The organism is Nonomuraea sp. NPDC050556 (genome assembly GCF_044457355.1).
GTDB lineage: Bacteria > Actinomycetota > Actinomycetes > Streptosporangiales > Streptosporangiaceae > Nonomuraea.
In genome coordinates, this window is the sequence record NZ_JBITGU010000007.1 from 288,595 (window position 1) to 402,557 (window position 113,963).

Here is a 113,963-nt window from a genome sequence, read left to right on the forward strand (position 1 = left end):
TGAGTGAGTGCTCACCCAGCATAGGGACGTCCGAAGCCATGACATCCTTCCCTTAGAGCACTTAACAGAATGACCCCTCTCCCGCAGGTGAGGCGGATGCGGCATGTGTCGGGTGTTCTTGGAGACAATCGTGCGGAAGGTTGCCGGATGGACAAGCCAGTCATCGTGACGGTCGATGACGACCCGGGAGTTTCCCGGGCGGTCGCTCGTGACCTCAGGCGCAGGTACGGCCAGCAGTACAGGATCGTCCGCGCCGAGGCCGCTGACCAGGGCATCGAGGCCGTACGCGAGATGCGGCTGCGTGGAGACGAGGTGGCGGCGATCCTCGCCGACTACCGCATGCCGCAGATGAACGGCGTGCAGTTCCTCGAAGCCGCGATGGACATGTACCCCTACGCCAGGCGGGTCCTGCTGACCGCCTACGCCGACACCGACGCGGCCATCCAGGCCATCAACGTCGTCGACCTCGACCACTACCTGCTCAAGCCGTGGGACCCGCCGGAGGAGAAGTTCTACCCGGTCATCGACGGCCAGCTCGACGCGTGGCAGCGGACCGACCGGATCGAGCAGGCCGAGCTGAAGGTCGTCGGCGACCGCTGGTCGGCGCCCTCCTACAAGGTGCGCGACTTCCTGTCGCGCAACCACGTCCCCTACCACTGGATGCTCGCCGACGACCCGGACGGCGCCTCGCTGGTGGCCGCCGTGGGCGACGACTGCCACCTGCCGCTGGTGGTCACCTCGGAAGGCGTCTCGCTGCAGGCCCCTGACCAGTCCACGCTGGCCGCTGCGGTCGGGCTGTCGACGACCCCGGCCACCGACTTCTACGACCTCATCGTCATCGGCGGCGGCCCTGCCGGGCTCGGCGCTGCCGTCTACGGCGCTTCAGAGGGGCTCAACACCGTGCTGGTCGAGGCGCACGCCTCGGGCGGCCAGGCGGGGCAGAGCTCCAGGATCGAGAACTACCTGGGCTTCCCCGACGGCGTCTCCGGCCAGCAGCTCGCCGACCGGGCGCGCAGGCAGGCGCTGAAGTTCGGCGCCGAGCTGCTGACCGCGCGCAAGGTCACCGAGGTGGAGCCGCGCGGGCAGGCGCGCGTGGTGAAGTTCGCCGACGGCGGCGAGATCGCGGCGCACGCGGTGATCCTGGCGACCGGCGTCACCTACCGGCGGCTCGACGTGCCCGGCCTCGACGAGTTCACCGGGCGCGGCGTCTACTACGGCGCTGCGCTGACCGAGGCGCCCTCGTGCAGGGACAGCGAGGTGTACATCGCGGGCGCGGCCAACTCGGCCGGGCAGGCGGCCGTCTACCTGGCGGGATTTGCGAAGACCGTTCATTTGTTGGTCAGGGGTGACGGGTTGGAGAGGTCCATGTCGCACTACCTGATCGAGCAGATCCAGGCGATTCCCAACATTCAGGTGCACCTGGAGACCAACGTGGCCGCCGCGTCCGGCGACGGCCATCTGGAAGAGCTGACGATCAAGGGTCCTGAGGGCGAGCGTTCCGTCGAGGCGTCGTGGCTGTTCGTGTTCATCGGCGCTGAGCCGTTCACGTCCTGGCTGGGCGACACGGTCGAGCGCGACGCCAGGGGGTTCGTGGTGACGGGGCCCGACCTCGTCGCCGCCGACCGCAGGCCGCGCAACTGGCCGTTGCGGCGCCAGCCGTACTTCCTGGAGACCAACGTCCCCGGAGTGTTCGCTGCCGGTGACGTGCGCTCCGATTCGATCAAGAGGGTCGCATCCGCCGTCGGCGAAGGCGCGATGGCGGTGGCGCTGGTGCACAGATACCTGGAGAAGGCGTAATGGAACGCGATGAGCTGCGCAAGCTGTTCCTCTTCGAGAAGCTGACCGACGATCAGCTCGACATGCTGCTCTCGCGCGGGGCGGTGGAGTCCTATGAGCAGGGTGACTACATCGTGCGCCAGGGCGAGGAGGCGACCTGCTTCGTCGTCCTCATCGAGGGCGAGGTGCAGATGCAGACCGACACCGGCACGGGGATCGTCTCGCTGCCGCGCACCAGCCAGCCGGGCGTGTACGGCGGGGCCACGATGGCCTACATGGGCGAGCGGGCGCCGCAGACCTACATCCACTCGCTGGTCGCCATGGCGCCCTCGCGCGTGTTCGAGCTGCCGGCCTCCAAGTTCGCCCACATCATCACCGAGTGGTTCCCGATGGCGATGCACCTGCTCGAAGGCATGACCTTCGGCGGCAGGGCGCAGCGGGAGATCATCGACAGGCGGCAGCGGCTCACCGCGCTCGGCACGATCACCGCCGGGCTGACCCACGAGCTGAACAACCCGGCGGCGGCGGCCGTACGCGCGGTCAGCGAGCTGCGCACGCTGATCAGGGCCTCGCGCGACCAGCTCGCCGCCCTGGCGGAGGCGGGGATAGCGCCGCACAAGCTGACCACGCTGGTCCAGATGCAGGAGAAGTGCGCCGCGGCCGTGGGCACCCTGCCCAAGCGCTCGCCCATGGAGGTCTCCGACGCCGAGGACGCGCTCGGCGAGGCGCTGGAGGAGATCGGCGTCGACGACGCGTGGGACCTGGCCCCCGCGCTGGTCAATGCCGGGTTCGACATGCAGGGGCTGGAGAAGGTCCGCACGAAGGTCGGCGAGGAGTACACCGGGGCCGCGCTGCGCTGGCTGGCGGACGCGGTCGAGATCTCGCAGATGCTGAGCGAGGTGACCGAGGCGACGGAGCGCATCACCACGCTGCTGGCCTCGGCCAAGCAGTACTCGCAGATGGACCGCGCGCCGTTCCAGTTCGTGGACGTGCGGGACCTGCTGGACAGCACCTGCATGATGTTCAAGGGCAAGCTGCCGCCCGACATCACCGTGGTGACCGACTACGACCCGACGCTGCCGCAGATCCCGGCCTACGGCGGGGAGCTCAACCAGGTGTGGACGAACCTCATCCACAACGCGATCGACGCCATGGGCGACCAGGGGACGCTGACCATCCGCACCTCGCACGACGAGGACGAGGCGATCATCGAGATCGGCGACACCGGCCCCGGGGTGCCCGACGCGATCAAGGACCGCATCTTCGAGCCGTTCTTCACCACCAAGTCGGTGGGCAAGGGCACGGGGCTCGGACTGGACATCTCCTACCGGATCATCGCAGGTCGGCACGGGGGTGAGCTGAAGGTGCGGTCGGTGCCCGGCGACACGTGGTTCGAGGTACGGCTGCCGCTGCGGGAGATCCCGGCTTGACGAGTAAGTGCTCACTCACCATCATGGGGTGAGTGAGCACTTACCAACACCTGACCGTGTTCGGCGCGACGCGCGGCACCGGGGTGCACGTCGTGCGCCAGGCGCTGTCCCAGGACCTCGACGTGAACGCGGTGGCGCGGCGGCCGTCGGACGTCCTCCTCAGCGACCCGCGCCTGGTGGTGCACGAGGGCGACCTCCTGCGCCCGTCCTCCCTGGGCAAGCCGATCGCCGAGGCAGACGCGGTCGTCTTCCTTGCAGGGCCGTCGCGCGGCGGGCCTGCGACGCTCTACTCGGAGGGCGGCGGCAACGTCATCGCGGCCATGCGCGACGCCGGGGTCCGCCGGGTCGTCGCCGTCACCGCGGCCCTGGTCGACCAGCCCAACGACACGTTCTTCCAGCGGCAGACGCGCCGGGTGGTCCGGTCGTTCTTCAAGCAGGTGCAGGCGGACCGGCTGGTGTTCGAGGGCCTCCTGCGCTCGTCCGGCCTGGACTGGACGGTCGTCCGGCCGCCGCAGCTCACCGACAAGCCCGCACGCGGGTCGTACCGCACGGCGCTGGACACCGGCGTGCGCGGCGGGGTGAAGCTCTCGCGGGCCGACCTCGCCCACGCGATCCTCACGGTCCTGGACGACCACCGCACGTTCGGCAGGACGGTCGACGTCGCCTACTGACCCCGCAGGCCGTCAGCCTGCGGTCATGGACATCAGGCGGGGCATGATCCGGTCGGGGGCGGCGCGCAGGCCGTCGTGTTCGAACTCGTTGGTGATCCACACGCGGACGTTTCCGACCCTTGAGGCCGTCTCCAGGGACAGGTTCGCGTCCACGTACATGTCGTCGTGATAGATCAGGGCGGCCACGGGGACGGTGTTGGCGGCCAGCCGTACCGGGTCGTAGAGAGGCGGCCAGCCGTCGGTCTCGGCCAGCTCCGTGGCGGCTTCCGCGTAGGGGCGCAGGGCGCGGATGTCGGTGAACATCCACGGGTAGATCATCTCGCCGGTCAGCGGGAGGTCGGCGGGGAGCAGGCGGTCGGCGGACCAGCGGGTCGCCGGGCCCTGGCTGTAGATGGACTCGTGCAGCACGGCGTACAGCGGGTTCGCCACGAAGCCGGTCGAGGTCATCACGTCGTACAGGAAGGCGTCCGAGAGCTGGGCGCCGGTCCAGGCCTCGTCCAGGAGCCAGTGCAGGGTCTCCATGCCGTCGCCCATGCCCAGGCGCATGCCCAGCGTGCGGAAACGCCGCGAGGTGAGCCGGTCGCCGTCGGGGAGCAGGACCTTCGAGGAGTCCAGGTGCGCCGCGATGCGGGCGATCCTCTCGGCGTCCGCCGGGTAGCGCCTGAAGTAGGCCTCGAGCTTGGCGCGGACCCGCGGGTAGGTGCGGGCGTAGACGTCGTCGGCGGTGGCGTCCAGGCCGGGCAGGCCGCCGGTGATGTGGCAGGCGCGCAGCGCCTCCGGGGCCCGGGACAGGTAGGTCAGCGTGATGAAGCCGCCGTAGCTCTGCCCCCAGGTCTCCCACTGCTCGATGCCCAGCGAGCGCCGGATGTGCTCGCAGTCGGCGACGATCGCGTCGGCGCGGAAGTGACGGAGAGCGCCGAGGGGCGCGGGGGTGCTGCGGCCGGTCCCCCGCTGGTCCAGGAGGAGCACCCGGTGGGTCTTCAGCACGGGAGCCCACGACCCGGGGCCGGTCGGGCGGGGGGACTTGCCGCCGGGACCACCCTGGAGGAACAGCGCCCACGGCAGGTCGTCGCCCAGCGCGGGGTCCGAGACCTCCCTGGCGAAGACCGTCAGGGAGGGTCCCGCCGGGTCGGCGTGGTCGAGCGGGACGGTGAACTCGTGATCAACGGCCCGCAGGCCCGGCATGGTGACTCTCACTCTGTTCACTCTAGGATCAGGGCATGGACGAGGTTCCCCCCGGGATCAACCCGCACATCCCCAGTGTCGCCCGTATGTACGACTACTACCTGGGTGGGAAGGACAACTTCGCCTCGGACCGCGAAGCGGCGGAGCAGGTGCTGGCGCTCGTCCCGGAAACCCGCCAGGCGGCGCGGGAGAACCGCGCGTTCATGCAGCGGGCCGTACGGTTCCTGGCAGGTCAGGGGATCACCCAGTTCGTCGACCTCGGCACCGGCCTGCCCACGCAGGGCAACGTCCACGAGGTCGCGGGAAAAGGCGCGCACGTGGTCTACGCCGACAACGACCCCATCGTGCTCGCCCATGCCAGGGCCATCCTGGAGGACGCCGACCGGGTGAGCGTCGTCGAGGGCGACCTGCGGCGGCCGGACGCCATCCTCGACCACCCGGAGACCCTCAAGCTGGTCGACTTCGACCGGCCGGTCGCGATCATGCTGGTGGCGATCCTGCACTTCATCCACGACGCCGACGACCCCCAGGCGATCATCGGCAGGCTGACCGCGCGCATGGCGCCGGGCAGCTACCTGGTGATCTCGCACGCCTGCCCGACCAGCGCCCTGTCCAAGGACATCACCGACGTCTACCGGAGCTCGATGCCCGGCATCAGGCTGCGGACGCGGGCCGAGGTGCTGCCCTTCTTCGACGGCCTGGAGCTGGTCGAGCCCGGTGTGATCAACGTCGCCGAGTGGCGTCCCGAGGTGGCCGGCGAGCTGGTGGCGCTCAAGGGGCTGGGCGACTACCTGGTCGGCGGGGTGGCTAGGAAGAGGTGAAGTCCGCCGCCGTGAGCCTGCGGCGGTCGACGGTCAGGCGCAGGACGTCCGGCCGGTTGTAGTGTCCCGCCGGGTCGAAGTTCTGCCGCTCCCCCCGCACCACGGCCGGGTCGATCTCGGCCACGACCAGGCGCTCCTCCCCCGACACCGGCGCCACGATCCACTCGCCGTCCGGCCCGGCGACGGCCGACCCGCCGTCGTAGTCAGAGGTCTCCTCCAGCTTGAACGGGAATCCGGCCGGGATGTCGTCGTAGGAGATCAGCGCCCCGGCGGCCAGCGAGTAGACCCGCCCCTCCCTCGCGATGAACCGGGTGATGTCGCGGGTCAGCCCGCTCGACCCGGGCCAGACGGAGACGTGCAGGTCGGGGCCCTGGGCGTACAGGGACTGCCGGGCCAGCGGCATCCAGTTCTCCCAGCAGTTCAGCCCGCCCACCCGGATGCCGCCGTAGGCGTGCACGCGCAGCCCGTGGCCGTCGCCGGTGCCCCACACCAGCCGCTCCTCGAAGGTCGGCATGAGCTTGCGGTGCGCCGAGACGATGCCCGCGTCCGGGGAGATGGCCAGCAGCGTGCAGTAGACCGTGCCGTGCACCCGTTCCGACACGCCCAGATAGGTGAAGACGCCCAGGTCGCGGACGCATTCGACGATCGTCCTGACGTACGGCCCGTCGAGCTCGACCGCGGCGTCGAGGTAGTAGGCGTAGGCCTGCTTCTGCAGCGGATCGTCGAACGCGGCTCCCCCGGTCGACGACAGCCAGAACGGATAACCCGACAGGAACGTCTCGGGAAAGGCGATGAGGTCGAGATCGCGCCCCTCGTGGAGGAGATCGATCACCTTCCTGGTGCCCGCTGCGGGGTCGAGCCAGGGACAGCGGGCCTGAGCGGCGGCGATGCGCATGGGGCGATTCTAGGGTACGCTTCCCAAGCGAGCGCTTGGTTCACCAGCGAGGGGCTGACGTATGAGGTTCTCGACCTTCCACCTGTTCCACCGCTTCGACGGCCAGAGCTTCGAGGACGTGTACAACTACCACCTCGAACTCATCGGCCTGGCCGAGGAGCTGGGCTTCGACGGGGTACGGCTGGCCGAGCACCATTTCCGCGACTACGGCGTCGTGCCGAACCTGTTCACCATGCTCGCCCACGCGGCCGCGCGCACCGAGCGGATCAGGCTCGGCACCGGCATCGTCGTGCTGCCCCTGCACAACCCGATCCACGTGGCAGAGGAGGCCGCGCTGGTCGACGTGCTCTCCGGCGGACGGCTGGAGCTGGGCATCGGGCGCGGCTACCAGAGCTTCGAGTTCGAGGGGTTCGGCATCGACCTCGCCGAGGCGCGCGACCGGTTCAACGAGGCCCTTGAAGTGATCCTCGGGTTGTGGAGCCAGGAGAGCTTCCAGCACGAGGGCAAGTTCTACAAGACGGGCACCGAGGTCAGCCTGACCCCGCGCCCGCTGCAGACGCCGCACCCGCCGATCCACGTGGCCGCCGTCTCCCCCGAGACCGTCACCATGTACGCCGAGCGCGGCCTGCCCATCCTCGCCGACCCGGCCGCCACCTTCCGCAAGGTGGTCAAGGCCGCGGAGACCTGGCGCGAGACGGCGGCCCAGTCAGGGCACGACGCCGACCGCGAGCTCGTCGTGGCGCGCAGCGTCTACGTGGCGCCCACGGTCGAGCAGGCGCGCGCCGACCAGGCCAGGTTCGAGGCGTCGTTCGACCGCTCGCGCATCTTCAACGAGAAGAGCTCGCCGATCGACCCCAAGACCGGCAAGGCGGCGCAGGGCTTCGAGTACTACCAGGACCGCTACCTCAAGGGCGGCAGCGTCTCCAACGACTTCCGCTGGGAGCAGCTCGAGGTGATCGGCAACCCGGAGCGGGTGATCGAGCAGATCTCGCTGCTGCGCGACGCGGGCTTCTCCAACCTGCTGTGCGACTTCGGCAGCACCCGGCCGATGCCGCTGGAGGAGATGAAGCAGGTCATGCGGTTCTTCGCGGCCGAAGTCATGCCCGCCTTTCGCTGAAATTTCGTGATGTCCCCTGGAGGCGCGATGATGCACGACCTGACCCTCTCCGATGTGCTCGCCGAGCACGCGCGCAGCCGACCGCAGGTCACCGCCGTGGTCGACGGGGAGCTCCGGCTGACCTACCCGGAGCTGGACGACCGGGTCACCCGGCTGGCGCACGGCCTGGCCGCGCGCGGGGTCGGCCCAGGCGAGCGGGTGTTGTGGCTCGGCCAGAACTCCCACGCGGTGCTGGAGCTGCTGCTCGCCTGCTCGCGGCTCGGCGCGGTCTTCTGCCCGGCGAACTGGCGGCAGTCCGCCGACGAGCTGCGGTTCGTCGTCGAGGACCTCGCGCCGAAGGTCGTGGTGTGGGAGCAGTCCGAGGCGGCGGCAGCCGTACGCCAGGAAGGGTGGGTCCTGGCGGGTGAGGAGTACGAGGGGCTGCTCGTCGACGGCGGGCAGGACTTCCCTGAGGTCGCCGACACCGAGCCGGTGCTCGCGCTCTACACGGCCGCCTTCGACGGGCGGCCGAACGCGGCGCTGCTGTCGAGCGCGGCGCTCGTCGCGCACAGCGCGTCGCTGCTGGTGGTGCGGCAGATGGAGCCCGGGTTCACCTTCCTGGACAACGGGCCGCTGTTCCACGTGGGCACGATGATGTTCTGCCTGGCCACGCTGCAGATCGGCGGCACGAACGTGATCATGCCCGCGTTCGACGCCGAGGAGGTCTGCCGCCTGGTCGACGCGGAGAAGGTCACGCAGGCGTTCCTGTTCGGGCCGATGATCGACGCGGTCGTGGCGGCCAACGCGGGCGGGAAGTACGACCTGTCGTCGCTGCGCTTCGTCTCCCACTCGGCCGAGTGGGACGAGATGATCACGGTGGACGACTCGCCGTGGTGCAGGTCCAAGATGGGCGGGTACGGCCAGACCGAGGTGGGCGGCATGCTCACCTTCCTGGGCCTCGCGCCGGGCGCCGCCGGGTTCGCCGGGCGGCCGTCTCCCCTGGTCCAGGTGCGCATCCTGGCTCCGGACGGATCGGAGTGCGCGCCGGGGGAGGTCGGGGAGATCTGCGCCCGCGGCAAGTCCCTCTTCTCCGGATATTTCGCCCGACCGGAGTTGAATGCCGCCAAGTCGGCCTTCGGCTGGCACCACACCGGCGACCTCGGACGGCGCGAGCCGGACGGGTCCATCACCTTCATCGGCCCCAAGCTGCGCATGATCAAGTCGGGCAACGAGAACATCTACCCCGCCGAGGTCGAGCGCGCCCTGAAGACGCACCCCGCGGTCGCGGACGCCGCCGTGATCGGCGTGCCGGACGAGCGGTGGCACCAGGCGGTCAAGGCGGTCGTGGCGCTGAAGGGCGAGGCGTCGGCCGAGGAGCTCGTCGAGCACGTCAAGGGGCACCTGGCCTCCTACAAGAAGCCGAGGTTCGTCGACTTCGTGGAGTCGATCCCCAAGAAGGGCTTCACGCCTGACTACGACGCGCTCGACCAGGCGCACGGCGGCGGCAACTACCCGGGCGCGTGACGGGTCGAGGCGCTCCTGAAGTGGGTGGGGGCCACGCCGTACCGGTCGACGAAGCTCTGGCGGAAGGTCTCGGCCGACCGGAAGCCGCACCGGCGGGCCACGGCCGCGACCGGTAGGCCCGTGCTCGACAGCAGGTGCGCCGCCGCCTCCAGGCGGGCCGCGCGTACGTACCTGGCCGGGCTCTGACCGGCGTGCTCGGCGAACAGCCTGGCCAGGTGGCGCTCGCCCACGCCCGCGCGGTTCGCGAGCGCGGCCGCCGACAGGTCGGCGTCGAGGTGGGACGTCACGTAGGCGGTCAGCTTCCTGACCAGGTCGTGCTCGGGCGGCGGGGCGGCGACGAACATGCTCATCTGCCGCTGGTCCCCCGGCCGCTGCAGGTACGTCACCAGGCCGCGGGCCACCCATCGGGCCAGGTCGGCGCCGTGGTCGTCCTCGATCAGCTTGAGCGTCAGGTCGAGCGCGCTGGTCACCCCGGCAGCCGTGGCGATCGGGCCGTCCTGGATGAAGATGGGGCCGCTGTCGAAGGCGACCTCCGGGTGGCGTCCCGCGATGCCCTCGGCGTACGCCCAGTGCGTGGTCGCGCGGCGGCCGTCGAGCAGCCCGGTCGCGGCCAGGACCTCGGCGCCCGTGCAGACGGAGGCGACGCGGCGGGACTCGCGGGCCAGCCGCCGGACATGTCCCACGATCCTGGGATCCTTCGCCGCCCGCTCGCTGCCGGGGCCGCCGACGACCAGGAGCGTGTCCAGCGGGCCCTGGAGCCGCTCCAGGCTCTCCTGCCCGGCCAGCGTCAGCCCGGACCCGCAGGTGACCGGCGCGCCGCCCGGTGTGGCCAGCCTGATCCGGTACGGCGGGGCCGCACGGAGCTGGTTGGCCGCGTCGAGGGTGTCGGAGACGCAGGCGATGTCGAGGAGCTCGGCCTGGTGGTAGGCCACGATCACGAACAGCCGCATACACCCGACCCTAGGCCAGGGATCCCAGGATTCCAGACATGTCCGTCTTTGGGGCTCGGTGTTTTCTGGTGGGGTCGCGCATGGTGAAGACATGAAACGGACGATCGCTTTCGTGCTCTACCCGGGGCTCACGCCGCTCGACCTCGTCGGGCCGCTGCAGGTGCTTTCCGTGCTCGCCCAGTTCGACCCCACGTACGAGGTGGTGGTGGTCGGGGCCACGACCTCGCCCGTGGGGTCGGACACGCCGCTCTCGCTCTCGGCCAGCCACACGTTCGACGAGATCGCCTCGCCGTACGCGATCGTGCTTCCCGGGGGGACCGAGGGGACGTTCGCGGCCATGGGCGACGAGCGGCTCCTGGAGTGGGTCCGGTCGGTGGCGCCTACCGCGTCGGTGGTCGGGTCGGTGTGCACGGGGTCGTTGATCCTCGGGGTGGCCGGGCTGCTGGAGGGGCGGCGGGCTACCACGCACTGGAGCTGCCTGCACGTGCTGGAGAAGCTGGGGGCCACGCCGGTGACGGAGCGCATCGTGGAGGACGGGCCGGTGATCACTGCGGCGGGGGTTTCCGCGGGGATCGACTGGGCGTTGCACCTGGTGCAGCGGCTGGCTGGGGAGGAGATGGCGCGGAACGTGCAGAACATGATCGAGTACGACCCGCAGCCGCCGTTGGGGCCCATCGACTGGACGAAGGTCGACCGGGCGGCCTTCGCCCCTTACATCGACCACCTCATCGCCCAAACCCTCACCGACCACCCGGCCTTCCAGTAGCCCATTGCGGGGTTGCATGCAGGGCCCCAGAGGATGACCACACACCCCCCAGGGAGTCGCACCCCCCGCAGGACCCGCCCCTGACGGTGCTCCCTCGGGGAGGCTTCGCGCCCCTCAGGAGCTCTCTCCCGAAGAGGAGCCGCCCTCGACGGCGTCACACCCTTGGGGGCCGCCCTTGGGGGCCGCCCTTGGGGGCCGCCCTTGGGGGGACGGCCTTGGGGGGACGGCCCTCTTGGCCCTGCGAGGCTCCCTGGAGTGTCGCCAGGGCGACCTCGGGGTCCTTGATGGAGCCCGGCCCTTGAGGAGGCTCCATAGCCCTTGGGGCAGCCTCGGGACCTTGGGGTGGAGGTGTGAGCTCCTGGGGGGTGGTGCGTGCCGTACAGGGGGGTGTCAGGAGGGGGTGGTGGCGGACAGGTGGTGGACCCTGGCAGGGGGAACGTTCCAGGTCACGAGCTCGCGGCTCACCTGGTGACGCACGATGATGTCACGCAGAACGTCCTGCGTCCTCGCCATGCTCGACGACCGCGTCAGGTGACGCACGACCGTCGCTCCGGTGTAACCGAAGAAGGACAGCTTTCCCCCGGGCTTCAGAGCACCGAGCAAGCGCGTGAAGATGACCTCAACAAGTTCCGGGTCGAAGTTCGCAAAAGGCAGCCCCGCCACGATCGCGTCGTAAGGCTCCAGCTCCAGCTCCTCCACCGGGCTCACCCACAACCGCGTGCGGTCCGCCAGCGACGGGTCACCGCCGAGCAGCTCCTCCAGGTGCTGAGCCAGCCGCGGATTGGCCTCCACCAGGTCGAGCCGGTCCAGCGGCCCCATGCACGGCGTGATGTATCGGGTGACGGCTCCTGTGCCCGGTCCCACCTCGAGAAACGCGCGCCCGCCTGCCGCATGGGGCTCGGGGGGCTGGCGCACGTGCCTGGTCAGCGCCGTGGCCAGGCGCGCGCCGCTGGGCAGGATGGCTCCCGTGCTGCGGTTGGCTCTGATGAACTCGGCGCCGAACGTGGCGGCGCCGCGGAGCCGGTGCATCACGGGGACGGGGGAAGAAATCATGTCACCTCTCAGTCGGCCCACTCGCCTGCGAGCGTAGCGGGACATCACGGTCCCACGCGACGGCCATGATCGGGAAGACCCCGCCCTCCCGACCAGGCAGTCCACCCCCAGCACCACCGACCATTCCACCCAAAAACCCGAAAGGCCTGTGGCGGGTCAGCCGAGGGCGTTGGCCATGGCGACGACGATGGGTCCGAGCAGCGGGAGCACGACGTTGGAGAGGGCGTACACGATCGTGTACGACATCAGCGGCGTCGTGTTCCCCGCCTGTTGTTGCACCGCCGTGATGGCGGGCGTGGAACACTGCTGACCTGCCACGGACCCGAGGGCCAGCGGCGCGGGCAGCTTCATTATCTTGAACGCCACGAACAGCGAGATCGATGCCGGGATCAACGTAATGAGGATCCCGGCGATCGGCAGCGAGAAGCCGTACTTCTCGATCAGCGACACCGCGGCGGGCCCAGACGACAGCCCGACCGCGCAGATGAACGTCGCCAGACCGAGGTCCTTGATGACCGACGCCGCAGCCGGGTCGTACTGCCCGATCTTCGGGTTCTTCGCCCTGATGTACCCGAACAGCAGGCCGGACAGCAGGCACCCGCCGCCGGTCCCGAGCGACAGCGGCACGTCCCCCAGCGGCACCACGATCTTGCCGATGAGCATGCCCAGGATGATCCCGACCGCGATGAAGATGAAGTCGGCCTTCACCCCCGTGTTGAGCCGCACGCCGAACCGGTCGGCGAACGAGCTGACGTCCTTCTTCGCCCCGGTGATCCGTACGACGTCACCGGCGTTCACGGTGGTGCCCGGCTGGACGGGCAGGCCCTGCTCCATCCGGGTGATCCCGGTGACGTAGACGCCGCGCTTCTGGTCGGCCGGGATCTTGTCCCGCAGCTCCCCCAGCGTGCCCGACTTGAACCCGGTGCCGGTCAGCAGCACCTCGGCCACGTCGAGCTCCAGGTTGAGCCCGTCGGTCTCGGCGACCTCCGGCCCGACGAGGGCGTCGGCGCGGGTGAGGTCCTCGCGCAGCCCGATGAGGACGAGCACGTCCCCTTCCGCGAGTACGGTGGCCGGGCCGTACTCGACGAGCTGCCCGTCCCGGCGCATCCGTTCGACGGTCGCCCGGCCGCCGAGGTCGCTCTCCACCTGGGCGATGGTCTGCCCGGCCGCCGTGGCGACCTGCTGGACGCGGCCGACGACGCCGGGCAGCGCGGTGGCCGCGTCCTCGTCGACCTGGCCCTTGCTGATCTGCTTCCAGAGCTTGTCCGCCTCGTCCTTGAGGTTGAACTTCATGATCGCGGGCGCGAACTGGCTGGTCAGCAGGACGATGGTGATGAGGCCGCAGATGTAGGAGATCGAGTACGCCGTGCCGACGTTGGCCTGCAGCGCCGAGATCTGGTCGGCTGGAAGTGGCAGCTTGGCGATGGCGTCCGTCGCGGTTCCGACGACGGCGGACTCGGTCGCGCCGCCCGCCATGAGCCCGGCGGCGGTGCCGATGTCGAGCTTGAGCACGACGATGGCGATCGCGGTGATGGTGAGGACGGCCACGACCTCGATGAGCGTGAACCAGCCGTAGCGCAGGCTCTTCTTGTTGAGGCTGGCGAAGAACGACGGGCCGCTCATGTAGCCGAGGGTGAAGATGAACATGGCGAAGGCGATGTTCTTCACCTGGTCGTTGAGCGTGATCCCGCCGATCATGCCGACGAAGATCGCCACGATCAGGGTGCCCGCGATGCCGCCCAGCGACAGCCCGGCCACCTTGATCTTGCCGATGGCGTAACCGAGCGCCAGGCAGATGAAGAGCGCGATCTCCGGCGTCGACTGCAGGAGGTCCTTGATCATGAGTCCTCCTTCGTCGGACTCATGAAAATCATGCTGTGTTTATTGATGACTCCGCTACGCTCCGTCATTGTCGAACTCCGCCTTGTACTCCTGGACGATCTCCTTGAGCCAGGTGCCGATCTGCTCGTAGGCGTCCATCTTGAGGTTGGCCAGGCTGACCCGGACGCTCCACTCGGGCCCGTCGAAGCCGCCGCCGTTGAGCAGCACGACCGACCCCTTCTCGGCCAGGCGGAAGACCGGGTCGACCGGCTCGAAGTTCTGCTGCAGCCAGTCGGCGAACTCCTGGCTGTAGGTGCGCTGGACGAAGGACAGGATGTCCAGCTCGATGTAGTAGTGCGCGGCGTGCGGGTCCTTGGGCACCGGCACGCCCATGCCCTTGGTCAGCGCGTGCATCCGCCTGGCGATGAGCGCCTGGCAGGTGCGCTTGTACACGTTCTCCTCGTCCAGGAGAGCGAACAGCGCGAACAGCCCCATCTGCAGCTGCTGCGGCAGCGACAGGCCCGCTGTGTGGTTGAGCGCCACCTGGCGGGAGTCGGCGACGAGCCGGTCGATGAACCTGATCGAGGTCGGCTCCAGGCTGATCGTGCCGTAACGGGCGTTCAGCCGGTCCACGTCCTCCGGGGGCAGTGCGGCGAGCTTGCCCTCGAAGATGTTGTCCCGGTTGACGGCGATGACGCCGAGCCGCCAGCCGGTGCAGCCGAAGTACTTGCTGAAGGAGTAGACGCCGATCGTGTTGCGCGGCGCGGTCGACATCAGCGAGCGGAACCCGTTGACGAACGTGCCGTAGACGTCGTCGGTGATGATCGTCAGCTCGGGGTTCTTGGTGGCGATGATCGAGGCGATGTGGTCGAGCGAGTCCTGGGCCAGCATGACCGACGGCGGGTTGGACGGGTTCACCAGGAACAGCGCCTTCACCGACGGGTCGGCCAGCTTGTCCAGCTCCGACTGGTCGTACTGCCAGGTGTGCACGCCGTCCTGGTTGACCTTGGTGGCCCCGATCTCGAGCGTCTTGAACTGGTAGCGCTCCAGGTGCGGGATCTCCAGGTACGGGGTGAAGATCGGCGTCATGATCGCGATGGTGTCCTCCTGGCGGAGGATCCCGTTGATGATGCAGGTGTCGAAGATGTAGCACATGGCCGCCGTGCCGCCCTCGGTGGCGAACAGGTCGTACGGCTGCGCCGGCGCCTCCCCCGCGCACATCTCCTGGACGAGGTAGTCGTGCACCACCGACTCGATGTGCGTGAGCATGCGGTCGGGCTCCGGGTAGTGGTCGCCGATCGAGGCGTCGGTGAGCTCCCAGATCCACGCGTCTCTGTCGGCGAAGTCCCCGTAGCCGAGCGCCCCCTTGAGCAGGGCGGCGCCGGGCTTTTCGCGGTTGGCCTCCAGGAAGGCGGCGAACCTGTCGGCGATGCCCTCCTTCTGCGGCATGCCGGCCAGGCCGTCCCACTCGTCGAAGTCGCGCCTGGCCTCGGCCATGGCGAACGACCCCAGGAGGAAGAACGCCTCGCGTGGCTCGGTGGCGATCCAGTTGGGGTTGCCCCTGCCCGCGTTGAGCATGGTGGCGGCCGACTTGTTGTCCTTCGCCAGGTCGATCAGCTCGTTCTTCAGCTCGAACGGGCTGAGCGACTCCCACTTCTTCTGCGTGTCGCGGTCAGTCATGGAATCCCCTAAGAGAGAAGGGCGACGATGATCGTGCCCCAGATCGTGAGCAGGGTGTTCCCGACGGCGTAGGGCACGGTGTAGCCCAGCACGGGGACCTGGCTCTTGGCTGAGTCGGTGATGGCGCCGATGGACGCGGTGGTGGTGAACGTCCCGGCGGTGACGCCGAGCGTGATCGGCACGGGCCACTTGTAGAGCAGCTTGCCGAGGTACATGACGACGAGCATCGGCAGGAGCGTGACGACGAGCCCGCTGAGCAGCAGCCCGAGCCCTTCCTGCTTGATGCCCGCGATGAAGTTGGGCCCCGAGGTGATGCCGACGATGCCGACGAACATGCACAGCCCGCCGGTGTTCATGATCCACTCGGCGGCGGGCGGGAAGCGGCCGAACGACGGGCGCTTGGCCCTGAGCCAGCCGAAGACGAGGCCCATGATGAGCGCGCCGCCGCTGGTGGTCAGCCCGATGTCGGCGCCGGCGATGGCGATGGTCGGGATGCCGATGAGGCCGCCGAGGAAGATGCCGAGCCCGACGTAGGAGAAGTCGGTCTCGTCGCTGGTCCTGTTGGGCGTGCCGACGTGCGGCACGGCCCGCTCCACCAGCTCGCGCGGCCCCTGGACGGTGATCTCGTCGCCCCGGTGGAGCTTGGTGTTGGTTCCGAGCGGCATCTCGATGCCCGCCCGCACCAGCTTGGTGATGAACAGGGCCCGCGCCTCAGGGTGCTCGGCCAGCTCCGCCGGCGTCTTGCCGTCGAGCTCCTTGCTGGTGATCACCACGGGCAGCGTCTCGATGTCGTACCCGAGCAGCGAGGGGTCGTCGATCTCCTGGCCCACCGCCGTCATCTCGCCGTGGATGAAGTCGGCGTGGTTGGCGGTCACGGTGACGACGTCGCCCGCGCGCAGGACGGTGTCCTGGGCGGTGAACGCCATGGTTTCGCCGCGCCGGTAGCGGAACAGGAAGATGCGCCGCCCGCGCGACTCGGCGAGCTGCTCGAACGCCGCCACGGTCGAGCCGTCCAGCTCGGAACCGGCGGTCACCTGGTAGGTGCGCCGCTCGAAGCGCCGGTAGGCGGGCGCGTCGTCCGGGTCCAGCGCGGTGCCGAGCTCCTTCTCCATGGTGCGGCAGTCGTCGACGAGGCTCTTGGAGCCGAGCATGCGCCAGGCGACCTGCGACAGGAAGTAGGCGGCAGCGGCGGTGCCGAACAGGTAGCAGACGGCGTAACCGACCGGGATCTGGTTGACGTAGGTGGCCTTCATGTTGGCCGGGATCGTGGCCGAGGCGTTGATCGCGTCGGTCGCGACGCCGATGACCGACGACTGGGTGAGCCCGCCGGCGAGCAGGCCAGCGCCCCAGCCTGGGCCGTACCCCATGAAGACGGCCATGCCCCAGGCCACGAGCAGGCCGACCACGCAGCCGACCACCGAGATGATCACCTGCGGGATGCCGTTCTTGGTCATCGCGGCGAAGAACTGCGGCCCGACCTTGAAGCCGAGCGCGAACAGGAACCCGATGAACGCGACGGTCTTGACCAGGTCGGGGATCTGGATGTCGAGCTGGCCGACGATCACCCCGGCGAGCAGGGTGCCGGTCACGGAGCCGAGCACGATGCCCTTGACCCCGATGCGGCCGATGAAGAACCCGAGCGCCATGGTCAGGAAGATCGCGATCTCCGGATGCTGGCGCATCGCGTCAACGAACCATGACCACATACGTCCCCCTTAGCGTTCAGGGGGAACGATCTGGACATTCCCTACGCGATCCGCCGTCAAACGATCGCCAGCGGGTTGATCGGGCTGCCCGTCCCCCCTTCGATGCGCAGGGGGGCCGCCACGAACACGAAGTCGCGCACCCCGGCCAGCTCCTCCAGCCACAACATCTCGATCAGGTGGATGCCGTGCCGGTGCAGCAGGATCAGGTGCAGGTCGTCGGCCAGGTCCTCGTCGGCGAGCTGGCGCGCGTTGAGCCCGCCGATCGCCGCGTTGTCGCTGGCCACTGCCGCCACGTCGCGCGCCGCCAGCCACCTGCCCGCGTCGGCGGACAGTCCCGGCTGCCCCGACCAGTACTCGTCAGGTGACCGTTCCCAGGTCAAAGGCCATCCCGTACGGATCACCGCCACGTCGCCCGGCAGCACGTCGGCATGGATCTCCTCCAGCAGCGAGGCGGAGATCCGGTAGGAGGCGGGCAGGTGGTCGAGCCCCAGGTGCGCGGGCACGTCGAACAGCACCCCCCTGGCCACCACCCCGCCAGCCTGCTCGATCCCGCACCTGGTGGCCCCGTAGGAGCGCACCCGGGCAGCGGGATGCCCGTTGTAGAGCTCGTCGCCCTCCCACATGTGGCAGAGCGCGTCCATGTGGGTGGTCGTGCCGTGATGGCTGACGACCAGCGCGTCGTCGGCCACCCGCAGCCCGGCGCCGATCGGCCGCATGCCCGCCGCGTAGTCGCCGCCGTCCAGCGCCATGAAGTGCTGCGGCAGCGGCCTGCCGCGCAGGTGCGGGACGCCTCTGTCCCTGATCGGCATGGACAGGCTGACCACCCGGCCGGTGCGCGCGCTCCCCAGAGCCCGCAGGACGACCTCCGGGGTGAGCAGGTTCAGCGTTCCTCGCTGGTCGTCTGGGCCGAATCGTCCCCAGTTGTTAGGCTCGGTAACCAAGTAAGCGCTTCCTTTCGTTCTGGAGGTCCCATGCTGTGCGATCCCCGCTTCTCGCGCGTGCAGGAGGTGTTCTCCCGCCACTTCGCCGAGGGCGAGGAGCTGGGCGCCGCGTTCGCGGTCTACCTGGACGGCGAGCTCGTGGTCGACCTCTGGGACGGGATCGCCGACCGCCACACCGGGCGGCCATGGGAGCGCGACACCCCCGTCTACGCCTACTCGTGCACCAAGGCGGTCACCGCGACCGTGCTGCTGCAGCTCGCCGCGCGCGGCCTCGTGGACGTCACCGCGCCCGTGGCCGAGGTGTGGCCCGAGTTCGCGGCAGAGGGCAAGGGGTCGGTCACCGTGGAGCACCTGCTGACCCACCAGGCGGGGCTGCCGGTGGTCGAGGAGGAGGTGCCGGTGGAGGAGTTCGAGGACCTCCCGGCCATCGCCGACCGGCTGGCCCGCCAGCGCCCGCTGTGGGAGCCGGGCACCGCGCACGGCTACCACGCGCTGACCTACGGCTTCCTGGTCGGCGAGGTGGTGCGGAGGGTGTCCGGCAAGTCGGTGGGCGAGCTGGTCGCCGCCGAGATCTCCGGCCCGCTCGGGCTCGACCTGTGGGTGGGCGTCCCCGACGACGTCATCCCCCGCACGGCCAGGCTCCAGGCGGGCGAGCGCCTGCCGGAGCCCACGGAAACGGTGGTCCCCACCGGGGACGACGCCTTCTCCAGGATGGCGGCCGCCTCGCGCGACCCGCAGAGCCTGATGAACCGGGCGCTCGGCAACCCGGGGATGCACCGGCTCAAGGGCGGCGCCAACCACCCGTCGATCCTGCGCGCCGGCTGGCCCGCTGCCGGGATGGTGACCACGGCGCGCAGCCTGGCCGGGTTCTACAAGGCGCTGATCGGCGGCGAGATCCTGCCGAAGGACACGCTGGCCGACGCCAGGCGGACCCGGGTGAACGGCCCCGACCAGGTGCTGTACATCGACAGCGCGTTCGGCCTGGGCTACATGACCGGCGCGCTGACCTTCTTCAACCCCTCGCCGACCGCCTTCGGCCACACCGGGATGGGCGGCTTCATCGGGCTGGGCGACGTCGAGCGCGGCGTGGCCCTGGCGTACACGATGAACAGGATGGCCAACGCCGTCTCCGGCAGCATGCGCGGCTACCGGCTGACCGAGGCGGTCTACCAGAGCCTCTGACCCGTTCATGCCATGGTCACGCCGCCGCTCACCGACAGGGTCTGGCCGGTGATGTAGGCGGCGCGCTCGGTGCACAGGTAGGCGACCAGCCCGGCCACGTCGCGCGGTTCGCCGAGCCTGCGCAGCGGGATGCCGCGGGCGATCTTCTCCACCAGGCCGGGCTTGTCCGCCGCCACCTTGCGCAACATCGGGGTGTCGGTGGGGCCGGGGCAGACGACGTTGGAGGTGACGTTCGCCCTGGCCGCCTCCCTGGCGAGCGTCTTGGCCAGGCCGAAGAGACCCGCCTTGGTCGCCGCGTAGGCGCCCTCGCCGCCGGAGCCCGCCCTGGCGCCGTCGGAGGAGACGAAGACGAGGCGGCCCCACTCCCGCTCGACCATGCCGGGCAGCAGCAGCTTGGTGAGCAGCATCGGACCGCGCAGGTTGACCTGCCACATGAGGTCCCAGTGCGCCGGGTCGCTGGTGGTGAACGGCTCGACGATCGACACGCCCGCGCAGTGCACCAGGATGTCGACGGGCCCCACCCGGTCGCAGAAGGCGGAGATGGACTCGGGCGAGGTCAGGTCGAACTCCGGCAGGTCGGCCACGACCACCCGGGCGCCCAGGGACAGCAGGTCGGTGCCGATGGCCGAGCCGATGGCGCCCGCTCCCCCGGTGACCACGGCGGTCCTGCCGTCGAGGCTCATTCCGTCCATGACGCCACCAGGTCCGCCGCCTTGGTCCTCCTGGCGAGCAGGCTGACGGTGTGGCGGAGTACGGCTTTCGCGTACTCGTCGGGGATCCCGGCGACGGCGTCGGTGACCACGGTGACCCGGTAGCCGAGGTTCACCGCCTCCAGGGCGAGGCCGGGGATGCCGAGGTTGAGCGAGAGCCCGACGGCCACCACGTGGGTGACGCCGAGCGACCTGAGCGTCATGTCGAGTGAGGTGCCGGTGAAGGGCGAGAACCCGTGGTAGCGGCGGCTCTCCAGGTCGGAGGGGTCACGCAGGCCCTCCAGGACCTCGACGGCCGGGGTGCCTTCGAGCATGTGCGCGGGATCCTTGAGCAGTCCGGCGATGAACGGGCAGTTGTCGGTGTGGGATCCGGCCCGGTCGGCGCGGAAGGCGGCGGTGCAGTGGATCACCGGTATGCCCGCCGCACGGGCCGCGGCGAGCACCTGGCCCACGTGCTCGACGACCCCGACGCGGGCGCAAGCAGCCACCAGGTCCGGAAATTTCGTGTGATCGCCGACGACTCCTCGCTGCATCTCCATGACCAGCACCGCCGTACCACCCACGAAGGCCTCCACTCAGCCGAGCGCTTGCTTGGTTGAGTCGGAGCCTACTACGGCTTGGGCAGCCGGGACGAGGCGAAGTCGTCCCCGTCCCCCACCACGCGCTTGATCGCGACCGGCAGGCCGTACGGATGCCCGCGCGCCGGGAGCGGCCCCGCGCCCGGGTCCTCGCGCAGCTCCTTCACCAGCGCCGCGCACAGCAGGAGCATGACGAGCACGAACGGCAGGGCCACCAGGATCGTGGCCTGCTGCAGCGCCTGCAGCCCACCGGCCAGCAGCAACACCAGCGCGACCGTGCCGATCAGCACGCCCCACATGATCACCAGCGCCCGCGGCGGGTGCAGCGAGCCGCGCGAGGACAGCGAGCCCAGGACGAGCGAGGCGGAATCTGCCCCGGTGACGAAGTAGAGGGCGATCAGCACGACCGCGATCACCGTCGTCACGGAGGCGAACGGCAGGTTGTCGAGCAGCGTGAACATCGCCGCCTCCGCGCCCTCCCCGATGGACTTGGCGAAGTCGACCGCCCCCGAGCGCTGCAGGGTGAGCGCGCTGCCGCCGGAGACGCAGAACCAGATCACGCTGGCCGCGCTCGGCACCAGCATGACGCCGACGATGAACTCCCTGATCGTCCGCCCGCGCGAGATGCGCGCGATGAACGCGCCCACGAACGGCGCCCACGACAGCCACCACGCCCAGTAGAAGATCGTCCAGGAGCCGAGCCAGGCCTTGTCCATGAAAGCCCCGGTCCTGGTCGCCATCGGGATCAGGTCGTTGACGTAACCGCCGACCGAGGCGGGGATGAGGTCGAGGATGGCCACCGTCGGGCCGAACACGAAGATCGCCAGGGCCAGGACGCCGGCCAGGTAGACGTTGGTGGTGCTCAGCCACTGCACGCCGCCGTGCACCCCGGTCGCGGCCGAGATGACGAAGGCGGCGGTCAGCACGACGATGATGACCACCTCCAGCCTGCGCCCGCTGAAGTGGAACAGCTCGTTGATCCCGTACTCCACCTGGAGCGCGCCGAGCCCGAGGCTGGTGGCGGTGCCGAAGACGGTGGCGAGCACGGCCAGCAGGTCGAGGGCGCGCCCGACGCCGACCCGCTTGCCGAACAGCGGCTCGAAGGCGGCGCTGAACTGGTTGCCGCGGCCCTTGCGGAAGGTCGAGTACGCCAGGGCGAGCCCGGTGATCGCGTAGATCGCCCACGGGTGCAGCGTCCAGTGGAAGAGCGTGTACTCCATCGCGGTGCGCGCCGCCTCCGGCGTGCCCGCCTCGATGCCGAGGCCCGGCGGCGGCTTGAGGAAGTGCGTCATGGGCTCGGCGACGCCGTAGAACATCAGGCCGATGCCCATCCCGGCGCTGAACATCATCGCCGCCCACGCCAGGTTGGAGAACTCCGGGGTGTCGTCGTCCTTGCCCAGGCGCACCTTGCCGTACCGGCTGAAGGCCAGCAGGACGGCGAGCACCAGGAAGAAGTCGGCCGCCACGACGAAGACCCAGCCCAGGTTGTCCAGCACCCAGGCGAGCGCGCCCGAGCCCGCGGCGTTGAGCGACTCGGTCGAGACGGCGCCCCAGACGACCACGCACAGCAGCACACCCACGCCGATGGCCAGCAACGGGACATCGGGCTTATGTGTTCGCATCTCTCCCCCAAATAGCTACAGAGCGTCATACCCCATTAACGAAGGGCGAAATATCTTCACTCGTGACAACCGGAACCCCGGGTGAGACCGTCAGATCCAAGACGACGTCTCCGGTTGGGGGTTCGTATTGGTCCCGGGGTATCGCGAAGTACGTCAGCTCGGCGCCGGCCGTACTGGACGGGTGTTCCTCTGCACCTACGAGGAGACCGGCGCCTATGTGGCGATCAAGTACCTCAACGCGACCCTGCGCAGAGACGCCGAGTTCATGGAGGGCTACCGGGCGGGCGCCAGGAAGCTCGTCGACGTCGACCAGCACAACGTCGTCAAGCTCTACGAGTACGTGGAGACGCCCACCAGGGCCGCCGTGGTCATGGAGCTGGTCGACGGCGTCTCGCTGCGCACGCTCCTGGCCGAGCACGGCAGGACCAGCCCGGAGGCGGCGCTGGCGCTGCTCAAGGACGTGCTGCTGGCGCTCGCCGCGCTGCACGGCGCCGGCGTGGTGCACCGGGACGTCAAGCCGGAGAACCTGCTGGTCCAGGCGGACGGCGCGGTCAAGCTCGTGGACGCGGGCGTGGTGGTGCACGCGGAGGAGCCCGGCGTGCCCGCCGGGAGCCCGCCGTACATGTCACCCGAGTTATGGACGGAAGGGACCGCCACCGCCTCCTCCGACCTCTACTCGGCCGCCTGCCTGCTGTTCGAGGGGGTGAAGGGCCGCCCGCCGTACAAGGCGGACGACGTGCCCGCGCTGCGCGACAAGCACCTGGTGGAGCCGGTGCCGCTGGAGGTCGTGCCGGACACGCTGCGCGACCTGCTGCGCCGCGGCCTGGCCAAGGACCCGGCCGTCAGGTACGGCTCGGCGACCGCGTTCGCCACCGAGCTGGAGGAGGACGCGGTCGCCGGGTACGGCCCGGACTGGGAGAAGCGCGGGCGGCGGCACCTGGCCGAGCTGGCCACGCTGCTGGCGCTGAAGTTCCCCCTGGCGCAGGCGGTGCCGTCGCCTGAGGAGCCGGTGGCCCCCAGGAGCGTGATGGCGCGGGTGCCGCAGTTGCCGCCGCACCTGTGGATCGCGGGGGGCGCGGTGGTGACCGTGCTGGTGGCGCTGCTGTTCACCCGCGGGATCTCCTCCGGCGCCGGAACCTTGCTGCTGCCGCAGAACAAGCCCTCGACGTCCGTCCAGCCGAGCTCCGTGCCCGTGGACGCCAAGACCACCCAGCCCGCCGCCACCCCCAAACCCACGCGCAAGCCATCGACCTCCGTCAAACCGACTCCTACCGCTACTGTCCGCACCTTCCCCCCGCCGACCCCGCCCGCCGAGACCTTCTCCTCGGCCCCGGCCGCGCGCGTGCCCACGGTCCAGGCGGCCAGCATCGTCGGGTGGAGCGGCTCGGCGGGCGCGATCAGGATCGCCGCCGACGGTCCAGGCCCGGTACGGCTGAGCGTCAAGTACACGCGCAGGGACGGCGACGGCGCGGCCCGCGTCGTGCACTCCGAGGTCCAGGAGCTCAAGGGGAGGACCTCCTACACCCAGGGCGTGCTGCGCGACCCCGGCGACGTGGCCTGCGGGCACCGCGCCTACTTCGGCATCGTCGCCGCCACGGAACCGGCCGCGGCGAACGGCCCGCAGATCAGCGAGGTCGCCATCGACGGCCCGCCCTGCCCGACCCCCTCCGCCTCCCCCTCTCCCACCCCTTCCGCCTCGGAGACCTCGGCCCTGGGCACGCCCTCCCCCTCGCAGTTCTCCATGCCGGAGACGCCCGATCCCGAGCCCACCGAGTAGAGGGTTGTTCGGGAACCAAGCGTGCGCTAGCTTGGCAACCGATGGACCCCTTCTGGGCCGCCTGCGGGCGCGGCGAACTGGTGATTCAGCGGTGTACGGCCTGCGACAGGCGGGTGCACCTGCCCGCTGCCTCGTGCCCGTGGTGCGGAGGTGGCGAGCTTCTCTTCGAGCCGGTCTCCGGGCTGGGCACCGTCCACACCTTCACCGTCGTGCACCGGGGTGGGCCCTTCACCGCCGCCTGGGTGGACCTGCCCGAGGGCGCCCGCGTCTTCGGCCACGTCGTCGGGTGCCCGCCCGGCGAGGTGCGGATCGGGATGCCCGTGCGGGTGACGTTCGTGGACGACCTACCGCATTGGAGGCCCGTATGAGGCTGGGCAACGTGCTGATCCCCGTGGCCGACCTGGACGAGGCGATCGCGTTCTACGGGCTGCCGGTGAAGTTCCGCGACGGCTCGCGGTTCGCCGCGCTCGACGGGGGCGGCGTCACTGTCGCGCTGGCCGGGCCGTCCGAGCACGTCACCGATGGTGTGGCCGCGTCGTACAAGGTCGACGACGTGTCGCTGGCTGTCGAGGAGCTGACGGAGCGGGGTGCCGTCGTGGTCAGGGAGCCCGAGGCGGGGCCGCACGAGATGCGGGCCGTACTGCGTGATCCCTCAGGAAACGTCTTCGTGCTCTATTCGTCTCTCTAGGAGGCTCCCCGTGGCGCGATCACCCTACGGAAACTACGGCTACGCGATCCTGACCGCAGGGGCGCTGCGCACACCGGACAAGGTGGCGCTCACCTACTGCGGCGAGCAGACCTTCACCTACGACGAGCTGAACCGGATCGTCAACCGGCGGGCCAACGCCCTGGCCGCGCTCGGCGTCGGCGCGGGGCAGAAGGTCGCCGCGCTGCTCAACGAGACGCTGCAGGTGGCCGAGGTCTACCTGGCGCAGGCCAAGCTCGGCGCGGTCACCGCGGCCATGAACCCCTACTGGCCGGTCGAGACGCTGCAGGCGGTCGTGGCCGCGTCCGGGTGCACGGCGTTCGTCTACGACTCGACGGTCGCCGAGGTCGTGGAGCGCATCCGGCCCTCGCTGCCTGGCATCGCCACCTGGATCGACGCGGCCACGCTCGACCACCCGTCCGACGAGGAGCCGGAGCTGGGCGGGTTCGGCGACGACCCCCTGGCGCTCTACTACACCTCGGGCACGACCGGGCTGCCCAAGCCCGTCGTGCACACGCACGCGTCGTCGCTGGCCACCGCGCAGATCTGGCTCGACGTGCCGCGCTCCCCCTCAAGCGTCTTCGGGACCGGGGCGATCATCTGGGGCATCGGGTTCCCGGCGATCGTCGGGCCGGCGCTCTACGCGGGGATGCGGCTGGTGCTGGAGCAGGACTGGGGTCCGGCCAACTTCCTGCGGGTGGTGCCGCGCGAGAAGGTCACCCACGTGTCGCAGATCCCGTCGTTCTACGCGGCGCTGCTCGGGTCCTCCGACCACGAGGCCGTCGATCTGTCGTCGCTGCAGGTGATCATGCTGGGCGGGGAGCCGCTGACCGGGACGATGCTCTCCCGGATCAAGGACCGGCTGCCTTCCGCCGGGGTCTACTCCTACTACGGGCAGACCGAGGCGCCCTACACCTGCTTCGGGCGGGTGGACGACGGCTCGACGCCGCTGGGGGCTTCGGGGCGCGCACGCACCGGCTGTGCCGTACGGATCACCGACCCGTCGGGCGCCGGGGTGGTCGGGGAGGTCGGCGAGATCAACCTGGCAGGGCCGCACCGGATGGCCGGGTACGACGGGCTGCCCGACAAGACGGCCGAGGTGATGCGCGGCGAGTGGTACGTCGGCGGCGACCTCGGGACGCTGTCGGCCGACGGGGTGCTGCAGGTGCTCGGGCGGCGCGAGGACGCGATCCTCAAGGGCGGCGTGTGGACGCAGCCCGTGGTGGTGGAGGAGGCGGCCGCGGGGCTCGACTCCGTGGCCGAGGCCGGGGTGGTCGGGGTGCCCGCGCACGTCGAGGGCGCCGCGCCGGTGGCGCAGAAGATCCTGCTCGCGGTGGTGGCGCGGGCGGGGCACTCGCTGGACGCCGCCAAGGTGGCGCTGGCGCTGTCGGAGTCGCTGCCCGCGCACCAGCAGCCTGACCACATCGAGGTGGCGGAGTCGCTGCCGCACTTCGAGGACGCCTCAGGCGGGCCGGGCAAGCTGCTGCGGCGGGAGATCCGCGAGAAGTACGGCCACCTTGTCGACTGACCGCCTGCTGCGGGAGGCGGGCATCCCCACCCCCCGCAGCATCGTCCTCCCGTCGCCCGCCCTCGCGGACCTCGCGGAACCCTTGGTCCTCAAGGCGTTCGGGCCTGAGCTGGTCCACAAGTCCGATGTGGGCGCGGTCGTCCTGGGGCTCACCCGTGCCGAGATCCCCGCCGCTGTTTCCGCGATGGCCGCGAGCCTGCCCGTGACCCCCGAGGGTTTCCTGGTGCAGGAGCAGGCGCCGTCCGGGGTGGAGCTGATCGTCGGTGTGGTCAGCGACCCCGGGTTCGGCCCGGTGCTCCTGACCGGCCTCGGCGGCATCTGGACCGAGGCGTTGCGCGACACCGCGCTGCGCCTCTGCCCGGTGTCCGAGCCGGACGCGCGCCAGATGCTGGCCTCCCTGCGGGGTTCACCCCTCCTGTACGGCTACCGCGGCGGCCCTGCCGTCGACGTGGACGCCGTGGTGAAGGTGCTGCTCGCGGTGGGCGGGGACGGCGGGCTGTGGGAGCGCCTGGAGCTGGGCGAGTTCGAGATCAACCCGCTGATCGCCACCCCCTCCGGCGTCGTCGCGGTGGACGCCCGCCACCTCCCCTTCCCCGCGGAGAAGTCATCGGACGAGAGCCCTTCCACGGACTTCACCCGGCTGTTCGAGCCACGACGGGTGGCCGTCGTCGGCGCCTCCACGACCAGGCCGAACTTCGGCAACATGTTCCTCGACTTCTACCGGGCCGCGGGTACGCCCGTGGTGGCCGTCCATCCCACGGCCACGGAGATCGGCGGCGTCCCCGCTGTGACGTCCCTGGCCGAGGCGGGCGCCGACTACGCGCTGGTCGCCGTCCCTGCCGACCGGTGCGCGGACGTCGTGCGCCAGGCCGGCGACACCGCGTTCGTGCAGGTGATGAGCGGCGGGTTCGCCGAGACGGGCAACCAGGACCTGGAGGCGGCGCTGGTCGACGCGGCCCGCTCGGCGGGCGTACGGCTGCTCGGGCCCAACTGCATGGGCGTCTACAGCCCGCGCGGGCGGCAGACGTTCGTCGGCGGCGGGCTCGGCGAGCCCGGCTCGATCGCGCTGATCTCGCAGAGCGGCGGGCTGGCCGGAGAGGTCATCAAGGTCGGTGAACGGCGTGGCCTGCGGTTCAGCCGCGTCGCCACCGTGGGCAACGCGGCCGACGTCACCCCGGCCGAGCTGCTCCGCTGGCTGTCCGCCGACGCGGAGACCTCGGCCGTCGGCATGTACCTGGAGGACCCCCGCGAGGGCCGCGCCCTCTTCGAGGCGCTCTCCTCGGCGGACCTGCCCGTGGTGCTGCTCGTCGGCGGGCGCAGCGTGCAGGGCCAGCGGGCCGCCGCCTCGCACACGGGCGGCATGGTGAGCGACGCCCGCATCTGGCAGGCCCTCGCCGACCAGACCGGCGCGACGCTGGTGAGCAGCCAGGAGGACCTGATCGGCGCGCTGGCCTATTTCCAGGCCCACGCGAACCGGCTGCTGCCCGGCTCCGGGGCGCTCGTCATCGGGCCCAGTGGTGGGGCGAGCGTGCTGGCCGCCGACGCGTTCGACCGCCAGGGGCTCGCGCTCGGCCCGCTCCCCCGGGAGGCGCTCGACGACCTGCGGGCGCTCGGGCTGGGGGTGGGGAGCTCGCTGGCCAACCCGCTGGAGATCCCCGTCGGCCCGCGCGGCAGGGCGGCGCTGGCCGGGGAGGCGATCGCCGCGATCGTCCGGCGGGAGCCGTACGCCGACGTGGTCGCGCACGTGAACGTGCAGAGCTTCTTCACCTACGGCGACGCGGCCGGGCCGCTCTACGACTACGCCGAGCACCTGGCGCGGGCGCAGCGCGACCTCACCAACACCAGGATCACGCTCGTCACCAGGAACGCGGAGTTCGCGCCCGACGGTGTCGAGGACGAGGTCAGGGCGATCGCCGCCGGGATCCCCGTCTACCGCTCCATGGAGGCGGCGGCGGTCGCCGTACGGGCGGGTCAACGTTTCTGTGGAGGCAACGATGGGACTGCTTGACGGCAAGGTCGCGCTGATCACCGGCGGGGCGCGCGGGATGGGCGAGGCGCACGTGCGGCTCTTCCTCGAAGAGGGAGCGCAGGTGGTGTTCGGCGACGTGCTCGACGAGGAGGGCAAGGCGCTGGCCGAGGAGACCGGGGCTGTTTACGTGCATCACGACGTGACGAGCGTGGAGGACTGGTCGCGGGCGGTGTCGACGACCGTGGGGACGTACGGCAGGCTGAACATCCTGGTGAACAACGCCGGGATCCTGAAATTTCGCCGCATCGCCGATATGTCGCCTGAGGACTTCGACCGGATCATCTCGGTCAACCTCAAGGGCACGTGGCTGGGGGTGAAGTCGGCGATCGAGCCCATGAAGGCGGCGGGTCGCGGCTCGATCGTGAACATCTCGTCCATCGAGGGCTTCATCGGCGCGGAGGGCATGTCGGCGTACGCGGCCTCGAAGTTCGGCATCCGCGGCGTGACGAAGGCGGCGGCCAGGGAGCTGGCCCGCTTCAAGATCAGGGTCAACTCCGTGCACCCCGGGGCCATCAACACCTCGATGGCCCTGGACCCCGAGATCATGGCCGAGGTGGACGCCGACGCGTTCCTGAAGTCCATGGTCATGAAACGCTTCGCCAAGCCGATCGAAGTGTCACACGTGGTTGCTTTCCTCGCCTCCGACCGCGCCAGTTACTGCACAGGCAGCGAGTTCACCGTCGACGGCGGCCTCCTCACGGGCGCCGGTTACTAGTCCTGCGTCGGGTGCGGGTGACCTCCATGGGGTCCACGCGTGACCATGTCGCGGCGAGTTCCACCGAGTGCGCGCGCCCTCCCGCAACGTGCGTGAGGGCGTGGGCCGCCGCCGCGTCGGGGTCGTGGTCGGCGATCGCCTCGTAGAGGGCGTGGTGTTCCGCGCACTGCTCGCCCGGGTCGCGGTCGACGGTCAGGCGGAAGAGCCACCGCAGCCGCGCCTCCAACGGCCGCATCAGGTCGCGCAGCAGCGCGTTCCCCGACACGTCCACCACCGCCGCGTGGAACGCCGCGTTCGCCAGCGCCATCCCCCGGGCGTCACTCTCCCCCGTGGCGCGATCCGCCTCGGCGAGCACCTCGCGCAGCCGTACGAGATCAGCGGAAGAAGCCCGCTCCGCGGCCAGCCGCGCCGCCAGCACCTCCAGGCTCTCCCGCACGTCGAAGAAGTCCGCGACGTCGTCCGGCGTGAACGGGCTGACCAGCACCCCCCTGCGCGGCACCACCACCACGAGCCGCTCCGCCTCCAGCCGCCCCAGCGCCTCGCGCACCGGGATGCGCGACACCGCCAGCTCCGCCGCCAGGTCCCGCTCGATCAGCCGCTGCCCGGGCGTGAGCTCGCCCTCGACGATGCGCTCCTTCAGCGCCTCGTAGACGGCCTCGCGCACGGTGGACATGCGCCCCAGACTACCCACGCACCCCGCCGTGGATGTTGACTGCTGCCATGAGCAACCTGGGCGACCACCAGCTGGGCATCTACCTGTCGGGCATGTTCGACGGCAAGACGCCCGACATCACCACGGACCTGGCGGCGCTGGAGGACCGGGCGCGCGAGGTGCTGAGTCCTCAGGCGATGGGATACATCGTGCCCAGCGCCGGTCACGGCGAGACGGCGCGCGCCAACCGGGCCGCTTTCGACCGCTGGCGGATCGTGCCGCGCATGCTCCGCGGCGTCGCCGCCCAGCGCGACCACTCGACCACCGTGCTCGGCACCACGATGCCCGCTCCGGTGCTGATCGCCCCCGTCGGGGTCCAGACGCTCGCGCACCCGGACGGCGAGCTGGCCACGGCGCGCGCCGCAGCCGCGGTCGGCGTGCCGTACATCCACTCGACGGCGGCCGCGCACACCTTCGAGCAGGTCGCGGAGGCGAACGGGGACGGGCAGCGCTGGTACCAGCTCTACTGGCCGACCGACCAGGACGTGTGCCTCAGCTTCCTGCGCCGCGCCAGGGCCGCCGGGTTCACCACGCTGGTCCTCACGCTGGACACGACGCTGCTCGGCTGGCGTCCCGCCGACCTGGACCGCGGGTTCCTGCCGTTCCTGCACGACGTCGGCCTGGCCAACTACCTGAGCGACCCCGCGTTCCAGGAGAAGGCGGGCGGCTCGCCGACCATGCACTGGGCGCAGATGTTCCCCCACCCGGGGCTGAGCTGGGACGACCTGCCGTTCCTCCGCGACCACTGGGACGGGCCGATCGTGCTCAAGGGCATCGTCTCCGTCGAGGACGCCCGGCTGGCCGTACGGCACGGCATGGACGGCATCGTGGTCTCCAACCACGGCGGGCGCCAGGTGGACGGGGCCGTCGCGGCGCTCGACGCGCTCGGGCCGATCGCCGAGGCGGTCGGCTCCGACCTGACGGTCCTGTTCGACTCCGGGGTGCGGACGGGCGCGGACGTGGTCAAGGCGCTGGCGCTCGGGGCGCGTGCCGTACTCCTGGGCCGGCCGTTCCTCTACGGGCTCGCGCTGGGCGGGCAGCAGGGCGTCGAGCACGTGTTGCGCTGCCTGCTGGGCGAGCTCGACATCACGGTCGCGCTCTCTGGCCACAGCAGTTGCGGCGAGCTGAGCCGGGCCTCGCTTCAGGCCCAGTGAGTGGGCGTGATGAACAGGCCGGTCGCCTCGACGAGGACGGTGCCGTCCGGCAGCGCGATGCGGCCCTCGGCCCAGGTCTTGCGACCCTCCGACGTGGTGTGCTCCGCCGTCGCCACCAGCGGCCTGCCGTACGGCACGGGCCGCCTGTAGCGCAGCGTGAGCGTACCGGTCATGCCCGCCAAGCCTGCGTTGGCCACGGCCTGGCCGAGGAGGTGGTCGAGGATCATCGCGCTGATGCCCCCGTGCACTCCGGCGGGCGGGCCCTCGTGGAGGGGGCGGAAGACGACGTCGGCGCTGACGCCGTTGTCGTGCCTGTCGACGACGAGGGGCAGGGCGTAGGGGTTGGCGCCGCCGGTGACGGCGTTGCCGAGGTGGCGCAGCGTGCCGTCGGGGGCGATCTCGAAGGGCTGCGGCGACGTGCGGCTCTTCGCCTGGAGGCGGGTGGTCAGGTCGGCCAGCCGGGTGGTGATGTCCAGCAGCTCGTCCTCGCCCACGTCGGTGAGGGCGACGGCGTCCATGAGGTCGCGCGTCTGCTGGGAGAGGCCGCACAGCGCGGCCAGGCGGGAGTCTGCGACCTCAAGCGTCATGCGGACATACTAGAACACGTTCTACCGAATCGCATTCGATTCCACGGAGGCCCGCGAAGGAGGGGGCGGATCGGGGCCGCAGAGGCGGGTTGGTAGATCTTTTTATGCTTTGTCTTCTTTGTCGGGAAATCTCTGGCAAGCTCTTGACCTGCAGTTTCCCAACAGGCCGCGCCTTGACACTTTCTTGAAGTTGGCTTGACCTGCTCTTTTGTCACGGTAGCCTCCCTCTTCACGGAAGATGACGACTGACGCGGAAGGTCCCCCACGCTTCCATGACCCCGGAGATGCAGAAGTTCATCGACCTCCTCGAGAGCCAGCTCGGCTACTCCGAGAAGGGCGATGCCTACACCAAGTTCGGCGACTGGTACGGCAAGAACGTCGAGTTCGACGCCGACTACTCCTCGGCTCCCTGGTGCGACATGTACCTCTCCTGGGCCGCGCACAAGCTCGGCTACGAAGACTGGATCGGCCAGTTCGCCTGGACCGTCGCGCACGCGGAGTGGTTCAAGGAGAACGACGCCTGGGGCACCAAGCCGAAGCCCGGCGCGTTCGTCTTCTACGACTGGGGCGGTTCCAACGACGTCGACGAGATCGACCACGTCGGCATCGTCACCAAGGTCGAGGGCGACAAGATCTTCACGATCGAGGGCAACATCGACGGCGGCGTCGCCAAGCGCAAGGAACGGGACACCAGCAAGGTCGTCGGGTACGGATATCCGGAGCAGATCAAGGCCAGGCTCGACGAGGTCGCGCTCAAGGAGGCGGCCAAGCAGGCCGAGGAGGCCGCTCCCGACGTCCAGGTGGGCGAGGTCGAGCAGGCGGAGCCCGAGCAGCCCGAGGTCAGCGACTTCATCCCGGAGAGCGGGTCGGGCGAGCAGCACCAGGGCCCGGTGATCGTCAAGACCACGAAGCCGGTCAAGCCCAAGCAGGCCACCGCGTCACCGGCGCCGACCCCGCGCAAGGGCAAGCACGCCAAGCCCGCCACGGCCGACACCAACGCCGTGACCCAGACCGGCCCCCTGCCCGTCATCACCACCGCCTCGGCGCCGATCGGCGCGCCCTCGCTCAGCTCCCCCGCCCTTGTCGGCACCGCGCTGGTGGCCGCCCTGGCCGTCCTGGCCGTGGCCAAGACCCGGCAGCTCCGCGTACGGCTCGCCCCCGCTGCGCGCACCGCCGCGCCCGCGCCCACGGGCGGCCGCCGACGCAAGCGCCGCCCCACCCTCACCCCGGTGGAGCCCATGGCCGCCGGGCTCAAGACCATCGAGGCCCCGCTGCTCGCCGCCCCCGTGGCCGACGCGCCCCTGGACCTCGCGCGGACGACCCCGCTGGAGGTCACCGCGGCCACCCTGCGCCAGGAGGCCCACGAGGCGGCCGCCGCCCTGGAGCGCGGGGCCAGCTTCGACGCCTTCACCCCCGCGGGGAGACGCGCCACGAACGAGGCCTTCGACGAAATGGTCGCGGGCGTGCGGGAGTCGTTCGACGCGCTGGAGCAGGGCATGCTCGACGAGCGCGCTTACCGGGGCAGGAGGCGCCTGCGCGAGCACCCGGCGGAGGCGACCTTCTCCCACGACACGAGGGGCCAGCGCCACCGCACGCACGAGCCCGCGTTCACCCAGGACGCCCCTTTGCGCGGCCGCCGCCACCGCCCCCAGCCCGAACTCGCCGGGGTGAGCGCCGGGGCCCAGCAGGAGCCGCCACGCAGGCGCACCACCAACCGCGGCCGCCACCGCGCCTAGAGGCCGTAGTCGGCGGCGAAGCGTTCGAGGGCGGGGACGGCGTCGCGGGAGCGGGTCCACGGCCGGACGATGAGCCGGTCGGCACCGAGGCGCTCCCAGGCCGGGATCTCGCCGGGCGACGACAGCTCGTAGGCGTGGACGGTGACGGAGAAGGGCCGCGAATCCCGCAACAAGGCCAGGCGGTCCAGTTGGGGAACGATCGAGTCCAAGGTGTGGGGCATGGAGATCCAGCCGTCGCACAGGGTCGCCGCTCGGCGCAGAGCCGCTGCGGATTCGCCGCCCGCCAGGATGGGCAGCCGCGCCTGCACGGGTTTCGGCTCGAAGGCGACCTCGGGGAAGTCGTAGAACCGGCCCTTGTGGGCGACCACGGGCGCGGACCACAACTCCCGGGTGATCGCGATCGCCTCGTCCAGGCGCGCCCCGCGGGTCGCGAAGTCCACCCCGGCCGCGTCCCATTCGCCCCGGTACCAACCGGCGCCCACCCCGCAGACGGCCCGGCCCCCCGACACCACGTCCAGCGTGGCGAACGCGCGGGCCGACACGAACGGGTGGCGCAGCGCGTAGAGGTGCACCGCCGTACCCAGCCTGACGCGCGTCGTCAGCCCGGCCAGCCAGCACAGGTAGGCGGGCGCGTCGAACAGCGGCGTCGCGGGCTTGATCCCGGGGTCGGACGTGCCCGGGTAGACCGCCGTCGACAGGTCGGTGGCGAAGACCAGGTGCTCGGGCACCCATACCGACTCGAACCCCAGCGCGTCGGCCGCGACCGCGACGTCCTTCCACGCCGCCGGGTGCAGGAGCCCGAGCGGCACGCCGTACCGCATCAGGGCCACCGTCCCGGCGGCAGCGTGCCCAGGATGGCGGCGCGCAGCCGCGCCCGGTGGACGGCGACGCCGCCGAAGGCGGCGGTCAGCGACCACACGCGGGCCAGCCAGAACCGCAGGTCGAGCTCGTGCGTGTAGCCGATCGCCCCGTGCACCTGCAGCGCGACCCTGGCCGCCCGCTCGGCCGCCTCGCCCGCCGACACGAAAGCGGCCGAGCTGTCGCGCGCCCCCGTCGGCAGGTCGACCGACAGCGCGGCGCGGTGGACGAGCGGCGCGGCGAAGTCGACAGCGACGGCCACGTCGGCGAGCTGGTGCTTGACCGCCTGGAAGGCGCCGATGGGGCTGCCGAACTGGGTGCGGGTCCTGGCATAGCCGACCGTGGTGTCCAGCAGGTGGCGCGCGACCCCGATGAGCTGCGCCGCCGTCGCCACGACCGCCCGTTTCGAGGCCTGTACGGCGGGCCGCCGCAGGGGCGTCGCCTCGCCGAACGACACCCCGAACAGGTGCCTGCACGGATCGGCGCTCGGATACGGCGTGAGCCGTACCAGGTCGCGGGAGACCAGGCTGCGCCCCACCACGAGCAGGTCGGCGAGGTCGGCGTCGAGCGCGTAGGTCTGGTCGGCGAGCAGCACGCTCACCCGCAGCTCGCCCGAGGCGAGCTTGGCCAGCGAGTCGTCCTCCAGGAGGTACGGCGCGGCCACGGCGGTCTCCACGAGCGGGCCGGGCAGGCAGGCGCGCCCGGTCTCCTCCAGCGCGGCGACCATGTCCACCAGCTCCAGCCCGAGCCCGCCGAACTCCTGTGGCACGAGCAGCCCGAAGAACCCCAGGGAGGCCAGTTCCGCCCATGCGGGCAACCGTTCCGCGCGCAGGGCGGCGGGCGGGCAGTGGGCGCGTAACACGTCGCGCACGGTCCCGGCGAGCGCCAGCTGGTCGTCGGTGAAGGTGAAGTTCATCGCGGCAACCCCAGGACCCTCTCGGCGATGATGTTGCGCTGGATCTCGTTGGTGCCCGCGTAGATGGGCCCGGCCAGCGAGAACAGGAACCCGTCCAGCCAGGGCGTCTGCGCGGCCCGCTCGCCGAGCAGTTCCATGGCCAGGGTGTGCATGCGCACGTCGAGCTCGGACCAGAACACCTTGCCCATGCTGGAGGCGGAGCCGATCTCCCTGCCGTCGGCGAGCCTGCGCGCGGTGGCGAAGGTGTGCAGGCGGTAGGCCTCGGCGTCGATCCAGGCCCTGGCCGCGCGGTCGGCCAGCACGGGGTCCTGGCTCTCCGCCGCGAGAGCGAGCAGCCGGTCGGCCGTGGCCAGGAACCGCCCCGGGCTGCGCAGGGCCAGCCCGCGCTCTGAGGAGGTGGTGGCCATCGCGATGCGCCAGCCCTCGCCGACGCCGCCGAGCACGTCCGCGTCGGGGACGAAGACGCCGTCGAAGTGCAGCTCGGCGAAGCCGTTCTCGCCGTCGAGCTGGGCGATGGGCCGCACGTCGACCTCGTCGAGGGGGAACAGGAAGTAGGTGAGCCCCCGGTGCCTGCCCTCGTCCGAGGTGCGGAACAGGCCGAAGCCGTGGGAGGCGTAGGCCGCCCGCGAGCTCCACGTCTTGTGCCCGTGCAGCAGCCACCCCCCGTCGGTCCGTACGGCACGCGAGGCGAGCGCGGCGAGATCGCTGCCCGCCTCGGGCTCCGACCAGGCCTGCGCCCAGACGTCGTCGGCCCTGGCCATCCTGGACAGGTAACGTTCGCGCTGGGCGGGAGTGCCGAAGGCGAACAGGGTGGGGGCGAGCAGGAAGATGCCGTTCTGGCTGACCCGCCCTGGAGCTCCGGCCGCCCAGTACTCTTCCTCGAAGATCAGCCATTCGATCAGCGAGGCTCCGCGCCCGCCGTACTCGGAAGGCCACGAGACCACGGACAGCCGCGCTCCGGCGAGCTGCGCCTCCCACGCGCGGTGCGCCTGGAAACCCTCAGGGGTGTCCATGGACGGCACCTCCCGGGGGACGTGCTGCGCCAGCCAGTCGCGCGCCTCCGCGCGGAAGTCCTGCTCGGCCCGGGAGAAGTCGAGATCCACTCCACCAACCTAGCGCACGCTTGGTTACTCTGCCAGGATCGTGTCCATGCTGCTGGCAGGCAAGGTCGCCGTGATCACCGGAGCGGGCCCTGGACTGGGCAGGACGCTCGCCACCCTGATGGCCCACGAGGGAGCCACGGTGGTGCCGGTCGCCCGCACCCCGCACGGGATCCCCGGCGAGGTGTGCGCCGACGTCACCGACCCGGCCCAGATGCGCGACCTGGCTGAGCGGGTGCGGGCCGACGTGCTGGTCAACGCGGCCTTCCCGGGCACCCATCGCCGCAACATTCTGGATATGTCGGTTATAGATATGTTGGACTGGCAAAGAGCCGTAAATATCGGTGCTTATGGCACCTTGGTGGCCTGCCGGTTCTTCGCGCCGCACATGGTCGCGCGGGGCGAGGGGGCGATCGTCAACGTCACCTCCATGTCCTCGCGCAAGGGCTACGCGGGACGCAGCGACTTCGCCGCGGGCAAGGCGGCCGCTCACCTCCTGTCCCACTGCCTGGCCGACGAGCTCGGGCCGTCCGGGGTGCGGGTCAACTGCGTGGCGCCCGGCTGGATCGCCAGCGAGGTGCTCGACGACTGGATGCGCGCCAGGGCCGACGCCGAGGGCGTGCCGTACGAGGAGATCAGGGACAGGGACGTGCGGGCGATGGCCCTGCGCCGGATCGCGACCGAGGAGGACGTCGCGCGTGCGATCATCTTCCTCGCCTCCGACCAGGCCAGGGCCATCACCGGCGCCACGATCGACGTGAATGCCGGTCAGTTGTTCACGTGACGCTGAGCTTGTCGACATTGGGGCCGCCGGTCGAGCCGGTGCCTGTCGCCCTGATGGTGTTCGCGCCTGCGGCGAGGGTCACGGTGAGCGTCTTGACGGCCCAGGTGTCCCAGTTGGTGGTAGGGGTGAAGCTGACGCTTCCGACCACGGTGCCGTTGACGGAGATGTCCACCGGTCTTGCCGTCGTCGTGCCGTTGGCGTACCTGATGGACAGGGTCGCCGCGCCGCCGCCGGTCACGGACCACTCGATGTAGCCACCCGCCGCGTTGACGTAGTCGACGAAGCCGGTGCCGGTGAAGCCCGTGTGGTTGGTGAAGACGCCCGCCTGGGAGAGCACGGCGTCCTCGGCCTGGTAGTCGGCTCCGGCGGAGGTGATCGTGATCTTGTCGACGTTGGGGCCGCCGGTCGAGCCGGTGCCGGTCGCCCTGATCGTGTTGGTGCCGGAGGCGAGCGTGACGGGGAGCGTCTTGGTCTCCCAGGTGTCCCAATTCGCCGTCGGAGTAAAGACGATATTTCCTACGACCGTGCCGTTGACGGAAATATCCACCGGCCTGGAGGTCGTCGTGCCGTTGGCGTAACGGACGGCCAGCGTCTTCGGGCCGCCGCCGGTCACGGACCACTCGATGTAGCCTCCAGCCGCGTTCACGTAGTCGACGAAGCCGGTGCCCGTGTATCCCGTGTGGTTGGTGAAGACGCCCGCCTGGGAGAGGACCGCGTCCTCGGCCTGGTAGTCAGGACCCCCGCCGGTTCCCCCGGTCACCGTCAGCGTGTAGGTCGCCGTGGCGCCGCCGCCGCTGATCGTCACCGGATACGTGCCCGGCGCGGTGGACGCGGTCGTGGTGAAGGTGACCGTCGAGCTCTGCCCCGTCTGCACGGTCGGCGGGTTGAACGTGGCGGTCGCGCCGGTCGCCGAGAAGGTGATCGACTGCGCCGCGCCCGCGGTGGTGACCGTGGCCGTCGTGCTGCCGCCGGGCGCGACCGAGCCTGAGGCGGGGCTCACGCCGAGGGTGACGCCGCTGGCCGGGGTGAACGTCCACTGGGCCGAGGAGCCCGAGCAGCTGCCCGCCACGACGCTGGTGCCCGACTGGCGGAAGCAGTACTGCCCGCTCTGGATGTCGGTGATCGTGCCGTCCGGATTGATCGACCACTGCTGGGCCGGGCCGCCGGTACAGGTCTGCATCACGATGTTGCTGCCCGACTTGGCGGCGCACTTGCTGTTGTTCTCCAGGAACGCCCCATGGAAGGTGAACCGCTGGGCGGCACTGCCGTTGCACGCCGCCGTCTTCACCGCGGTGCTCTGGACCTCCATGCACTGACCGGATGAGCCGTTCTTGTACTGGCCGATCGTGACGTTCGGCTGCGCCCCGCCGTAGCACGCGCCGGTCGAGGTGTTGAAGATCGGCGTCGGGTCGACGACCTCGGACGAGCCCGGGTTGACGATGACCGGTTCGAGGGTCGGCGTCCCGTTGCTGTTGTAGTGGGTGAGCGCGTCCTCGCAGTCGATGGCGTCCATCGGGTCGCCGCCCTCGCCGCCGAGCCACAGGTCGAAGTGCCAGAGGCCGGGCCCGCCGTTGGGGCCCTCGCCGCTCCAGTCCTCACCGCACTCCTGGCAGGAGTCCTCCATGATGAAGTACTTCTTCACCCGCGGCACGTAGATCTTCGTCCCTGGCGCCGCCTCGGCCGAGGAGGTGGCGAAGGTGATCGGGTCGGCGTAGGTGCCCTTGCCGCCCGCCTCGTCGTGAATGCGGGGATAGGAGATGTCACCTCCCGGCGGGGTGTTGTCCCACCAGCCGTAGAAGGTGAGGAAGGTCTGCTGCGTGGTCGCCGCGTAGGCGGGAGCGGCGATCAGCGTCGCCGCGAGCAATGCGAATAAGGCAAGCAGCCGCTTGGTCATGACCGCAGAATCGATCCGATGATTCGCCGAGTCAAGAGAGTTCGATAGGAAACTTACCTAACAATCTGGCCGAGTAGCGGGATTCTCCACCGACCTGTCCCTATGGTGGAGGAAGCCCACCTCACCTGGTCAGGGATCGGGTTGTTACCGTGCTCCCCATGTCTTTCCGAGAAGCCCTGGACGCCGCGCTGCCGCCCGGACGCGTCGCCGACGACCCCGACGTCGTCGCCGCCTACTCGCGCGACCAGGCCGCCTGGGCGCCCGTCGGCCGCGCGGCCGTCCTGGTACGGGCCGCGGACACCGACGAGGTGCGCAGGGTGGTCGAGGTCTGCGCGGCGCACGGCGTGCCGATCGTCCCCAGGGGCGCGGGCACCGGCCTGTCCGGCGGCGCCAACGCCGTCGACGGCTGCGTCGTGCTCGCCCTCGACGGCATGAACCGCATCCTCGAGATCGACGAGCGCGAGCAGCTCGCCGTCGTCCAGCCGGGTGTCGTGAACGACGACCTGCGCGCGGCCGTCGCGGAACACGGCCTCTGGTACCCGCCTGACCCGGCCAGCTCGCCCTGGTCCACGATCGGCGGCAACACCGCGACCAACGCCGGCGGCGTGTGCTGCGTGAAGTACGGCGTCACCCGCGACTACGTGCTCGGCCTGGAGGCCGTGACCGGCAGGGGCGAGGTCGTACGGCTGGGCCGCAGGACGCGCAAGGGCGTGGCGGGCTACGACCTGGCCGGGCTCTTCGTCGGGTCAGAGGGCACGCTCGGGGTGATCACCGAGATCACCGTGCGGCTGCTCCCCCTGGGCGACCGGGTGCAGCGCACGATCGTCGGCGGGTTCGACTCGCTGGTCGACGCGGGGCGGGCCGTGGCTGCCGTGGCGGCCTCCGGGCTGACGCCGTCCGCGCTGGAACTGGTCGACCGCTACTGCCTCAAGGCGGTGGACGACTGGAAGAACATGGGGCTGGCCGACGTCGGCGACGTCCTGCTGCTGGGCCGTACGGACGGCAAGGACGAGGCGGAGGCCGCCGAGCTGCAGGCCGTGTTCGACGCGGCGGGGGCGACCTGGAGCACCCGCTCCACGGACGCAGAGGAGGCCGAGGCGCTGTTCGCCGCCAGGCGGCTCGCCTACCCGGCGCTGGAGCGGCTCGGCCCGGTGCTCACCGAGGACGTCTGCGTGCCGCGCGGCCTCGTACCCGAGATGCTCGGCCGGATCGAGGCCCACGCCAAAGCGCACGACGTGCACATCGCGAACATCGCCCACGCGGGCGACGGCAACCTGCATCCGCTGATCATCGTTCCCGCCGACGACGACGCGGCCCGCGCCCGCGCGCAGCGCGCCTTCGAGGCGATCCTGGACGACGCCATCGCGCTCGGCGGCACCGTGACCGGCGAGCACGGGGTGGGGCTGCTGAAGATGCGCGGCATGCGCGACGAGCTGGGCGAGGGCGTCCTGGCCATGCACCGCGCGGTCAAGGACGCGCTCGACCCGGCCGGGATCTTCAACCCGGGGAAGGTCATCGCGTGACCACCCGCCTCGACCTGGACGAGCTGGCCGTGCTCAACGCGCTCGGCAGCCGGCTCACCTCGCTGCGCTCGCCCGGCGAGGTGCTGCACCAGGTCGCGGCGGAGGCCAGGCGGCTGCTCTGCGTGGACGTCGCCTACATCATGCTGGCCCGCGACGACGGGATGCTCAGGATCGAGGCGGCCGACGGCACGCTCGGCGCGGCGCTGCGGGGCGTCGAGATCCCGGTGGGCGGCGGGCTCGGCGGGCGGGTGATGCGGACCAGGGAACCGATGTGGAGCGCCGACTACCTGTCCGATCAGTCGATCAGGCACCTGCGCGCGGCGGACGCGGCACTGACGAGCGAGCGGCTGGGCGGGATCGTCGGGGTTCCGCTGATGGTCGGCGGGGAGCCGATCGGGGTGCTGTTCGCCGCGGACCGGACGCCCAGGCCGTTCGCCGACCGCGAGGTGGTGCTGCTCGCCGCGCTGGCGGCGCACGCGGCCGTGGCGCTGCACAACGCGCGGCTGTTCGAGGGGTACGAGCGGGCCACGGCGGAGCTGACCCGGTCGGTGGAGCTGCACGACCGGCTGGCCCGCATCGCCGTACGCGGGGGTGGGCCCGGGGAGCTGGTGGCCGCGCTGGCCGACGTGCTGGAGGCGGACGTGGCCTTCCTCGCCCCGGACGGCCGCGTGCTGGCCGGGCGGGACGGGCGTCCCCGCGTCACCGCGCCGGTGCTCGTGGGGGACGACCTGGCCGGGCTGCTGGCCGTCTCGGGGGCAGAGCCGCCCGCCGTACACCTGCTGGAGACGGGGTGCACGGTGCTCGCCCTGGTCGTCGCGACCGAGCGGGCGGTGGCCGAGGCGGAGCGGCGGGCGGCTGGCGAGCTGGTCACGGCGCTGTTCAGCGGTCGCCTCGACGAGCGGACGGTACGCAGAAGGGCGAGGCTGGCCGGGGTCGACCTCGACACCGTCCGCTGCGTCGCCGTGCTGGAGCCCGACGAGGGCACGGAGGCGGCGACGGCCGCCGCGGCGGGACGGCTCGGCGGGTGGGCCGCCGAGCACGACGGGCGCTGGGTGATCCTCTCCCCGGAGGCCGATCCCGGGCTGGTGCGCTCCCGGCTGCGCACGATCGCCCCCTGCACGGCCGGGGTGGCCAGGTCACCCGGCGGCCCCGCCGGAGTCCGCGCCGCCTACGAGGAGGCAGCCGGATGCGTATCCCTGTTGCGCGCCCTGGGCCGATCGGGCGCCTGCGCCCTCCCCGACGAGCTCGGCGCCTACCGGGCGCTGCTCCGCCAGGCCGGGCGCGACGAGCTGCGCCGCTTCATCGAAGCGACAGCCGGACCTCTGCTGTCGCATGCGGACCTGGCCTGCACCGCGGAGGCGTACCTGGCCAGGTTCCGCGCCCACGCGGCCACCAGCCAGGCCCTGCACATCCACCCCAACACCCTGTACAAACGCCTGCGCCGCATCACCGACCTGCTCGGCGACGCCTGGGACGGCCCCGACCGCGCCCTCGAACTCCACCTCGCCCTCAGACTCCACCGCCTGGCCGCTCAGCCCAGATAGGCCGCCCGGACGACCGGATCCGCCGCGACCTGCTTCGGCGGTCCTGACGCGATGAGCCTGCCCAGGTCCAGGACGACGAGCCGGTCACAGGTCCGCATGACGAAGCCCATGTCGTGCTCCACCAGCAGCACCGTGGTGTCCAGCCCGCCGATCACCTCGCGCAGCCGTACGGTCTGGTCGGCGTCCAGGCCGGACGTGGGCTCGTCCAGCAGCAAGAGGCTCGGCCGGTCGGCCAGGGCTCTGGCCAGCTCCACCAGCCGCCGCTGCCCCTCCGGCAGCGCGGCCGCGTAGGCGTCGCGCAGCGCGGTCAGGCCGCAGAGGTCCAGCACCTCGGCCACCCGCTCGCGCCGCTCACGTTCGCGGCGGCGGCGGGACGGCAGCGCCAGCAGGTCGGCCGCCAGACCGCCGCCGCCACCGCGCCAGTCGAGCGCCGCGAGCACGTTGTCCGCGACGGTGAGCCTGCCGAACACCTGGGTCCGCTGGAAGGTACGCCGGAGCCCCGTGCGCGCCCTGCGCACGGCGGTCACCCGGGTGACGTCCTGCCCGCGCACGACGACCCGCCCGGCGCTCGGCCAGCGCAGCCCGGACACGACGTCGAACAACGTCGTCTTGCCCGCGCCGTTGGGTCCGATCACCCCGCAGACCTGCCCCTCGGGCACCTCGAACGTGACCTCGTGCAGCGCCTTGACGCCGCCGAAGTCCACGCTCACCGCGTCGATGGCCAGCGTCATGTGACCCCCAGGTAGGCGGCGGTCAGCCGGTCGGGGTCCACCTCGGCGCGCGGCCCGGTCCAGGTGACCTGGCCGAGGCGCATGAACGCGACCCGGTCGGCGATGGCCAGGGCCTCGGTGGCCTTCTCCTCGACCAGCAGCAGCGCGGTGCCGCGGGCGCGCAGCTCCTGGAAGATCTCGAAGACCTGGGCGACGACGAGCGGGGCCAGGCCCAGGGAGGGTTCGTCGGCGATGAGCACCCTGGGCGGGCTGATCAGGGCGGGGGCGAGGGTGAGGAGTTGCTGCTCGCCGCCGGACAGGTCACCGGCGAGGACCGTACGCCGCTCGGCGAGGCGGGGCAGGCGCTGGTAGACGGGGTCGGGGTCGTCCAGCCAGGTGCGCAGGTTCTCCTCGACGGTGAGGCCGGGGAACACGCCTCTGCCTTCCGGGGCGAGCATGACGCCCTTACGCGCCCTTTCGTGGGCTTTCCAGTGGGTGATGTCCTGGCCGTCCAGCAGCACCCTGCCGGCGGTGAGTGGCAGGTCTCCGGCGGCCACGGCGCAGGTGGTGGACTTGCCGGACCCGTTGGCGCCCAGCAGCGCCAGCACCTCACCCGGGTGTACGGCCAGCTCCACGCCGTGCAGCACCGTGCAGTCCCCGTAGCCCGCCACGACGGCTTCCAGGCGGAGCAGCGCCGTACCTCCACTGCTTTCCACGACCGCACCTGCGACGGGCGCGCGGCCGGCGGCTTTGCCGCGGTGGCGGCGTTCGGCCATCTGGGCGAGGACGCCGTCCGGGTGCTGGGCCAGGATGATGCCGCCCGCGCCGAAGAGGATCGCCCCCACGTGCGACGAAACCCCCCAGGCCGACAGCACCTCCGGCACCACCACCGCGACCAGCCCGCCCAGCACCGCGCCGCCGATCCGCCGCACCCCCTGCAGCACCACCACGGCCAGCCACACGAACCCGGCGAAGGCCGGGAGGTCGGTGGCCGTGATCGATCCCTTGGAGATCGCGAACAGCACCCCGCCCAGCCCGGCGATCGCCGAGGCCAGCGCGAACAGCATGATCTTGCTGCGCGCCCCCGACAAACCGGACGTGGAGGCCGCTGCGGGCGCCGACCTGACCGCGAGGATCGCCCGCCCGGAAGCCGACCGTTCGAGGTTCCTGACCAGCAGCCCGACCAGCCCGATGAGCAGCAGCAGGACCACCACCCGCACCAGCGGCGAGGAGGTGTCGGCGAAGCCGAGGCCCAGCGCGGGCAGCGGCCACCCGATGGTGCCGTTGCTGAACGCGTCCACCTGGAAGAGCACCTGGTCGGCCAACAGGCCCAGCGCGAGCGTGGCGAGCGTGAGGATCCGCCCGCCCAGCCGGAGCGCGGGCAGCGCCACCAGCACCCCGACGGCCGCGGCCGCCAGCACGCCCAGCACGATCGCGACCGCGAACGGCAGGCCGGACGAGAACGCCCACCCGCAGGTCAGCGCCGCCATCGCGGCGAACGACGCCTGCGCCAGGTTGACCATCCCGCCGATCCCGGTCACCACCACGAACGAGCAGAAGATCAGCGCCAGCACCAGCCCCTGCGCGACCACGCCGACGTAATAGGACGGCGCCACCAGGCAGAAGCCCAGCAACACCACCAGCCCGGCCATCCAGGGCGCGCGCCGGCGCCAGATCGGCACCCCGGCCAGGTAGTCGGGCGGCGGCGCGTCCTCTGAGGCGCTGCCCGCCACCCGGTCGCGGGAGCGGTTGAGCAGGACGAGCCCGGCGAACAGCAGGATGACGGGCACCGCCGTACGCAGGCCGGTGACCTCCTCGAACACGTCGGCATAACCGGCCACGAGGTTCTGCACGACCCCGAGCGCGAGCCCGGCGGCGAACGTCCACGGGATCGACCGCAGCCGCCCGAACACCGCGGCCGTGGCCGAGGCGAAGAGCAGCACGGTGTACGCCGAGGCGTCGAGTCCGAGGATCGACACGGCGAGCACCCCGGCGAGCCCGGCGAGCGCCGAGGACAGCATCCAGGCCAGCGCCGAGGTGGCGTCGGCGTCGATGCCGCGCAGCGTGGCCAGCCTGCGGCGGTCGACGCACGCCCGCATGCGCAGGCCGTACGGCGTGTGCCGCATGAACGCCCACAACCCCACGGCGACCAGGACGGCGAAGCCGAAGATGATCAGCTGGTCGCTGGACAGCTGCACCCCGGCCAGCGTGAACCCGTCGGCCGGATAGGGCCCGATCCCCCGGGGCTGCGCCGTGACGTCGGCGGGCGGCAGCCCCAGCGGTTCGAGGAGCTCCACCACGAAGAGTCCCAGGGCGGGCAGCGCGATCGTGAGCCCGATGGTCCCGACGATCTGCGCCGTCTCCCCCGCCTGCGCCAGCCCCCGGAACATGGCCCGGTGCAGGACATATCCGGTTGAGGGGGCGAAGAGTCCCACCGCGACCAGGGCCGCCGCCCAGGGCGGCAACCCCAGCCCCGCGTAGAGCTCGTAATAGACGAGCGCGGTCAGGAACCCGAGCGCCCCGTGCGCGAAGTTGAACACGCCGGTCGCCGCGTAGGACAGGGTCAGCCCCGCCCCCATCACCGCGAAGATCGCCCCGGTGACCAGCCCGCTGAGCACGTAGCCAAGGATCATTTGAGCGGCACGTTGTCGAAGCACTTCATGTTCTTGGCCACCGTGTAAGCGCCGGCGGTGAGCTTGACGAGCGCGCCGCAGCCGTTCGGCTCGCTGTGGTCCTTCGGGTACTCGATGCGCCCGAAGCCCGGGTTCTCGTAGGTGAAGCCGCCGTTGGCCGTGGCCAGGAACTTCTCCCTCGTCAGGTCCTTGCCGGTCTGCTCCAGCACCTTGAGGAAGATGTCGGCCGCCCAGTAGCCGATCGCCACGTGCTGGGTCAGCGGCTGGCCCGGCGCGACCTTCTCGACGTCCTTGCGCAGCTGGTCGATGGCCGGGTCCTGCGACTCGAAGGGTTCGAACATGGGCGCCGCGATCACGCCCTCCATCGCGGCCGCCGTGGCCGGGTCCTTGAGTATCGCCGCGTCGTAGCTGGTGGCGTCGCTGAGCACGCCGGTGTATCCGGCCTTCTTCAGGGCGGTGTAGAGCCCGACGTTGAACTTGGTGCCCGCGATGATCGACACCACGATGTCCGGGGCCTTGCCGCCGTTCGAGGTCATGATCTTGTTGACGTACGGTAGCCAGTCCGGCGGCGGCGCGGCGGCGGGAAGGGCCGAAGAGAGCCCGACCAGCTTGAACCCGGCGGCGACGAAGGACTGCGAGATCGTGGTGCCGCCGTACTTGCTGCCGCTGGAGTCGGAGGTCTGCACGTAGACGGTCTTGCCGTCCGCGCCGCCGAGCAGGTCGGCCATCTGCCGTCCCCACCAGGTCTGCGACCCCGAGCCCGGCTTGGGCGCCAGGCAGCCGTTGTAGCCGAACCCGGTCTTGGTGCCGCACCACTGCGGCCCGGTCGCCCAGCCGAACCAGGGCACGCCCTGGCTCTCCAGGAAGGCCGCGCCGCCGAAGTTGGGCGCGTGCACGGGGACGAGGGCGAACACGCCGTCCTTCTGCACGAGCTTCTTGGCCGCCGCGTCGCCCTTGGCCGCGTCCTGGTTGTCGTCCTCGGCGCCGACGAACTCGATCTTCCTGCCGTGCACGCCGCCCGCCGCGTTGGCGCGTTCGAACCTGGCCTTGGCGCCGATCTCGGCGTCCTTGGTGGAGTAGCCGCTGGCGCTGGTCTTGGTGAGCACGCCGCCGACCTTGACCGTGGTGTCCGTGACGCCTGCCGTACCTTGTGCCGCTTGTTGCTGGTTGGCGGCACACCCGGCCACCAGGAGGATCAGGACCGCCACTACCGCGGGTCGTACCATCGCCACTCCAAGATTTGGCCTAGCGCTCGCTTGTTTTCGGTCAGCGTAGATTCGCGGGGTAAGGGCGTCAATGGACTGCCCAAGCAATTGCTTGCTAGCGTGTCCGGCATGCTGATGCGCGCAGCCGTACTGGCCGAGTTCCACACCCCCATGGAGATCCGCGAGGTCGAGATCGCCGACCCCGGTCCTGGCGAGGTGCGGGTGCAGATCAAGGCGTCCGGCATCTGCGGCTCGGACATCAAGGCCATCGACGGCAAGAGCCCGGTCGTCAAGGAGCTGCCGTTCGTGCTCGGCCACGAGAGCGCGGGGATCGTCGAGAGCGTCGGGGCCGGGGTGACCGGCGTCAGGCCGGGCGATCACGTGATCATCGCGATGAGCGGCGCCTGCGGGAGGTGCCGCAACTGCGGCGCCGGACATTTTCACCTGTGCTCCGGCCCGTCCCGGCTGGCCGCGATCATGGGGACGGGCAGCGGCGGCCAGCTCAGGATCCCCGGCACCCGCACCTTCATCGGCATCGGCTCGTTCGCCGAGTACGCCGTGGTCAACGCGGCCATGTGCGTGAAGATCGCCAAGGACGCGCCCTTCGACGCGATGGCCCTGCTCGCCTGCGGCGTGATCACCGGCGTCGGCGCGGTGCTGAACGTCGCCCGCGTCACCCCAGGTTCGAGCGTGCTCGTGGCGGGCTGCGGCGGCGTCGGGCTCAACGTCGTCCAGGGCGCGGTGCTCGCCGGGGCGACCACGATCATCGCGGCCGACGTGGCAGAGCAGAAGCTCAAGCTGGCCGAGCGGTTCGGCGCCACGCACACCGTGCTCGCCCAGGACCTGCCTGCGCAGGTCGGGGAGATCGTGCGCGGCGGCGTCGACTACGCCTTCGACGCGACCGGCGTGGCCGGGGTGCTCGGCCAGGCGTTCGCCGCCACCCAGCCGGGCGGCACCACGGTCATGGTCGGCAGCCCGCCGCAGGGTCAGCGGCTGGAGATCGAGCCAGGTCTGCTGTTCGCCTCGCGCCGCCTGATGGGCACCCAGGGCGGCGACGCCGCGCCGCTGCGCGACCTGCCGATGCTGGCCGGGCAGTATTTACGCGGGCGGCTCGACCTCGACGGGCTGATCACCGAGCGCGTCCCGCTCGCCGACGTCAACGAGGCCGTCGAGCGGGTACGGCAGGGCGCCGTCGCGCGCAGTGTGATCATCTTCTGACGAGCTCCCTCGGGTGCGCCTCTTCCTCCTCCTCGGCCCCCTCCACGGACAGGTTCGGCAGCAGCCGGTCCAGCCAGCGTGGGCACCACCAGTTCCAGCGGCCGAGCAACACCATCGTCGCGGGCACCAGGAAACCGCGGATGATCGTCGCGTCCACGGCGATCGCCGCAGCCAGGCCCACGCCGAACACCTTGACCAGCGGGTCGGGGTAGGCGATGAACGCGACGAACACCGCCACCATGATCAGCGCCGCCGAGGTGATCACCCGGCCGGTCGAGGCGAGCCCGTCGGCCACCGCCCGCCGGTTGTCGCCGTGCCTGACGAACGACTGGCGCACCGCGGTGAGCAGGAACACCTCGTAGTCCATCGACAGGCCGAACAGCACCGCGAACAACATCAGCGGCACGTAGCTGTCGATGGGCACGGTGAAGAACAGCGTGGTGATGTATCCCTCGCTGGAAGGCGCGTCCATGCCGACCAGCCCGCTGCCGAGCCCGACGGAGAACACCAGCGCCAGGGTGCCGAAGGCGGCGCCGAGCGAGACGAGGTTCATCAGCGCCGCCTTGATCGCCACGACCGGCGCGCGGAAGGCCAGCAGCAACAGCAGGGCGCTGAGCAGTACAACCACCCCGATGACCAGCGGGGTACGCGACCCGATGCGGTCACCGGCGTCGGCCATCGCGGCGACCTCGCCGCCGACATGCACGGTCATTTGTTCTTCTTGGAGGGCTCGCACGGCCCGGACGACGTCGACGGCCCTGGAGTCGCTGGGCGCGTAGTCGGTGATGGCCTGCAGCATGACCGCGCGCCCGGTGCTGTTGATCTTCGCGGGGGTGACGTGCGCGACGCCGTCGACGTTCTCTACGGCCTTCTCCAGGGCCTTCGCCTGGCTCGTCCCGATGGGCTGGGCCGACTCGGCGACCACGATGAGCGGGCCGTTGCTCCCCGGGCCGAAGCCGGACGCCATGAGCTCGTAGGCGCGCCTCGACTGCGTCCCCTGGTTGCCGTAGCCGTCGTCGAGCGGGCCGAGCTTGAGCGCCAGCGCCGGAGCGGCCAGCGCGGCGAGCAGCAGGACGCTGCCGATCAGCACCCGCCACGGGCGCTTGGCCACCCATTCTGCGACCGCGCCCCAGCCGCGCTTCTCGTCCGGCGTCTTCAGGACCCTCAGGGCGTTGATCTTCGTGCCGAGCAGGCCGAGAAGGGCGGGGACCAGCGTGACGGAGGTCAGGACGGCGCAGACCACCGAGATGCCGGTGATCCAGCCGAGCGTCTGCAGCAGGGGGAAGCCGCCGAGCATGAGCGCGCTCAGCGCGATGATGACCGTGCCACCGGCGAAGACGACGGCGCCGCCGGAGCTGGAGACGGTTCTCCGTACGGACTCGTGGACCTCCACGCCGGAGGCCAGCAGCTTGCGGTGGCGGGACAGCAGGAACAGCGCGTAGTCGATGCCGACGCCCAGGCCGATCATCGTGGCCATGATGCCCGCCTGCTTGGGTACGTCGACGACGTGGCCGAGCAGGCCGATCACGCCGAGGCCGGTGACGACGCTGACCAGGGCGCTGAAGATCGGCACCAGGGCGGCGACCAGCGTGCCGAACGCGAACACCAGCACCAGCAGCGCGCACACCACTCCGATGATCTCGCTCGGACCGGTCTTGATCTCCTTGTCCGCGGGGGTCGAGCTGTCGGCCGGGACGACCTCGACGCCGGCCGCCCGCGCCGCGTCCGCTGCCTTGGACAGGCTCTGGGTCGTCTCGGCGAGCTTGGCGTTGTCGTGGCCCTCCATGCGCACGGTGATGATGCCGATGCGCAGGCTCTGCCCGATGCCACCCATCCTGTACGGAGTGTCCACCTGGGCGACGTGCTCGACCGTCTTGAGCTTCGCGATGGCCTGCTCGACGCCGCGCTTGATCGGCTCGGCGGTAAGCAGCTCCTTGTCGGAGTAGAGGACGAGGTTGACGGTGCCGCCCGGGGCGTAGCCGGGGCCGAAGCCCTGGCGCATGAGGTCGTGCGCGCGTTGCGCGTCGGTGTTGGGGATGCTGACGTTGCTGCTCACCGGCCGCCCGCTGATCAGGCTGCCGCCCATCAGGCCGATCGCCGCGATCACCCACAGCGCCAGCACGATCCTGCCGTGGCGCGCGCACCAGCCGCCGAGCCGCCCGAGTAAGCCAGCCATCACTGAACCCCCGTCCTGTACGGTCGTACAGGACCTACGATAAGGCGTTATCGAGGAAATGCCGGGAAATGAGACGATGACCACACTGAACGACACCCGCAGCCGCATCCTGGAGGCGGCGCGGGAGCTTTTCAACGAGCGCGGGTATGCGGCTACGTCGCTGGCCGACATCGCCGCCGCCGTTGGCCTGACCAAGACCGCGGTGGCTTACCACTTCCACCCGAAGGACCGGCTGGCCGCCGAACTCATCGCCCCAGCCGCCGACGATCTACTCGACTTGCTGGGCGGCACCTTCCCGGACAAATCCGCCTTTGAAGTGGCGTTGGTGGATTTTGTGGTGCGGCATCGGGCGGTGATGCGGCTCTTCATGGAGGACATCTCCGGCGCCGACGAAGCCCCGCCTGGGTCCACCGGGGAGGCGATCAGGACCTTCCGCGACGAGATCTTCGCCAAGCTGGTGGGTGACGCGCCGAACGAGGTGGAACGGATCCGCGGGTGGGCGTTGCTGGGGGCGCTGCAGTGGGGGGTGGTGCAGACGATGGACCTCCCCGAGGCCCAGGTCAGAACCGCCCTGACCAGCTACCTTTCCAGCTGACCTCACCCAGAATTCCCGGCCCCTTGCTCTTCCTGCGTACGGGGCTCCTTCGCCTGCCCACCGGGCCCCCTCGCCCCGGCACGCCCTCCCCGCACGCTCACCGCACGCCCCTCGACACACGCCCGCCCTCCCCGCACGCTCGCCCGCCCCATACCTGCGGGCTCCAGCGCAGCCACCGCGCCCGCCCGCCACGCCCGGTCGCGCGCTCTCCCCAAACCCACGCTCCCCCCACCCCCGCGCCCTCCCTACGCGCGCCGGGCTCTGGGCACATAGGGCTCCTCAGCACGTAGGGCTCCTCGCGGCAGCGCGTCAGAGGTCCAGCACGTGCCGCTCCACATGATCCAGCGCCAGCCGTACCCCGCCCAAAGCCACACTCTCATCGCCAAACGTCGACAACGCGACCTCCAACGGCGACAGGCACAACGCCCCAAGGTGCTCCCTCAACGGCCCAAGAAGCACCTCCCCCGCCCCCGCATACCCCCCACCAAACACCACCAACTGAGGATCAACCCCAAGCACCAGCGCAGCCGTACCCACAGCGAGATTCGCCGCGATCCCCTCCACCACCCGCAACGCCCGCCCATCCCCCTCAGCCGCAGCCAGAAAGACCTTGGGATCCAGCTCCCGAGCCGCCGCCTCCCACCCGAGCTGCGGCAACGCCCCCACCTCCCCCGCAGCCCCACCCCGACCAGCCCGCAACACACCCCCGAGAAGCAACCCAGCCCGAATCCTCCGCCCGACCAGCACATAGACCATGTCGTCCACATGCTGCGCACTCCCCCGCCAGTGCTCAGCCAGCGCAGCCAGGTTCGCGTCATTCGCCGCCAGTCCCTGACACCCGAACCACCGCCCGGCCAGCCCAGCCAGATCCACCCCCGTCCACCCGGGCAACACCGACGACAACGACACCCGCCCGGACGGATCGACGATCCCCGCCGTCCCCACCCCCACAGCCAGAACCCGCGACCGCCCAACCCCACCAGCACACTCGAGAGCGGCCCGCTCCAGGACCCCCAGCCGCCGGGACGCGGACATCCCCGCATCCACCTCAACCCGCCGAGAAGCCACCACCTCCCCCCGAAGGTCAGCAAGCATCACCAGGACCTTGTGCGCCCCCACATCGGCCCCCAGCACGTACCCCGCATCCCCCCGAAAGGCGAACCTCCTCGCAGGCCTCCCCATGGCCGCACCATCCGGCGAAACCTCCCGAACCCAGGGACGCAGCTCCCCCAGCACAGCCTCTACGGTCCGCCGGGACAACCCGGTAGCCCGCCCAAGCTCGGTGAGCGAAGCCACCCCCTCATCCCGTACGGCCCGCAACACAGCCCGTGTGTTAGCCCGACGCAGAAGCGACACGACTTACCTCCCCAGCGGTGTTCGCACAGGAGCACCAGCACTTATGGAACCCCTTTCCATAACCCTAGGCGAGATGGTTGGGTGGGTTCAGGGTTACATACGGTACTAGGTCGCATAAGTGGAGGATCAATGGTGACTCTCGCCGTCGTGGGCGCGGGTTCGCGTGGGGCTGGGTACGCCCGCATAGCCACCGCCGATGGCAGGGCCAGGGTGGTGGCCGTGGCGGAGCCCACATCATCGAGGCGCGCCAGGGCAGGCGAGCAGCACCCGGGCGCCGCGCTGTACGACGACTGGCGGGCCCTCGCCGCACTCCCCAGGCAGGCGGACGCGGTGATCATCGCCACCCTTGACGCCGACCACGTGGAGCCGGCCGTACGCTTCGCCGAGCTGGGCTACGACATCCTCCTGGAAAAGCCCATGGCCGTCACCGAGGACGACTGCCGAAGGATCGTCGCGGCCGCCGAGAAGTCCGGCGCGATCTTCGCTGTCTGCCACGTCCTGCGGTATACGCCGTACACCAGAGCGATCAAGGACCACCTGCACCGGGTGGGCGAGATCGTCAACATCCAGCACCTGGAGCCGGTCGGCTGGTGGCACCAGGCGCACTCCTACGTGCGTGGCAACTGGCGGCGTACGGACGAGTCCACGTTCATGCTGCTCGCCAAGTCGTGCCACGACCTCGACTGGCTGGTCCACCTGACCGGCAGGCAGGTGAAGCGGGTCTCCTCCTTCGGCGGCCTCAAGCACTTCCGCCCGGAGAACCGCCCGGAGGGGGCGGCGGACAGGTGCCTGGACTGCGCGGTCGAGCCCACCTGCCCGTACTCGGCCAAGCGCATCTACCTCCCGATGGTCGGCGACCCAGCACGCGCCGCCTGGCCCCTACCAGTGCTAAGCGACGACATCTCGCTGGCAGGCATCATGGAAGCACTCCGTACGGGACCGTACGGAAGGTGCGTGTACGCCTGCGACAACGACGTGGTCGACCATCAGGTGGTGAACATGGAGTTCGACGGTGGCGCGACGGCCTCCTTCACGATGACCGCCTTCACCCCGCAACTCCACCGCCAGACCCGCATCTTCGGCACCCACGGCTCCATCGAGGGCGACGGCGAGCTGTTGCGGATCACCGACTTCCTGACCGGCGACACCGAAACCGTCGACACCACCCCGACCGGCGACGCGACAGCGGGCGGCGGCCACGGGGGCGGCGACGAGGGCCTCATCGACGCGTTCCTGGAGGCTGTTGCCAGCAGAAACCCCCGCGCCGTCCTCTCCGCCCCCGCCGAAAGCCTGCACAGCCACCTCATCGCCTGGGCAGCAGAACACTCCAGACTCACCGGCCAAGCCATCACCCTGTAACCCCGACAAATGAAGGCAGCTCGTCGAGGCACTGGCCACCCGCCTGGCCGCCCGGATGGCAAGCGGCCGCGACCGACGCACAGTCGGGTGTCGCGGCGCACCCTGACTGCGGGCCTGTGGCGCAATCACACAGTGGATGTCGGGCGAGGTGGGGCCCGCGCGGTCGTGGGCGCGGTCGTGGGCGCGCGGAGTGTGCGGCCGCCGAGGGATGGCGTCACGGAGGGATGCTCAGGACGTTGGTGTCGTGGGGTTGAGGTGTTAGGGCGCGCGGTTGTGGGGCGGTGCACGGCGGGGGCAACGCAAGGCCGGGGCTTGGCGCGCGAGGTTGGGGGTGCGGCGCAGGATTGGGGGGTGCGGCTCAGGGCGGGGCGGTCGCGCAAAGTGACGGCAGCGCAAGGCGAGGGCGCCCCAAGGTGAGGGCGGCGCAAGGCGACGACGGCGCAAGGTGAGGGGTCAGGTTGTTGGGGTGGGGGTGGGGGTTGGGTCGGGGGTGGGTTCGGTGGGGTCTGGGTTGCTTTGGCCCTGGACGGCGACGGTGATCACGATGGTGGTGCCCGCCGGGCCGCAGGTGCCTGCCATCGTGTCCTGCGCCAGGACCGTGTCGACCTGTGCGGGGTTGTCGACGATTTCGGGCTTCATGCGTACGGAGAAGCCTGCCTCGATCAGCAGCTTCCGTGCCTCGGTGCGGCCCAGGCCCACTACGGAGGGGACCTTGGCGCCGTTCCTGGCAATCGTGAGGGCGACACTGCTTCCGCCTGCCAGCCGTACCCCTGCCTGAGGTTTGGTCTGGATGACCTGGTTGTCCGGGCGGTCGGTGCAGGTCGTGGTCACGGTGCCTGGGAGCAGGGATGCGGTCTTCAGTCTTGCCTCGGCGGCCTTCCTGGTCAGGCCGGTCAGTGCAGGGACGGGCACTCCTGCCGACACCTCAAGATCCACCTGGCTGCCCTTGGCGACGCCCTCACCTGGGGTCGGCGTGGCCTTGAGTACGCGGCCGATCTTCTGGGGTGAGTCGATCTGCCGGATCACGCCCAGTTCGAGACCGGCCTTCCTTATCGCCTTCACGGCTGCGGAACGGTCCAGGCCGACCAGTAGTGGCACCGCCACGCCCGCCGGGACCACCGGGTTGGAGGCGGGCGGCTGGGTGGATTCGCGTTCCTGTGTGCCCTTCTCGTCGCGTAATTCTGAGGTGTCCATCTGAGGCACGATCGGAACGGTTGTCACCACCGGCGGCTGGGACACCACCGGAGGCTGCGGGTCGTGGCGCAGCATCGGCACCATGACTCCGACCAGTACGGCGGCGCTGACGAGCAACGACCCGGACACCGCCACGCCGACCCTGTTGACCGCATGACCACGCCACGGCCGCCGCACATCCTGCGTCACCACCTCGCCCGACGCGCCCCGGCCATCCGAGGAGAAGTTGCTGTCCGGAGGGTGGGTGGGGCCATCCGGCCAGTAGGCGGGAACGGCGTGGTGAGAGGTGGCCCACGCCTTAGCGGGGAGGTCGTGCTGGCCGTTCTGGGGAAGCAGGTGGCCAGGGGTGGGCTGGCCGTTCTCGGGAAGCAGGTGGCCAGGGGTCGGCTGGCCGTTCCACGGGAGGAAGGGGCCGGGGGTGGGGAGGACGTAGCCGTGGGCGGTGCCCGTCGACTCCGGGGTGGCCAGCGGCTCCACGCGCAGGATGTGCGGCGGAGGTGAGCGCAACACCTCCGCCGGCACCCCCTCCGCGTCACCGAGCAACGCCAGCAACAGCTCCCGGCCGGTAGGCCGGTTGCGCGGATCCTTGTCCAGGCACGCCTCCACCAGCTCACGCAACTGCCCGTCCAACCGCCCCAGCTCCGGCTGCGCCGTAAGGATGCGGTGCAAAACGGGCGCCACCGAGTCCTGCCCGAACGGCGCCGACGCGTTCGCGGCGAAGCACATGGTCGCCCCCCACGCGAACACGTCCACCGCCCCCGTCACCGCCGACGCCGTGATCTGCTCCGGCGCCATGTAAGCAGGAGTCCCCACGCCGCGCCCGCTCACCGTCGCCGCCGCGTCGAGCACCCTCGCCAGCCCGAAGTCGATCACCCGGGGCCCGTCCGGACCGAGCAACACGTTCTGCGGCTTGAAGTCGCGGTGCACGATCCCCGCCCGGTGGATCGCGGTCAGCGCGGTGACCGTCCCCACGGCGAGCCGCTCCAGCGACCCGCCCCGCCGCGGCCCGGTCAGCGCGACCTCACGGTGCAGCGAGGGCCCGTCGACGAACTCGCTCACGATGTACGGCAGGCCGTCGTCGAACCCCGCGTCCACCACCTGCGCCGTGCAGAACCGCGCCACGTGCTTGGCCAGTTCGACCTCGCGCATGAAAACGGCCTGCTCGTCGCCCACGGGCCCGTGGAGCAACTTGACCGCGTAACTGTCCTCGCCCCTGGAACCGAGGTAGACCACGCCCTGACCGCCCTGCCCCAGACGGCCCGCCAGTTCGTACTCCCCCAGCGAGCGCGGATCCCCCGGTTTGAGCGGCTGCGTATACGGCACGGGTGCCTCCCCTCGCCGCCACCCGTTTCTTTCCACTGAAAGCATCAGAAGCCGGGCAGTCAACGGGCGAAGTGGCAATCGCCGCCTGACCGTGACACACAGGGTCAGGACGGGCGGGAGACCTTACCTGCGTAGGTAACAGCCTTCTCACCTTGGCGAACGACTTTGATGGCCGCCTGGTCACCTTCGCCCGCGAGCGTCATCGTCAGGGTGCCCGGGTAGCACTCCTTGCCCTTCACGTCACCGAGCGTGAACGTCACGCCGGGCCTGAGCGGGGTGAGCGTGGCCGAGCAGTGGAGGTCGGAGCCCCAGCGCATGCTGGACGGCTCGCCGATGCTGATCTCCACCGGGAAGACGCGCCCGGCGGAAGGGTGCTCTGCCGACCCTGTCCACTTGCCGTTGAGTCCTGGCGACTGCGCCCCCTGCACCCACCACACGAACCCGGCGACGGCCGCCGCGAGCCCGATCGCGGCGACGACGAACTGCCACGCTTTGGGACGCCGCCGCACCGCGGGGGTCCGCAGGTCGGGCTGGGTGGTCACGGCTGGGCGCGGCCCGGTGATGTCGGACTCCGAGCGAGCCGGGGACGTGGTCTCCGCGGCTGCCATCGCGCCCGAGGTGAGGACGTCGCCGCCCGCCGAGTGCCCCAAGAGCCGCCGCAGCACTTCCTCGGCGTCCGGCCGGTCCTCCGGCGAAGGCGCCAGGCAGGCGTCGACGATCTCGCGGAGCTGCCCGGCGACCGCGCCCAGGTCCGGCTTGCCGTACAGGATCCTGGCCAGGACCTCCTGGTACGTCTCCGCCGTATACGCGTGGCGGCCGTTGGCGGTGAACGCGACGGTGAGCGCCCACGCGTAAAGATCGGCCGGCGGCCCGACCGGCTCGCCCTTGATCTGCTCGGGCGCCATGTACGCGGGCGTGCCGACTGGGTGCCCGTGGGTGGTGGCGGCGGTGTCCATCAGCCTGGAGACGCCGAAGTCGATCACCCGCGGCCCGTCGAGGCTGAGCAGCACGTTGCCCGGCTTGAAGTCCCGGTGCACGACGCCCGCCCGGTGGATCGCGCCCATCGCGGTGGCCGTGCCGATGGCCAGCCGGTCGAGCGACCCGCCCGTGCGCGCCCCCTTGGCGATCACGTGCTCGCGCAGCGACACCCCGTCCACGTACTCGCTGACCAGGTAGGGACGGTCGCCGTCCAGGTCGGCGTCGAGGAGCTGAGCAGTGCAAAAGGGCGCGACCCTGCGCACCGCCTCGATCTCGGCCAGAAACCTACGCCGCCGTACGGGGTCGTCGGCGACGCTCGCGTGCAACAGCTTGACGGCGACCTGCTGCTCGGCCAGGTAGACCACGCCCTGGCCGCCCTGCCCGAGCCGTCCCACCAGCCGGTAGGAGCCCAGCTGCCGGGGATCTTCAGCCCTCAGGGCCGCAAGTCGCGACATAGCCCGCCATTATGGCAGGAACCGCTGCGCAAGGTCGTCGAGCACCGGGAGCACCACGTCGGCGCGGCCGCTCGGCAGCGACGCGACGACCTCCTCGATGCCCAGGTCGGCGTAGTAGTCGAGCTTCTCCCTGGTGGGCATCGTGCCGAACGGAATCACCTTCGCCATCGGGCGCTCGGCCTTCTCGCACGCCTCGCGGAGCGCGGGCAGCGCCGCCCTGATGCCTTTGCCGCCGATCGGCATCCATCCGTCGGCGTACTCCGCGACGTGCGCGAACAGCTTCGGCCCAGCCGCCCCACCGACGAAGATCGGCGGTCCGGAGACGGGCTTGGGCCACGACCATGACCGTTCGATGCCCTCGAAGGCGGCCTCTTCCTGTGACCACAGCGCCTTCATGGCCAGCACGTGCGACCGCGCGACGTCGCGGCGCGAGCCGTACGGCACGCCGTGGTTCTCGATCTCCTCCACGTTCCACCCGAACCCCACCCCAACCACCACCCGCCCCCCAGAAAGGTGGTCCAGGGTCGCGATGGCCTTGGCCGTCACGATCGGCTCCCTCTGAGCTGCCAGCAGAATGCCCGTGCCGACGACGAGCTTTTCGGTTAAGGCCGCAGCGAAAGACAGCGCAACCAGCGGGTCGACCGTGCGCTTGTACTCCTCAGGCAGCTCGCTCTGCCCGGCTGCCGGAGGGGTGCGGCGCGACACCGGGATGTGCGTGTGTTCCGGCAGGTAGAGCGAGGAAAATCCGCGCTCCTCCGCCGCCCTCGCCAGCTCGCCGACCGGCATCGCCAGATCGGTGGAGAACATCGTGACGCCCAGCCGCATCCTGACCTCCTCTGGTTAACCAAGCGATTGCTCGGTACCATCCTCGCATGGCTTTCGCGGAGATCGGTGACGTGCGGCTGTATTACACCGACGACGGGTCGGGCGAGTCGACCCTGCTGCTGGTGCACGGCTGGGGCGCCGACTCCCACGAGTGGATCCACCACATCCCGGCGCTCGCCCGCGACCACCGGGTGATCGCCGTCGACCTGCGCGGCCACGGCTACTCGACCGCCGGGCCCGGCAACACCCCGGTGGAGATGACCGACGATCTCGTACGGCTCTGCGCATCACTCGACATTTCGGGATGCGTGGTGGTCGGGCATTCGATGGGCGCCGTGATCGGCTCCCGGCTCGCCGTCGAGCACCCGTCGCTGGTCCAGGCGCTGGTCGTCATCGACCCCGGCTACGGCTTCCCCGCCTCGATCGCGTCGATGTCGTTGCGGATGTTCCGCGAAGCGGGCGATCCGCACGCGGCAGCCGTACAGCTCGACCAGTGGTGTTATACGGCCGCCTCGCCCGCCTGGTTACGCGAGTGGCACCGGCGCAGGCTGCTGGCCACGCCGCCGCACGTGCTCGCCGAGGCCTTCGAGGCGTTGTGGGCCGGGCCTGACGCGCTGGGCACCAGGCCCGACTGCGACGACTATCTCGCGCGGCGCGAATGCCCCGTGCTCACCTTCCACACCGACCCCCGGCGTACAGCCTGGGAGTCCGGCCTGTTCAAGCATCCCTCCTCGCAGGCGGTCACCTGGCCGGGCAGCGGCCACCGGCTGCACGAGGAGCGTCCTGCCGAGTTCGTGCTCGTTCTCAACCATTGGCTGAAAGAGGTCTCCCGGTGAAGTTCTCCATCTTCCTGAACCCCCAGATCCCCGGCTCGGGATACGCCGCCGAGGAGAACGCCAAGGCCAAACGCCCCATCGGCCGCGACACCGAGTCGTACCAGGCGTTGCTGCACGAAGTGCGCGAGATCGCGGTGCACGCCGACCAGATCGGCTTCGACGCGCTGATGATGACCGAGCACCACTTCCATTCGGAGGGCATGGAGTTCTCGGTCAACCCGCTGATGTTCCTGACGGACCTGGCGGCGCGCACGGAACGCATCCTGCTCGCGCCGCTCGGCATGGTGCTGCCCGCCTGGGACCCGATCAGGGCGGCGGAGGACGTGGCGCTGCTCGACCAGTTCTCGAAGGGACGGCTGCGCCTGGGCGTGGCGCGCGGCTACCAGAACCGCTGGATGAACGTGCTCGGCCAGCGGTGGCACGCGGCCGCCGCGCGCTCGGACGGCTCGGCGTCGGACACGCGTAACTTCGACGTGTTCGGCGAGGTGCTGAAGATCATGAAGATGGCGTGGACGGAGGAGACGCTCCGCTACAAGTCCGACGTCCTCGACTACGAGGTGCCCTTCCCCTACGAGGGCATCGAGGGCTGGCCTGCGGTGGAGTGGACCCGGACATTCGGTGCGCCGGGCGAAATTTCCGAAGACGGGAAGGTGCAGGCCGTCTCGGTCTGCCCGAAGCCGTACCAGAACCCGCACCCCGAGCTGTGGCAGCCCTTCACCATCTCCGACCGGTCGGTCATCCGGGCCGCGCAGGAGAACATCCTGCCGTGGATGTTCACCCCGAACCCGGACGACCACGCCGCCAAGGCCAAGCTGTATCAGGAGGAATCGGCTCGACAGGGCCGTAACTACAAGCTGGGCGAGCACACCGGCATCCTCAAGATCGTCGGCATCGCGGACACCACGGAAGAGGCGATCAACACCTTCGGCCGGAGCATCCCCAAGGACTTCGCCGCCTTCTTCGGACCCTTCGGATATCTGGAGGTCCTGCGGAAGAAGGAGGACGAGAAGCACAAGCCGATCTCCCCGGAGAAGGGCGACGCCAAGCGCATGAACGACGTCGAGATGGCGCTCTTCGGCACGCCGGACGACGTGAAGCGCGGGATCCAGCGCATGCTCGACAAGATGCCCGACCTGGAGTGGTTCGGCCTCTACATGCAGGGCCAGCAGGGCGTCCTCCCCCTCGACACCGTCAAGCGCAACCTGGAACTGTTCGCCACCAAGGTCATCCCGGAGTTCCAGTGAAATTCTGGCTCGGCGCCTCGTTCGTCGACACCGGGGAGTACGTCGAGCTGGCTCGCATCGCCGAGCGGTGCGGGTTCGACACGCTCACCCTTTCCGACCACCTGTTCTTCGCCGACTTCGCCACGCCGTACCCCTATTCACGGAGCGGGAAGCCGCGCTGGGACGCCGACACCCACTGGCCGGACGCCTGGGTCACGATCGGGGCGATGTCGGCGGTGACCACGTCTCTCCGGTTCGCACCGAATGTCTACATCGCTCCCGCTCGCGACCTCATCACGGTCGCGAAGCAGGTTTCGACGGCTTCTGTGCTGTCGGGCGGGCGGGTGACGTTCGGGGTGGGCGTGGGGTGGTGCAAGGAGGAGTTCCTGGCCACGGGGCAGGACTTCCACACGCGGGGGCGGCGTCTGGACGAGATGCTTCCGCAGCTCCGCACGTTGTGGGACGGCGGGCAGCTGACGTTGGACTCCGTGCCGCCGCTCTCGATCTCGCCCCGGGCCGGGCACATACCGGTGTACATCGGCGGGGACAGCGAAGCTGCCCTCCGCCGAGCCGCCCGGCTGGGCGACGGGTGGATCGGCAACCGCATCTACTCCGAGGAGCAGCTCGACGTGGTGCTGGCCGACCTGGAAGGCTATTTGAAGGAGTACGGCCGGGGCCCCATCGACATCATCGCCCCGGTGGCGGCGCTCCCCTCACCCGAGGTGTACCGCCGCCTCGCCGACAAGGGCGTGACCGGCACCATGGCCGCCCCCTGGTGGCTGGCGTCACCTGAGGAGAAGGCTCGGTACGGATCACTGGACCTCAAGCGCATCACGATGGAACGCTTCGCCGAAGAGATCATCACCAAAACCTGACCCCCTTGCGATCCCGCCCAGCCCCCAACACCCTGGCGGCCCCACCCCGGCACCCCCACCCAGCCCCGAACACCCTGGCGACCCCGCCCTGGCGGTCCTGCCCAGCCCCTGCCCAGCCCCTTCCCAGGGACCCACTCTGGGCCCTGCTCTGGGGCCCAGCTCTGGGCCCTGCTCTGGTGGGACGGCCTCTGGCCGCGCGGTCGGTCAGCCGCCGAAGAATCCCGAACCCCGCGCAAAGATCAGCCGACCGCCACCACGCCGCAGACGGACGTGGTGGCGGTTCGCGTAGGTCAGGAGAAGAACGCGTCCGTGGCGTCGAGGTCGTCGAAGTAGTTCCAGCACTCCACGACCCTCCCGTCAGCGATCCGGTACACGTGCACCGCCCGCTGCTCCAGCACCCGCCCCTCCCGCTCCCCCCGAGCGTTGACCAGCACCACCCCGTGGAAGTTCGACGCCAGAATGTCGAACGGCTCGACCGCGAACGTCCCCCCGGTCGTCTCGAAGAGCCGCCCGAAGAACCCGAACACCTCCTCGATCCCCGAATACACCCCCGACAACGGGTTGTGGCCCGGAACGTGGAACACCACCCCCGGCGCGAACGAGTGCTCGCGAATGTAGTCCAGATCGCCCTTGGCGAACGCCGCGTACCCCTCACGGAGCAGCATCACGTTGGGATGCTCGTACATGTGCACCTCCCTACGGCAGCCCGACAGTACGCCCCCTGAAGGTCACAAAACACTTACGCGATCGGTAGCTCTTTTATCGAACACACTATGGAATCTTGTATGGTCCCGATATCTGAGGAGGGGACCATGAAGGTCCGATCCATCCTGATCGCCGTTGCGTTGCTGGGAACCCCCGCCTTACCCGCGGAAGCCCAGTCGGACAACGTGGTGCTGCGCTGGAACGACGCGCTCCTGCAGAGCGTACGCACGGGTACGCTCGGCCCACCCCTGGTCGCCCGCGCGCTCGCCGTCCTCCATACGTGCGCGTACGACGCCTGGGCCGCGTACGACGGAGTCGCCGTGGGCACCCGGCTCGGTGGCGAGCTGCGCAGGCCCCCGGCAGAACGTACCCGGGCGAACAAGAACGAAGCGGTCAGCTACGCCGCCTACGCCGCCGCCGTCGACCTCTACCCGGCCGGACGCCCCGCGTTCGACACGCTGATGCGCGACCTCGGCTACGACCCGGCGAACACCTCCAGCACCCCGGCCGGGATCGGCGCGCGGGCCTGCTCCGCCGTACTGACCTATCGCCACGACGACGGCTCCAACCAGCTCGGCGGCTACGCGGACACGACCGGCTACCGCCCGGTCAACGCGCCGATGAAGGTCAGCGAGCCGTTCACCACGGTCGCCGATCCGAGCAGGTGGCAGCCGCTCACGTTCGTGAACAAGGCGGGCGTCGAGGTGACGCCGCCGTTCCTGGCGCCACACTGGGGCGGCGTCGCCTCCTTCAGCGGACGTGCGCGCGACCTGGCCGACGCCGTGCCGAGGGCTGCGTTGTACGGCTCAGCCGAATACCAGCGCCAGGCCGACGAGATCGTCCAGACCACGGCCGCGCTCACCGACCAGCAGAAGGCGATAGCCGGTTACTGGGCGGACGGCCCGAACAGCGAGACACCGCCAGGCCACTGGTCCATACTCGCCCGTACGGTTTCCCAGCGCGACAGGCACTCGCTGGACCAGGACGTGAAGATGTACTTCGCCCTGGCCAACGCCGTCATGGACGCAGGGATCGCCTCATGGGAGGCGAAGCGCGACAGCGACTCCGAGCGCCCGATAACCGCGATCCGCTTCCTCTACAAGGGAACGACGATCCCGACCTGGGGCGGCCGCCAAATCGACGGCGCCGTCTGGACCCCGTACCAGCCCTCAACATTCCCAACCCCGCCGTTCGGCGAGCACGTATCAGGACATTCAACATTCAGCGCAGCAGCGGCGAGAGTCCTCAAGCGCTTCACCGGTAGCGACTACTTCGGCGGAACCGCAGTGGTGCCCGCAGGTTCATCCCTGGTCGAACCAGGCGTGACCCCCGCCCAGGACATCACCCTACGGTGGCGCACCTTCACCGAAGCCGCCGACCAGGCAGGCCTGTCCAGACGGTATGGCGGAATCCACTTCCGCAACGGCGACCTCCAGGGCCGCGCCCTCGGCGCCCAGGTAGGCCAAGCCGCCTGGGACCAAGCAACCACCTACTGGTCAGGCAAAACCCCCTAACCACCCAACCAGCCACCCCGAGAACTCCGTAACCACCCGACCGGCCACCCCGAGAAGAGGGCACCGCCCGCCGATCAGCCCCGACCTCCGCCCCCAGGACCCATCCACCTTCCGACCAGGCAGGCCAAGCACCCCGTGCCCTGCGGACAGGCACCACCTCCGCCCCGAGCCCCGCACTATCGCGGAGCCCGGGGCGGTTACACCCTCAGCGACTGACCTGCCCCGGGGACCTCGCACGAGCCGACCATACGGAGCCGTACGCCCAACAGACGCAACCGTATGTTCACCCCACCACCTACTGACCAGGAAGAACCTCACGCGCAGAAGCACTCTCCCGCGACCACAGCGTGAACGCCATCCACGCGATCCCGGCAGCCGCCACCACCAGCCCCCCGAGATAGACCGGCAACGGCAACGCACTACGCAGCGCCCCAGGAACCATCCCACCCACATACAGCGCGACAGCGGCAGCAGGAACCGCCTTGGTCCTGAGCGCAGCCACCCCAAAGGCGATCACACCCCCAAGCAGGACCACCGAAGTGACCAGGAACGCCCTCCCCGTCCCCCCAGCCAGCAGCACGGTCACCACACCCGGCTGGAGATACGGAAAGACGAAGTGCAGCGTGTACTCGACCGCGAACGCCCCAGCCAACCCAGCCGCATTGGCAAGGTAAGCAACCAGCCCGAACGTGCCGGCCGTACGACGAAACAGCAGGTAGACCCCAGTGATCGCCAGCAACCCGGTGAGCGGCGCGAAGGGCGCGATGGCGTGAGTGAGCGAGGTCTCGGGCAGAAGCCCACCCCGCCGGGCGACGTTGACGACGAGCAGAACGGCGCACAGGAACCCCGCAGCGCCGGTGACTCTGGATAAGGACATCATGCGCAACATGCTCACGCCCGCAAGCCCAGTTGAGGAGACTTCACCCCCAGCCGTAAGCACTACGAAAGGACCCCGCACCGAGCCGACCAACCGCCACCACCACGAAGAACCCACACCCAAGGCCCCGCGCAACCACAAGCACGCCCCGCACGCCCCACACCAGCCGCACGCCCCATAGAGCCCGCACACCACACGCGACCCGCAAGCCCCATACAGCCCGCAAGCCCCACACAACCCGCGCACGCACCTCACACAACTCGCACACCTCACGCGACACGCGCCTGTACGTCCCACGCGACCCGCACGCCTCACAAACGCCACAGGACCCGCACGCCCCACACAGCCCGCACGACCGACGGACACGGCGCAACCCGCAAACAGCGCACGGCTCCTTAGCACCGCCTGACCGGCGAGCCGCTGTGGCCCTCGATCACCGAACCTCGAACACCCCCGCCCCTCCATCCCAGCGGCCCCCAACCCTCCACCCCAGCCGCCCACCAGCCCAGCGGGTCAGCGGTCAGCGGTCAGGAGAGCTTGAGCCCAAGAGAGGCTTTGGACACCAGGGAGACCGGGAGACCAGGAGGCCAGGAGACCAGGGGCCAAGGGACGCCCCGCGGGCTCGAGATGGGGATGCGCTATGAGACGGTGACGCCGAGTTCCTGGAGGGCCTGACGGATGATGGCGTCGGGAGCGCGGTCGATGGCGCCAAGGCGCAACAACGCCGCGATGCCCAGGTAACTGCTGTACCCGGCAACCACCCGCCCCCGAGCCTCCTCAGCCGACTGCCCCAGCTCCTCGAGCGCCGCCTGCATGACACTCAACCGCCGTACGGTCACCCGCCGAGCCACCTCCGCCACCACGGGATCGTCAGCCGCACTGATCAGCCGGAACGAGATCGAAGCGTCATGCCGATCCCCGAACGCGAGCCCCATCAGCGCGCGCATACGCTCCGCCGGGTCCGCGATGGCCTCCAGGCTGGCGATGATCTCCTCAGTCCCGGCCTCCCAGAACGCGAGCGCAGCCTCCACCAACGCCTGCCGATTGGCGAAATGCCAGTAGAAGCTGCCCTTCGACACGCCCAGCCGTACCGCCACCGGCTCTACGGCGACAGCGGCGATCCCGCCTTCCGCCAGTGCCTCGAGCGCCGCCCGTGCCCAGTCATCCGCCTGTAGTCGACCCACTCGACAAGAGTGCCATACGCAGGCGTATAGTCGAACCATACGCCACCGTATGGAAGGGCAAACGATGGTCTACAACGTGCACGAACGCGTCATCCCCGGCACCCCGGACGAGGTCTGGGCCGCCCTCGCCAAGACCCCCGACCTGTGGCCGGAGGGCCACGGCTCCTTCCGCCTGCCGGAGGGCCTGTTCGAGGGAGCCCCGGTAAACCTGATCGGCAAGACCTGCCGCATCAAGACCCTGGAGCCGGGACGCAAACTCTGGTTCGACATGGGCAGAGCGATGCCCAACGGCCACGGCTTCACCCTCACCCGAGTGGAGGGCGGCACCCTCCTCAGACATGAGGTAAAGGGACCCCTGGGCCCAGCCCTGAAGATCTTGTGGCCCCTGATCATCCGCAAGAAGCACGACACCGTGCTCGAACTCCTCCTGGACAACATCAGGCACGAGGTAGCCCGCACCCACACCAGCTGAACCCCATAGGACACACACCCATGCGACCAGGAGCACCCCCGCCCAGCCCACCCAACGCGAGGCGACCCATGCCTGCACCAACCCCATACGCAACCGAACGGCCCGACCCCATCGAACGACCGGCCCCATACGCAACCGAACGGCACAGCCCCATCGAACCACCGGCTCCATACGCGACCGCATGGCCCAGCCTCACCGAACCGCCGGCTCCATACGCAACCGTATGGCGTGCGACCGCGGCGCCCGATGCGCCACCCCCAATCCCGTCAAGCGCGAGGTGACACATGCCTGCAGCGGCTGAGGCACCGACTCCATACGCAACCGAACGGCACAGCCCCACCGAGCCGCCAGCCCCATACGCGACCGTATGGCGTGCGACAACGCGGTCTGAGACGTCACTCTCCAACCCCATGAAGCGCGAGGTGTTCTGTGTCCACGTTGGCTGAGCAGTTGATCCCCGATCCTGACGCTTCGGAACGGCATGCGATCACGATCGCCGCCTCACGTGAGCGGGTGTGGGCTGCGCTCACCGAGACCCAGGCGAGTGACATCAAGCTCGCCAAACCGCTGTTCGCCGCTCGTGACCTGGTCTCGCGGTTGCGCACGGGGAGTCCGAAGCAGGATCGGCCGAAGTTCACGACGCTGGCCGAGGTGCAGGGGCGGGAGGTCGTGCAGGGGACGATCGGGCAGTGGTGGCGGTTGGGGCGGGCGGACAACTTCCCGGCTGGGGATGACTTCGCGGTGTTCGACCGGCCTGGGTACGCCAGGGGGACGTTCAGTTTCGAGCTTCAGGATGCTGGGGCTGGGCGGGTGCGGCTCATCACGGAGACCAGGGTGAAGGCCACGAGTCCGGACGCGCGGCGGGCGTTTCTGCGGTACTGGGTGGTCATCCGGCTGGGGAGTGGACTCATTCGGCGGCTCATCCTGCTGGCCATCCGCCGGAAGTCCGAAGGACCCCGGTCCCGCTAGACCCGACCATTTGCCCAGACAGAGGACCCAGCTGGTGCTGCACGGGCTGACGCGGAGTGCACGACTTGTGGGCAGAGGTGAGCTGGGGGTGGATCGGCCAGGGGTGCATGGCCCGTGGATGGGGTGCTCTGGCCGAGGAGTGCGGGGGGACGGAGCACGTGTGCTGGAGGACGCCCCAAAAGGCTGGGCCATGGTCCGAGGCGTGGGGTGGAAGCCCGCCGGTGGGTGGGATGGGTCGGTCCAGGGTGGGTGAGGGTGGCGCCGGGCGGGGGTGGTGTGAGGTGCGTGGGCTAGGCCGGGCCCAGGCAGGAGGCGGAGCGTGGGCCGGGTCGTGGCGGGGTGGGGTGGGGTGGAGCCCGGGGCGAGCTGAAGGAGTAGTGCGCGCGGGCCAGGGTCGGGCCGCAAGGGCCGTGGGCTGGAGATCGGGGAGCCGGGAGCAGGGGTGGGGCTGGGTCGGAGGTAGTGGTGGGCTGGGGCCGGGTTGAGGGCTGGGGTTGGGGCGAGGGCGGGGTTGGGGCCAGGGGCGGGGTTGGGGTGAGGGCGGGGTTGGGGCAGGGGTTTGGAGTGGGTGGGGCCGGTAGCCTTGGGGGGTGTTGGAATGGGTTGCTGCTACGCGGTACGTGACGCCCCTACGGGAAGGGGGTTCCCTGCCCGGAGTGGTTGAGGGCAGTGATCTCGGGACGTACGTGGTGAAGTTCCGCGGAGCGGGTCAAGGGCGCCGGGTGCTGGTTGCGGAGATCATCTGTGCTGAGCTGGCTCGACGGCTCGAGCTACGGACGCCCGAACTCAAGGTCATCGAGCTTGATCCGCAGATCGCTGTTCGTGAGCCCGACTACGAGATCCAGGAACTGCTCAAAGCCAGCGAAGGGCTCAACCTCGCTGTTGACTTCCTGCCCGGTGCGCTGGGGTTCGAGCCGCTCACCTGGGAACCCGACCCCCTCTTCGCCTCACAACTCGTCTGGTTCGACGGGCTGATCCACAACGTGGACCGTAGCTGGCGCAATCCCAACCTCCTCGTCTGGCACAACGACGTCTGGTTGATCGATCACGGCGCCGCCCTCTGGTTCCATCACAACTGGAAAAACGCCGACCCCCAAAGGCCCTTCGACGCCAGCGATCACGTAATGGCCCCTTTCGCCACGGAAAATGGAAGCATGGCGGCCAGGATCACCCGTCACCTTCTTGACGAGGTCACGGCGCTGGTGCCGGATGAGTGGCTGGACGGCGAGCCGGGGTTCGAGTCGGCGCAAGCCGTACGGCAGGCCTATGTCGACCACCTGCTGGAAAGAGCCCACGGCCCCCAGAACTGGCTGCAAACCACTGCCAAACCAGGCGAGCACCACGGCCCCGGGTCCATCGGCGCGTTTCACAAGGGATCGTGATGGACGTCTACGAATACGCCGTGATCAGGGCCATCCCCCAGGTCGAGCGAGGTGAGCAGATCAACGTCGGCGTCCTGCTCTACTGCCAGCCACGCACCTACCTCTGCGCCCGCGTGGAGCTCGACGACGCCCGCCTGCGCGCCATCGACCCCGCCGCCGACGTCGACGGGGTCCGCAGGGCGCTCGGCGCGTATGAACTCGCCTGCGGGCAGGAGGCAGGGCCGCTGAAAACGGAGTCGCTGGGGAGCAGGTTCCGCTGGCTCACCGCCCCGCGGAGCACGATCGTCCAGACCGGCCCCGTCCATCCCGGTCTGACCACCGACCCGGAGGCCGAGCTGGCCAGGCTCTTCGACCGGCTGGTACGGCTCTAGCGGAACGCGTCGGCGTTGGCCGCGCACCACTGGGCGAAGGTGCGCGGCGGCCGTCCGAGGACCTGCTCCACCGTGGGCAGCACCTCGGACTCGTCCAGCGCCCCGTCGGCGAAGAACGAGTAGAACGCCTTGGCGTACTTCTCCGGCATGGACGCGCTCATCTCCGCCCAGGCCTCCTCATCGGAAAGCCCCTCGAATCGCAGGTCCCGCCCCAGCGCCTCGCCCAGGATCCGCACCCGGTCCCCAGGCGTCAGCGACTCGGGCCCGGTGAGGGCCAGGGTCTCCCCCACGTGCCCGGAGAACGCCAGCGAAGCCACAGCCCCGATGTCGACGGGATCGATCGCCGCCACCCGCACGGACGGAAACGCCGCCCGCACCACGTCACCGGCCTTCACCTGCGGGATCCACTGCCGCGTGTTGACCATGAACGTGCGCGGCCGCAGGATCGTCCACCCCACGCCACTGTCCTTGACCATCTCCTCGGAGGCCAGGTGATACGCCGAGACCGCGTTGTCGCGGAGCCCGGTCTCGGCCGCGCTCGCCGACAGCAGCACCACGTGCGAGACCCCGGCGGCCCTGATGTGCGCCAGCGTCTCGTCCATCCGGTCGTACCCGCTGAGCAGGAACACCCCGCTCACCCCCGGCAACGCCGCTGCGACCGAGTCGGGGTCGTTGAGGTCGCCGAGCGCCAGCTCGGCGGGCAGGTCGACCTCCCGCCTGACCAGCGCCCGCACGGCAGTCCCCGACGAAGCGAGCGCGTGCACCAGCGCCCCGCCCACATTTCCGGTCGCACCGGTAACAAGAATCACTCGGTCAGCCTACGTAGTTCCTCCAGATATGCGGCATTGTCGATGCGTTGCTGTTCCTCCAGGTTGGCCACCGCTCGTGAGCAGCGCAGCCGCGCGGCGTCCACCTCGGACGCCCGTCCGGCGGCCGTCAGAGCGTCGGACCACAACGACGCCATCAGATTCCACTCCAGGACCGCGTCCTGCGGGCTGGCGTCGCGCTGCGGCGGCAGCAGCGCGACGGCCGCCTCGACCGTGAGCAGCGCGAGGGACGCCTCGCCCGCGGCGAGCTGTTCCCTGGCCATCGCGCGCTGCGCCCTGACCTGGTCCAGCCGGAACAGCGCCGCGTCCTCCACAGAGAGCGCGGCGAACAGGTCGACCTCGGCCGCCCGGCTGAGCGGCCGTACGCCGTAGGGGCGCACGCCACCGCCCACGGGCTGGGCGGCAGCGCGTGCCCGCGCCCTCAGCTCCTCCGCCTGCGCCGTAGAGCCCAGCTCGGCCAGCAGCGCGGCCACGTATTCGAGCAGCTCGGAACCCGAAGCATCGCAAAGGCTGAAGCAGCGGTCGGCCGCCGCCCGAGCGGCCTCCGTGAGGCCCGCCATCAACTCGTACCAGCCAAGCTTGCCGAGCTCCCAGCAGAGCGCCTCGCCGTCCGCGTCCAGTTCGAAGAAGTCGACGACCAGCCGCTGCAGTTCTGCCGCCTCCGCTCCCCTGTCCAGCCCGGCGAGCACCTGGGCCAGCTGCCCGCGGGCCATGGCGATCGACCACCGATGGTCGTCAGGACCGAGCGAGAGGTACCACTCGGTGGCCTGCCGCGCGAGCGCCTCCGCGTCGGCGAACCGCTCCTTCATGATCAGCACGGACGCGTGCACCCGCAACAGCCAGCCGTAGTCCTCCCCGTAGGTCGCCGGGTCGGCCAGCGCCGCGGCCCTGACGAGGTCGATCGCCCGCTTGGCCTGCTCGCGGGCCAGCTCGTGCTGGTCGGCGCGGCTCAGCGCCTGGGCGTAGCGGCCCAGCCGGTCCACGAGCCGGTCGAGGAAGGACTGGTCCTCGCGGTAGAGCCCGGCGTAGATCGCCACCGACTCTTCCATCAGGTAGGCGGCGTCGATGGGGTCACTCCGCTCGGAGCGCAACATGAGCGCGGAACCGAGCGCCCGCCGGGCATCCACACTCGACCCCCTCAAATGGCGAGCCAGCGCCAGGTAGTGCGCCGTCACCCGGTCTGCGAGCGCGTCGAGCTTGCGATGCTCGCCGGGAAAGTTGCAGCACGCCTCGAACAACAGGTCGAGGTCGTCGGTCTCCAACGCGGGGCCGAGCAGCTCGACCAGCGGCTCCGGCGTGGACACCTCGGCGGCGACCAGCACCAGCGCGGGCACCGCCGTACGTGGGCAGGTCTCCAGCAACCGGCGGATCGCGCCGAGCGCCACGGAACGGCGGCCGGGCCCCTCCTGGTCGGAGTCGCCCAGCCCGGCCACCCGGGCGAGCACCGTGAGCGCCCGTTTCATCTGGGCCGCGTCCGCACCGGCCAGGGGCAGCTCCAGGCTGCCCTCCGGATGGTCAGGGTTGAGCAGCACGTCGGCCACGAGCTCCTCGCCCAGCCGGTCGGGCTGCAGGGGTTCCCACACCGTGTCCTCGCCCTCCGGCGGGTAGAAGCCGCACAGCGCGGTGACGATCCGCGTGCAGCCGTCCCCGGGCACCTCGGGCACCCGGCCGACGGCCGCGACGGCCTGTCGCCGGTCGCGCGCGGGGAACAACGTCGGTACGGCCAGCAGCCGGTCGCTGAGCAGGGCGTTCACGTCGTCGAAGGCGATCTGGTGCTTGACCGCGTACCTGTGCCAGTAGCGCCGCTCGTGCTCCAGGATGCGGCGCAGCGGATCCCCGTCCCGCTGGGTGGAACCGTCGAGCGCCATGGCCAGCGCCAGCGCGTGCAGGTCGAGCAGCCGCCTGCGCTCGGGCAGCTTGACCTGGACGAAAGGCCCATCGAGGGAAAGCGCCCCGAGGAAGGCGGCATGCGCCTCCCGGAGGATCTGGACGGCCACGTCGTCGGGGATCGCGGACACGCACACCTCGGCCGCCCGGCGGTCGCCGTGGATGCGTCCCCACCACATGCCGGCCGACCTGGCGAGCAGCAGGATCCGCACCCGCCCCGACGACTCCCCCAGCAGCTCGAGCAGGTCGTTGACCTGGGCGTCCATGCCCTCGGCGTAATCGCAGACGAGCAACACGCGGTGCCCGGCGCGCATCGCGTCCCGCAGGGGGAGGTGCAGGTCGGGCAGCTTGGCTGCGCGGGCGACGAACCCGGCCAGCCACCCCTCGCGCCTGAACCGGTCGCACACCTCCAGCGCCAGCCGCGTCTTGCCCACCCCGCCGGGCCCGCGCACCAGCAGCACGTCGCCCTCGCCCTCGCGGACCCACGCGCACACCTCGCCGAACTCGGCCGGCCCCTCGTGGAACGGGACCACCCGGTGCTGCGCCATCAGCCACGTGGACGGCGAGGCCACGGCGGGCCGCGCCGGGCTGGAAGGGACGAACCGCAGCCGGTCGGCCAGCTCGGCGTAGCGGGAGACGGCGGCGCGCCAGGCCGACTGCACCCGTGCGTTGCCCTCGAGCACCGAGGGGACGTGCGCGGCCAGCAGGTCGACGGCGACCATCCAGTTGTCCCTGCCCGCGCCGTCGGTGGACTTGAGCATCCCGCACACCCGCTGGGTGACCGAGTCGAGGACGGGGCTGCCGCTCATCCCTGGGGCCAGCCCCGCGCCGACGACCTTCCACGCGCCGCCCTCGCCCGACGCTCCGGCGGCCGTCAGCAGGATGGTGTCGACGGGCAGCTGCCTGATCGCCGGAGGTTCAGCGGGCGCCACGGGCTGGGCGGCGGCGGCCGTCGACTCGATCATCGTGCCCTGCTTGAACTCCGGCAGCGAGGCCGGCTGCGGGACCAGCGCGGTCAGCACCGCCCCCGCCTTGGGCAGGTCGTCCGGGTCGGCGAGCAGCACCACCGGATGGTCGAAGACGGCGTCGAGCCGCAGGATCCCGGCGTCCGGCAGGCCGTAGCCACCGCCGCCGGACTCTGCGGGAAACAGCAGCGCCTCGGTCACCGGGTACACGGTTCTGCGCCAGCGCACGGTGATCGGCTCCTGCCTGCCGTACAGGACGTGAGCGCACGTCAGCACCGTGCCCTCGGCGACGAAGAAGCCGGAGCCGATCAGCCGGTCGCCGCAGTGGATCTCGACGACGCATTTCCTGGCGGCCTGGCGGGCGTCGAACCGCATCATTCCCACGTCAGGCGGACCACCACGGAGGCCTCACCGCCCGCCTTGGCCAGCATGCCGAGCACGGGCCCCGTCTCGGCGGAGATCTTGATGCCAAACTCCACCTCGTACCTGGCCGGCTTCTCCGGCAGCGCGTCCTGGACCAGCTCGACCACGTGCCTGCTGACCTCGGCGACCTGCGACTTGATCGCCTTCCACTCGGCGGTCAGCCGGTCGGCTGCGGCGATGTCGCCGCCGCTGCGCACGGCCACGTCGGCGTAGAAGACACCCTGCTCGGTGCGGATCTCGGCAACGGCCAAGGTCAGTCCCTCCTGTCGATGTAGACGCAACTGGTGGAGATGAGCACGGGAAGGGCGTCGAGCATGCCGCGCAGCAGCACCAGCGGATCGGAGATGAGCTCGACAGTCTCCTCCGCCTCCCTGGCGATGAGGCGGATGGCGTGCCACAGCGTCGGCTGGCGGTGCGTGAACAGCCACAGGTGGTAGACGTCGTAGCCGACGGTCGCGCGCGCCGCGTTCGGCATGCCGATCTGGAAGGCGCCGAGCTGGGCGGGCGAGTTGCCGAGGCCGAGCGCCAGCGGATAGATCTGGTGACGTACGGCGAAGCTCACCTGGTCATGGCTCTCCGGCGGGATCTCCACCAGCAACCCGTCGTCCAGCAGGGAGTCGAACAGCGGCTCAGGACGCTCGACGCCCGCCGCCTTGGCCGCGTCGAGCACGCCGAGCCGGTGCAGCCCGCTCTTGCCCACCTTCTCCGGATCGCCGTGCGCGACCGCCCAGATCGCGTACTCCTGGGCGGACAGCGAGAACACGCCGTCCCTGAAGCGGACCTCGAAGCTCTGCGGCGCCTCGCTGTCGGGGCTCGTGAACATCGGTCCGGCGAAATGGCCGACAGGCAGGATGAGAGGGACCACGCGGGCCATGGTCCCGGATTAGCGGCCCTGCGATAAGGCCACTTCCTGCCAGTGTCCTAAAACAGAACCGACATGAACGTGTCCACCTCGCGGAAGCCGACCTTGCGATATACGGCCCTGGCAGCGTGGTTGAAGTCGTTGACGTAAAGCGACACGATCGGTGCGAAGCACGCCAATGCCGCGTCCACGACGGCCGCCATCCCCGCCGCCGCGTGCCCCTGGCCGCGCAGCGCCGGGTCCACCCAGACGCCCTGGATCTGGCAGGCCTGCGGGGTGACCGCGCCGATCTCGGCCTTGAAGACGACCTTGCCGTCGTCGATCCGCGCGTAGGAACGGCCGATGCGGATCAGCTCCGACACCCGGGTCCGGTAGAGCGCCCCGCCGTCACCGCCGTTGGGCGACACCCCGACTTCTTCGGTGAACATGGCCACGCACGCGGGCAGCAGGATCTCGAACTCCTCCGGCCGCACCCGGCGCACCAGCGGGTCGGGCGCCACCTTGGGGCGGCCCGACATGGCCATCACCGGCTGGGCCCAGCGGATCGCGCGCGCCCTGCCCCAGTGCGGCTCCAGCCGTTCCCACAGCAGGGAGACGGCGTCGGCGGGACCGACGATGGACGAGCACCGGCGGCCCTGCTTACGCGCCCGGTCGGCGAAGGCCAGCACGGCCTCCTGCCCGGCGTTGACCGGCACCAGGTTCGCTCCTGCGTAGCAGAGCGAGACGAGCCCGCCGCGCTGCCCGAATCCCCACATCTGCCCGCCCAGACGCGCCGGGTTGAGCCCGACGGTCCGCACCCGGGAGGCGACGAAGACGTTGGCGACGGGATCGGAGTCGAGGAGCGCGAGCACCTCTTCCCGATCGTTGTCGTCGAGGACGCGCGACGCCGAGGTACGCAGCATCACACGAGCAGCCTACGCGAAGCCCCTCAGAAAGGCTCATCTGCCGATGAGCTCGGTGAGCCTTTCGTGACCTACGGCGCCGCCGGACGCCATCCGCCTGGCCGCACGCGGATCCGGCAGCCCCGTGCACGTCAGGCGTTGCGGCAGCGAGGCGTCCTTCAGGTAGTCGACCAGCACCCGGTCGACGCACTTGTTGCCGATCAGCGAGATGCCGTGGTTGCCGCCGGGCTCGACGACCATGCGGGCGCTCGGGAAGAGCTTGCTCATGTTCACCGCCCCCGCGTACGGCGTGGCCGCGTCGTGCCGCGACTGGAGCATCAGGATCGGCGGCAGCTCCTTCGACGCCTTGATCGTGACCGGCGTGCCGCCGCGCACCCCCCAGAACGCGCACGGCGCGTTGTACCAGGCGTTCGACCAGGTCATGAAGGGCGCCTTGCGGTGCAGCGGGGCCATGTCCGCGTGCCAGCGCGCCCAGTCCCGTGGCCAGGCGGCGTCGCTGCACTGCACGCCCAAGTAGACCGCGTAGCCGTTCTCGTCCTCCGCGTCGTTCTTGGCGTGCTGGTTGTAGGCGTTCAGCAGGCCGTCCACGTCGCCCTCGCGCACGTAGGCAGACCAGGCCCCGGCCAGCTGCGGCCAGACGGCGTTGGTGTAGCCGCCGACGGTGAAGATGTCGTCGAGCTCGCTCGGCCCGACCACTCCCCCTGCCGGGCGCTCGCGCAGCCGGTTGCGCATGGAGTACCAGGCGAAGGCGGTCTGCTTCGCGGTGGTGCCGAGGTGGTAGATGGAGCCGTTGCGCGCCGTCCAGGCGAGGAAGTCGCGGTGCCTGGCGTCGAAGGAGCGGTCCTGCTCCAGGTTGGCGCGGTACCAGACGCCCTTGGGGTCGACGGTGCTGTCCAGGACGAGCCGCTTGAGGTGGGACGGGAAGAGCGTGGCGTAGACGGCGCCGAGGTAGGTGCCGTAGGAGTAGCCGAGGTAGCTGATCTTCTCCTCGCCGAGCGCCGTCCTGATGGTGTCCATGTCCCTGGCGGAGTTCTCGGTGGTCAGGTACGGCAGCAGCCACGACCACAGGTTGCCGCACCGGTCGGCGTACTCCTTGGCCCTGCCGATCAGCGTGTTCTCCTCGGCTGCCGAGTGGGGCACGTGGTCGGGCCTGGGCGGCGCGTAGTACTTGTCCGGGTCGACGCACCGCAGCGCGGGCTCGCTGTTGCCGACGCCGCGCGGGTCGAAGCCGACCACGTCGTAGCGGTCGGCGATGCTGGGCGGCAGGGTGGCGGCGACGTACTCGGCCAGCTCGCGGCCGGACGCTCCAGGGCCGCCCGGGTTCACCAGCAGGGTGCCCAGGTGGTTGGCGTCGCGCGAGACCCTGCCCTTGACGCGGTTGAGCGCGAGCTTGACGGTCTGGCCGTACGGGCTGGAGTAGTCGAGCGGGACCCGGACGGTCGCGCACTCGGTGCCCGGCGCCGGGGGCGCGGGCTCGGTGGCTTTTCTGAACGAACCCAGCACCTGGTTGAAGAGGGACGGCTGCTTCCCGCACGGACCCCACACGATGCCCTGGCTCGGGATGGTCTTGGCCACTGCGCCCTGCGCACCGCCCACCCCGACGGCCAGCATCATCACACTCGCGACAATCCCGACAACCCGCTTCACCCGGTTACTCTCCCTATGCTCATACGGCAGAGCGATACTCCCGTGAGTAGCCGGTCACTCACGCTGCGTATGGCGTGATGCTTACCAACCTGTAATCGGTTCATGGCGCTGTGTAGCTTCCAACCCCCCTGCCGTAGGTGGCGTTGATAAGGGTGAAGGGGGTCGCATGGAGCGAGATTTCGTGGAGTTCGTACGCAGCAGGCAACAGTCGCTGATGCGCAGCGCCTACCTGCTGACAGGCGACGCGCACCAGGCCGAGGACCTGCTGCAGACGGTGCTGACCCGGGTCGCCAGGCACTGGCGCAAGCTCGCCAAGGACGGCAACCCCGAGGCGTACGCGCGCAGGAGCCTGATCAACGAGCACATCTCCTGGCGCAGGCGGCGGCGGTTCACCGACGTGCCGTCCGCCAGCCTGCCCGAGCGCGGCTACGACAGCGGCGACCAGAGCCTGCACCGCATCACGCTGCAGGAGGCGCTCGCCCGGTTGACCCCGCGCCAGCGCGCCGTACTCGTGTTGCGGTTCTACGAGGACAGGACCGTCGAGGAGGCAGCCGACCTGCTCGGTTGCTCCGAGGGGACGGTGAAGAGCCAGACACACCACGCGCTCGGCAGGTTACGCGCCCTGGCGCCTGAGCTTGCCGAGCTGCTGCACGACGCCGATCCTCAGGAGGCCAACCGATGACCAGACTGCACGACGAACTCGAGCTGATCGCCCAGGACGCGCCCACGGTCGACCTGGCCGAGCGCGCGCTGCGCCGGGCGAGGCGGCAGCGGCTGACCTCTGCTCTCGGGGCGGCTGTCGCGGTGGTCGCCGCGCTCGCCGTGGGCGCCGCCGTACTCGTCAGCGGGCCTTCCGACGTACGGCGGAGCACGGCGACCACGGTGTTCTCCGACGTGTTGCCCGCTTCCGGGGTGGAGGCGGCGCGATACGCCTACTACGACTTCTGCGGCAGGCAGTGGGATCCGGGCAGGAACACCGCCGAGCTCGGGGCGAAGGAGTGCGCGCAGTGGAAGATCGTCACGCGCGGGGGGCAGACGTACCGGGTGCCTGAGGCGTTGAGCGTGTACTCCGAGCAGAGCAAGGAGGAGTACATGAACACGGGCGCCCCGCTGGAGATCTCCTCGGACGGGACGCGGATCGCCTATTACAGCGAGAAGGACCAGAAGTTCGCGGTCCGCGATCTGGAGAGCGGGCAGATCTGGCTGCTCCCCGGCGGGGTCGACCGCAAGACGCTGGTGGCCAAGGGGGTGCTCCTCCAGTTCTCCCCTGACGGCCGCCATCTCTGGGACTCGCTCGACAGGACGATCGTGGAGGTGGAGACCGGGGTGTCGGCGCCGGTTCCTGACGGCTGGTTCGTCGACAAGGTGTCGAACGGCGGGGCGCCCGCCGTCGTGAGCGGGGATGACGACAGGTTCGGCCTGCTCGCCGACGGGAAGGTGACGCCGTTCCCGGTGAAGGGCACGTGGGTCACGGTCGGCCATCTGGCCGCCGACGGGCGCACGCTCGCCTATCTGTCGGGGGTTTCCAACGGCATGGAGTCACGACCCGCGGACTCGCTCGTCACGGTGGACACGGCGACGGGCAAGATGGTGCGCGAGGTGACGTTCAAGGGCGCGCCTGAGCACTTCAGCCCGATGCGGGTGGGCGGGTGGCTGAACGAGGACGAGATCCTGGTCGTGGACAGCCTCAAGAACAACTTCCGCGACAGGACACCCATGCTGGGCGACGTCACCTATGCGGTGAACGTCACCACAGGGCAGGTCCGCACGCTGGAGACCTACTCCTACAAGGCCTGGGCAGGGGACCTGGTCATCCCCGGCCTCTGACCCCAACCCCACCCCTGTGATCACCAAGAGGGTCAACCCCCTAAGAAGGGTGACCCTCTCAGAGGGGCGGCCCCCTCAGAGGGGCGGCCCCCTCAGAGGGGCGGCCCCCTCAGAAGGGGTTGTTGGAGACGGGGGGTTTGTGGGGTTAGCCGACGGTGACCTGCGGGCCGGGGGCGTCGTCGTCGAGGTCGACCTCGACGCCCATCTCCTCCGCGATCCGCAGCGCCTCCTCGATGAGGGTCTCCACGATCTGCGACTCAGGCACGGTCTTGATGACCTCGCCCTTCACGAAGATCTGCCCCTTACCGTTCCCCGACGCCACGCCCAGGTCGGCCTCCCGAGCCTCCCCAGGGCCGTTGACGACGCAGCCCATCACGGCCACCCGCAGCGGCACGGTGAGCCCTTCGAGCCCAGCCTGCACCTGCTCAGCCAGCGTGTACACGTCCACCTGCGCCCGCCCGCACGACGGGCAGGACACGATCTCCAGCCCCCGCTCGCGCAACCCCAGCGACTCGAGGATCTGGTTGCCGACCTTGACCTCCTCCACCGGAGGCGCCGACAGCGAGACGCGGATCGTGTCGCCGATCCCCTCAGCCAGCAGCGCGCCGAACGCGACCGCCGACTTGATGGTGCCCTGGAACGCGGGCCCTGCCTCGGTGACGCCCAGGTGCAGCGGGTAGTCGCACTGCGCCGCGAGCTGCCGGTAGGCGTTGACCATCACGACCGGGTCGTTGTGCTTCACCGAGATCTTGATGTCGCGGAACCCGTGCTCCTCGAACAGCGAGCACTCCCACAGCGCCGACTCCACCAGCGCCTCGGGCGTGGCCTTGCCGTACTTCTCCAGCAGCCTGGGGTCGAGCGAGCCGGCGTTCACGCCGATGCGGATCGGCACGCCGGCCGCCTGCGCGGCGCGGGCGATCTCGCCGACCTTGTCGTCGAACTTCTTGATGTTGCCGGGATTGACCCGTACGGCCGCGCATCCGGCGTCGATCGCGGCGAACACGTACTTCGGCTGGAAGTGGATGTCGGCGATGACCGGGATCTGCGACTTCCTGGCGATGATCGGCAGCGCGTCCGCGTCGTCCTGGGACGGCACGGCGACCCGGACGATCTGGCAGCCGGAGGCGGTGAGCTCCGCGATCTGCTGCAGGGTCGCGTTGACGTCGGCGGTGACGGTGGTGGTCATCGACTGCACGGATACCGGAGCGTCACCACCGACAGGCACGGTGCCCACCATGATCTGGCGGGAGCGCCGCCGTTCGGCGATCGGCTTGGGACGGACCGAGGGAATGCCGAGTGCTACAGAAGTCACGTTTCCCAGTTTAGGTGGTGAGTTCGCGCGCCCTCGCCCGAGCCCACGCGTCGGCCGCGAGGACCTCACCCACCGTGTCCGCGGATGTCACGACATGTTCTGATACCACGCACGCAACTGTGTCCACGATGGATAGGAAAGGTAGCGTTCCCGATCGGAACGCGTCGACGCACACCTCGTTGGCCGCGTTGTAGACGGCGGGGGCCGTGCCGCCCGCCGTACCGACCTGTCTTGCCAGCTCGACGGCGGGGAACGCCTCGTTGTCCAGGGGCTCGAAGGTCCAGGTCGAGGCCTTGGTCCAGTCGACGGCCCTGGCGACGTCCGGGACACGCGCCGGGTGGCCGAGGGCGAGCGCGATGGGCAGGCGCATGTCGGGCGGGCTGGCCTGGGCGATGGTGGAGCCGTCGACGTACTCGACCATGGAGTGGATGATCGACTGCGGGTGCACGACCACCTCGATCCGGTCGAAGGGCAGGTCGAACAGCAGGTGCGCCTCGATGACCTCCAGGCCCTTGTTCACCAGCGTCGCCGAGTTGATGGTGATGACCGGGCCCATGTCCCAGGTCGGGTGCGCCATGGCCATCTCGGGCGTGACGTCGGCCAGCTCGTCCCGCGTGCGCCCTCTGAACGGCCCGCCGGACGCGGTGACGATCAGCTTCCGCACCGCCTCGGGCTCGTAGCCCGCCGGCCCCGACGCCCACAGGCACTGCTGCAACGCCGAGTGCTCGGAGTCGACCGGGATGATCTGCCCGGGTTTGGCCAGCCGCTTCACCAGCGGGCCGCCGATGATCAGCGACTCCTTGTTGGCCAGCGCCAGCGTACGGCCCGCCTCGAGCGCGACCAGCGTGGAGGTGAGGCCGAGCGCGCCGGTGATGCCGTTGAGCACGATGTCGCACGGCCAGGCCGCGACCTCCTCCGTCGTGGCGACAGCCGCTCGCGCGCCGTACGACTCCAGGGCCGCGCGGAGCGCGGGCACCGCCGACGCGTCGCCGACGGCCACGACCTCGACGTCGAACTCGGCCGCCTGCCTGGCCAGCAGGTCGACGCGCCCGCCTCCAGCCGCGAGCCCCACGGCCTTGAAGGAGCCCGAAGCGCGGGCGACGACGTCGAGGGCCTGGGTGCCGATCGAGCCGGTGGAGCCGAGCACGACGACGGAGCGGGGAAGGTCTGTATGCACCCGCCCATTGTGCCCCGCATCCCGTCACCCCTGTGACACAGGATATTTGAGTGAATAAATGCCGGAATATCGCTATATCCATCTATGTAAATCTTGAGAAATCGGGATATTGCGCCCGCTACCTTCCAGGCTCAGATCCGGTTATGGGAGGTACGTAATGCACCGCAGAGCCGCTCTGCTTTCCATCCTCACCCTCGCCACCGGGGGCGTAGCGCTCCCGATGACGGCGGCACAGGCGGCATCGGGCCCGAAGCCCGTCTCAGAAGAGGCCGCAGACAGCACCTCCGAGCAGCGCGACGTGCTCAAGTACTGGACTCCGGCCAAGATGGAGGCAGCTCAGCCACTCAACGGCCCCGCCCCCAAGACCGGCTCCAAGAACGGCCAGGGCGCGCCCGGCGAGCCCACCACGGGCACGCCCTGGTCAACCCCGCCCACCGACGGCGGCGGCCCCACGCCCCAGCCCCAGGCGGGCAACAGCTCGGGCACCGCCTGGACGAAGGACGGCCAGATCACCAAGACCACCGGGCGGGTCTTCTTCACCTACCAGGGACGCAACGCCTCCTGCTCCGGATCCGCCGTGACCAGCGCGAACGAGAGCACGATCATCACCGCCGGGCACTGCGTGAAGCTCGGCGGCGCGTTCCACACGAACTGGGTCTTCGTGCCCGGCTACGACAACGGCGCCCGGCCGTACGGCACCTGGGTGGCCACCAAGCTGCTCACCACCCCGCAGTGGAACTCCAACGAGGACATCAACTTCGACGTCGCGGCGGCCGTCGTCGCGCCGCTGCAGGGCAAGACGCTGACCGACGTGGTCGGCGGCCAGGGCGTGGCCTTCAACCAGGCCAGGCGCCAGCAGATGTACGCCTTCGGGTACCCGGCCGCCGCTCCCTACGACGGCTCCAAGCTGATCTACTGCGCCGGGCGCGCGTTCGACGACTTCCTCATGTCGAAGGACCACGGCCTCACCTGCAACATGACCGGCGGCTCCAGCGGCGGCCCGTGGTTCGTCGGATTCAACGAGACCACAGGGACGGGAAACCTCAATTCGGTCAACAGCTTCAAATACAACTTCGCCGCGAACTGGATGTTCGGCCCCTATTTCGGAACGGAGGCTCAGGCCGTATACACCACCGCTGCGAGCACCAGCGCACTCTGAGGCTATTTACCGAAAGTAGTCACAAGAACACATCTCGTAGTGCAGACTCGGGGGCCATGACCCTGAGCACCCCCCTGCTTGCGGCTGCGCCTCTGGTCGCCGGTTTGATGGGCCCCGCCCTGATCGGCGCCACCCCCGCGCAGCAGCTGCCGAGCCGCCCTGTCGTCTCCTCAGTGCACCGGGCGGCGCCCAGAGCCGAGGTCGTGGAGCACGTCGCCGCGCACAGCTCAGCTGAACAGCGGCGCGTGCTCTCCTACTGGACGCCCGAGCGCATGGCGGACGCCCTGCCGATCAAGCTGCTCGACCTGGTGGGCCAGGGCGGCGGGGTGCTCAGCGGGCTCACCGGCAAGGCGGGACTCGGCGCGGCCCCTGATCTGACCGGCGGGACCGCGAAGATCGTCCAGCCGCGCCGGCAGTCGTCGCGGCCCGCCTCCTCCACCACCACGGGTTCGCGCTGGCAGGCCGGCGGGGCCGTGGCCAGGACCACGGGGCGGGTCTTCCTGACCGTGGACGGCGTCGACTTCGTCTGCTCGGCGGGCACCGTGCGCAGCGCCAACAAGGACGTCGTCGTCACCGCGGGTCACTGCGTCAAGGACGGCGTGGGCGAGTGGGCGGAGAACTGGACCTTCGTGCCCGGCTACCAGGAGGGCGGCGGGCAGCCTTACGGCGCTTTCACCGCGCGCCGGATGTTCGTCGCCGGGCCGTGGTCGCGGTCGGCAGACGACAGCTATGACGTGGGCATGGTGGCGCTGAACAAGTCCGACGGGCGGCACGTCACCGAGACGGTGGGGGCGCAGGAGATCGGCTTCAACACCACGCGCGGCGGCCAGGCCTTCGGCTTCGGCTTCCCCGCCGATCCCCCCTATGACGGCGAGCACCTGGTCTACTGCGCGGGACGGCTCCGCGACGACCCGCACGACCAGACGCGCGACCAGGGCATGTCGTGCGACATGACGGCCGGATCCAGCGGCGGCCCGTGGATGACCGGCTTCGACCCGTCGTCCGGGCGGGGAACGGTGACGTCGGTGAGCAGCTTCAAGTACAGCGACGACCACGGCACCATGTTCGGCCCGTACTTCGGCGACGCCGCCAAGACGTTGTTCAGTACGGCGGAGCGGGCCTAGAGCTCGATCCCGAGGATCCTGGCGACCTCCTGCAGCTTGGCGTGGGGAATGCTCCTGATGATCTCCGCGGCCTTGTCCTTCGGCAGCAGAGCGAGGTCGCCGATGATCGCCTTTTCCTCCGCCAGGGCATGGGTTCCTCGTTCCAACGCACGTTGGAGCACGTGGCGGCGGAGCTCCATGTCGTCCTGGCCCAGGTAGAGCACGTCGATGAAGTGGCGCGCCTTCGTCACCGCCTCCGCCGCACCGGTGTAGGGAATTCCCAGGAGTGGCTCGACGGCGTGAAGGAGGAGCCGCTCCTCCACACCGCAGACAAAGCTCACCCGCCGGTGGAGGTCGAAGACGTCCGTCGGCTGGGTGATCTCTTCGACCCAGGCCGGATCCACAGGCGCGGGTCTCCACCCGGCATCCAGCACCAGGTAGGGGTCCGGCGTGGCCGTCGGGCGCACGGCCACCAGGCCCACCAACCCCCGCCACTCGTCGGGGCCGGTCAGCGCACGCCACAACAGGGCGTGCCGCTGCCATTCGACCTGCAGGTCCTCGCGACCCGGCAGGAGCTCGCTCAGCAACAGCTCATCACCGGAGCACAGCGCGACCAGCATGAGGTTGGCCGAGTAGTACGCGAACCTGCGCGGCGGCCCCGAGATCCACGGTTCGTAGCCCGGAAATGCGCGCAGGTCACGCCGTTCGAGGTCGTGGAACAGCCGCAGCACCATGTCCTTGCACCGCGCGGGCATCAGGTCCTTCAGGAACGTCAGGATCGGGAACCGTGACGACATCGTCGACCACGACAGCAGCGCCGACAGCAGCCCGTCGTTCACCCCGCCCAGCGAGGACTCCTGCGCCACCAGCTCCCCCAGCAGCCGCGCCACCAGCCGCGCGATCAGGAACTCGCCAAACGTCGCGTGCAGGAACTCGTACGTCTGCAGCACGTCCCGGTCCCGAGTCGCCTGCGACCGATGGACGAAGAAGAACCGCCCGAACGCCTTCTCCCCCGCGCTCAACGGCGTCGCGAACCCCGCAGGACCCGGCTGGAGCGCCGCGATCTGCAGCCCAGCCAGGTCCGCGTCCACCTCGGCCGCCGTCGCCCACTGCCGCCCCCGGTTGAACATCGAGAACGACACCAGCGACAGGTGCAGCAACTCCTGCTCCACCAACCTGGGCACCTGGTCGGGCGGGTGGCTCTTGGCCAGCTCCCGTTCGGCGAAGCGGCGCATCAGCCGTTCGTACAGCTCCGCCTGACCCAGAGCACCGGAGAACGTGCCGCCATCGGCGTTCCACAACGCGAGCATCAACAGCAGCAGCGGCTGCTCGGCGAGCGTGCGCTGGCTCATCGCGTCCCAGAACGTGAAGGGCTTGACGTTCTCCGCGTTCCACACCTCCAGCCAGCTCCCGATCTGCTCGTAGGAGAACGGTTCCAGCCTGGCGACCACGCTGCCGTCGGGAAGGGCCGCACGGTCGGCGACAGCCGTACGGGAAGTGACCAGGAAGGCGACGGCGCGGCCCAGGTCGAGCTCGCGTTGCTGGAAGCGGGCCACCTTGGCCAGGTAGTCGGACTGCTGCACGCCGGTGGCCTGGAGCAGCTCGTCGAAGCCGTCGAGCATGACGACGGGCAGCGCCCCTCCGGCGGCCATGGCCAGCGCGGGCCAGGTGACGCGGTCGCCGGTCAGGAGGTACAGGGCCTGCTCGATCTGCTCCTGGATGTCAGCGCCCGCAGCCACCTCGCGCAGCGGCACCCGTACCGGGAGGAAACGTCCGGCGGGCAGGCGGGCGGCGAGGACCTTGGTCAGGACCGACTTGCCCGCGCCCGGCTGGCCAAGGACGAGCAGCGGGGCCCTGCTCGCGGCCGACCCGGTCAGGTAGGAGGCGACGAAAGCGGGCAGGTCGTCGCGCACGGGAAGCTCCGCCCACCAGCTCTCGGCGCTGGGGTTGTCGCCTCTGTCCGCCTTGTTCGCCCGGTAGCGCGGGGTGATGTAGGCGCTTTCGAGCGACGGTAACCTTACGCCGTCCGGAACGTCGCCGGTCTCCACGATGGCCCGCCCGAGCACGGCCTGCTGCAACCGCGCCACCCTGTCCACCTCGGCGGGCAGCGCCGCGCCTGAGGCGATCGTGGTCAGGAGACGTTCGAGCTCGGCCAGCCCGTGCCTGGTCGCCTGGTGCTCGACCATCCCGGCCCAGAACGCGAACTCCGGCACGTCCATCGCAAGCCGCCGATACCCATCCTCGTACCGCCTGACGGCCGCCTCGGCCAGCGGGGTCCCGAGGTAGGCGTACAGGCGGTCCCTCTCGTGCTCGGGCAGCCGCTCCCATGCCGCCAGGTCGGTCACGTACACCCGCAATCCACTGCAGAGTTCCAGGTAGTACGCCTCGATCCTGACGACCGTCATCTCGTACGGCTGACGCGGTGACGGGCACTCCGGCGGGTTCACCCAGCGTCCGGCCAAGGTGAAGGGCAGATCAAGGACCTCCAGGAAGGACGAGATCACCAGGATCGTGTGCGCCGCCTCGATGCGTTCCGTACGGCTGCGCCAGTCGTCCCCCGAGCGCCACTCCCGCCACCGCCCCAGCAACTCGTTGCTCATCCTGATCAGCTCGCTCTTCGCGTCGATCAGGTCCCACAGCCCGAGCGTGCCGACGCTGAGGATGGTCTCGATCCGCCTGACCATCGGATCCGGCCCGCCCAGCAGGCGCACGGCGTCGACGTAGCGGTCCATAGTGATCCAGTTTGACCTGGAGTCCACTCCAGAATCCACACTCCCTTCCATGAGATACCGCGCGATCGGCACCGACCCTGAGAACCGCCGTGACGTCAGCGTCCTGTCCCTGGGCGCGATGCTCTTCGGCTCCGTGACCGACGAGGCCACCTCGTTCGCCATCCTCGACCGCTTCGTCGAGGCGGGCGGCAACTTCATCGACACCTCGGACAACTACGCCTTCTGGGTGGACGGCGGGCAGGGCGGGCAGAGCGAGGAGCTGCTCGGCCGGTGGCGGCGCAGCCGCGGCGTCGGGGACGAGATCGTCATCGCCACCAAGCTCGGCGCGCGTCCCCTGGCGCCGGGGACCGGGTACGTGGACAACCCCGAGGGGTTGTCGGCCAAGGTGATCAGGGAGTCGGCGGAGCGGAGCAGGGAGCGGCTCGGGGTCGAGAAGATCGACCTTCTCTACGCGCACATCGAGGACCGTTCGGTGGAGGTGCGTGAGACGGTCGAGGGGTTCGGCGAGCTGGTGGCCGAGGGGATCGTGGGGCTGCTCGGGGCGAGCAACCACGCGATCTGGCGGGTGGAGCGGGCGCGGTCCATCGCGGCTGCCGCTGGGGTGGCCGGGTATGAGGTGCTGCAGTACCAGCACAGCTACCTGCGGCCGCGTTTCGACCTTCCCTCCGATTTGTTCGAGGACGGGAGCTTGGGGCACGCGGGGGCGGAGCTGTTCACCTACCTGCGGGCTGAGCCGTCGTTGACGTTGCTCGCGTACTCGCCGTTGCTGGCGGGGGCTTACACGCGGGAGGACAAGCCGCTGCCGCCGGACTACGACCACCCGGGCGTTCCCGCTCGGCTGGCCGTGTTGCGTGAGGTGGCGAAGGAGACGGGCGCTTCGATGAACCAGGTGGTGCTGGCGTGGCAGATGGGCGCCGACGTGCCCATCATCCCGCTGGCGGGGGCGTCGTCGCTCGCCCAGTTGGAGGAGAACCTGGCCGCCGTCGACCTGGAGCTCACCACCGACCAACGCACCCGCCTCGACTCCACCCACTAACCCTCACCCGCCCAGGTAAGTCCCCTCCAGGGGAGGACCCCCACTCCACCCATCCGTGGAGCCCCTCCAAGGGAGGGATCCCACGCCACCCCCACAACCCCCTGGTGCCTTGCGAGAAGGGGGCCCACGCCCCTTGGTCTGGGGGTTGCGGGGTGTGGGGGTTGTCAGTTGTGGAGGCCGTCGGCGGAGATGCCGAACATCTCGTGCGCGACCCCGAACCCGAGGTCGTGCACGAGCCGCCGCTTCCAGGGCCGCGCCGCGATGGCGTGGGTGAGGCGTCGGGCGGCGCGGGGTGCCCGCATGATGCCCTCCGCGAGCTCCCACGCCCTGGGCAGCAACCGCTCCAACGGCACCACCTCGTTGACCAGACCCAGGTCCAGCGCCTCGCGGGCGGTGATCGGCAACCCGGTGTACAGGTGATAAGCCGCCCGCTTGGTGCCGATGAGCTCCTGGAGCGTCAGCTGCTGCCCGTCCCCAGGAGCCACCCCCGCCAGCAGGTGCGGGTCCACGATGGTCGCCGACTCCGCCGCCAGCGTGATGTCACACAGCAACGCCACCTCCGTATGCGCCACACTCGGCCCGTTGATCGCCGCGATGGTCGGGATGTCCACCGAGAACACGAAGTTCTCCAGCAGCTTCACCGCGTCGTAGTACGTGCGCTCGTAGGCGAAGTCCACCGGCCGCTCCTGCTGGATGAGCCGGTTGGACGCCTCCTCCGGAGACGCCCCCTCGGCGGAGAGCCACACGTCCCCCGTCCCGGTAAGGATCAGCACCTCGTTCAACGGATCGTTGCCGATGTCGTGCCACGCCTGCCCCCAGGCGTTGTGCACCGAGAAGTCGAACCGCGCCGGCCCACCGGCGCTGTGCATGCGCAGTTCGAGGATCCCGTCACGGCGTTCCATGGCGAAGTAGGCGGCGTACTTCTCCGCGTACTCCTCGAACCGGGGACGCGCCACATAGTCGTTCACGACACACCTCACTAGGATCGGAGCAGTGCTCCGAATATAGCGGAGCAGTGCTCCGCTAGTCCACCCCCGCTCCCCCGGTGACGTTGACGACCGTCCCCGTCACCCCGCCCGCGCGGTCGGAGGCCAGGAAGACCGCCACGTCGGCCACCTGCCGCACGGTCAGCGGCCGCCCACTGAACGTGCCGGCCCCGACCTGCTCGAGCAGCCGCTCGTACGGCACGCCGAGCCGTTCAGCCGCCCGCCCCCACATCTGCGCCGTGTGCGAACCCAGCCGCGAGGCCGTCTCCGGGATCCCGTTGAGCCGCATCCCCACCGCCCGCACGCCATGAGCGCCGAGCTCGGCGGCGAGCTGCCGGACCAGCCCCTCCACCGCCGCCCCCGCCATCCCGAACGGCCCGGACAGCGCGACGGGATTGCGCGCCATAGGCGGCGACAGCGCCAGGATCACCCCACCCCCGGTCTCCCGCATGTGCAGCGCCGCTGCCTTCGCGGTGACGAAGTTCGTCCGGATATATGCGGAAACAGCGCCAACAGCAGCGTCGGCGGCGAGCTCCACCAGCGGCACCCCCTGCGAGCCGAGCGGGAGGCCCACCGCGTTGAGGCAGATGTCGATGCTGCCCGCCCGCTCGCGCACCTCGGCCGCGTGCCTGGTGACCGCGTCCTCGTCGAGCGCGTCGACCAGCGTGTGCTCGACCGCGAAGACGCGCGCGCCGGAAGCGGCGAACGCCCGAGCCGCCGCGCCCCCGATCGCCCCGGCTCCGCCGTAGATCACCGCGTTCTTGCCTTCGAGCGGCATCACAGCTCCCCGGGAAGACCGAAGGCGGGAAAGAGGTCGGCGCCGAAGGTCATGATCTCCGCCACAGCGCCGTCCTCGACGCGGAGCACGCTGAGCGCGAACGCCTCGAAGGACAGGCCGCCGGGCAGCCGCAGGTAGGTGGCAGCGGCGGGCTGGCGGTTGGCGTAGGCGGGAAGGAACCGCAGCTCGGGCCCGCCGCCCAGGATCGGCGCCCACGCCTTGAGAATGACGTCGCGCCCCTCGTAGCGAACGGCGTCGGATCCCTCGTTGCCCCCTGCCCCCGCCTGGTGGCCCGCGACGGCGTCCTCGCGCAGCACCGCGGCGACCGCGGCCTCGTCGGCCCGCTCCAGCGCGGACATGTACCGCTGCAGCACCGCCCGCTCCTCGGCGCTCGCGGACGGCGTCCAGTCCAGGCGGCGGCGCGGCAGCCGGGTGCGCATCGTGACGCGCGCCCGCTGCAGCCCGCTGTTGACCGCGCCCACGCTGGAGCCGAGCAGTTCGGCGGTCTCCCTCGCCGACCAGCCGAGCACGTCGCGCAGGATCAGCACGGCCCGTTCCTTGGCGGACAGGTGCTGGATCGCCGCGATGAACGCGAGCTCGATGGTCTCCTTGTCGATCGCGGCGGCGTCGGGCTCCAGCAGCCGGTCGGGGTACGGCTGGAGCGTGGCGGGGCGCGGCGAGCGCTCCAGGAAGTCGAGGCACGCGTTGGTCGCGATGCGGTACAGCCAGCCGCGCAGGCGGCCTTCCTCCCGCAGCTCGGCGCGCCCTCTCCAGGCGCGCAGGAACGTCTCCTGCACCAGGTCCTGCGACTCGTCCAGCGAGCCGAGCATGCGGTAGCAGTGCACCCGCAGCTCGCGCTCGTGCTGCCGGACGAGTCCGGCGAACTCCTCTTCAGTCATACCTGTCATGACGGAGCCGCCCGCGAAAACTCATCGCACGGAGAGTGACCTAAAGGGTGAGCCCCGTGAGGACCATCGTCTTCTCGTAGGTGTAGTCGTCCATCGCCGACCGCAGCCCCTCGCGGCCGACGCCGGACTCCTTGACCCCGCCGTACGGCATCTGGTCGGCCCGGTAGGACGGCACGTCGCCGACGATGACGCCGCCCACCTCCAGCTCCCTGTTGGCGCGGAAGGCGATGTCGAGGGAGCGGGTGAACACTCCGGCCTGCAGGCCGTACTTCGAGGAGTTGACCAGGTCGAACGCCTCGTCCACGCCGCTCACCGAGGTGATCGTCATGACTGGCCCGAAGACCTCCTCGCAGGTCACCTTCGCGTCGTCCGGCACGTCGGTGAGGACGGTCGGCGCGATCGTGGCGCCGTCCCGCGTGCCGCCGGCGAGCAGCTTCGCGCCGCCCTCGACCGCCTCACGCACCCAGGCCTCCACCCGCTCGGCGGCCGCGACCGACACGAGCGGCCCGACCTGGGTCTTCTCGTCGTACGGATCACCGGTCACGAGCGCCTCGACCGCCGGGACCAGCTTGGCGACAAAGGCCTCGCGGACGGATTCTTCGACGATCACCCGCTGGACCGCGATGCAGCTCTGGCCCGCCTGGTAGTTGGAGAACAGCGCGATGCGCGACGCCGCCCAGTCGAGGTCGGCGTCGGCGAGCACCACAGCCGCCGCGTTGCCGCCGAGCTCCAGCGTCACGTGCTTGCGCGGCACCTCGTCCATGATCGCGTAGCCGACCGGCCCCGACCCGGTGAACGACACCACGGGCAGCCTGGGGTCCTGGACGAGCGCGGCGGCGCGGGAGTTCTCCACGGGCAGGACGGAGAACATCCCGGCGGGCAGGTCGGTCTCGGCCAGGATCTCGCCCAGCACCAGCGACGACAGCGGCGTGGCGGGAGCGGGCTTGACGATGACGGGAGCGCCCACGGCGATCGCCGGGGCGACCTTGTGCGCGACGAGGTTGAGCGGGAAGTTGAAGGGCGTGATCGCCAGGACCGGCCCGTGCGGCACCCGGGAGACGTAGGCCAGCCGTCCGGTGGCGGCAGGCTCGGTGTCGAGCCGCTGCACGGAGCCGGAGTAGCGGCGCGTCTCCTCGGCGGCGAACCGGAAGGTGGAGATCGCGCGGGAGACCTCGCCGCGCGCCCACATGAGCGGCTTGCCGTTCTCCCCGGTGATCAGCTGGGCGATCTCGTCGGCCCGTTCCGCGAGGCGCCGCGAGACGTGCGCGAGCGCCTCGGCGCGCACGTGGACGGGCAGCGCCGCGGCCTGCTTGCGCACGGCGTGAGCCGCGGCGATGGCCTCCTCCACCTGGGCGTCGGTGGGTACGGAGTACCGCCCGACCTGGCGACCGTCGTGGGAGTTGGTCACGGTGAGCTCGGTCTCGCCCGTGGCGGGGCGACCGGCGAGCCAGAAGGTACGCACGTCCATGCCTCTGACGTTATGCCACGGCCGGACCAGGGGAGATATGCCAAAGCGCACAACACCGGACGGCGGCCCCACCGTTACGCACAAACCACCAAATTTGCTGCCCCTGTAACACAACTAGCGCTAATTCGGAATGTTTACCGTGTGGAGCGGTTTGAACGATCTCCGCTATGGCTATCTCAACGTGTGCGGGTCACCGAGTACGGGTGTGCCCTTGAGTATGAAGGGTGGGGCCCATGACCTCGTCGGCGCCGCTCGGGCTTCAGGGCGCCTATTTGCTCGGCGATCAGAGCACCCAGAACGAGCTGCGCTCCCGCGTGCTCACCGTGGCGGTCGACCTGCTGGTCAGCGACGGGCCGGAAAGCCTGTCCATGCGGCGGATCGCCACCGAGGCGGGATGCACCACCACGGTCATCTACACGATGTTCGGCAGCAGGGAAGGTCTGGCCGAGGCGCTGTACCTCGAAGGGTTCGAGCGCTTCAGGCGCTTCCTGGAGAGCGTCCCCTCGCGCCGCGACCCGTTCGACAACCTGACCGCCCTCGGCCCCGCCTACCGTGAGGCGTGCCTGGCCGAGCCCGGTTACTACAGCCTGATGTTCGAGCGGGCGATCCCCGGCTTCGAACCCAGCGAGCGGGCCAGAACGCTGGCGCGCGCCGCGCTGAACATCCTGGATCGGGTGATCGCCGACTGCATCGCCTCCGGCTACCTGATCCCCACCCAGCCGCGGAAGATCGCCGACGCGCTGTGGGCGGCGGCGCAGGGCGCCATCAGTTTGGAACGCGCCGGGCACCTGCGCGACGCGCGCACCTACGAGGCGGTCACGACCGCGACGATCTGCTGCTACCTCGTGAAGAAGGACTGAGCGCGATCCACAGCTCGGCGCGCACGCCTGGATCGTCGAGGTCCCTGCCGAGCAGCTCGGACACCCGCTTCATGCGGTAGCGCAGGGTGTGGCGGTGGACGCCCAGCTTCTGCGCCGCCGCGTCCCAGTGCCCGTTGGCCGCCAGGTACGCGCGCAGCGAGCCGAGCAGATCGGCTCGCGAGCCGTACGCCACCAGCGGGGCGAGCAGCGCGTCGGCGAAGGCGCGGACGGCGGCCGGGTCGAGCAGGTTGAGCAGCCCCTGACCGGCGAGCTGGGCGAAGTGCGCGCGCCCGGCCGCCGACTTGCGCGCCGAGGCGAGCGCGCGTTGTGCCTGGTCGAGCCCGCTTGCCAGGTCGTCGAGCGCGAACGGCGAGCCGACGCCGACCGGTCCTGGCAGCAGCTCGGCGATGCGCTCCGCGTCGTCCTCGCCGGTCAGCACGATCGCGCCGGCGCCGTACGGGGCGGCGAAGGCGCAGGTCTGCCGCTCGGCGACGTCGAGCGCGGCGGCCTCGGCGGCCAGCGCCACCAGCGGCTCCTCGGGCAGCGTCTCCCCCAGCGGCGCCAGCACCGCGCACGCCTGGTCGGCCGCCCCGGCCAGCAGCAGGGCCAGGACCGAGGAACGCACCTGGCGGGTGGCCTCCAGCAGCCCGCGCCCCTGCTCGACGGCGAGCGTCAGCAGCGACCCCGCCGCGTTGACCACCGTGTGCGTCACCGGCGTGAACGGCTGGTCGGCGCCCACGGCGAAGAAGCCGCGCAGGCCCAGCGGCTGCACGACGACGTGCTCGTCGGGACCGGAGATGGCCAGGCTGGACGGCGAGCGCCGCCCGACCCTGGCGAGGGCGGCCGCCACGGTGTCGGTGCGCGCTCCCGGGGTGGCGTGCCGTACCTCGCCTGACTCGTCGAGCAGGACGGCCCAGCCGCCCACCTCCTTGGCCAGCCGGTCGATCACCGCGCGCATGCCCTCGGGCCGCAGCGCGGCGCGGGTGAGCCGCCCCTGGGCGGCGAAGGCCCGGCTGATCTCCTCGTACTGCTCGGCGGCCAGCAGCTCGCTGACCGCCTTGCCGATCGCGATGAACGGCGTCTCGCGCGCGACCTCCAGCAGCGGCAGCCCGGCGGCGGCAGCCGCCTCGACCAGCTCGGGCGGCACGCTCTCGTGGGTGAGCCCGACCCCGAACCCCAGCCCGGCCACTCCCCCGCCGACCAGCCTGGCCACATAGGGTTCGTACGGCGGAGCGAGCCGCATGCCGGTGGTCAGCACCAGCTCACCGCCCTCGAGGAACGGCGTGGGATCGGCCAGCTCGCTGACCGCCACCCAGCGCACGGGCGCCTCGATGGACCCGGCGAGCACCTTCAGCGGGATGCGCCGCAAGACGGTCCGCAGCGTAGGTGCCACCCCGCATCCCCCCCTAATGGACAACTCCAACACCCTAGTGTGACATTTCGGCATATCGGCACGTCACCGCGCTCGCCGTACCGTCTCAACTATGACCATTGAGCAGGAGCGTCGTCTCGTCACGTCCATTCCCGGGCCGAAGTCCCAAGAGCTGCTTGCCCGCAAGCAGGCGGCCGTCCCGACGGGCATCGGCACCACGCTGCCGGTCTTCGTGACGAGGGCGGGCGGCGGGATCGTCGTCGACGCCGACGGCAACCAGCTCATCGACTTCGGCTCAGGCATCGCCGTCACCAACGTCGGCAACGCCGCTCCCCGCGTGGTCGAGCGGGTCCAGAAGCAGGTCGCCGACTTCACCCACACGTGCTTCATGGTCACGCCGTACGAGTCGTACGTGCAGGTCTGCGAGAAGCTCAACGAGCTCACCCCCGGCGACCACGACAAGCGCACGTTCCTGGTCAACAGCGGCGCGGAGGCCGTGGAGAACGCGGTGAAGGTGGCCCGCCACGCCACCGGCCGCCCGGCGGTCGTCGTCTTCGACCACGGCTACCACGGCCGCACGCTGCTCACGATGACCCTGACGGCCAAGAACATGCCGTACAAGCAGGGCTTCGGCCCGTTCGCTCCCGAGGTCTACCGGGTGCCGGTCGCCTACCCCTTCCGCGGCCCCAGCGACGCCTTCGAGCAGGCGGTCGACGTCATCACCAAGCAGATCGGCGCCGAGAACGTGGCCGCCGTGGTGATCGAGCCGATCCTCGGCGAGGGCGGCTTCATCGTGCCGGAACGCGGCTTCCTGCCCAGGATCGCGGAGTTCTGCCGCGAGAACGGCATCGTCTTCGTCGCCGACGAGGTCCAGACCGGCTTCGCCCGCACCGGCGACCTGTTCGCCTGCGAGGACGAGGGCGTCGTGCCCGACATCATCTGCACCGCCAAGGGCATCGCGGGCGGACTCCCGCTCGCCGGCGTCACCGGGCGCGCGGAGCTGATGGACGCCGTGCACGTCGGCGGCCTCGGCGGCACCTACGGCGGCAACCCCCTCGCCTGCGAGGCCGCGCTCGGCGTGCTCGAGACCATCGAGGAGGAGGACCTCGTCGCGAAGGCGCGCAGGATCGGCGAGATCATGCTGCCCAGGCTCAGGTCGCTCCAGGAGCGCTTCCCGACGATCGGCGACGTGCGCGGGCGCGGCGCGATGATCGCGATCGAGCTGGTCAAGCCGGGCACCAAGGAACCGGACGCGGCCGCCACGCAGGCCATCGTCAAGCGCTGCCACGCCGAGGGCCTGCTGGTGCTCACCGCGGGCACCTACGGCAACGTGCTGCGCTTCCTGCCGCCGCTGGTGATGCCCGAGCACCTGCTGGAAGAGGGCCTGACCATCCTGGAGAAGGCGGTGGCCGAGGCATAAGTGCCATCAAAGAGGGCATCCAGCTTGCGGCTGGATGCCCTCTTTTGTTGCAGTACGGCGCGCATCCCGGCCGTGATTTCACTCTGGCTTGGCACGCAGCTAGCCGACGCCGGGGCCGACCGGCGTTATAACGGTTGCGGTATGGCTGGCCGACGGCTGCGGGGAGCGTGATGAACTGGGGTCCGACCGGAACGGCGCGGAGCATGGTGACGTTCGACCCTGACGGCCTGACCTGGGCCCAGCGCGACGGTGACGCCTGCGTGGTGTGTCACAAGAAGTGGCCGCGCCCGCGGGTGCGCGTCGGGCGGCTGCCCGACGACTCGGCGGTGCTGGCCTGCGCGGACTGCGCCGAGGCGCTCTTCCCCGCCCCGCTGGCCAAGGTCGTCGCCTTCCCGGCGCGTTTCTAGCTCTCGAACTCGGCCTTGGCGCAGGTCACGTAGACACCCAGGTCGAAGGCCGGGGTGTCCTTGTCGCTGAGGACGCCGACCTCCCAGCCCGCGTCGTCGGCCGTCGGGTTGTCGTTCAGGATGGCGACGGCCGTGCCCGCGGAGAGCCGGTTGAGCGTGTGGCCACCGGCGACCGCCTTGCGTCCTGACGGGCAGCGGGCGGTGACGATCTTGATCTCGCCCGGTGCGACCCGCGCGGTGACCCTGGCCCTGACGAGCACCAGCGTGCCCGCGTTGCCCGGCTCGCCCTTGGGGCCCTGCGCGCCCGTGTCACCCTTGGGGCCGGTGTCCCCCTTGGCGCCCGTATCGCCCTTGACCCCCTTGTCGCCCTTCTCGCCCTGTGCGCCCTTCTCGCCCTTGGGTCCTTGGACGCCCTGGACTCCCTGCTCGCCCTTGTCGCCCTTCTGGCCCTGCGCGCCGGTCTGGCCCTGCTGACCCGGGGCGCCCTGCTGGCCTGAGGCGCCCTGCGGGCCCACCGGGCCCTGCCGGTTCCAGGCGATCTTGCTTTCCGCGGTGCGGCAGGTCGTCGTGGACTTCACCAGCCGCATCGCGCCGCTGCCCTTGGCGACGCACGCGTAGTACGTGTCGCCGGGCCCGGCTGTGGCGACAGCCGTACCGCCCATCACGAGCAGGCCGCCGGCCAGCAGACCGGCCAGTCCCGTGGCCATCGGCCGTAGCTTCATCTCGGGTCTCCTTCTTGGTGAGGAGCACACTGTCCCGATCCGCCGCACCGGCCCTCAATAGCCACCTAGCGCAAAGTGGCACTTCCCGATCTGAACGCCGACGGCGGCATCCCCGTGTACCTGCGCACGGTCCTGCTGAGGTGGGCGTGGTCGGCGAAGCCGTACTCGGCCGCCAGGTCGGCCAGGTTGTCCGCGCCGTCGGAGACGCACTCGAGCACCGCGCGCACCCGCAACTCGTTGCGGTAGTCGGTGAGCGTGCGGCCGGTCGTGCCGCGGAAGACCCGGCTCAGGTGGTGCGGCGAGGAGCCGACCGCCCTGGCCAGGTCGGTCAGGCCGCAGGTGAGGTGGCCCACGGTCAGCGCCTCCACGGTCCTGTCCACCAGGCGCTGGTGCGCAGGGCTCGGCGCGCTCGCTCCGTCGACCGGGCACAGCCGTTCGAGCAGGAAGGTCAGCCGCTCGCTCAGCTCGAACTCGTCGGTGCGCCGCTTGGCGGCCGCGACGAGCGCGCGGTGGCGCAGGTCGAAGTTCTGGCTGGTCCTGATCCGCCAGCCCTTCCTGCGGCGGCTCAGCCGTTCCAGGATCTCGCGGTGGGCGTCGGTGGTGAAGTAGATGTTGGTCGTGACGCACGGGTCGTCACCGGCGAAGCGCGACTCCACCCCCTTGGGCGACAGGTAGCCGCCGCTGGCGTCGAGGTAGAGGCGCTGACCTGCGGCCTCACGCCAGTAGCCGCCCGACCTGATGAGGGTGACCGCGTCGCGTCCCGCCACCCACGTGGGCGTCCACGCCTTCCCCTCGCGCGGATCGTGGTCCGCGGTGAAGGAGCTTCTGAACTCCTCCAGGTCGAGACCGGGCACCACGGCGATGGTCTGTCTCGTGAGGATCTCCACGTGTGGGGAATCTACCTCGCGCAACTATCTTCAAGCGCATATGTCCGGCAACCGTGACGATCTCCCTATGCATGTCGTTTCGGCCAGGACCCTGGCCAGGGAGATCGGGGACTGGCAGCGCCCGGACGGCGCGCTGGCGGACCTGCTGTCGAAGGCGATCAGCCACGCGCTCAGGGACGGCAGGCTGAACCCGGGCGCCAGGCTGCCCGCCGAGCGCATCCTCGCCCGCGAGCTGGGGATCAGCAGGACCCCGGTCACCGTGGCCTACCAGCGGCTGGCCGCGACCGGCTTCCTGACCACCAGGCGGGGATCCGGTTCCGTCGCGGGGCTGCCGCCCGAGCTGGCCGCACGCACCCGCGGCGTGCCGGGCAACGTGGGCGACCACGACGTCGGCCCCGACGAGGTCATCTCGCTCAGCGCCGACCCGCTCGCCACCGCTGAGCTGCTCGACCGGGTCCAGGCGATCCTGGCCGAGGCGCTGCCGACGCTGGGCGGGCGGATCGGCTACGTCCGCACCGGCCTGCTCGAACTGCGCACCGCGCTGGCCCGCCGCTACACCGAGCACGGCCTGCCCACCCACCCCGGCCAGATCATGGTCACCAACGGCGCCCAGCACGCGATCGACCTGGTCGCCCGCCACCTCGTCCGCCCTGGCACCGGCGTGGTCGTGGAGAACGCGACCTACCCGGGGCTGCTCAGCGTGCTGCGCCACCTCCGCCCGCGCGTCTCGACCTTCTCCCCCTGGGACCTGGACCAGCTCGGCGACGTCATCGCCGGCACCCGGTCCACCGTGGCCTTCCTCCATCCGGACAACCACCCGCTAACCGGCCGGACGATGCCCGGCGACCAGCGGCGCGACCTCGCGGAACGGACCCGCGGCAGCACGCTCGTCGTGGACGAGACGCTGCGCGAGCTGTGGGACGCGGCCCCGCCGCCCGCCCACCTGGCCGCCTACGCGCCCGACCGGGTGATCACGATCGGCTCGCTGAGCAAGACCCTGTGGTCGGGGCTGCGCATCGGCTGGATCAGGGCGGCGCCCACGACGATGGCGCGGCTGGCCGAGCAGGCGATCGCCACCGACCTGTCCGGCTCGCCGGTCACCCAGATCGCCGCCGCCTGGCTGCTCGACGAGGCCGACCACCTGTTCGCGGCGCGGCGCCAGAACCTCAGGGCGCAGCGCGACTTCCTGATCGACGCCCTGGCGCGGCGGTGCGGGCTGCGCGCCCGTTCCCCCGAGGGCGGGGTGGCGCTGTGGATGCCGGTGGAGGGGTCGACGACGGAGCTGGCCGCCCGCGCTTCCGCCTTCGACCTGCGGGTGGTGCCGGGCACCTGTTTCAGCGCCACGGGGGCGCTCGACCGGTGGTTGCGCGTGCCGTACACGCTGCCCGTGCACCACCTCGACGCGCTCGTGGACCGGCTGGCCCGCGCGCTGGGACACTAGACTGCCCTGGATGTCACGCTTCGTCATCGGCGCGGGCTATGCGGTCTATCGCGGGCCGTCCCCTGACAACACCGCGCACCGGCACGCCGCGTTCCAGATCGCCGTCGCCGACCAGGGCGAGGTGGTCATGGCGTCCGACGGCCTCCACCGTGGGCCCGCGCTGGTCGTGGCGCCGATGGTGCGGCACCGGCTGCTGGCCGCGCCGTACCTCACCACCTTCTACGTCGACCCGCACTGCGCCTTCGCCGACCGGCTGCGCGCGCTCTGCCCCAGCGGCATCGCCGTCGCGCCCGGCCTGCGCGACCTCACCGAGGACCAGATCGGCCCCCAGCTCTCCGGCGAGCTGGACGGACGGCTGGCAGCGGCGATGGACGCCCTGGCGGCCGGGCCGGTCCCCATGCCGCTCCTCGCCGCCTCCGTCGGGCTCTCGCCGCAACGGCTGCGCGCGCTCGCCGGGCGGCAGCTCGGCCTGCCGCTGACCCGCTGGCGCATCTGGCGGCGGCTGGCCGAGTCCGTGCGGGCGCTCGGCGACGGGCAGTCGCTCGCGGAAGCCGCCTCGACCGGCGGGTTCGCCGACCAGGCGCACTTCACCCGTCAGCTCCGCGAGATGCTCGGGCTCACGCCGTCCGCCGTGCTGCCGCTCCTGCGCCCGACGTAGATCGAGATCGACCCGTTCACCGTGGACACCACGTCGGCCTCGCGCACGTCGGCGAACCCGGCCTCCACCATGAGCCTGGGCAGGATCCCGTCCGCGTTCGGCTGCGTGTCCCGCTTGCCGTCGGCGAACTGCACGATGCGGAACGCCGCCCGCATCAGCGCGGTGCGCTGCAGCCCGAAGTCGGCGATCACCACCTTCCCGCCGGGCCTGAGCACGGCCAGCATCGAGGCGAGGATCGCCCGCTTCATCGGGACCGGGCACTGGTGCAGCACCAGACTCGACAGCACGGTCGTCGCCGACCCCTCGCCCAGCAGCTCGGCCAGCTCGTCGCCCATCCCGGCCCGCCACTGCGGCCCGCCCGACTTGCGCCTGGCGACGGCCAGCACGCCGGGATCGGGATCGACGCCGATGACCGTGGCCCGCGGTTCCATCCGGTGCAGGAGGGCGGCCTGCGACCCGGTGCCGCAACCCACGTCGACGATCACGTCGCCGGGGCGCGGGGCGGCGTGCGCGGCGAGCAGGCCGCGCCACAGCCGCTCCCGGGTGAGGGAGATCGCGAAGTCGTAGAACCCGGTGGGGGCGGTTACGCGCCCCAGGGCGGGGGTGAAGGTTCGTTCTGACATGTGACCAGATTCGGGTCTTTTCTCCCCGCGGTCTTGAACGAAACGCTCCTAGGCGGCCTGGGTCACCCGCTCCTCGCGCATCCCCCACGGCGAGCCGTACTCCTCCAGCAGGTCCAGGAACGGCACGGCGTCGAACGCCTCGGGGCCGAGCACGCCCTCGCCCTTCCACACGCCCCTGGCGATCAGCTCCAGCGCCACGACCGGGTGGATGGCGGTCTGCCAGACGACGGCCTGCGAGCCGTACTCGCGCATCGACCAGGCGTTGTCCACCACGTGGTACAGGTAGACGGCGCGCTCGGCGCCGTCCTTGCCGACGCCCTTCACCCAGGTGCCGGCGCAGGTCTTGCCGTGCATGCGGTCGCCGAGGGTCGCCGGGTCGGGCAGGCTCGCCGCGATCAGGTCGCGCGGGGCGACGCTCGCCTTGCCGACCTTGACCTGGTCCGTGCCGTCCAGCCCCAGCTTGTGCAGGGTCTTCAGCACGCCGATGAACTCCTCGCCGAGCCCGTACTTGAACGTCACCTTCCTGGCGTCGATCCAGCGCGGGACCAGCAGGACCTCTTCGTGTTCGACGTTCACGCACTCCACCGGGCCGATGCCCTCGGGGAAGTCGAACACCTCGGGCTCGCTGAACGGCTCCGTCGTGCGCCAGTCGCCGTCCTCCCACACCACGGGCGGGTTGAGGCACTCCTCGATCGTGGTCCAGATGGAGAACGTCGGCGCGAAGTCGTACCCCTCGACCACGAGGTTGGAGCCGTCCCTGATGCCCACCTCGTCGATGCGGTCGAAGAGGTGGTCGGCGGCGTAACGCGCGAACACGTCCGCCAGCCCCGGCTCCACCCCCATGCCGACCAGGGCGAGCCTGCCGGTGTTGCGCCACTTCTGGTCCATGGCGAACTGCTCGTCACCGAGCTTGACGCCCGTCTTGGTGTACGGCTGGCGCGGGTGCGGCTTGGACAGTGACATCGCCATGTCGAGATAGTGCGCTCCGGCGTCGAGCGCGGCCTCGAACAGGGGCATGGTGAAGCGCGGGTCGACGGCGTTGAACAGCACGTCACACCGGTGTTCCTGGAGCGCCTCCGTGACGGCTCGCTGGTCGGAGGCGTCGAGCTCGATGGCGCTGAAACGGGCATCGCCGATCTTCGCGACCACGTCGGCGGCCCGGCCCTGTCTAGAGTCGGCCACCACGATGTGTTCGAAGAAATCTCGGCGCGCGGCGATGGGCACGACGGCGGAACCCACGCCGCCGGCCCCCACAAGGAGGATTCTCATGCCCGTACCCTACTGGCTGACTGACCAATCAGCCAGTGTCGTCTAGGTGGGAATCGGGCCAAATCGCCCAGTCTCGATGGCGGCGAACGACTGGGCGAGCTCCTGCCGCGTACTGGCCACGAGCGGCCCGTAGGCCTCCACAGGCTCGCGCAGCGGCCGTCCTGCCCACAGCACGAGACGCAACTCCTCGTCGGCCGTCATCGCCAGACCGGTCAGTTCGGCGTCGTCGCCCGGTTCCAGATGAACGACCTGGCCCGCCTTGGCCACCGCTCCGTCAGGGCCGAAGCGACCCTCGCCACTGATCACGTAGACGAACCCGTTCTGGTCGCCCGGGATCTCCTGGACGAACGAGGCGCCGGGCTCCAAGTCCGCGACCACCATCGTGACCGGCACGTAGTTACCCGCAGGACCGCGCACCGCGCCGGAACGACCCGAGTAGACCAGAGCCCTGACCCCGGGCTCCTCCCGCACCGGCATGTCGGCGGCGCGCAGGTCCTGGTAGTGCGGGTCGGTCATCTTCTCCTTCGCCGGAAGGTTCACCCACAGCTGCAGCGTGCGCACCGGGCGGCGCTCGTAGGCCAGCTCGGCGTGGAACAGCCCCTTGCCCGCCGTCATCCACTGCGCGTCGCCCGGGCCGAGCACGCCGTGGCCCCCGTGGTTGTCGCGGTGCTCCAGCTCGCCCTCCAGCACCAGCGTGACCGTCTCCATGCCGGAGTGCGGGTGCCAGTCGAAGCCGACCGCGCTGAACCAGTCCTCGGCCAGCAGCATGAACGGGTCGTACTCCGCCCACCGCCCCGGCTCCAGCACCACGGCCTTGCGGTCCACCTGGCTGTCTGCCCCGAACTCCTGCCGGGTCGTCACGTCGCGCACACCACGCTGGTTCATCACGACGATGACCGTTCCCGGCCCAGCTTCAGAAGGACCTCACCCAGGGGTCACGTTTGCCCGCATGTTGGCCACTTAGGGTGCTTGAGTTTCATCCCTTTAGGGGACAAAACGGGATGTTGTTCACTCACGCGAACCGGGGGATCTCATGCGTGCCATCACCGTGTCCGGCTTCGGAGCCACTCCTGAGCTGACCGATCAGCCCACGCCGACGCCGGGTCCAGGCCAGGTGCTCGTCAGGATGCGGGCGGCCGGGTTCAACCCGTTCGACCTGAAGATCGTCGACGGGGCGCTCAAGGATGCGGTGGAGCACAGGTTCCCGCTGGTGATGGGGGTGGACGGGGCCGGGGTCGTCGAGGCGGTCGGCTCGGGTGTCAGCCGGTTCAAGGCGGGCGACAACGTCTACGGCCAGTTCTCCGACCCGGCGCACGGGATGGGGAGCTACGCCGAGTACGCGGTGGCCTCCGAGGACGGGGCCCTCTCCCGGATGCCCGAAGGGATGATCTTCTCCCAGGCGGCAGGGGTGCCTACCTCGACGATGACCGCCTACAACCTGGTCGAGACCGCGCGGGTGGACGAGGGGCAGACCGTCCTTGTCGTGGGGGCGACCGGCGGCGTCGGACAGTCGGCCACGCAGTTCGCGGCCAACCGGGGGGCACGGGTGATCGCCACCGCCAGGGACGCGCAGGCGGCCATGATGCACGACCTGGGCGCGGCGGAGACGATCGACTACACGCAGGGGGCGGTGCCGTCGCAGGTGCTCGCGGTGCATCAGGGTGGAATCGACACGATCATCGACCTGGTGACGCCGCCGGGCGGGATCGACGCGCTGGCGAACCTGCTGAAGCCGGGTGGGCTCATCATCAGCAGCATCTGGTCGGTGAACGGGGACGCGTTGGCGGCTCGTGAACTGCGAGGGTTGAACTTCGAGAACACGGCGAGCGGGGAGTTGCTGGCCACGCTGGCGGACCTGATCGACGGCGGGAAACTCAAGGTCCACCTGGAGTCGGAACCTACGCTGGCCGAGGCACCGGCGGTGTTGGAGAAGGTCAAGAACGGCGGCGCCCGCGGCAAGACGGTCTTCCGGATCTGAGGGCAGCCCACAGAAGCCCGCATCCCTGGATGCACATTTGGCAGCCGCTCCGACCGGGCGGTGCTCTCGCATCGGCGAGATATTCCTCGCCACGAAGGTCCTCAAGCCGTTCCGAGATCTCAGTGCGCTCTGACCCGCGACGACGATCGCCCACACACACGTGGTCGCGCGCCCGGGCGGTCCTTCGTGCGAGGGCTTTCATGCCTGCGCAACCCCACAGCCGTTCCGAGGCCTCAGTGCGCTCTGACCCTCGACGAGGGTCGCCCACATGGGCGGTCACGCACACGGGCTGCCCTCCGCGCGGAGGTCTTCCATGCCTCGCGCAACCCCGCACAGACGGACACTGCCAGAGGTCGTCAGCCACAGCGGGACCGGGGGCGGGTGGGTGGGCGGGCGGAGGGTGGGCAGGCGGGCGCGGCGAGTGGGAGGGAGCGGGCTGATGAGTGAGGGAGCGGTGAGTGGGTGGAGTGAGGGGCTGGGAGTGGGTGGGGTGAGGGGCTGGGAGTGGGTGGGGTGAGGGGCTGGGAGTGGGTGGGGTGAGGGGCTGGGAGTGGGTGGGGTGAGGGTAGATGGGTTGGCCTGGGGAGAGTGAGACGCCCCGGGGTTGGGGGAACGCCCGGGGCGTCTCTGGCAGGCATCACCCAGCGGGGGGAAGGGTGTGCCCGCAGCATCGCCAAGCAGAGGTCAACAACCCCCCGCTCACTTCACAAGCCCCCGCCACCTAGAGCTCCAGGTGGTATAGACAGTGCATTCCCTGTCCGGCGCCCGGCAATCCCCCGGCGGGCGAACGGCGAAGATGATGCGGTCCAACCGCTTCGCCTTACCCACCCCGTAGATGTCGCAGATCTCCTCAGCCTCACCGGCCAGCTTGGGCTTCCCCGTACAAGCCTTCGGGTTCGCGGGCGCCAGGCCCACCCACGCCGCCGCCTTGCTCTGCGTCTCCGGCGTGGACATCCAGTCGAGCCACCGATACGCGCAGTCGATGTTGGGGACGTTCGCACCCAGCATCCACGAGTCCACCCACCCGGTGGTCTGGTCGGTCTTGGCCGCCTTGATGGGCTTCCCGGCCTTCTGGAGGAGGCGCAGGTAATACGGAGTGGACTGGGCGTAGTCGAGCGAACCCGTCGCAAAACCCTTGATCAGGTCGATCGGGGTCCTCCAGTACGTCCGCCCCTTGCCCGAGCCCTCCAGCAGGCGCATCACCGCGTCGAGCTGCCCGGCCGTCAAGGAATACGGATCGGTGACGCCCAGCTCCTTCTTGGCGATCAGCGCGATGTCGGCGATCGTCATCGGGCTGTCCCTGAGCGCGGCACGGTCCGACCGGTAGAGCTGCCTCGCCTCCCCCTTGACCTTGGAGGCGTCGTAGAGGATCTCGGTGGACCCCCAGAGGTACGGCACGCCGTACACCTTGCCGCCCTGCACCGACAGGTCGCGGAGCCGTTTGGGCACGTCCGCGTAGCCGGAGACCTTGGCGGTGTCGATCGGCTGGACCTGCTTGGCCGCCATGAGGTCACCGGCGATGTCGGGACCCGCGCTGACGACGTCGTAGGTGCGCCCCGCGAGCGCCTTCGTCATCTCCTCGGCGGTCTGCACGGTGTCGAGCTTGGCCACGCGGCACCCGGTGACCTTCTCGAAGTCGCTCACCCAGTTGACCTTGCCGGACCCTCCGTACTCCGCGTAGCCCTTGTAGGCCAGGATCTGCAGCGTCCCGTCGCTCTGCGCGGGGCTGGGCACCGTGGTCGGGCTCTTGCTGGGCGTCGGCGACGGGCCCACTGCGGCCCCTGCCGGCGTGCACGCGGCAAGCGTCAGGCAGGCCACGAAGACCATCGCGGTTGTACGCACCAGATTCCCCCTCTTCCGTGAGCTGGAGCCTACCGGGAGCACATGGAAGAGGGGTGCGCGCCGAGTGGACGCGCACCCCTCCGGCTCACCTGTCAGCTAGCCCGGTACGGAGTTTCGTCCGGATCGGGCACCGCGCACGGCGGGATCTTGCTGTCCGTCGGCTCGACGGCGCACGGCGGGATCTCCTCGCCGGTGCCACCGCACGGCGGGACGTTCTCGCCGCACGTACCGGCGGGACCCGGCTCGCCCGCAGGACCAGCGGGACCGGCAGGACCGGCCTCACCCGCAGGACCGGCAGGACCCTCAGGCCCAGCAGGACCGGCCTCACCGGCAGGACCGGCAGGACCCTCGGGACCAGCGGGACCGGCCTCACCAGCGGGTCCAGCCTCACCGGCAGGACCGGCGGGACCGGTCTCACCAGCAGGACCGGCCTCACCGGCGGGACCCGCAGGACCCTCAGCGCCGGCGGGACCCGCAGGACCCGCCTGACCGGTGTCGCCCTTGGGACCAGCAGCGCCCGTGTCACCCTTCGGACCGGCAGCGCCGGTGTCACCCTTGGGACCGGCAGGCCCCGCAGGACCGGCAGGACCGGCCTGACCAGGCTGACCGGCAGGACCAGCCTGGCCGGTGTCGCCCTTCGGACCCGCAGGACCGGTGTCGCCCTTGTCGCCCTTGGGACCGACGGGACCGGTGTCGCCCTTGACCCCGGCAGCCCCCGTCGCGCCCGTGTCGCCCTTGGGACCCGTGTCGCCCTTCTCGCCCGCAGGACCAGCAGGCCCCTGCGAACCGGTGTCGCCCTTGTCGCCCTTGTCGCCCTTGGCCCCGGCAGGACCGACGGGACCCGCAGGACCCGCAGGACCGGCCGCGCCCTCAGGACCAGCGGGACCGGCAGGACCGGTCTCACCCGCAGGACCGGCGGGACCCGGCTTGGAGAACTGCTCCGGCAGGACGATCCAGACGGGCAGCGCCGCGTAGCCGGGCGGCACCTCGGGCTTGCTCGCACACAGATCACATGACGTCGGGTCATCCGAGGAAGCGGTCGTGGCGACCGTCTCAGTGGCTGACGTCGCCGCGCTCGCGTAGGCGGGCGCGGATATGAGAACGGCCGCGGCGAGCAATCCGCCCACCGCGCCCCTCTTAAGGCTAGAAATCACGATATCTACTCCCCTTCGGGCCACGGCAGAGCCCTTCCAATTCGGGCGTTTCTGCTGGCTGAGGACCTACGGACTATTCCTATCCATCTCGCCCCAAAGGCCAGGACAAGCGCACGACATTTCTCGACAACAGCCGCCGCAAAGGGGAAATAAAAACGGCAGACGCCCCAAAACGGGACGCCTGCCGTACGAGTGAAGCAGTTACTTGTTGGTCGGGAACCCCAGGTTCACGCCGCCGTGCGACGGATCCAGCCACCGCGAGGTGACGACCTTGCCGCGGGTGTAGAAGTGCACACCCTCGGTCCCATGCACGTGCGTGTCGCCGAACAGCGAGGACTTCCAGCCGCCGAAGCTGTAGAACGCCATCGGCACCGGGATCGGCACGTTGATGCCGACCATCCCGACCTCGACCTCGTTCTGGAAGCGCCGCGCCGCGCCGCCGTCGTTGGTGAAGATCGCCGTGCCGTTGCCGTACTCCAGCGCGTTGATCACCTCCACCCCCTCCTCGTACGAGGAGACGCGGACGATCGACAACACCGGGCCGAAGATCTCCTCGGTGTGCACGCGCGAGCCGATCTGCACGTGGTCGAGCACGGTCGGGCCGAGCCAGAAGCCCTCACCCTCCGGCCGCCCCTCCCGCCCGTCCACGATGATCTTGAAGCCCTCGTCGAGGTCGAGGTAGGAGGCGACCTTGTCGCGGTGCTCGCGGGTGACCAGCGGGCCCATCTCGGACTCAGGGTTGTCCCCCGGGCCGATCTTCAGCTGCGCGACGCGCGAGGCGATCTTGGAGACCAGCTCGTCGCCGATCGGGTCCACGGCGAGCACGACGGAGATCGCCATGCACCGCTCACCGGCCGAGCCGAAGCCCGCCGAGACCGCGGAGTCCGCGACCAGGTCGAGGTCGGCGTCCGGCAGGACGAGCATGTGGTTCTTGGCGCCGCCGAGCGCCTGGATCCGCTTGCCGTGCGCGGTGCCGGTCTCGTAGACGTAGCGGGCGATCGGGGTCGAACCGACGAAAGAGAGGGCCCGGACGTCGGGGTGGGACAGCAGGCGGTCCACCGCGACCTTGTCGCCCTGCACGACGCTGAAGATGCCGTCGGGCAGCCCCGCCTCCTTCCACAGCCGCGCCATGAGCAGCGAGGCCGAGGGGTCCTTCTCCGAGGGCTTGAGGATGAAGGCGTTGCCGCAGGCGATCGCCAGCGGGAACATCCACATCGGCACCATCGCCGGGAAGTTGAACGGCGTGATGCCCGCCACGACCCCCAGCGGCTGCCTGATCGAGTAGGAGTCGACCCGCGTCGAGACCCCCTCGGAGAAACCGCCCTTGAGCAGGTGCGGGATGCCGCAGGCGAACTCCACGACCTCCAGGCCGCGGGCCACCTCGCCCAGCGCGTCGCTGTGCACCTTGCCGTGCTCGGCGGAGATCAGCGCGGCCAGCTCGTCGCGGTGCTCGTACATCAGCGCGCGGAAGTTGAACAGCACCTGAGCCCGCTTGACCAGCGAGGAGTCCCGCCACGCCGGGTAGGCGGCCGACGCGGCGGCCACGGCCGCGTCGACGTCCTCGACCGACGCCAGCGCTACCTGGCCACTGACGACCCCGCTCGCCGGGTTGTAGATGTCGGCGGTACGGCCGGCGCCCTCGAAGGGAGCGCCGTTGATCCAGTGGTTAACGCGCTTCATCGTTGATGGTCTCCAGAGCGTTGACGATGATGTCGAGGCCCTCTGCGGCCTCCTCGATCGTCAGGGTGAGGGGCGGGGCCATGCGGATGGCCGTGCCGTACAGGCCGCCCTTGCCGGCCAGCAGGCCCGCCTGCTTGGACAGCTCCATGAACCGCGCCGCCTGCTCGGGCGAGGAGAGCTCGATGGCGAACATCAGCCCCTTGCCGCGCACGTCCTTCACCACGGGCAGCCGCTCGGCCGCCGCGCGCAGGCCGTCGATGATCAGGGCGCCGGTGCGAGCGGCGTTGGCCTGCAGGTCGTGCGAGAGCACGTAGTCGAGCGTCGCGTTGGCCGCAGCCATGGAGATCGGGTTGCCGCCGAAGGTCGACAGGCCGACCGCGTGGAGCTGGTCGAGCAGGTCGCCGCGGGCGACGATGCCGCCGACGGCGAAGCCGTTCCCCAGGCCCTTGGCGAAGGTCATCATGTCGGGCGTCACGCCGTGGTTCTGGATGCCGAAGAACGACGATCCGGTACGGCCCCAGCCGGTCTGTACCTCGTCGGAGATGAACAGGATCCCGTGCTCGTCCAGGACCTCCTTGTAGGCGGCGAACAGCCCGTCGGGAGCCATGGTGAACCCGCCGACGCCCTGGATCGGCTCGGCGATGAACGCGGCGACGTCCTTGGACACGACGGTCGCCAGCGAGTGCCGCAGGTCGGCCACGCACGCCTCGATGTAGGCCTCGTCCGACATGCCGCGGAAGGCGGGCAACTGCCGGTCGGCGCCGTGCAGGAAGTGCACGTTCAGCGGCGACAGCGAGTTGTTCTTCCACGAGGTGTTCGAGGTGACCGAGATCGCGCCGAAGGAGCGGCCGTGGTAGCTCTGGCGCATGGCCAGCACCTGGTCGGTCTTGCGCGCGTAGGTCGCCAGCAGCAGGGCCGTCTCGTTGGCCTCGGTGCCGGAGTTGGTGAAGAACACCTTGGCGTCGGGGATGCCGGACAGCCTCGCGATCTTCTCCGCCAGCTCGATCTGGCCGCGCAGCAGGTAGACGGTGCTGGTGTGCACCACGCCCGTGGACAGCTGGCGCTCGACGGCCTCGCGCACCTCGGGCACGTCGTACCCGATCATGTTGGTGAGGATCCCGGCGAAGAAGTCCAGGTAGCTCTTGCCCTCGGCGTCGACGACACGGTTTCCCTTGCCGCTGACGATCTCGATGGGCTCGTTGTAGTAGAGGGCCACCCAGTTGGGGATCACTGCCCGGTGGCGTGCGAGAAGGTCCGACATGCTACGAGTATCCCGGTTGCCTGTCCCCCTTCCCACCTACAACCTGTCGGGGCCAGGCAAAGTCCCTTTACACCATGACGGTCGAGAACTCGTTGGCGTGCAGCGGGTGAAAGAGGGAGACAGCACCGGAGAACAGGAGAACCCGCTTGCAAGCGGAAACCATGGACGACGCGGAGGTGATCCGGCGTTCCAGGCGCGATCCCGCCGCCTTCTCGACCTTGTTCGACCGGCACGCACCCGCCCTGCACCGCTACGTCACCAGGCGGCTGGGCGACTCGCTGGCCGACGACGTCGTCGCCGACACCTTCCTGGCCGCCTTCAGGCACCGGGAACGATACGACCTCACCCGCCAGGACGCCCGCCCCTGGCTGTACGGCATAGCCGCCAACCTGATCGGCAAGCACCACCGCACCGAGAGCCGCGCCTACCGGGCGCTGGCGAGAACGGGCGTGGACGAGGTGGCAGAAAGCTACGCCGACCGGGTGGAGGCCAGGGTCTCCGCCACGGCCGCGCACCGCGACCTGGCCCGGGCGCTGGCCGGACTGTCCGCTGCCGACCGGGAGGTGCTCCTGCTCATCGCCTGGGCCGACCTCAGCTACGAGGAGGCCGCGCAGGCGCTCGGCGTGCCCATCGGCACGATCCGCTCCCGCCTGCACCGGGCCAGGAAGAAGACCCGCCAAGCCCTGGGTGGCACCGATCCGTCCGCGTTCGAGGAGGTCGACCATGGATGACCTGAAACTGCTGAGCGAGATGCGCGCCGACGCCCCGGAGCCGGACGCGGAGCGCCTGCGTGCCGCCCGCTCCCGCTTCCACGGCGGCGCCTCCCGCCGTCGCGGCCTGCCGTACCGGCTGGGTCTGCGCCTGATGGCGGCGGCCGCGCTCGCGGTCGCGGTGGCGTTCGCCGTCGTGACCGTGCGAACCGGTGGCGAGGAGCCACCGCGCGTGCGCACGGATCCGGCAGCCGTGCTGGAGCGGGCGGCGCTCGCCGCCGAGAGCCGCCGCACCGGGCCGCCGCCGCGCCCCGACCAGTGGGTGCACGAGAAGTACCTGCAGCGCCAGCCGGACGAGGCCGCGGCCAAGGCGCACGAGCAGTGGATCCGCTACGACGGGCGCCGCCAGGCCTACCGCGAGGACAACGGCACGATCTCGACGACCGCCATGACGCCTGATCCGAAGGACGACGACCTGACGCCGCAGGAGTACGCGGCCAAGCTCGCCAAGCTGCCCACCGACCCGGCTGAGCTCCTGGCCCACATCAAGGGCGACGCGCACTGGGGCGTCGCGGGCGACGGCGAGACACCTGACGCGCGGGCGTTCCGCGTGCTCTCGGTCTACCTGGAGGAGCAGCCCTTCATGCCGCCCAAGCTGGAGGCGGCCATCTTCCGCGCCTTCGCGCTCATCCCCGGCGTGACGGCGCAGGAGGGCGTGCGCGACGCGGCCGAGCGGCCAGGGGTGGGCTTCGCCTACGAGCCCGGCGACCAGCGCGACGCGGAGGGGCGGCCGGTGGCGCGCACCTACATCGTCATCTCCGCCGACACCTACCACTACCTGGGCAGACGGGTCCAGTGGTTGCGCAACGAGCTCATCGACGGCGCGGTCGCCTTCCGGGCTGGTTCGTCCTACGCGGACGCCACGCTGCTCACCGAAATCGTGGACACGGCGCCCTCCCCCTAGGGGATGTCCCGTGCACCTGCGGGCGTAGACGTTCGACGCGAGCTACGCCGCGCGGGGCATGCCAAGTGCCCTCTCCCGGCGGACGACCGGGAGGGGTCGCCTCCAGCACTATCGAGTCATGACAATCACCGCTGAACACCCCACCACCACAACCCACCCCGGCCCGCCCAAGCTCGACCGCGACGCCCTCAGGCGGGCCCAGCAGGAGACGCTGGACACCCCGCGCATGGAGTACAGCCTGCTGGCGAGGATGATGTTCAAACCCGTCGACCTCATGTACGGCAAGGAAGGCTCGTTCACCAAGTTCGCCATGCTCGAGGTGATCGCCCGCGTGCCGTACCAGGCGTGGGAGCGGATGGGCTACTGGGCGGTGCACCGCTTCAGGACCCGCTCTGACCTGGCCAGGCGGGTGCACGAGCGCATCGTCGAGGCCCGCGCCGACCAGGACAACGAGCAGTACCACCTGCTGATCATGGAGGACCTGATCGACCGGCAGGGGCTCAAGCGCAACTTCCTGCTGCACCGGGTGGCCCCCTGGTTCATCTCGTTCTTCTACTACCACGTCTCGTGGGTGCTGTTCATGGTCCACCCCAAGTCCAGCTACCGGCTGAACGCCGAGTTCGAGGACCACGCCGAGCACGAGTACATGAGCTTCGTCGCCGAGAACCCGGACCTGGAGTTCATCCCCGACCCCGGCACCTACGCCGACGAGTACGGCCGCTACCGCTCGGTGGCCGACCTGCTGCGCCAGATCGGCCACGACGAGCGCACCCACAAGCTGGACAGCCTGCAGTCGATGCAGGAACCCCGCGTCAGGTGACCGGCTGCAGCTCCTTCGCCGGACCACGGGCCAGTACGGCGAGCGCCAGCAGGGCGGCGGCCAGCGAGAACGCCGCCCCCACCCAGGCCCCGAAGTGCATGGCGTCGGTGAAGGCGAGGCGGGCGGGCTCGGCGAGCCCGGCCTTGAACGCCTCGCCGATCGACTCCTTGGCGGCAGCGGGGGCGTCGCCCGGCATCGACGAGGTGAACACCCCGGCCAGCACGCTGCCCAGCACGGCGATGCTCAGGGCCATCCCCACCTGCTGGACGGTGTCGTTCATCGCCGAACCGACCCCGGCGTGCTCCAGCGGGATCGCGCCCATCAGGGTGGCGTAGGCCGCAGGTCCGGCGAGGCCGCCACCGACGCCCATGAGCAGCAGCCCGGTGAGCAGCGGCAGGTAGCCGGTGGTGGTGGCCATCACCACGAAGGCCCCGGCGACGATGACCATGCCGACCGCGATCAGCGTGCGGTTGCTGACCTTCTTCCCGAGCGCGGCGCCCAGCCCGTTGAACAGCGCGGCCGCCACCGCGTACGGCAGCAGCGCCAGGCCCGCCTGCATCGGCCCCCAGCCGAGCACGAACTGCAGGTACTGGCTGAGGATGAGCATCACGGCGCCCGTGCCGAACGACAGCAGCAGGATCGAGAACGACGCCCCGCTGAAGTTCCGCTGCTTGAACAGCTCCAGCGGCAGCATCGGGTTCGGCGAACGGCGCTCCCACACCGCGAAGGCGCCCAGCGCGACCACGGCGACGGCGATGAGCGGCAGGTTCCACTCCCGCTCGATGATCACGTAGACCGCCGAGGTGAGCCCGATGATCGACAGGACCACGCCGACCGGGTCGAGCCTGCGCGCCGGAGCCTTGGTCTCGGGCATCAGGACGAGCGCCGCCACGATCGCGACCGCCGCGATGGGGACGTTGAGCAGGAAGACCGACGCCCAGCCGTAGTTCTCCAGCAGCACGCCGCCGAGCGTGGGCCCGGCGATCACGCCGACCATGGCCACCGCGCTCCAGGCCGCCATGGCCTTGCGGCGCTCCTCCTCGTCGAAGACGGTCATGAGGATCGACAGCGTGGACGGCATCAGGACGGATCCGCCGATGCCCATCAGCGCGCGGGCGCCGATGAGCTGCCAGGGCTCAGAGGACAGTACGGCCAGCAGCGAGGCGCCGCCGAAGAAGGCCAGGCCGAGGACGAGCAGCAGGCGCCTGCCGTACCGGTCGGACAGCGATCCCGCCGTGAGCAGCAGGCCCGCGAAGGCCAGCACGTAGGCGTCGATGATCCACTGGATGTCGGACGGCGTGGCCCCGAGCGACTTCACCAGCGAGGGGATGGCCAGGTTGAGAACCGTGTTGTCCACCACGAGGACCAGCACGGACAGGCACAGGACAACGAGAATCCACCAGCGACGGGGGTCTCGTACAGTGTTCGATTCCACTCGCACACTGTATGACACACTCGAACAGTGTGCGAGACCTTTTATGCTGGGAGTGTGACACCCAAGGAGTTCGCGTCCGTCTGGACCAGGGAGCCACGGCCGAGCAAGGGCCCTGGCCTCACTCGCGACCAGATCGTGAGGGCCGCCGTCGAGCTGCTCGACGCCGAGGGACTCGACGCGCTGAGCATGCGCAAGCTCGGCTCCAAGCTCGGCTCTGGGGCGACGAGCATCTACTGGCACGTGGCCAACAAGCACGAGCTGCTGGAGCTGGCCTACGACCAGGTCTGGGGGGAGATGACCGTCCCCGACGCGCGGACGGTCGGCTGGCGCGACGCGATCTCCGCCTTCGCGCACAGCATGCGCCACGTGATCCTGCGCCACCCCTGGGCGAGCGGCCTCATCGGGCGCCTGCCGGCCGTGGGGCCGAACGCGCTGGCCATCGGCGACGGCTCGCTCAAGGCCTACCAGCTCGCCGGTTTCGCCGGGCTCGACATCAGCTACGCCAGCGCCGCCGTCACCGCCTACATCTTCGGCATGACCATCCCCGAGGTCGCCTGGCAGGCCACCATGGAACCCACTACCTTCGAGGCCGTGCGCGCGACCGTCGTCAGGGCGGCGGCAGGACACCCCGACCTGCTGGAGCAGCTCGAGGCCCACCCGATCCACGACCACGCCACCATGCGCGAGGTGGCTTTCGACTTCGGGCTCGTCGTCGTGCTCGATGGCCTTGAGAGACGCCTGGCCACGTAGCAGGATCCGGACATGAGCGATTTCCGTACCGCGAGAGACTTCCTGCTCCAGGCCGACTACGCCGAGGCCGTCCGTGACTTCCGCTGGCCGCGGCCGGACCCCTTCAACTGGGCGCTGGACTGGTTCGACGGGGTGCTCGCCGCCGAACAACCCGACGCCGTCGCGCTGAAGATCGTCGACCGGGTCTCCTACACGTTCGCCGAGCTGTCCGCGCGGTCCAACCAGGTGGCCAACGCGCTGAGGAGCCAGGGCGTACGGCGGGGCGAGCGCATCCTGCTCATGCTCGGCAACCAGGCGGAGCTGTGGGAGTCACTGCTGGCCGCGATGAAGCTGGGCGCGGTGGTGATCCCGGCGACGACGCTGCTGACCGAGAAGGACATCGCGGAGCGCATCGAGCGCGGCCAGGTGAAGCATGTCATCGCCAACGCGGCCGACGCGGCCAAGTTCACCGGCGGCGAATACACGAAGATCTTCGTCGGCGACAACTACGCCTACGGCTCCCCCGACTTCACCCCCGACGGGCCGACGGCCGCCGGCGACACGCTGCTGCTCTACTTCACGAGCGGCACGACGTCGCAGCCCAAGCTGGTCGAGCACTCGCACGCCTCCTACCCGGTCGGCCACCTGTCGACGATGTTCTGGATCGGCCTCAAACCGGGCGACGTGCACCTCAACGTCTCCTCCCCCGGCTGGGCCAAGCACGCCTGGAGCAACGTCTTCGCGCCGTGGAACGCGGGCGCGACCGTGCTCATCCACGACTACCAGCGCTTCTCCGCGCCCCGCCTGCTGGAGGTCCTGCGCGACGAGGCGGTGACCACGTTCTGCGCGCCGCCCACCGTCTGGCGCATGCTCATCCAGGAGGACCTCGCGGCCTGGCAGCTCCCGCTGCGCACGGCGGTCGCCGCCGGTGAGCCGCTCAACCCGGAGATCATCGACCAGGTCTCCAAGGCGTGGGGCCTCACCATCAGGGACGGATACGGCCAGACCGAGACGACCGCCCAGATCGGCAACGTGCCCGGCATGCCGGTCAAGCCAGGCTCGATGGGGTTGCCGCTGCCCGGCTACGCCGTCACGCTGGTCGACCCGATCACCGGCGAGCCCGGCTCGGACGGCGAGATCTGCCTCCCGCTGGACGAGCGCCGCCCGCTAGGCCTCATGGCCGGATATGTCGGGCGGGAGAGCTCCTCGGGGGACGGTTACTACCACACCGGCGACGTCGCCACCCGCGACGAGGACGGCTACATCACCTACGTCGGCAGGACCGACGACGTCTTCAAGGCCTCCGACTACCGCATCTCGCCGTTCG

At 70.3% G+C, this 113,963-nt stretch carries 98 protein-coding genes (1 of these 98 running past the window's edge); 46 read left to right on the forward strand and 52 right to left on the reverse strand.

Features of this window, described 5'->3' with window-relative positions:
- Positions 1-147 precede the first annotated feature (147 nt).
- Genes ACIBG8_RS51645 through ACIBG8_RS51655 form a run of 3 tightly spaced genes read left to right on the forward strand, consistent with a single transcriptional unit; the run spans position 148 to position 3,877 of the window.
- On the forward strand, positions 148-1,797 hold the full coding sequence (locus ACIBG8_RS51645) for an FAD-dependent oxidoreductase (protein WP_397350761.1): 1,650 nt from the start codon (positions 148-150) through the stop codon (positions 1,795-1,797).
- Positions 1,797-3,206, forward strand: coding sequence for an ATP-binding protein (locus tag ACIBG8_RS51650; RefSeq protein ID WP_397350762.1), 1,410 nt, complete (start codon positions 1,797-1,799; stop codon positions 3,204-3,206). Before ACIBG8_RS51645 ends, ACIBG8_RS51650 begins: the two co-directional genes overlap by 1 nt.
- A gap of 32 nt (positions 3,207-3,238) precedes the next feature.
- A complete protein-coding gene (locus ACIBG8_RS51655) occupies positions 3,239-3,877 on the forward strand; it encodes an NAD(P)-dependent oxidoreductase (protein WP_397350763.1) in 639 nt (212 codons plus the stop codon).
- Between the two features lie 12 nt (positions 3,878-3,889).
- On the opposite strand, the gene ACIBG8_RS51660 is transcribed toward ACIBG8_RS51655, so the two are convergent.
- On the reverse strand, positions 3,890-5,074 hold the full coding sequence (locus ACIBG8_RS51660; protein WP_397350764.1) for an alpha/beta fold hydrolase: 1,185 nt from the start codon (positions 5,072-5,074) through the stop codon (positions 3,890-3,892).
- Between the two features lie 23 nt (positions 5,075-5,097).
- Here ACIBG8_RS51660 and ACIBG8_RS51665 point away from each other — a divergent pair, with 23 nt between their 5' ends.
- Positions 5,098-5,883 (forward strand): SAM-dependent methyltransferase, encoded by a 786-nt coding sequence (locus ACIBG8_RS51665; RefSeq protein WP_397350765.1) that lies wholly within the window; start codon positions 5,098-5,100, stop codon positions 5,881-5,883.
- Here ACIBG8_RS51665 and ACIBG8_RS51670 read toward each other — a convergent pair.
- Positions 5,870-6,778 carry a carbon-nitrogen hydrolase family protein gene (locus ACIBG8_RS51670; protein ID WP_397350766.1) on the reverse strand — a complete coding sequence of 303 codons (909 nt, stop codon included), beginning with the start codon at positions 6,776-6,778 and terminating at the stop codon, positions 5,870-5,872. The genes ACIBG8_RS51665 and ACIBG8_RS51670 overlap by 14 nt on opposite strands.
- A 61-nt stretch (positions 6,779-6,839) precedes the next feature.
- On the opposite strand from ACIBG8_RS51670, the gene ACIBG8_RS51675 reads away from it, so the two are divergent.
- Together ACIBG8_RS51675 and ACIBG8_RS51680 are read left to right on the forward strand one after the other, a co-directional pair.
- Positions 6,840-7,895 (forward strand): LLM class flavin-dependent oxidoreductase, encoded by a 1,056-nt coding sequence (locus ACIBG8_RS51675; protein WP_397350767.1) that lies wholly within the window; start codon positions 6,840-6,842, stop codon positions 7,893-7,895.
- 27 nt (positions 7,896-7,922) lie between these two features.
- Entirely contained in the window at positions 7,923-9,398 is a 1,476-nt protein-coding gene (locus ACIBG8_RS51680; protein ID WP_397350768.1) for an AMP-binding protein, read from the forward strand.
- Here ACIBG8_RS51680 and ACIBG8_RS51685 read toward each other — a convergent pair.
- Complete coding sequence (locus ACIBG8_RS51685; RefSeq protein WP_397350769.1) at positions 9,383-10,348, reverse strand: GlxA family transcriptional regulator; 966 nt, start codon at positions 10,346-10,348, stop codon at positions 9,383-9,385. The genes ACIBG8_RS51680 and ACIBG8_RS51685 overlap by 16 nt on opposite strands.
- 91 nt (positions 10,349-10,439) lie before the next feature.
- Here ACIBG8_RS51685 and ACIBG8_RS51690 point away from each other — a divergent pair, with 91 nt between their 5' ends.
- Positions 10,440-11,114 (forward strand): DJ-1/PfpI family protein, encoded by a 675-nt coding sequence (locus ACIBG8_RS51690; protein ID WP_397350770.1) that lies wholly within the window; start codon positions 10,440-10,442, stop codon positions 11,112-11,114.
- A 390-nt stretch (positions 11,115-11,504) separates the two neighbouring features.
- On the opposite strand, the gene ACIBG8_RS51695 is transcribed toward ACIBG8_RS51690, so the two are convergent.
- The 5 genes from ACIBG8_RS51695 to ACIBG8_RS51715 form a co-directional block, all read right to left on the reverse strand.
- Positions 11,505-12,167 (reverse strand): class I SAM-dependent methyltransferase, encoded by a 663-nt coding sequence (locus tag ACIBG8_RS51695; protein WP_397350771.1) that lies wholly within the window; start codon positions 12,165-12,167, stop codon positions 11,505-11,507.
- Between the two features lie 156 nt (positions 12,168-12,323).
- Entirely contained in the window at positions 12,324-14,009 is a 1,686-nt protein-coding gene (gene aspT, locus ACIBG8_RS51700; RefSeq protein WP_397350772.1) for an aspartate-alanine antiporter, read from the reverse strand.
- Between the two features lie 54 nt (positions 14,010-14,063).
- On the reverse strand, positions 14,064-15,668 hold the full coding sequence (locus ACIBG8_RS51705; protein ID WP_397350773.1) for a bifunctional aspartate transaminase/aspartate 4-decarboxylase: 1,605 nt from the start codon (positions 15,666-15,668) through the stop codon (positions 14,064-14,066).
- Between the two features lie 8 nt (positions 15,669-15,676).
- The gene (aspT, locus tag ACIBG8_RS51710; protein ID WP_397350774.1) at positions 15,677-17,374 is read right to left on the reverse strand and encodes an aspartate-alanine antiporter; all 1,698 of its coding nucleotides are present in this window, start codon (positions 17,372-17,374) and stop codon (positions 15,677-15,679) included.
- A gap of 56 nt (positions 17,375-17,430) precedes the next feature.
- Positions 17,431-18,315: a cyclase family protein gene (locus tag ACIBG8_RS51715; protein ID WP_397350775.1), complete on the reverse strand. Its 885-nt coding sequence runs from the start codon at positions 18,313-18,315 to the stop codon at positions 17,431-17,433.
- A gap of 30 nt (positions 18,316-18,345) precedes the next feature.
- Between ACIBG8_RS51715 and ACIBG8_RS51720 the strand changes: the two genes are divergently transcribed.
- The gene (locus tag ACIBG8_RS51720) at positions 18,346-19,497 is read left to right on the forward strand and encodes a serine hydrolase domain-containing protein (protein WP_397350776.1); all 1,152 of its coding nucleotides are present in this window, start codon (positions 18,346-18,348) and stop codon (positions 19,495-19,497) included.
- A 5-nt stretch (positions 19,498-19,502) separates the two neighbouring features.
- Here the strand turns inward: ACIBG8_RS51720 and ACIBG8_RS51725 are convergent, their stop codons facing one another.
- From ACIBG8_RS51725 to ACIBG8_RS51735, 3 genes are read right to left on the reverse strand one after another with little or no spacing between them, the layout of a single operon-like run.
- Complete coding sequence (locus tag ACIBG8_RS51725; protein WP_397350777.1) at positions 19,503-20,189, reverse strand: SDR family NAD(P)-dependent oxidoreductase; 687 nt, start codon at positions 20,187-20,189, stop codon at positions 19,503-19,505.
- Positions 20,177-20,770, reverse strand: coding sequence for an isochorismatase family cysteine hydrolase (locus tag ACIBG8_RS51730; RefSeq protein ID WP_397350778.1), 594 nt, complete (start codon positions 20,768-20,770; stop codon positions 20,177-20,179). The genes ACIBG8_RS51725 and ACIBG8_RS51730 overlap by 13 nt, the downstream gene beginning before the upstream one ends.
- 47 nt (positions 20,771-20,817) lie before the next feature.
- Positions 20,818-22,407: a BCCT family transporter gene (locus ACIBG8_RS51735; protein WP_397350779.1), complete on the reverse strand. Its 1,590-nt coding sequence runs from the start codon at positions 22,405-22,407 to the stop codon at positions 20,818-20,820.
- A 127-nt stretch (positions 22,408-22,534) separates the two neighbouring features.
- Here ACIBG8_RS51735 and ACIBG8_RS51740 point away from each other — a divergent pair, with 127 nt between their 5' ends.
- Genes ACIBG8_RS51740 through ACIBG8_RS51765 form a run of 6 tightly spaced genes read left to right on the forward strand, consistent with a single transcriptional unit; the run spans position 22,535 to position 29,162 of the window.
- Complete coding sequence (locus ACIBG8_RS51740; RefSeq protein ID WP_397350780.1) at positions 22,535-24,184, forward strand: protein kinase; 1,650 nt, start codon at positions 22,535-22,537, stop codon at positions 24,182-24,184.
- Positions 24,185-24,225: 41 nt separating this feature from the next.
- Positions 24,226-24,552 carry a Zn-ribbon domain-containing OB-fold protein gene (locus tag ACIBG8_RS51745; protein WP_397350781.1) on the forward strand — a complete coding sequence of 109 codons (327 nt, stop codon included), beginning with the start codon at positions 24,226-24,228 and terminating at the stop codon, positions 24,550-24,552.
- A complete protein-coding gene (locus tag ACIBG8_RS51750) occupies positions 24,549-24,872 on the forward strand; it encodes a VOC family protein (protein WP_397350782.1) in 324 nt (107 codons plus the stop codon). The genes ACIBG8_RS51745 and ACIBG8_RS51750 overlap by 4 nt, the downstream gene beginning before the upstream one ends.
- Before the next feature lie 10 nt (positions 24,873-24,882).
- On the forward strand, positions 24,883-26,418 hold the full coding sequence (locus ACIBG8_RS51755) for a class I adenylate-forming enzyme family protein (RefSeq protein WP_397350783.1): 1,536 nt from the start codon (positions 24,883-24,885) through the stop codon (positions 26,416-26,418).
- The gene (locus ACIBG8_RS51760; RefSeq protein ID WP_397350784.1) at positions 26,408-28,426 is read left to right on the forward strand and encodes an acetate--CoA ligase family protein; all 2,019 of its coding nucleotides are present in this window, start codon (positions 26,408-26,410) and stop codon (positions 28,424-28,426) included. Before ACIBG8_RS51755 ends, ACIBG8_RS51760 begins: the two co-directional genes overlap by 11 nt.
- The gene (locus tag ACIBG8_RS51765) at positions 28,413-29,162 is read left to right on the forward strand and encodes a glucose 1-dehydrogenase (protein ID WP_397350785.1); all 750 of its coding nucleotides are present in this window, start codon (positions 28,413-28,415) and stop codon (positions 29,160-29,162) included. The genes ACIBG8_RS51760 and ACIBG8_RS51765 overlap by 14 nt, the downstream gene beginning before the upstream one ends.
- On the opposite strand, the gene ACIBG8_RS51770 is transcribed toward ACIBG8_RS51765, so the two are convergent.
- On the reverse strand, positions 29,143-29,835 hold the full coding sequence (locus tag ACIBG8_RS51770) for a GntR family transcriptional regulator (protein WP_397350786.1): 693 nt from the start codon (positions 29,833-29,835) through the stop codon (positions 29,143-29,145). The genes ACIBG8_RS51765 and ACIBG8_RS51770 overlap by 20 nt on opposite strands.
- Before the next feature lie 47 nt (positions 29,836-29,882).
- On the opposite strand from ACIBG8_RS51770, the gene ACIBG8_RS51775 reads away from it, so the two are divergent.
- The gene (locus ACIBG8_RS51775) at positions 29,883-31,028 is read left to right on the forward strand and encodes an alpha-hydroxy-acid oxidizing protein (protein WP_397350787.1); all 1,146 of its coding nucleotides are present in this window, start codon (positions 29,883-29,885) and stop codon (positions 31,026-31,028) included.
- On the opposite strand, the gene ACIBG8_RS51780 is transcribed toward ACIBG8_RS51775, so the two are convergent.
- Entirely contained in the window at positions 31,016-31,615 is a 600-nt protein-coding gene (locus tag ACIBG8_RS51780; RefSeq protein ID WP_397350788.1) for a PaaI family thioesterase, read from the reverse strand. The genes ACIBG8_RS51775 and ACIBG8_RS51780 overlap by 13 nt on opposite strands.
- Positions 31,616-31,887: 272 nt before the next feature.
- Here ACIBG8_RS51780 and ACIBG8_RS51785 point away from each other — a divergent pair, with 272 nt between their 5' ends.
- Positions 31,888-33,351, forward strand: a complete 1,464-nt coding sequence (locus ACIBG8_RS51785; RefSeq protein WP_397350789.1) for a CHAP domain-containing protein — start codon at positions 31,888-31,890, stop codon at positions 33,349-33,351.
- Here the strand turns inward: ACIBG8_RS51785 and ACIBG8_RS51790 are convergent.
- Genes ACIBG8_RS51790 through ACIBG8_RS51800 form a run of 3 tightly spaced genes read right to left on the reverse strand, consistent with a single transcriptional unit; the run spans position 33,348 to position 36,228 of the window.
- The gene (locus tag ACIBG8_RS51790) at positions 33,348-34,172 is read right to left on the reverse strand and encodes a TIGR03619 family F420-dependent LLM class oxidoreductase (protein ID WP_397350790.1); all 825 of its coding nucleotides are present in this window, start codon (positions 34,170-34,172) and stop codon (positions 33,348-33,350) included. The two genes, ACIBG8_RS51785 and ACIBG8_RS51790, sit on opposite strands and share 4 nt — an antisense overlap.
- Positions 34,172-35,125, reverse strand: a complete 954-nt coding sequence (locus ACIBG8_RS51795; protein WP_397350791.1) for an acyl-CoA dehydrogenase family protein — start codon at positions 35,123-35,125, stop codon at positions 34,172-34,174. The genes ACIBG8_RS51790 and ACIBG8_RS51795 overlap by 1 nt, the downstream gene beginning before the upstream one ends.
- Positions 35,122-36,228 carry an acyl-CoA dehydrogenase family protein gene (locus ACIBG8_RS51800; protein ID WP_397350792.1) on the reverse strand — a complete coding sequence of 369 codons (1,107 nt, stop codon included), beginning with the start codon at positions 36,226-36,228 and terminating at the stop codon, positions 35,122-35,124. Before ACIBG8_RS51800 ends, ACIBG8_RS51795 begins: the two co-directional genes overlap by 4 nt.
- Positions 36,229-36,274: 46 nt before the next feature.
- On the opposite strand from ACIBG8_RS51800, the gene ACIBG8_RS51805 reads away from it, so the two are divergent.
- Positions 36,275-37,009, forward strand: a complete 735-nt coding sequence (locus ACIBG8_RS51805) for an SDR family oxidoreductase (RefSeq protein ID WP_397350872.1) — start codon at positions 36,275-36,277, stop codon at positions 37,007-37,009.
- On the opposite strand, the gene ACIBG8_RS51810 is transcribed toward ACIBG8_RS51805, so the two are convergent.
- On the reverse strand, positions 37,002-38,903 hold the full coding sequence (locus ACIBG8_RS51810; protein WP_397350793.1) for a carbohydrate-binding protein: 1,902 nt from the start codon (positions 38,901-38,903) through the stop codon (positions 37,002-37,004). The two genes, ACIBG8_RS51805 and ACIBG8_RS51810, sit on opposite strands and share 8 nt — an antisense overlap.
- 158 nt (positions 38,904-39,061) lie before the next feature.
- Between ACIBG8_RS51810 and ACIBG8_RS51815 the strand changes: the two genes are divergently transcribed.
- Together ACIBG8_RS51815 and ACIBG8_RS51820 are read left to right on the forward strand one after the other, a co-directional pair.
- On the forward strand, positions 39,062-40,426 hold the full coding sequence (locus tag ACIBG8_RS51815) for an FAD-binding oxidoreductase (RefSeq protein WP_397350794.1): 1,365 nt from the start codon (positions 39,062-39,064) through the stop codon (positions 40,424-40,426).
- A complete protein-coding gene (locus tag ACIBG8_RS51820) occupies positions 40,423-41,970 on the forward strand; it encodes a helix-turn-helix domain-containing protein (RefSeq protein WP_397350795.1) in 1,548 nt (515 codons plus the stop codon). Before ACIBG8_RS51815 ends, ACIBG8_RS51820 begins: the two co-directional genes overlap by 4 nt.
- Here the strand turns inward: ACIBG8_RS51820 and ACIBG8_RS51825 are convergent.
- From ACIBG8_RS51825 to ACIBG8_RS51835, 3 genes are read right to left on the reverse strand one after another with little or no spacing between them, the layout of a single operon-like run.
- Positions 41,958-42,701 carry an ABC transporter ATP-binding protein gene (locus ACIBG8_RS51825; RefSeq protein WP_397350796.1) on the reverse strand — a complete coding sequence of 248 codons (744 nt, stop codon included), beginning with the start codon at positions 42,699-42,701 and terminating at the stop codon, positions 41,958-41,960. The two genes, ACIBG8_RS51820 and ACIBG8_RS51825, sit on opposite strands and share 13 nt — an antisense overlap.
- Positions 42,698-45,313 carry an ATP-binding cassette domain-containing protein gene (locus ACIBG8_RS51830; protein ID WP_397350797.1) on the reverse strand — a complete coding sequence of 872 codons (2,616 nt, stop codon included), beginning with the start codon at positions 45,311-45,313 and terminating at the stop codon, positions 42,698-42,700. The genes ACIBG8_RS51825 and ACIBG8_RS51830 overlap by 4 nt, the downstream gene beginning before the upstream one ends.
- On the reverse strand, positions 45,310-46,539 hold the full coding sequence (locus ACIBG8_RS51835; RefSeq protein WP_397350798.1) for an ABC transporter substrate-binding protein: 1,230 nt from the start codon (positions 46,537-46,539) through the stop codon (positions 45,310-45,312). Before ACIBG8_RS51835 ends, ACIBG8_RS51830 begins: the two co-directional genes overlap by 4 nt.
- Before the next feature lie 108 nt (positions 46,540-46,647).
- Here ACIBG8_RS51835 and ACIBG8_RS51840 point away from each other — a divergent pair, with 108 nt between their 5' ends.
- Positions 46,648-47,736, forward strand: a complete 1,089-nt coding sequence (locus tag ACIBG8_RS51840) for an alcohol dehydrogenase catalytic domain-containing protein (RefSeq protein ID WP_397350799.1) — start codon at positions 46,648-46,650, stop codon at positions 47,734-47,736.
- On the opposite strand, the gene ACIBG8_RS51845 is transcribed toward ACIBG8_RS51840, so the two are convergent.
- Positions 47,726-49,912, reverse strand: a complete 2,187-nt coding sequence (locus ACIBG8_RS51845) for an MMPL family transporter (protein WP_397350800.1) — start codon at positions 49,910-49,912, stop codon at positions 47,726-47,728. The two genes, ACIBG8_RS51840 and ACIBG8_RS51845, sit on opposite strands and share 11 nt — an antisense overlap.
- A gap of 76 nt (positions 49,913-49,988) precedes the next feature.
- Between ACIBG8_RS51845 and ACIBG8_RS51850 the strand changes: the two genes are divergently transcribed.
- Positions 49,989-50,507, forward strand: a complete 519-nt coding sequence (locus tag ACIBG8_RS51850) for a TetR/AcrR family transcriptional regulator (RefSeq protein ID WP_397350801.1) — start codon at positions 49,989-49,991, stop codon at positions 50,505-50,507.
- Between the two features lie 309 nt (positions 50,508-50,816).
- Here the strand turns inward: ACIBG8_RS51850 and ACIBG8_RS51855 are convergent, their stop codons facing one another.
- On the reverse strand, positions 50,817-51,743 hold the full coding sequence (locus ACIBG8_RS51855; RefSeq protein ID WP_397350802.1) for an ROK family protein: 927 nt from the start codon (positions 51,741-51,743) through the stop codon (positions 50,817-50,819).
- Positions 51,744-51,992: 249 nt separating this feature from the next.
- On the opposite strand from ACIBG8_RS51855, the gene ACIBG8_RS51860 reads away from it, so the two are divergent.
- Positions 51,993-53,222 carry a Gfo/Idh/MocA family protein gene (locus ACIBG8_RS51860; protein ID WP_397350803.1) on the forward strand — a complete coding sequence of 410 codons (1,230 nt, stop codon included), beginning with the start codon at positions 51,993-51,995 and terminating at the stop codon, positions 53,220-53,222.
- A 453-nt stretch (positions 53,223-53,675) separates the two neighbouring features.
- Here the strand turns inward: ACIBG8_RS51860 and ACIBG8_RS51865 are convergent, their stop codons facing one another.
- The 3 genes from ACIBG8_RS51865 to ACIBG8_RS51875 all read right to left on the reverse strand — a co-directional run bounded on the left by ACIBG8_RS51865 (position 53,676) and on the right by ACIBG8_RS51875 (position 57,997).
- The gene (locus tag ACIBG8_RS51865; protein ID WP_397350804.1) at positions 53,676-55,739 is read right to left on the reverse strand and encodes a PASTA domain-containing protein; all 2,064 of its coding nucleotides are present in this window, start codon (positions 55,737-55,739) and stop codon (positions 53,676-53,678) included.
- Between the two features lie 104 nt (positions 55,740-55,843).
- Positions 55,844-57,172, reverse strand: coding sequence for a serine/threonine-protein kinase (locus tag ACIBG8_RS51870; RefSeq protein WP_397350805.1), 1,329 nt, complete (start codon positions 57,170-57,172; stop codon positions 55,844-55,846).
- Between the two features lie 9 nt (positions 57,173-57,181).
- Entirely contained in the window at positions 57,182-57,997 is an 816-nt protein-coding gene (locus ACIBG8_RS51875) for a TIGR03619 family F420-dependent LLM class oxidoreductase (RefSeq protein WP_397350806.1), read from the reverse strand.
- A gap of 47 nt (positions 57,998-58,044) precedes the next feature.
- On the opposite strand from ACIBG8_RS51875, the gene ACIBG8_RS51880 reads away from it, so the two are divergent.
- The 3 genes from ACIBG8_RS51880 to ACIBG8_RS51890 are packed head-to-tail and all read left to right on the forward strand — an operon-like array spanning position 58,045 to position 60,931.
- A complete protein-coding gene (locus tag ACIBG8_RS51880) occupies positions 58,045-58,833 on the forward strand; it encodes an alpha/beta fold hydrolase (protein WP_397350807.1) in 789 nt (262 codons plus the stop codon).
- Positions 58,830-60,077: an LLM class flavin-dependent oxidoreductase gene (locus ACIBG8_RS51885; protein ID WP_397350808.1), complete on the forward strand. Its 1,248-nt coding sequence runs from the start codon at positions 58,830-58,832 to the stop codon at positions 60,075-60,077. Before ACIBG8_RS51880 ends, ACIBG8_RS51885 begins: the two co-directional genes overlap by 4 nt.
- The gene (locus tag ACIBG8_RS51890; protein WP_397350809.1) at positions 60,074-60,931 is read left to right on the forward strand and encodes a TIGR03619 family F420-dependent LLM class oxidoreductase; all 858 of its coding nucleotides are present in this window, start codon (positions 60,074-60,076) and stop codon (positions 60,929-60,931) included. The genes ACIBG8_RS51885 and ACIBG8_RS51890 overlap by 4 nt, the downstream gene beginning before the upstream one ends.
- Before the next feature lie 290 nt (positions 60,932-61,221).
- Here ACIBG8_RS51890 and ACIBG8_RS51895 read toward each other — a convergent pair whose 3' ends face one another.
- Positions 61,222-61,617 (reverse strand): nuclear transport factor 2 family protein, encoded by a 396-nt coding sequence (locus ACIBG8_RS51895; RefSeq protein ID WP_397350810.1) that lies wholly within the window; start codon positions 61,615-61,617, stop codon positions 61,222-61,224.
- Positions 61,618-61,743: 126 nt separating this feature from the next.
- Here ACIBG8_RS51895 and ACIBG8_RS51900 point away from each other — a divergent pair, with 126 nt between their 5' ends.
- Positions 61,744-63,150 (forward strand): vanadium-dependent haloperoxidase, encoded by a 1,407-nt coding sequence (locus tag ACIBG8_RS51900; protein ID WP_397350811.1) that lies wholly within the window; start codon positions 61,744-61,746, stop codon positions 63,148-63,150.
- Positions 63,151-63,445: 295 nt separating this feature from the next.
- Here ACIBG8_RS51900 and ACIBG8_RS51905 read toward each other — a convergent pair whose 3' ends face one another.
- Both ACIBG8_RS51905 and ACIBG8_RS51910 read right to left on the reverse strand, forming a co-directional pair.
- Positions 63,446-64,030, reverse strand: coding sequence for a hypothetical protein (locus tag ACIBG8_RS51905; RefSeq protein WP_397350812.1), 585 nt, complete (start codon positions 64,028-64,030; stop codon positions 63,446-63,448).
- A gap of 635 nt (positions 64,031-64,665) precedes the next feature.
- The gene (locus ACIBG8_RS51910; RefSeq protein WP_397350813.1) at positions 64,666-65,211 is read right to left on the reverse strand and encodes a TetR/AcrR family transcriptional regulator; all 546 of its coding nucleotides are present in this window, start codon (positions 65,209-65,211) and stop codon (positions 64,666-64,668) included.
- A 76-nt stretch (positions 65,212-65,287) separates the two neighbouring features.
- Between ACIBG8_RS51910 and ACIBG8_RS51915 the strand changes: the two genes are divergently transcribed.
- The 4 genes from ACIBG8_RS51915 to ACIBG8_RS51930 all read left to right on the forward strand — a co-directional run bounded on the left by ACIBG8_RS51915 (position 65,288) and on the right by ACIBG8_RS51930 (position 68,405).
- Positions 65,288-65,683 carry a hypothetical protein gene (locus tag ACIBG8_RS51915; RefSeq protein WP_397350814.1) on the forward strand — a complete coding sequence of 132 codons (396 nt, stop codon included), beginning with the start codon at positions 65,288-65,290 and terminating at the stop codon, positions 65,681-65,683.
- A gap of 429 nt (positions 65,684-66,112) precedes the next feature.
- Positions 66,113-66,652: a hypothetical protein gene (locus ACIBG8_RS51920; protein ID WP_397350815.1), complete on the forward strand. Its 540-nt coding sequence runs from the start codon at positions 66,113-66,115 to the stop codon at positions 66,650-66,652.
- A 590-nt stretch (positions 66,653-67,242) separates the two neighbouring features.
- The gene (locus ACIBG8_RS51925; protein WP_397350816.1) at positions 67,243-68,034 is read left to right on the forward strand and encodes a HipA family kinase; all 792 of its coding nucleotides are present in this window, start codon (positions 67,243-67,245) and stop codon (positions 68,032-68,034) included.
- On the forward strand, positions 68,034-68,405 hold the full coding sequence (locus ACIBG8_RS51930) for a DUF3037 domain-containing protein (protein WP_397350817.1): 372 nt from the start codon (positions 68,034-68,036) through the stop codon (positions 68,403-68,405). Before ACIBG8_RS51925 ends, ACIBG8_RS51930 begins: the two co-directional genes overlap by 1 nt.
- On the opposite strand, the gene ACIBG8_RS51935 is transcribed toward ACIBG8_RS51930, so the two are convergent.
- The 6 genes from ACIBG8_RS51935 to ACIBG8_RS51960 are packed head-to-tail and all read right to left on the reverse strand — an operon-like array spanning position 68,402 to position 75,918.
- A complete protein-coding gene (locus ACIBG8_RS51935; protein WP_397350818.1) occupies positions 68,402-69,214 on the reverse strand; it encodes an NAD(P)H-binding protein in 813 nt (270 codons plus the stop codon). The two genes, ACIBG8_RS51930 and ACIBG8_RS51935, sit on opposite strands and share 4 nt — an antisense overlap.
- Entirely contained in the window at positions 69,211-72,462 is a 3,252-nt protein-coding gene (locus ACIBG8_RS51940) for a trypsin-like peptidase domain-containing protein (RefSeq protein WP_397350873.1), read from the reverse strand. Before ACIBG8_RS51940 ends, ACIBG8_RS51935 begins: the two co-directional genes overlap by 4 nt.
- Positions 72,459-72,758, reverse strand: a complete 300-nt coding sequence (locus tag ACIBG8_RS51945; RefSeq protein ID WP_397350819.1) for a CU044_2847 family protein — start codon at positions 72,756-72,758, stop codon at positions 72,459-72,461. The genes ACIBG8_RS51940 and ACIBG8_RS51945 overlap by 4 nt, the downstream gene beginning before the upstream one ends.
- Positions 72,759-72,760: 2 nt before the next feature.
- A complete protein-coding gene (locus ACIBG8_RS51950; RefSeq protein ID WP_397350820.1) occupies positions 72,761-73,372 on the reverse strand; it encodes a hypothetical protein in 612 nt (203 codons plus the stop codon).
- Between the two features lie 56 nt (positions 73,373-73,428).
- On the reverse strand, positions 73,429-74,271 hold the full coding sequence (locus ACIBG8_RS51955; RefSeq protein WP_397350874.1) for a GNAT family N-acetyltransferase: 843 nt from the start codon (positions 74,269-74,271) through the stop codon (positions 73,429-73,431).
- A 36-nt stretch (positions 74,272-74,307) separates the two neighbouring features.
- Positions 74,308-75,918, reverse strand: a complete 1,611-nt coding sequence (locus ACIBG8_RS51960) for an alpha/beta hydrolase (protein ID WP_397350821.1) — start codon at positions 75,916-75,918, stop codon at positions 74,308-74,310.
- A gap of 166 nt (positions 75,919-76,084) precedes the next feature.
- Here ACIBG8_RS51960 and ACIBG8_RS51965 point away from each other — a divergent pair, with 166 nt between their 5' ends.
- Positions 76,085-76,600, forward strand: coding sequence for a SigE family RNA polymerase sigma factor (locus ACIBG8_RS51965; RefSeq protein ID WP_397350822.1), 516 nt, complete (start codon positions 76,085-76,087; stop codon positions 76,598-76,600).
- Positions 76,597-77,745, forward strand: a complete 1,149-nt coding sequence (locus tag ACIBG8_RS51970; protein ID WP_397350823.1) for a hypothetical protein — start codon at positions 76,597-76,599, stop codon at positions 77,743-77,745. The genes ACIBG8_RS51965 and ACIBG8_RS51970 overlap by 4 nt, the downstream gene beginning before the upstream one ends.
- Before the next feature lie 145 nt (positions 77,746-77,890).
- Here ACIBG8_RS51970 and ispG read toward each other — a convergent pair whose 3' ends face one another.
- Entirely contained in the window at positions 77,891-79,057 is a 1,167-nt protein-coding gene (gene ispG, locus ACIBG8_RS51975; RefSeq protein ID WP_397350824.1) for a flavodoxin-dependent (E)-4-hydroxy-3-methylbut-2-enyl-diphosphate synthase, read from the reverse strand.
- A 10-nt stretch (positions 79,058-79,067) separates the two neighbouring features.
- Positions 79,068-80,234: a 1-deoxy-D-xylulose-5-phosphate reductoisomerase gene (dxr, locus tag ACIBG8_RS51980; RefSeq protein ID WP_397350825.1), complete on the reverse strand. Its 1,167-nt coding sequence runs from the start codon at positions 80,232-80,234 to the stop codon at positions 79,068-79,070.
- Positions 80,235-80,391: 157 nt separating this feature from the next.
- Between dxr and ACIBG8_RS51985 the strand changes: the two genes are divergently transcribed.
- Positions 80,392-81,393, forward strand: coding sequence for a peptidase (locus tag ACIBG8_RS51985; RefSeq protein ID WP_397350826.1), 1,002 nt, complete (start codon positions 80,392-80,394; stop codon positions 81,391-81,393).
- Positions 81,394-81,449: 56 nt separating this feature from the next.
- Complete coding sequence (locus tag ACIBG8_RS51990; RefSeq protein WP_397350827.1) at positions 81,450-82,517, forward strand: trypsin-like serine peptidase; 1,068 nt, start codon at positions 81,450-81,452, stop codon at positions 82,515-82,517.
- On the opposite strand, the gene ACIBG8_RS51995 is transcribed toward ACIBG8_RS51990, so the two are convergent.
- A complete protein-coding gene (locus ACIBG8_RS51995; RefSeq protein WP_397350828.1) occupies positions 82,514-85,228 on the reverse strand; it encodes an NACHT domain-containing protein in 2,715 nt (904 codons plus the stop codon). The two genes, ACIBG8_RS51990 and ACIBG8_RS51995, sit on opposite strands and share 4 nt — an antisense overlap.
- Positions 85,229-85,277: 49 nt before the next feature.
- Between ACIBG8_RS51995 and ACIBG8_RS52000 the strand changes: the two genes are divergently transcribed.
- The gene (locus ACIBG8_RS52000) at positions 85,278-86,264 is read left to right on the forward strand and encodes an aldo/keto reductase (protein ID WP_397350829.1); all 987 of its coding nucleotides are present in this window, start codon (positions 85,278-85,280) and stop codon (positions 86,262-86,264) included.
- Positions 86,265-86,428: 164 nt separating this feature from the next.
- On the opposite strand, the gene ACIBG8_RS52005 is transcribed toward ACIBG8_RS52000, so the two are convergent.
- From ACIBG8_RS52005 to ACIBG8_RS52020, 4 genes are read right to left on the reverse strand one after another with little or no spacing between them, the layout of a single operon-like run.
- Complete coding sequence (locus ACIBG8_RS52005) at positions 86,429-87,232, reverse strand: enoyl-CoA hydratase/isomerase family protein (protein WP_397350830.1); 804 nt, start codon at positions 87,230-87,232, stop codon at positions 86,429-86,431.
- Between the two features lie 55 nt (positions 87,233-87,287).
- Positions 87,288-88,028, reverse strand: a complete 741-nt coding sequence (locus ACIBG8_RS52010) for an SDR family NAD(P)-dependent oxidoreductase (protein WP_397350831.1) — start codon at positions 88,026-88,028, stop codon at positions 87,288-87,290.
- Complete coding sequence (locus ACIBG8_RS52015) at positions 88,028-88,927, reverse strand: sigma-70 family RNA polymerase sigma factor (protein ID WP_397350832.1); 900 nt, start codon at positions 88,925-88,927, stop codon at positions 88,028-88,030. The genes ACIBG8_RS52010 and ACIBG8_RS52015 overlap by 1 nt, the downstream gene beginning before the upstream one ends.
- 49 nt (positions 88,928-88,976) lie before the next feature.
- Positions 88,977-90,404, reverse strand: a complete 1,428-nt coding sequence (locus tag ACIBG8_RS52020; RefSeq protein WP_397350833.1) for an aldehyde dehydrogenase family protein — start codon at positions 90,402-90,404, stop codon at positions 88,977-88,979.
- Between the two features lie 233 nt (positions 90,405-90,637).
- On the opposite strand from ACIBG8_RS52020, the gene ACIBG8_RS52025 reads away from it, so the two are divergent.
- Complete coding sequence (locus ACIBG8_RS52025) at positions 90,638-91,264, forward strand: TetR/AcrR family transcriptional regulator (protein ID WP_397350834.1); 627 nt, start codon at positions 90,638-90,640, stop codon at positions 91,262-91,264.
- Here the strand turns inward: ACIBG8_RS52025 and ACIBG8_RS52030 are convergent.
- Positions 91,221-92,657 carry a PucR family transcriptional regulator gene (locus ACIBG8_RS52030; protein WP_397350835.1) on the reverse strand — a complete coding sequence of 479 codons (1,437 nt, stop codon included), beginning with the start codon at positions 92,655-92,657 and terminating at the stop codon, positions 91,221-91,223. The genes ACIBG8_RS52025 and ACIBG8_RS52030 overlap by 44 nt on opposite strands.
- A gap of 91 nt (positions 92,658-92,748) precedes the next feature.
- On the opposite strand from ACIBG8_RS52030, the gene gabT reads away from it, so the two are divergent.
- Positions 92,749-94,056 carry a 4-aminobutyrate--2-oxoglutarate transaminase gene (gene gabT / locus ACIBG8_RS52035; RefSeq protein WP_397350836.1) on the forward strand — a complete coding sequence of 436 codons (1,308 nt, stop codon included), beginning with the start codon at positions 92,749-92,751 and terminating at the stop codon, positions 94,054-94,056.
- A 170-nt stretch (positions 94,057-94,226) separates the two neighbouring features.
- On the forward strand, positions 94,227-94,463 hold the full coding sequence (locus tag ACIBG8_RS52040; protein ID WP_397350837.1) for a hypothetical protein: 237 nt from the start codon (positions 94,227-94,229) through the stop codon (positions 94,461-94,463).
- Here ACIBG8_RS52040 and ACIBG8_RS52045 read toward each other — a convergent pair.
- Positions 94,460-95,185, reverse strand: a complete 726-nt coding sequence (locus ACIBG8_RS52045; protein ID WP_397350838.1) for a hypothetical protein — start codon at positions 95,183-95,185, stop codon at positions 94,460-94,462. The genes ACIBG8_RS52040 and ACIBG8_RS52045 overlap by 4 nt on opposite strands.
- Before the next feature lie 65 nt (positions 95,186-95,250).
- The gene (locus tag ACIBG8_RS52050; RefSeq protein WP_397350839.1) at positions 95,251-96,072 is read right to left on the reverse strand and encodes a helix-turn-helix transcriptional regulator; all 822 of its coding nucleotides are present in this window, start codon (positions 96,070-96,072) and stop codon (positions 95,251-95,253) included.
- Positions 96,073-96,139: 67 nt separating this feature from the next.
- On the opposite strand from ACIBG8_RS52050, the gene ACIBG8_RS52055 reads away from it, so the two are divergent.
- Positions 96,140-97,513: a PLP-dependent aminotransferase family protein gene (locus tag ACIBG8_RS52055; protein ID WP_397350840.1), complete on the forward strand. Its 1,374-nt coding sequence runs from the start codon at positions 96,140-96,142 to the stop codon at positions 97,511-97,513.
- A 10-nt stretch (positions 97,514-97,523) separates the two neighbouring features.
- Positions 97,524-98,171, forward strand: a complete 648-nt coding sequence (locus ACIBG8_RS52060) for a helix-turn-helix domain-containing protein (RefSeq protein ID WP_397350841.1) — start codon at positions 97,524-97,526, stop codon at positions 98,169-98,171.
- Here the strand turns inward: ACIBG8_RS52060 and ACIBG8_RS52065 are convergent.
- Genes ACIBG8_RS52065 through ACIBG8_RS52075 form a run of 3 tightly spaced genes read right to left on the reverse strand, consistent with a single transcriptional unit; the run spans position 98,108 to position 100,948 of the window.
- On the reverse strand, positions 98,108-98,794 hold the full coding sequence (locus ACIBG8_RS52065; RefSeq protein WP_397350842.1) for a class I SAM-dependent methyltransferase: 687 nt from the start codon (positions 98,792-98,794) through the stop codon (positions 98,108-98,110). The genes ACIBG8_RS52060 and ACIBG8_RS52065 overlap by 64 nt on opposite strands.
- Before the next feature lie 48 nt (positions 98,795-98,842).
- Positions 98,843-100,063 (reverse strand): saccharopine dehydrogenase family protein, encoded by a 1,221-nt coding sequence (locus ACIBG8_RS52070; RefSeq protein WP_397350843.1) that lies wholly within the window; start codon positions 100,061-100,063, stop codon positions 98,843-98,845.
- Positions 100,064-100,105: 42 nt separating this feature from the next.
- Positions 100,106-100,948 (reverse strand): pirin family protein, encoded by an 843-nt coding sequence (locus tag ACIBG8_RS52075; RefSeq protein WP_397350875.1) that lies wholly within the window; start codon positions 100,946-100,948, stop codon positions 100,106-100,108.
- Positions 100,949-101,096: 148 nt separating this feature from the next.
- Between ACIBG8_RS52075 and ACIBG8_RS52080 the strand changes: the two genes are divergently transcribed.
- Positions 101,097-102,041: an NADP-dependent oxidoreductase gene (locus ACIBG8_RS52080; protein WP_397350844.1), complete on the forward strand. Its 945-nt coding sequence runs from the start codon at positions 101,097-101,099 to the stop codon at positions 102,039-102,041.
- A 699-nt stretch (positions 102,042-102,740) separates the two neighbouring features.
- On the opposite strand, the gene ACIBG8_RS52085 is transcribed toward ACIBG8_RS52080, so the two are convergent.
- The 4 genes from ACIBG8_RS52085 to ACIBG8_RS52100 all read right to left on the reverse strand — a co-directional run bounded on the left by ACIBG8_RS52085 (position 102,741) and on the right by ACIBG8_RS52100 (position 107,978).
- Positions 102,741-103,883, reverse strand: a complete 1,143-nt coding sequence (locus ACIBG8_RS52085) for an extracellular solute-binding protein (protein WP_397350845.1) — start codon at positions 103,881-103,883, stop codon at positions 102,741-102,743.
- Positions 103,884-103,975: 92 nt separating this feature from the next.
- On the reverse strand, positions 103,976-105,037 hold the full coding sequence (locus tag ACIBG8_RS52090; RefSeq protein ID WP_397350846.1) for a hypothetical protein: 1,062 nt from the start codon (positions 105,035-105,037) through the stop codon (positions 103,976-103,978).
- Between the two features lie 201 nt (positions 105,038-105,238).
- Positions 105,239-106,717, reverse strand: coding sequence for a CoA-acylating methylmalonate-semialdehyde dehydrogenase (locus ACIBG8_RS52095; protein WP_397350847.1), 1,479 nt, complete (start codon positions 106,715-106,717; stop codon positions 105,239-105,241).
- Complete coding sequence (locus ACIBG8_RS52100; protein ID WP_397350848.1) at positions 106,704-107,978, reverse strand: aspartate aminotransferase family protein; 1,275 nt, start codon at positions 107,976-107,978, stop codon at positions 106,704-106,706. The genes ACIBG8_RS52095 and ACIBG8_RS52100 overlap by 14 nt, the downstream gene beginning before the upstream one ends.
- A 161-nt stretch (positions 107,979-108,139) precedes the next feature.
- Here ACIBG8_RS52100 and ACIBG8_RS52105 point away from each other — a divergent pair, with 161 nt between their 5' ends.
- The 3 genes from ACIBG8_RS52105 (at position 108,140) to ACIBG8_RS52115 (ending at position 110,472) form a co-directional block, all read left to right on the forward strand.
- Complete coding sequence (locus ACIBG8_RS52105) at positions 108,140-108,709, forward strand: RNA polymerase sigma factor (protein WP_397350849.1); 570 nt, start codon at positions 108,140-108,142, stop codon at positions 108,707-108,709.
- On the forward strand, positions 108,702-109,652 hold the full coding sequence (locus tag ACIBG8_RS52110; protein WP_397350850.1) for a CU044_5270 family protein: 951 nt from the start codon (positions 108,702-108,704) through the stop codon (positions 109,650-109,652). Before ACIBG8_RS52105 ends, ACIBG8_RS52110 begins: the two co-directional genes overlap by 8 nt.
- Positions 109,653-109,770: 118 nt before the next feature.
- Entirely contained in the window at positions 109,771-110,472 is a 702-nt protein-coding gene (locus ACIBG8_RS52115; RefSeq protein WP_397350851.1) for an alternative oxidase, read from the forward strand.
- Here ACIBG8_RS52115 and ACIBG8_RS52120 read toward each other — a convergent pair.
- Positions 110,465-111,907, reverse strand: coding sequence for an MFS transporter (locus ACIBG8_RS52120; RefSeq protein ID WP_397350852.1), 1,443 nt, complete (start codon positions 111,905-111,907; stop codon positions 110,465-110,467). The two genes, ACIBG8_RS52115 and ACIBG8_RS52120, sit on opposite strands and share 8 nt — an antisense overlap.
- A 54-nt stretch (positions 111,908-111,961) precedes the next feature.
- On the opposite strand from ACIBG8_RS52120, the gene ACIBG8_RS52125 reads away from it, so the two are divergent.
- Both ACIBG8_RS52125 and ACIBG8_RS52130 read left to right on the forward strand, forming a co-directional pair.
- Complete coding sequence (locus ACIBG8_RS52125) at positions 111,962-112,657, forward strand: TetR/AcrR family transcriptional regulator C-terminal domain-containing protein (RefSeq protein ID WP_397350853.1); 696 nt, start codon at positions 111,962-111,964, stop codon at positions 112,655-112,657.
- A gap of 12 nt (positions 112,658-112,669) precedes the next feature.
- Positions 112,670-113,963 carry the 5' portion of an AMP-binding protein gene (locus tag ACIBG8_RS52130; protein WP_397350854.1) on the forward strand. 287 nt of this gene lie beyond the right edge of the window, so the window shows 1,294 of its 1,581 coding nt (coding positions 1-1,294); it begins with the start codon at positions 112,670-112,672; the stop codon falls past the right edge of the window.

Coding starts and splice junctions, on each gene's coding strand:
- ACIBG8_RS51970 (WP_397350823.1), top strand. CDS start 76,597: ATGACCAGACTGCACGACGAACTCGAGCTGATCGCCCAGGACGCGCCC.
- ACIBG8_RS51705 (WP_397350773.1), bottom strand. CDS start 15,668: ATGACTGACCGCGACACGCAGAAGAAGTGGGAGTCGCTCAGCCCGTTC.
- aspT (WP_397350772.1), bottom strand. CDS start 14,009: ATGATCAAGGACCTCCTGCAGTCGACGCCGGAGATCGCGCTCTTCATC.
- ACIBG8_RS51665 (WP_397350765.1), top strand. CDS start 5,098: ATGGACGAGGTTCCCCCCGGGATCAACCCGCACATCCCCAGTGTCGCC.
- ACIBG8_RS52065 (WP_397350842.1), bottom strand. CDS start 98,794: ATGTCAGAACGAACCTTCACCCCCGCCCTGGGGCGCGTAACCGCCCCC.
- ACIBG8_RS52100 (WP_397350848.1), bottom strand. CDS start 107,978: ATGTCGGACCTTCTCGCACGCCACCGGGCAGTGATCCCCAACTGGGTG.
- ACIBG8_RS51770 (WP_397350786.1), bottom strand. CDS start 29,835: ATGTCCACCGTGCGCGAGGCCGTCTACGAGGCGCTGAAGGAGCGCATC.
- ACIBG8_RS51840 (WP_397350799.1), top strand. CDS start 46,648: ATGCTGATGCGCGCAGCCGTACTGGCCGAGTTCCACACCCCCATGGAG.
- ACIBG8_RS51825 (WP_397350796.1), bottom strand. CDS start 42,701: ATGACGCTGGCCATCGACGCGGTGAGCGTGGACTTCGGCGGCGTCAAG.
- ACIBG8_RS51900 (WP_397350811.1), top strand. CDS start 61,744: ATGAAGGTCCGATCCATCCTGATCGCCGTTGCGTTGCTGGGAACCCCC.
- ACIBG8_RS51790 (WP_397350790.1), bottom strand. CDS start 34,172: ATGCGGTACGGCGTGCCGCTCGGGCTCCTGCACCCGGCGGCGTGGAAG.
- ACIBG8_RS51765 (WP_397350785.1), top strand. CDS start 28,413: ATGGGACTGCTTGACGGCAAGGTCGCGCTGATCACCGGCGGGGCGCGC.
- ACIBG8_RS52095 (WP_397350847.1), bottom strand. CDS start 106,717: ATGAAGCGCGTTAACCACTGGATCAACGGCGCTCCCTTCGAGGGCGCC.
- ACIBG8_RS51750 (WP_397350782.1), top strand. CDS start 24,549: ATGAGGCTGGGCAACGTGCTGATCCCCGTGGCCGACCTGGACGAGGCG.
- ACIBG8_RS52010 (WP_397350831.1), bottom strand. CDS start 88,028: ATGCCGCTCGAAGGCAAGAACGCGGTGATCTACGGCGGAGCCGGGGCG.
- ACIBG8_RS51870 (WP_397350805.1), bottom strand. CDS start 57,172: ATGTCGCGACTTGCGGCCCTGAGGGCTGAAGATCCCCGGCAGCTGGGC.
- ACIBG8_RS51830 (WP_397350797.1), bottom strand. CDS start 45,313: ATGATCCTTGGCTACGTGCTCAGCGGGCTGGTCACCGGGGCGATCTTC.
- ACIBG8_RS52055 (WP_397350840.1), top strand. CDS start 96,140: ATGCATGTCGTTTCGGCCAGGACCCTGGCCAGGGAGATCGGGGACTGG.
- ACIBG8_RS51675 (WP_397350767.1), top strand. CDS start 6,840: ATGAGGTTCTCGACCTTCCACCTGTTCCACCGCTTCGACGGCCAGAGC.
- ACIBG8_RS51955 (WP_397350874.1), bottom strand. CDS start 74,271: ATGCTGCGTACCTCGGCGTCGCGCGTCCTCGACGACAACGATCGGGAA.
- ACIBG8_RS51860 (WP_397350803.1), top strand. CDS start 51,993: ATGGTGACTCTCGCCGTCGTGGGCGCGGGTTCGCGTGGGGCTGGGTAC.
- ACIBG8_RS51805 (WP_397350872.1), top strand. CDS start 36,275: ATGCTGCTGGCAGGCAAGGTCGCCGTGATCACCGGAGCGGGCCCTGGA.
- ACIBG8_RS52015 (WP_397350832.1), bottom strand. CDS start 88,927: ATGACTGAAGAGGAGTTCGCCGGACTCGTCCGGCAGCACGAGCGCGAG.
- ACIBG8_RS52040 (WP_397350837.1), top strand. CDS start 94,227: ATGAACTGGGGTCCGACCGGAACGGCGCGGAGCATGGTGACGTTCGAC.
- ACIBG8_RS52020 (WP_397350833.1), bottom strand. CDS start 90,404: ATGGACGTGCGTACCTTCTGGCTCGCCGGTCGCCCCGCCACGGGCGAG.
- ACIBG8_RS51690 (WP_397350770.1), top strand. CDS start 10,440: ATGAAACGGACGATCGCTTTCGTGCTCTACCCGGGGCTCACGCCGCTC.
- ACIBG8_RS51905 (WP_397350812.1), bottom strand. CDS start 64,030: ATGATGTCCTTATCCAGAGTCACCGGCGCTGCGGGGTTCCTGTGCGCC.
- ACIBG8_RS51745 (WP_397350781.1), top strand. CDS start 24,226: ATGGACCCCTTCTGGGCCGCCTGCGGGCGCGGCGAACTGGTGATTCAG.
- ACIBG8_RS51880 (WP_397350807.1), top strand. CDS start 58,045: ATGGCTTTCGCGGAGATCGGTGACGTGCGGCTGTATTACACCGACGAC.
- ACIBG8_RS52105 (WP_397350849.1), top strand. CDS start 108,140: ATGGACGACGCGGAGGTGATCCGGCGTTCCAGGCGCGATCCCGCCGCC.
- ACIBG8_RS52000 (WP_397350829.1), top strand. CDS start 85,278: ATGAGATACCGCGCGATCGGCACCGACCCTGAGAACCGCCGTGACGTC.
- ACIBG8_RS51670 (WP_397350766.1), bottom strand. CDS start 6,778: ATGCGCATCGCCGCCGCTCAGGCCCGCTGTCCCTGGCTCGACCCCGCA.
- ACIBG8_RS52045 (WP_397350838.1), bottom strand. CDS start 95,185: ATGAAGCTACGGCCGATGGCCACGGGACTGGCCGGTCTGCTGGCCGGC.
- ACIBG8_RS51735 (WP_397350779.1), bottom strand. CDS start 22,407: ATGCGAACACATAAGCCCGATGTCCCGTTGCTGGCCATCGGCGTGGGT.
- ACIBG8_RS52075 (WP_397350875.1), bottom strand. CDS start 100,948: ATGAACCAGCGTGGTGTGCGCGACGTGACGACCCGGCAGGAGTTCGGG.
- gabT (WP_397350836.1), top strand. CDS start 92,749: ATGACCATTGAGCAGGAGCGTCGTCTCGTCACGTCCATTCCCGGGCCG.
- ACIBG8_RS51645 (WP_397350761.1), top strand. CDS start 148: ATGGACAAGCCAGTCATCGTGACGGTCGATGACGACCCGGGAGTTTCC.
- ACIBG8_RS51835 (WP_397350798.1), bottom strand. CDS start 46,539: ATGGTACGACCCGCGGTAGTGGCGGTCCTGATCCTCCTGGTGGCCGGG.
- ACIBG8_RS51850 (WP_397350801.1), top strand. CDS start 49,989: ATGACCACACTGAACGACACCCGCAGCCGCATCCTGGAGGCGGCGCGG.
- ACIBG8_RS51720 (WP_397350776.1), top strand. CDS start 18,346: ATGCTGTGCGATCCCCGCTTCTCGCGCGTGCAGGAGGTGTTCTCCCGC.
- ACIBG8_RS51695 (WP_397350771.1), bottom strand. CDS start 12,167: ATGATTTCTTCCCCCGTCCCCGTGATGCACCGGCTCCGCGGCGCCGCC.
- ACIBG8_RS51680 (WP_397350768.1), top strand. CDS start 7,923: ATGATGCACGACCTGACCCTCTCCGATGTGCTCGCCGAGCACGCGCGC.
- ACIBG8_RS51795 (WP_397350791.1), bottom strand. CDS start 35,125: ATGAACTTCACCTTCACCGACGACCAGCTGGCGCTCGCCGGGACCGTG.
- ACIBG8_RS52025 (WP_397350834.1), top strand. CDS start 90,638: ATGACCTCGTCGGCGCCGCTCGGGCTTCAGGGCGCCTATTTGCTCGGC.
- ACIBG8_RS51845 (WP_397350800.1), bottom strand. CDS start 49,912: ATGGCTGGCTTACTCGGGCGGCTCGGCGGCTGGTGCGCGCGCCACGGC.
- ACIBG8_RS51775 (WP_397350787.1), top strand. CDS start 29,883: ATGAGCAACCTGGGCGACCACCAGCTGGGCATCTACCTGTCGGGCATG.
- ACIBG8_RS51965 (WP_397350822.1), top strand. CDS start 76,085: ATGGAGCGAGATTTCGTGGAGTTCGTACGCAGCAGGCAACAGTCGCTG.
- ACIBG8_RS51815 (WP_397350794.1), top strand. CDS start 39,062: ATGTCTTTCCGAGAAGCCCTGGACGCCGCGCTGCCGCCCGGACGCGTC.
- aspT (WP_397350774.1), bottom strand. CDS start 17,374: ATGTGGTCATGGTTCGTTGACGCGATGCGCCAGCATCCGGAGATCGCG.
- ACIBG8_RS51685 (WP_397350769.1), bottom strand. CDS start 10,348: ATGCGGCTGTTCGTGATCGTGGCCTACCACCAGGCCGAGCTCCTCGAC.
- ACIBG8_RS52110 (WP_397350850.1), top strand. CDS start 108,702: ATGGATGACCTGAAACTGCTGAGCGAGATGCGCGCCGACGCCCCGGAG.
- ACIBG8_RS51725 (WP_397350777.1), bottom strand. CDS start 20,189: ATGGACGGAATGAGCCTCGACGGCAGGACCGCCGTGGTCACCGGGGGA.
- ACIBG8_RS51940 (WP_397350873.1), bottom strand. CDS start 72,462: ATGATGCGGTTCGACGCCCGCCAGGCCGCCAGGAAATGCGTCGTCGAG.
- ACIBG8_RS51810 (WP_397350793.1), bottom strand. CDS start 38,903: ATGACCAAGCGGCTGCTTGCCTTATTCGCATTGCTCGCGGCGACGCTG.
- ACIBG8_RS51995 (WP_397350828.1), bottom strand. CDS start 85,228: ATGGACCGCTACGTCGACGCCGTGCGCCTGCTGGGCGGGCCGGATCCG.
- ACIBG8_RS51785 (WP_397350789.1), top strand. CDS start 31,888: ATGACCCCGGAGATGCAGAAGTTCATCGACCTCCTCGAGAGCCAGCTC.
- ACIBG8_RS51990 (WP_397350827.1), top strand. CDS start 81,450: ATGACCCTGAGCACCCCCCTGCTTGCGGCTGCGCCTCTGGTCGCCGGT.
- ACIBG8_RS51875 (WP_397350806.1), bottom strand. CDS start 57,997: ATGCGGCTGGGCGTCACGATGTTCTCCACCGATCTGGCGATGCCGGTC.
- ACIBG8_RS52080 (WP_397350844.1), top strand. CDS start 101,097: ATGCGTGCCATCACCGTGTCCGGCTTCGGAGCCACTCCTGAGCTGACC.
- ACIBG8_RS51650 (WP_397350762.1), top strand. CDS start 1,797: ATGGAACGCGATGAGCTGCGCAAGCTGTTCCTCTTCGAGAAGCTGACC.
- ACIBG8_RS51985 (WP_397350826.1), top strand. CDS start 80,392: ATGCACCGCAGAGCCGCTCTGCTTTCCATCCTCACCCTCGCCACCGGG.
- ACIBG8_RS51895 (WP_397350810.1), bottom strand. CDS start 61,617: ATGTACGAGCATCCCAACGTGATGCTGCTCCGTGAGGGGTACGCGGCG.
- ACIBG8_RS52060 (WP_397350841.1), top strand. CDS start 97,524: ATGTCACGCTTCGTCATCGGCGCGGGCTATGCGGTCTATCGCGGGCCG.
- ACIBG8_RS52115 (WP_397350851.1), top strand. CDS start 109,771: ATGACAATCACCGCTGAACACCCCACCACCACAACCCACCCCGGCCCG.
- ACIBG8_RS51930 (WP_397350817.1), top strand. CDS start 68,034: ATGGACGTCTACGAATACGCCGTGATCAGGGCCATCCCCCAGGTCGAG.
- ACIBG8_RS51780 (WP_397350788.1), bottom strand. CDS start 31,615: ATGACGCTTGAGGTCGCAGACTCCCGCCTGGCCGCGCTGTGCGGCCTC.
- ACIBG8_RS52070 (WP_397350843.1), bottom strand. CDS start 100,063: ATGAGAATCCTCCTTGTGGGGGCCGGCGGCGTGGGTTCCGCCGTCGTG.